General features: G+C 72.0%; 92 protein-coding genes and 1 riboswitch (2 of these 93 running past the window's edge). Of the genes, 49 read left to right on the top strand and 43 right to left on the bottom strand.

What is annotated here, in order from left to right; genetic code table 11:
* The 5 genes from ABT008_RS10455 to ABT008_RS10435 form a co-directional block, all read left to right on the top strand.
* On the top strand, window positions 1–1754 hold the 3' portion of the coding sequence (locus ABT008_RS10455; protein WP_350695387.1) for a glycoside hydrolase family 127 protein. 199 nt of this gene lie to the left of the window's left edge; the window shows 1754 of its 1953 coding nt (coding positions 200–1953); its start codon lies beyond the left edge, outside the window; it ends in the stop codon at window positions 1752–1754.
* Window positions 1755–1884: 130 nt separating this feature from the next.
* A complete protein-coding gene (locus tag ABT008_RS10450) occupies window positions 1885–6621 on the top strand; it encodes an Ig-like domain-containing protein (protein ID WP_350695385.1) in 4737 nt (1578 codons plus the stop codon).
* Between the two features lie 71 nt (window positions 6622–6692).
* Window positions 6693–9884, top strand: a complete 3192-nt coding sequence (locus tag ABT008_RS10445; protein WP_350695384.1) for a family 43 glycosylhydrolase — start codon at window positions 6693–6695, stop codon at window positions 9882–9884.
* 24 nt (window positions 9885–9908) lie between these two features.
* Window positions 9909–10541, top strand: a complete 633-nt coding sequence (locus ABT008_RS10440; RefSeq protein WP_350695383.1) for a hypothetical protein — start codon at window positions 9909–9911, stop codon at window positions 10539–10541.
* A gap of 68 nt (window positions 10542–10609) precedes the next feature.
* On the top strand, window positions 10610–11662 hold the full coding sequence (locus tag ABT008_RS10435; protein WP_350695382.1) for a hypothetical protein: 1053 nt from the start codon (window positions 10610–10612) through the stop codon (window positions 11660–11662).
* 132 nt (window positions 11663–11794) lie between these two features.
* Here ABT008_RS10435 and ABT008_RS10430 read toward each other — a convergent pair whose 3' ends face one another.
* Window positions 11795–12985 (bottom strand): cytochrome P450 family protein, encoded by a 1191-nt coding sequence (locus tag ABT008_RS10430; protein ID WP_350695380.1) that lies wholly within the window; start codon window positions 12983–12985, stop codon window positions 11795–11797.
* Between the two features lie 327 nt (window positions 12986–13312).
* Here ABT008_RS10430 and ABT008_RS10425 point away from each other — a divergent pair, with 327 nt between their 5' ends.
* A complete protein-coding gene (locus tag ABT008_RS10425; protein WP_350695379.1) occupies window positions 13313–14341 on the top strand; it encodes a LacI family DNA-binding transcriptional regulator in 1029 nt (342 codons plus the stop codon).
* 97 nt (window positions 14342–14438) lie between these two features.
* On the opposite strand, the gene ABT008_RS10420 is transcribed toward ABT008_RS10425, so the two are convergent.
* Complete coding sequence (locus ABT008_RS10420) at window positions 14439–14954, bottom strand: SRPBCC family protein (protein WP_350695377.1); 516 nt, start codon at window positions 14952–14954, stop codon at window positions 14439–14441.
* A gap of 228 nt (window positions 14955–15182) precedes the next feature.
* Between ABT008_RS10420 and ABT008_RS10415 the strand changes: the two genes are divergently transcribed.
* The 7 genes from ABT008_RS10415 (at window position 15183) to ABT008_RS10385 (ending at window position 22996) form a co-directional block, all read left to right on the top strand.
* A complete protein-coding gene (locus ABT008_RS10415) occupies window positions 15183–15947 on the top strand; it encodes a cellulose binding domain-containing protein (protein WP_350695376.1) in 765 nt (254 codons plus the stop codon).
* 68 nt (window positions 15948–16015) lie between these two features.
* On the top strand, window positions 16016–16912 hold the full coding sequence (locus ABT008_RS10410) for a bile acid:sodium symporter family protein (protein WP_350695374.1): 897 nt from the start codon (window positions 16016–16018) through the stop codon (window positions 16910–16912).
* Window positions 16913–17137: 225 nt separating this feature from the next.
* Entirely contained in the window at window positions 17138–18514 is a 1377-nt protein-coding gene (locus ABT008_RS10405; protein WP_350695373.1) for an FAD-dependent oxidoreductase, read from the top strand.
* A 109-nt stretch (window positions 18515–18623) separates the two neighbouring features.
* Entirely contained in the window at window positions 18624–19538 is a 915-nt protein-coding gene (locus ABT008_RS10400) for a cation diffusion facilitator family transporter (RefSeq protein ID WP_350695372.1), read from the top strand.
* A gap of 131 nt (window positions 19539–19669) precedes the next feature.
* Window positions 19670–21634, top strand: coding sequence for a bifunctional copper resistance protein CopD/cytochrome c oxidase assembly protein (locus ABT008_RS10395; protein ID WP_350695613.1), 1965 nt, complete (start codon window positions 19670–19672; stop codon window positions 21632–21634).
* An 82-nt stretch (window positions 21635–21716) separates the two neighbouring features.
* Window positions 21717–22370, top strand: a complete 654-nt coding sequence (locus ABT008_RS10390; protein WP_350695371.1) for a DsbA family protein — start codon at window positions 21717–21719, stop codon at window positions 22368–22370.
* Window positions 22367–22996, top strand: a complete 630-nt coding sequence (locus tag ABT008_RS10385; RefSeq protein ID WP_350695370.1) for a vitamin K epoxide reductase family protein — start codon at window positions 22367–22369, stop codon at window positions 22994–22996. The genes ABT008_RS10390 and ABT008_RS10385 overlap by 4 nt, the downstream gene beginning before the upstream one ends.
* Before the next feature lie 49 nt (window positions 22997–23045).
* Here the strand turns inward: ABT008_RS10385 and ABT008_RS10380 are convergent, their stop codons facing one another.
* The 5 genes from ABT008_RS10380 to ABT008_RS10360 all read right to left on the bottom strand — a co-directional run bounded on the left by ABT008_RS10380 (window position 23046) and on the right by ABT008_RS10360 (window position 29678).
* Window positions 23046–23426, bottom strand: a complete 381-nt coding sequence (locus tag ABT008_RS10380) for a YccF domain-containing protein (RefSeq protein ID WP_350695369.1) — start codon at window positions 23424–23426, stop codon at window positions 23046–23048.
* A gap of 59 nt (window positions 23427–23485) precedes the next feature.
* Window positions 23486–25588 (bottom strand): cellulase family glycosylhydrolase, encoded by a 2103-nt coding sequence (locus tag ABT008_RS10375; protein ID WP_350695368.1) that lies wholly within the window; start codon window positions 25586–25588, stop codon window positions 23486–23488.
* Window positions 25589–25746: 158 nt separating this feature from the next.
* Entirely contained in the window at window positions 25747–26280 is a 534-nt protein-coding gene (locus ABT008_RS10370; RefSeq protein WP_350695367.1) for a DUF3558 family protein, read from the bottom strand.
* A gap of 17 nt (window positions 26281–26297) precedes the next feature.
* Window positions 26298–26825 (bottom strand): hypothetical protein, encoded by a 528-nt coding sequence (locus ABT008_RS10365; protein ID WP_350695366.1) that lies wholly within the window; start codon window positions 26823–26825, stop codon window positions 26298–26300.
* A gap of 87 nt (window positions 26826–26912) precedes the next feature.
* Window positions 26913–29678 carry a helix-turn-helix transcriptional regulator gene (locus ABT008_RS10360; RefSeq protein ID WP_350695365.1) on the bottom strand — a complete coding sequence of 922 codons (2766 nt, stop codon included), beginning with the start codon at window positions 29676–29678 and terminating at the stop codon, window positions 26913–26915.
* A gap of 365 nt (window positions 29679–30043) precedes the next feature.
* Between ABT008_RS10360 and ABT008_RS10355 the strand changes: the two genes are divergently transcribed.
* Entirely contained in the window at window positions 30044–30613 is a 570-nt protein-coding gene (locus ABT008_RS10355) for a hypothetical protein (RefSeq protein WP_350695363.1), read from the top strand.
* A gap of 58 nt (window positions 30614–30671) precedes the next feature.
* Here ABT008_RS10355 and ABT008_RS10350 read toward each other — a convergent pair whose 3' ends face one another.
* Window positions 30672–32537, bottom strand: coding sequence for a hypothetical protein (locus ABT008_RS10350; protein WP_350695361.1), 1866 nt, complete (start codon window positions 32535–32537; stop codon window positions 30672–30674).
* A 290-nt stretch (window positions 32538–32827) separates the two neighbouring features.
* On the opposite strand from ABT008_RS10350, the gene ABT008_RS10345 reads away from it, so the two are divergent.
* Genes ABT008_RS10345 through ABT008_RS10330 form a run of 4 tightly spaced genes read left to right on the top strand, consistent with a single transcriptional unit; the run spans window position 32828 to window position 37768 of the window.
* Window positions 32828–33661, top strand: a complete 834-nt coding sequence (locus tag ABT008_RS10345; protein ID WP_350695360.1) for an ABC transporter ATP-binding protein — start codon at window positions 32828–32830, stop codon at window positions 33659–33661.
* 41 nt (window positions 33662–33702) lie between these two features.
* Window positions 33703–34686: an ABC transporter substrate-binding protein gene (locus ABT008_RS10340; protein WP_350695358.1), complete on the top strand. Its 984-nt coding sequence runs from the start codon at window positions 33703–33705 to the stop codon at window positions 34684–34686.
* Window positions 34683–36791 carry an iron ABC transporter permease gene (locus ABT008_RS10335; protein ID WP_350695356.1) on the top strand — a complete coding sequence of 703 codons (2109 nt, stop codon included), beginning with the start codon at window positions 34683–34685 and terminating at the stop codon, window positions 36789–36791. The genes ABT008_RS10340 and ABT008_RS10335 overlap by 4 nt, the downstream gene beginning before the upstream one ends.
* A 38-nt stretch (window positions 36792–36829) precedes the next feature.
* The gene (locus tag ABT008_RS10330; RefSeq protein ID WP_350695354.1) at window positions 36830–37768 is read left to right on the top strand and encodes a siderophore-interacting protein; all 939 of its coding nucleotides are present in this window, start codon (window positions 36830–36832) and stop codon (window positions 37766–37768) included.
* An 11-nt stretch (window positions 37769–37779) separates the two neighbouring features.
* On the opposite strand, the gene ABT008_RS10325 is transcribed toward ABT008_RS10330, so the two are convergent.
* The 6 genes from ABT008_RS10325 to ABT008_RS10300 all read right to left on the bottom strand — a co-directional run bounded on the left by ABT008_RS10325 (window position 37780) and on the right by ABT008_RS10300 (window position 42933).
* Window positions 37780–38295, bottom strand: a complete 516-nt coding sequence (locus tag ABT008_RS10325; RefSeq protein WP_350695352.1) for a 2'-5' RNA ligase family protein — start codon at window positions 38293–38295, stop codon at window positions 37780–37782.
* A gap of 25 nt (window positions 38296–38320) precedes the next feature.
* Window positions 38321–39367, bottom strand: coding sequence for an NAD(P)-dependent alcohol dehydrogenase (locus tag ABT008_RS10320; RefSeq protein WP_350695350.1), 1047 nt, complete (start codon window positions 39365–39367; stop codon window positions 38321–38323).
* A 162-nt stretch (window positions 39368–39529) separates the two neighbouring features.
* Window positions 39530–39904 (bottom strand): hypothetical protein, encoded by a 375-nt coding sequence (locus ABT008_RS10315; protein ID WP_350695348.1) that lies wholly within the window; start codon window positions 39902–39904, stop codon window positions 39530–39532.
* A 64-nt stretch (window positions 39905–39968) separates the two neighbouring features.
* Window positions 39969–40610 carry a hypothetical protein gene (locus ABT008_RS10310; protein ID WP_350695347.1) on the bottom strand — a complete coding sequence of 214 codons (642 nt, stop codon included), beginning with the start codon at window positions 40608–40610 and terminating at the stop codon, window positions 39969–39971.
* Between the two features lie 120 nt (window positions 40611–40730).
* Window positions 40731–41579, bottom strand: coding sequence for an alpha/beta hydrolase family protein (locus ABT008_RS10305; protein ID WP_502890397.1), 849 nt, complete (start codon window positions 41577–41579; stop codon window positions 40731–40733).
* 97 nt (window positions 41580–41676) lie between these two features.
* Entirely contained in the window at window positions 41677–42933 is a 1257-nt protein-coding gene (locus tag ABT008_RS10300) for an SGNH/GDSL hydrolase family protein (RefSeq protein WP_350695343.1), read from the bottom strand.
* 342 nt (window positions 42934–43275) lie between these two features.
* Between ABT008_RS10300 and ABT008_RS10295 the strand changes: the two genes are divergently transcribed.
* Window positions 43276–45333, top strand: a complete 2058-nt coding sequence (locus tag ABT008_RS10295; protein ID WP_350695611.1) for a DNA gyrase/topoisomerase IV subunit B — start codon at window positions 43276–43278, stop codon at window positions 45331–45333.
* 29 nt (window positions 45334–45362) lie between these two features.
* Window positions 45363–47846, top strand: coding sequence for a DNA gyrase/topoisomerase IV subunit A (locus ABT008_RS10290; protein WP_350695341.1), 2484 nt, complete (start codon window positions 45363–45365; stop codon window positions 47844–47846).
* A 323-nt stretch (window positions 47847–48169) separates the two neighbouring features.
* Here the strand turns inward: ABT008_RS10290 and ABT008_RS10285 are convergent, their stop codons facing one another.
* The 7 genes from ABT008_RS10285 to ABT008_RS10255 form a co-directional block, all read right to left on the bottom strand.
* Window positions 48170–49219 (bottom strand): PseG/SpsG family protein, encoded by a 1050-nt coding sequence (locus tag ABT008_RS10285; protein ID WP_350695609.1) that lies wholly within the window; start codon window positions 49217–49219, stop codon window positions 48170–48172.
* Window positions 49216–49950, bottom strand: coding sequence for a cytidylyltransferase domain-containing protein (locus ABT008_RS10280; RefSeq protein ID WP_350695339.1), 735 nt, complete (start codon window positions 49948–49950; stop codon window positions 49216–49218). The genes ABT008_RS10285 and ABT008_RS10280 overlap by 4 nt, the downstream gene beginning before the upstream one ends.
* Window positions 49947–51749 carry a class I SAM-dependent methyltransferase gene (locus tag ABT008_RS10275; RefSeq protein ID WP_350695337.1) on the bottom strand — a complete coding sequence of 601 codons (1803 nt, stop codon included), beginning with the start codon at window positions 51747–51749 and terminating at the stop codon, window positions 49947–49949. The genes ABT008_RS10280 and ABT008_RS10275 overlap by 4 nt, the downstream gene beginning before the upstream one ends.
* Window positions 51746–52579: a hypothetical protein gene (locus tag ABT008_RS10270; RefSeq protein ID WP_350695336.1), complete on the bottom strand. Its 834-nt coding sequence runs from the start codon at window positions 52577–52579 to the stop codon at window positions 51746–51748. Before ABT008_RS10270 ends, ABT008_RS10275 begins: the two co-directional genes overlap by 4 nt.
* A gap of 9 nt (window positions 52580–52588) precedes the next feature.
* Entirely contained in the window at window positions 52589–53737 is a 1149-nt protein-coding gene (locus tag ABT008_RS10265; RefSeq protein ID WP_350695607.1) for a DegT/DnrJ/EryC1/StrS family aminotransferase, read from the bottom strand.
* A 2-nt stretch (window positions 53738–53739) separates the two neighbouring features.
* Window positions 53740–54732, bottom strand: coding sequence for a UDP-N-acetylglucosamine 4,6-dehydratase (inverting) (gene pseB / locus ABT008_RS10260; protein WP_350695334.1), 993 nt, complete (start codon window positions 54730–54732; stop codon window positions 53740–53742).
* A 206-nt stretch (window positions 54733–54938) separates the two neighbouring features.
* A complete protein-coding gene (locus ABT008_RS10255) occupies window positions 54939–55412 on the bottom strand; it encodes a GNAT family N-acetyltransferase (protein ID WP_350695332.1) in 474 nt (157 codons plus the stop codon).
* Between the two features lie 115 nt (window positions 55413–55527).
* Here ABT008_RS10255 and ABT008_RS10250 point away from each other — a divergent pair, with 115 nt between their 5' ends.
* The 4 genes from ABT008_RS10250 to ABT008_RS10235 are packed head-to-tail and all read left to right on the top strand — an operon-like array spanning window position 55528 to window position 58348.
* Window positions 55528–55779, top strand: a complete 252-nt coding sequence (locus ABT008_RS10250) for an acyl carrier protein (protein ID WP_350695330.1) — start codon at window positions 55528–55530, stop codon at window positions 55777–55779.
* A 2-nt stretch (window positions 55780–55781) separates the two neighbouring features.
* Entirely contained in the window at window positions 55782–57092 is a 1311-nt protein-coding gene (locus tag ABT008_RS10245) for an AMP-binding protein (protein WP_350695328.1), read from the top strand.
* Complete coding sequence (locus ABT008_RS10240) at window positions 57085–57834, top strand: SDR family NAD(P)-dependent oxidoreductase (RefSeq protein WP_350695327.1); 750 nt, start codon at window positions 57085–57087, stop codon at window positions 57832–57834. Before ABT008_RS10245 ends, ABT008_RS10240 begins: the two co-directional genes overlap by 8 nt.
* 49 nt (window positions 57835–57883) lie before the next feature.
* The gene (locus tag ABT008_RS10235) at window positions 57884–58348 is read left to right on the top strand and encodes a hypothetical protein (protein ID WP_350695326.1); all 465 of its coding nucleotides are present in this window, start codon (window positions 57884–57886) and stop codon (window positions 58346–58348) included.
* A 486-nt stretch (window positions 58349–58834) separates the two neighbouring features.
* On the opposite strand, the gene pseI is transcribed toward ABT008_RS10235, so the two are convergent.
* The 3 genes from pseI to ABT008_RS10220 all read right to left on the bottom strand — a co-directional run bounded on the left by pseI (window position 58835) and on the right by ABT008_RS10220 (window position 62468).
* The gene (gene pseI, locus ABT008_RS10230; RefSeq protein ID WP_350695325.1) at window positions 58835–59884 is read right to left on the bottom strand and encodes a pseudaminic acid synthase; all 1050 of its coding nucleotides are present in this window, start codon (window positions 59882–59884) and stop codon (window positions 58835–58837) included.
* The gene (locus tag ABT008_RS10225) at window positions 59881–61047 is read right to left on the bottom strand and encodes a glycosyltransferase (protein ID WP_350695323.1); all 1167 of its coding nucleotides are present in this window, start codon (window positions 61045–61047) and stop codon (window positions 59881–59883) included. Before ABT008_RS10225 ends, pseI begins: the two co-directional genes overlap by 4 nt.
* An 89-nt stretch (window positions 61048–61136) precedes the next feature.
* Entirely contained in the window at window positions 61137–62468 is a 1332-nt protein-coding gene (locus ABT008_RS10220; RefSeq protein ID WP_350695321.1) for a polysaccharide pyruvyl transferase family protein, read from the bottom strand.
* Between the two features lie 206 nt (window positions 62469–62674).
* On the opposite strand from ABT008_RS10220, the gene ABT008_RS10215 reads away from it, so the two are divergent.
* The 4 genes from ABT008_RS10215 to ABT008_RS10200 all read left to right on the top strand — a co-directional run bounded on the left by ABT008_RS10215 (window position 62675) and on the right by ABT008_RS10200 (window position 67054).
* Entirely contained in the window at window positions 62675–64048 is a 1374-nt protein-coding gene (locus ABT008_RS10215) for an acyltransferase family protein (protein ID WP_350695319.1), read from the top strand.
* A gap of 124 nt (window positions 64049–64172) precedes the next feature.
* Window positions 64173–64577: a hypothetical protein gene (locus ABT008_RS10210; protein ID WP_350695318.1), complete on the top strand. Its 405-nt coding sequence runs from the start codon at window positions 64173–64175 to the stop codon at window positions 64575–64577.
* 179 nt (window positions 64578–64756) lie between these two features.
* Window positions 64757–65521, top strand: a complete 765-nt coding sequence (locus ABT008_RS10205; protein ID WP_350695316.1) for a hypothetical protein — start codon at window positions 64757–64759, stop codon at window positions 65519–65521.
* 308 nt (window positions 65522–65829) lie between these two features.
* Window positions 65830–65971: riboswitch (cyclic di-AMP (ydaO/yuaA leader) on the top strand.
* A 219-nt stretch (window positions 65972–66190) separates the two neighbouring features.
* Entirely contained in the window at window positions 66191–67054 is an 864-nt protein-coding gene (locus ABT008_RS10200; protein ID WP_350695314.1) for a C39 family peptidase, read from the top strand.
* Window positions 67055–67160: 106 nt separating this feature from the next.
* Here ABT008_RS10200 and ABT008_RS10195 read toward each other — a convergent pair whose 3' ends face one another.
* The 4 genes from ABT008_RS10195 to ABT008_RS10180 all read right to left on the bottom strand — a co-directional run bounded on the left by ABT008_RS10195 (window position 67161) and on the right by ABT008_RS10180 (window position 72271).
* On the bottom strand, window positions 67161–68858 hold the full coding sequence (locus ABT008_RS10195) for a CDP-glycerol glycerophosphotransferase family protein (RefSeq protein WP_350695312.1): 1698 nt from the start codon (window positions 68856–68858) through the stop codon (window positions 67161–67163).
* 33 nt (window positions 68859–68891) lie between these two features.
* A complete protein-coding gene (locus ABT008_RS10190) occupies window positions 68892–70397 on the bottom strand; it encodes a D-ribitol-5-phosphate cytidylyltransferase (protein WP_350695310.1) in 1506 nt (501 codons plus the stop codon).
* A gap of 163 nt (window positions 70398–70560) precedes the next feature.
* On the bottom strand, window positions 70561–71361 hold the full coding sequence (locus tag ABT008_RS10185) for an ABC transporter ATP-binding protein (protein WP_117227541.1): 801 nt from the start codon (window positions 71359–71361) through the stop codon (window positions 70561–70563).
* A gap of 10 nt (window positions 71362–71371) precedes the next feature.
* On the bottom strand, window positions 71372–72271 hold the full coding sequence (locus ABT008_RS10180) for an ABC transporter permease (RefSeq protein ID WP_350695309.1): 900 nt from the start codon (window positions 72269–72271) through the stop codon (window positions 71372–71374).
* Between the two features lie 167 nt (window positions 72272–72438).
* Between ABT008_RS10180 and ABT008_RS10175 the strand changes: the two genes are divergently transcribed.
* The 8 genes from ABT008_RS10175 to ABT008_RS10140 all read left to right on the top strand — a co-directional run bounded on the left by ABT008_RS10175 (window position 72439) and on the right by ABT008_RS10140 (window position 80890).
* On the top strand, window positions 72439–73065 hold the full coding sequence (locus ABT008_RS10175; RefSeq protein ID WP_350695308.1) for a TetR/AcrR family transcriptional regulator: 627 nt from the start codon (window positions 72439–72441) through the stop codon (window positions 73063–73065).
* 140 nt (window positions 73066–73205) lie between these two features.
* On the top strand, window positions 73206–74315 hold the full coding sequence (locus ABT008_RS10170) for a DegT/DnrJ/EryC1/StrS family aminotransferase (RefSeq protein WP_350695307.1): 1110 nt from the start codon (window positions 73206–73208) through the stop codon (window positions 74313–74315).
* Window positions 74312–75340, top strand: coding sequence for a Gfo/Idh/MocA family protein (locus tag ABT008_RS10165; RefSeq protein ID WP_350695305.1), 1029 nt, complete (start codon window positions 74312–74314; stop codon window positions 75338–75340). The genes ABT008_RS10170 and ABT008_RS10165 overlap by 4 nt, the downstream gene beginning before the upstream one ends.
* 37 nt (window positions 75341–75377) lie before the next feature.
* A complete protein-coding gene (locus tag ABT008_RS10160; protein ID WP_350695303.1) occupies window positions 75378–77051 on the top strand; it encodes a glycosyltransferase family 4 protein in 1674 nt (557 codons plus the stop codon).
* Between the two features lie 86 nt (window positions 77052–77137).
* Window positions 77138–78304, top strand: coding sequence for a glycosyltransferase family 4 protein (locus ABT008_RS10155; protein ID WP_502890396.1), 1167 nt, complete (start codon window positions 77138–77140; stop codon window positions 78302–78304).
* Window positions 78301–78837: a hypothetical protein gene (locus ABT008_RS10150; RefSeq protein WP_350695300.1), complete on the top strand. Its 537-nt coding sequence runs from the start codon at window positions 78301–78303 to the stop codon at window positions 78835–78837. Before ABT008_RS10155 ends, ABT008_RS10150 begins: the two co-directional genes overlap by 4 nt.
* 73 nt (window positions 78838–78910) lie before the next feature.
* A complete protein-coding gene (locus tag ABT008_RS10145; RefSeq protein ID WP_350695605.1) occupies window positions 78911–80257 on the top strand; it encodes a glycosyltransferase in 1347 nt (448 codons plus the stop codon).
* A 30-nt stretch (window positions 80258–80287) separates the two neighbouring features.
* Window positions 80288–80890, top strand: coding sequence for a hypothetical protein (locus tag ABT008_RS10140; RefSeq protein WP_350695298.1), 603 nt, complete (start codon window positions 80288–80290; stop codon window positions 80888–80890).
* 84 nt (window positions 80891–80974) lie between these two features.
* Here ABT008_RS10140 and wecB read toward each other — a convergent pair whose 3' ends face one another.
* The 3 genes from wecB to ABT008_RS10125 form a co-directional block, all read right to left on the bottom strand.
* Window positions 80975–82060 carry a non-hydrolyzing UDP-N-acetylglucosamine 2-epimerase gene (gene wecB, locus ABT008_RS10135; protein ID WP_350695296.1) on the bottom strand — a complete coding sequence of 362 codons (1086 nt, stop codon included), beginning with the start codon at window positions 82058–82060 and terminating at the stop codon, window positions 80975–80977.
* Between the two features lie 107 nt (window positions 82061–82167).
* Window positions 82168–82818, bottom strand: a complete 651-nt coding sequence (locus ABT008_RS10130) for a hypothetical protein (protein WP_350695294.1) — start codon at window positions 82816–82818, stop codon at window positions 82168–82170.
* Window positions 82819–82834: 16 nt separating this feature from the next.
* Entirely contained in the window at window positions 82835–83365 is a 531-nt protein-coding gene (locus ABT008_RS10125; RefSeq protein WP_350695292.1) for a class I SAM-dependent methyltransferase, read from the bottom strand.
* 284 nt (window positions 83366–83649) lie between these two features.
* Between ABT008_RS10125 and ABT008_RS10120 the strand changes: the two genes are divergently transcribed.
* Window positions 83650–85497: a DUF6311 domain-containing protein gene (locus ABT008_RS10120; protein ID WP_350695291.1), complete on the top strand. Its 1848-nt coding sequence runs from the start codon at window positions 83650–83652 to the stop codon at window positions 85495–85497.
* 17 nt (window positions 85498–85514) lie between these two features.
* Here the strand turns inward: ABT008_RS10120 and ABT008_RS10115 are convergent, their stop codons facing one another.
* Entirely contained in the window at window positions 85515–86657 is a 1143-nt protein-coding gene (locus ABT008_RS10115) for a putative hexosyltransferase (RefSeq protein WP_350695289.1), read from the bottom strand.
* A gap of 373 nt (window positions 86658–87030) precedes the next feature.
* On the opposite strand from ABT008_RS10115, the gene ABT008_RS10110 reads away from it, so the two are divergent.
* Both ABT008_RS10110 and ABT008_RS10105 read left to right on the top strand, forming a co-directional pair.
* On the top strand, window positions 87031–88599 hold the full coding sequence (locus ABT008_RS10110) for a glycosyltransferase family 2 protein (RefSeq protein ID WP_350695287.1): 1569 nt from the start codon (window positions 87031–87033) through the stop codon (window positions 88597–88599).
* A gap of 4 nt (window positions 88600–88603) precedes the next feature.
* The gene (locus ABT008_RS10105; RefSeq protein WP_350695285.1) at window positions 88604–89887 is read left to right on the top strand and encodes a nucleotide sugar dehydrogenase; all 1284 of its coding nucleotides are present in this window, start codon (window positions 88604–88606) and stop codon (window positions 89885–89887) included.
* Between the two features lie 54 nt (window positions 89888–89941).
* Here ABT008_RS10105 and ABT008_RS10100 read toward each other — a convergent pair whose 3' ends face one another.
* Window positions 89942–90478, bottom strand: a complete 537-nt coding sequence (locus ABT008_RS10100) for an acyltransferase (protein ID WP_350695284.1) — start codon at window positions 90476–90478, stop codon at window positions 89942–89944.
* Window positions 90479–90708: 230 nt separating this feature from the next.
* On the opposite strand from ABT008_RS10100, the gene ABT008_RS10095 reads away from it, so the two are divergent.
* The 5 genes from ABT008_RS10095 to ABT008_RS10075 all read left to right on the top strand — a co-directional run bounded on the left by ABT008_RS10095 (window position 90709) and on the right by ABT008_RS10075 (window position 97655).
* Window positions 90709–92862, top strand: coding sequence for a DUF6077 domain-containing protein (locus ABT008_RS10095; RefSeq protein ID WP_350695282.1), 2154 nt, complete (start codon window positions 90709–90711; stop codon window positions 92860–92862).
* 194 nt (window positions 92863–93056) lie between these two features.
* A complete protein-coding gene (locus tag ABT008_RS10090; RefSeq protein ID WP_502890386.1) occupies window positions 93057–94814 on the top strand; it encodes a CDP-glycerol glycerophosphotransferase family protein in 1758 nt (585 codons plus the stop codon).
* Between the two features lie 251 nt (window positions 94815–95065).
* Window positions 95066–95377, top strand: a complete 312-nt coding sequence (locus tag ABT008_RS10085; RefSeq protein WP_350695278.1) for a hypothetical protein — start codon at window positions 95066–95068, stop codon at window positions 95375–95377.
* 145 nt (window positions 95378–95522) lie between these two features.
* A complete protein-coding gene (locus tag ABT008_RS10080; RefSeq protein ID WP_131057594.1) occupies window positions 95523–96179 on the top strand; it encodes a response regulator transcription factor in 657 nt (218 codons plus the stop codon).
* Entirely contained in the window at window positions 96180–97655 is a 1476-nt protein-coding gene (locus ABT008_RS10075; RefSeq protein ID WP_350695276.1) for a sensor histidine kinase, read from the top strand.
* Here ABT008_RS10075 and ABT008_RS10070 read toward each other — a convergent pair.
* The 4 genes from ABT008_RS10070 to ABT008_RS10055 form a co-directional block, all read right to left on the bottom strand.
* Entirely contained in the window at window positions 97634–98596 is a 963-nt protein-coding gene (locus ABT008_RS10070; protein ID WP_350695275.1) for a TAXI family TRAP transporter solute-binding subunit, read from the bottom strand. The genes ABT008_RS10075 and ABT008_RS10070 overlap by 22 nt on opposite strands.
* A gap of 150 nt (window positions 98597–98746) precedes the next feature.
* Window positions 98747–99421 carry a hypothetical protein gene (locus ABT008_RS10065; RefSeq protein WP_350695273.1) on the bottom strand — a complete coding sequence of 225 codons (675 nt, stop codon included), beginning with the start codon at window positions 99419–99421 and terminating at the stop codon, window positions 98747–98749.
* A gap of 99 nt (window positions 99422–99520) precedes the next feature.
* Window positions 99521–100315 carry a peroxide stress protein YaaA gene (gene yaaA, locus ABT008_RS10060; protein WP_350695271.1) on the bottom strand — a complete coding sequence of 265 codons (795 nt, stop codon included), beginning with the start codon at window positions 100313–100315 and terminating at the stop codon, window positions 99521–99523.
* Between the two features lie 8 nt (window positions 100316–100323).
* Window positions 100324–101955, bottom strand: coding sequence for an ArnT family glycosyltransferase (locus ABT008_RS10055; protein ID WP_502890385.1), 1632 nt, complete (start codon window positions 101953–101955; stop codon window positions 100324–100326).
* Window positions 101956–102160: 205 nt separating this feature from the next.
* Here ABT008_RS10055 and ABT008_RS10050 point away from each other — a divergent pair, with 205 nt between their 5' ends.
* Window positions 102161–103201 (top strand): App1 family protein phosphatidate phosphatase, encoded by a 1041-nt coding sequence (locus ABT008_RS10050; protein ID WP_350695269.1) that lies wholly within the window; start codon window positions 102161–102163, stop codon window positions 103199–103201.
* A 35-nt stretch (window positions 103202–103236) separates the two neighbouring features.
* Here ABT008_RS10050 and ABT008_RS10045 read toward each other — a convergent pair whose 3' ends face one another.
* Together ABT008_RS10045 and ABT008_RS10040 are read right to left on the bottom strand one after the other, a co-directional pair.
* The gene (locus tag ABT008_RS10045) at window positions 103237–103773 is read right to left on the bottom strand and encodes a hypothetical protein (protein ID WP_350695268.1); all 537 of its coding nucleotides are present in this window, start codon (window positions 103771–103773) and stop codon (window positions 103237–103239) included.
* A gap of 170 nt (window positions 103774–103943) precedes the next feature.
* Complete coding sequence (locus ABT008_RS10040) at window positions 103944–104420, bottom strand: hypothetical protein (protein ID WP_350695266.1); 477 nt, start codon at window positions 104418–104420, stop codon at window positions 103944–103946.
* A 109-nt stretch (window positions 104421–104529) separates the two neighbouring features.
* On the opposite strand from ABT008_RS10040, the gene ABT008_RS10035 reads away from it, so the two are divergent.
* Window positions 104530–105705 (top strand): serine hydrolase domain-containing protein, encoded by a 1176-nt coding sequence (locus ABT008_RS10035; protein WP_350695264.1) that lies wholly within the window; start codon window positions 104530–104532, stop codon window positions 105703–105705.
* A gap of 510 nt (window positions 105706–106215) precedes the next feature.
* Here ABT008_RS10035 and glgB read toward each other — a convergent pair.
* The 3 genes from glgB to ABT008_RS10020 all read right to left on the bottom strand — a co-directional run bounded on the left by glgB (window position 106216) and on the right by ABT008_RS10020 (window position 110699).
* Window positions 106216–108318 (bottom strand): 1,4-alpha-glucan branching protein GlgB, encoded by a 2103-nt coding sequence (gene glgB, locus ABT008_RS10030; RefSeq protein ID WP_350695263.1) that lies wholly within the window; start codon window positions 108316–108318, stop codon window positions 106216–106218.
* Window positions 108306–110351 carry an alpha-1,4-glucan--maltose-1-phosphate maltosyltransferase gene (locus ABT008_RS10025; protein ID WP_350695261.1) on the bottom strand — a complete coding sequence of 682 codons (2046 nt, stop codon included), beginning with the start codon at window positions 110349–110351 and terminating at the stop codon, window positions 108306–108308. The genes glgB and ABT008_RS10025 overlap by 13 nt, the downstream gene beginning before the upstream one ends.
* Before the next feature lie 120 nt (window positions 110352–110471).
* Window positions 110472–110699 (bottom strand): winged helix-turn-helix domain-containing protein, encoded by a 228-nt coding sequence (locus ABT008_RS10020; RefSeq protein WP_350695259.1) that lies wholly within the window; start codon window positions 110697–110699, stop codon window positions 110472–110474.
* A gap of 433 nt (window positions 110700–111132) precedes the next feature.
* Here ABT008_RS10020 and ABT008_RS10015 point away from each other — a divergent pair, with 433 nt between their 5' ends.
* Window positions 111133–112293 carry a helix-turn-helix domain-containing protein gene (locus ABT008_RS10015; RefSeq protein ID WP_350695258.1) on the top strand — a complete coding sequence of 387 codons (1161 nt, stop codon included), beginning with the start codon at window positions 111133–111135 and terminating at the stop codon, window positions 112291–112293.
* A 106-nt stretch (window positions 112294–112399) separates the two neighbouring features.
* Here ABT008_RS10015 and glgA read toward each other — a convergent pair whose 3' ends face one another.
* Window positions 112400–113602: a glycogen synthase gene (glgA, locus tag ABT008_RS10010; protein WP_350695257.1), complete on the bottom strand. Its 1203-nt coding sequence runs from the start codon at window positions 113600–113602 to the stop codon at window positions 112400–112402.
* A gap of 71 nt (window positions 113603–113673) precedes the next feature.
* Between glgA and glgC the strand changes: the two genes are divergently transcribed.
* Complete coding sequence (glgC, locus tag ABT008_RS10005) at window positions 113674–114906, top strand: glucose-1-phosphate adenylyltransferase (RefSeq protein ID WP_350695255.1); 1233 nt, start codon at window positions 113674–113676, stop codon at window positions 114904–114906.
* Window positions 114903–115343, top strand: partial view of a phosphoglucomutase (alpha-D-glucose-1,6-bisphosphate-dependent) gene (gene pgm, locus ABT008_RS10000; RefSeq protein ID WP_350695254.1) — the start only. Its footprint extends 1206 nt past the window's final position; only the first 441 of its 1647 coding nucleotides appear in the window; it begins with the start codon at window positions 114903–114905; its stop codon lies beyond the right edge, outside the window. Before glgC ends, pgm begins: the two co-directional genes overlap by 4 nt.

Genomic DNA, 115343 nt, shown 5'->3' with positions numbered 1-115343 from the left:
GCGACCTTTCCGGCGAGCGGCGCGGACGCGAGTTCTCCGACTCGGAGATCTACAAGTTCCTGGAAGCGATGGCGTGGGAGATCGGCCGGACCGCCGACCCCGATCTCGAATCGCGGTTCCGCGCCCTGGTGCGGCGGGTCGGCGCGGCGCAGGAGCCGGATGGTTACCTGAACACCAAGTTCGGCCGTCCCGGACAGGAACCGCGCTGGTCGGACCTGGAATGGGGGCACGAGCTCTACTGCGTCGGCCACCTCGTCCAGGCCGCCGTGGCCCGGGCGCGGACCCGGCCGGGTGCCGACGACGGCCTGCTCCAGATCGCCTGCCGGGCCGCCGACCACGTGTGCGAGACGTTCGGCGTGGACGGCATCGACAGCGTCTGCGGCCATCCGGTGATCGAGACCGCCCTGGTGGAACTGGCCCGCACCACCGGCCAGGACCGCTACCTGACCCAGGCCGCGCTCTTCGTCGACCGGCGCGGACACGGCCGGCTCGCCGACATCGAGTTCGGTCGGGAGTACTTCCAGGACGAGACCCCGATCCGGCAGGCCACCGTGCTGCGCGGTCACGCGGTGCGGGCGAACTACCTGGCCGCCGGTGCCGTCGACGTCGCGGTCGAGCTGAAGGACGCCAGCCTGCTGGACGCGGTACGCGGCCAGTGGCACCACACGGTCACCCGGCGCACCTACGTCACCGGTGGGCAGGGCTCCCGGCACCAGGACGAGGCGTTCGGCGAGGACTGGATGCTCCCGCCGGACCGGGCGTACTCGGAGACCTGTGCGGGCATCGGCTCGGTGATGCTGGCCTGGCGGCTGCTGCTCGCCGACGGTGAGTCCCGCTACGCCGACCTCATCGAGCGGACCCTGTTCAACGTGGTGTCGACGTCGCCGTCGACCGACGGGCGCAGCTTCTTCTACACCAACACGCTGCACCGCCGGGAACTCGGCACGGTGCCCGACGCCGACCGGCCCAGCCTGCGTGCGGCGGCCTCGCTGCGCGCGCCGTGGTTCGAGGTCTCCTGCTGCCCGACCAACGTGGCCCGCACCGTGGCCAGCCTCGGCGCGTACGCCGCCACCTACGACGACGAGGGCCTGCAACTGCACCAGTACCTGCCCGGCACCCTCGCGCACCGCCTCCCCGACGGGCGGGAGCGGTGCCTGGTGATCACCACCGACTACCCGCACGACGGCGAGATCCGGGTACGCGTCGACAGCGACGACGACCGCCCGTGGTCGCTGTCGCTGCGGGTGCCGGACTGGGCCGTCGAGGGCGCCACCGTCACCGTCGCCGGAGCCACCCGGCCGGTCGCCCCTGGCATGGTCACCGAGCAGCGCACCTGGCGGCGCGGCGACGAGGTCGTCCTGGCCCTGCCGATGGCGCCCCGGTTCACCCATCCGGACAGCCGCATCGACGCGGTGCGGGGCTGTGTCGCGGTGGAGCGCGGTCCGCTGGTGTACGCGCTGGAGTCGGTGGACGTGCCGGAGGTGGCGACCGTCGACGAGCTGCGCATCGACACCAGCCAACCGCCCCGGCTGGTCGACGGCCGGGTGGTGGTGCGGTGCCGCCGGGTGCGCCCGCACGACCACGAATGGCCCTACCGGGCCGACGCCGCCGAGGCGTCGCCCGCGCCCGTCGAGGTGTTCGACGAGGTGACGCTGGTGCCGTACCACGCCTGGGCCAACCGTGGTCCCTCGACCATGCGGGTCTGGATCCCCGTCGACGGTGGCCTGCCGGAGCAGGGCCGGGGGCGGAGCTGATGTTAACGCTCACACCGATACTTCCGGCCCGCGCCGGCAGCACCACCAGGAGCCGCTCGAATCACCACCTAGGTGCGATGTGGGGGACCGCCTCACCCGCCCACCCGCGCCGATATCAAGGAGGAAGAAGATGATCCGCAGACGCGTGCGGAGGGTGCCCCTCTGGGGTGCCCTTGCCGCGCTCGTGGTGTCGGGGACGGTCGCCGTATCGTCCCCGGCCCACGCGGCCGGCCCCGTCCTGCCCGGTAACGAGGGCGACGTCGGGGTCCACACCAATGGTCAGAACCACGTCATGGACATCGGCGACCCGGTCTACAGCAACGTCGGCAACGTCGCCGACCAGCTCCGGCCGGGCGTACCGTTCACCGCCGGCAGCATGCACCAGTCCATCTTCGACTCCGACCTCGCCGCCGGCGGCACGGACTACTACCTCGACCGCATCCTCGGAGTGAGCGGCACCCTCGGGTCAGCGGTGCTGATGACCCGAGGACGCACCCTCTACATGCGCGGCGCCTCCAACAACAACTTCACCGTGATGGGCTTCGCCGGCAACACGTTCGTCGGTGGCCCCAACAACCTCGGCAACCTCTACACCGTCACGGTGCCCGGCCAGACCGTGTCCGAGGTGAACGCCAACCGGTTCAACGCGCCGAGCCACGCCAAGAGCCGGTACACCATCGGCTCCACCGGGGTCAGCGCCGACCTGACGAAGTTCATCACCTACGACAACGTGGCGGTCACCGCCATCGAGTTCACCAACCCCGGCGGCTCGGCGGCCACCTTCACCGTCCGGGCCGCGTCTCCGCTGGCCACCCAGGCTGCGGGCAACGGCGCGCTCACCGGCACCCGCACCATCACCAGCGGTTCGAACAACGGGCTCGTCGACACCCCGTGGGACGCCGTCCGGGTGGACCTCACCGGCTCCGGCTTCACGCGTACCGGCAGCAACCTGGACCGGGAGATCACCGTCCCGGCCGGCGGCTCGCTGTCGCTGTCGGTGGTCGGCGCGGTCTCCTCGGCCACGCTGCCCGAGACGGTGGAGAGCTACCAGGAGTACGCCGAGCTGTCGCCGAGCACGGCCGTACGGACCGGCATCACCGCCTTCCACCGCCGCTGGGCCCAGGACGTGCCGTACATCAACGTCCCGGACGCGGCGATGGAGAAGGCCATCGTGTACCGCTGGTGGGGCGAGCGCTACAACTCGCTCGACGCCAACGCCTCCGGCCACGTCTACCAGTACCCCACGACGATCGAGGGGGTGAACCTCTACCAGAACTCGGTCGCGCTGACCCAGCCGATGCACCTGCAGGACACCAAGTGGCTGCGTACGCCCTACCTGGGCTACGGCCAGATCCTCAACATCGGTGAGCTCTCCGGCTCCTCGGCCTTCCTGGACAGCCCGGGGCACACGAGCTGGAACAACCACTACTCGCAGTACCTCGGCACGGCCGGGCTCGAGGCGTACAACGTGCACGGCGGCGGCAAGCAGGTCGCCCGCAAGTTCGCCCAGTACTTCGAGGGTGACGGCGTCGGTCAGTTGGAGCACTACGACGGCAACGACGACAAGCTGATCGCGTACGACACCAACTACATGCCGGGCAACGACGCCGACGCGATCACGTTCGGCTTCCCGAAGGTGAACGCCGGAGCACCGGGCGCGCGGACGATCGAGCGGCCGGAGTCGGCGTACGTGTGGGGCGCGTTCGACGCGGCCCGCCAGCTCTACCAGATCTCCGACGCCGACCAGGCCAAGATCGACGCCATGGGGACCAGCGCCGACGAGATCCGGGACGCGATCCTGAACCGGCTCTGGAGCCCGGACATGCGGATGTTCCTGGCCGGCACGTCGCACGGCGCGAGCAGCGCGGCGACCGCGAACGGGCGGGCCAACCCGCTGCCCGCCTCGGCCCGGAACCTGATCCCGGCCAAGGAGACGAACCTCTACGACATCTACGCCGAGAACCTGATCCCGACCGACCAGTGGGAGAAGTACGTCGACGGGTTCCGGTTCCTGACCTACGGCGACAACTTCCCGATCTTCCCGTTCTACACCGCCAACCAGTACGACCGGTCGGTGTACGGGATCGGCGGCTCGAACAACTTCTCGAACATCAACTTCACCGTGCAGTACCGCGGTGTGCGGTCGGCGCTGCGCCACTACGACCCGGAGCAGAAGTACATCACTCCGGAGTACGCCAAGCGGCTGCTGGACTGGATGGCGTGGAGCATCTATCCGAACGCGGACATGCGGGTCGCGAACCAGGCGGAGTACTACTCCAACTGGAACCCGACGACGCGCTCCTACAACCGCAACAACCAGAACCACATCATGCTCGGCAACATGAACTACATCTTCATCGAGGACATGGGCGGCATCCAGCCGCGTTCCGATGACAAGATCGAGTTGTGGCCGATCCAGTTCGGCTACGAGCACTTCATGGTCAACAACCTGCGGTACCACGGTCAGGACGTCACCATCGTCTGGGACCCGGACGGCAGCAAGTACGGACTGGGCGCCGGCTACAGCCTGTTCCTCAACGGCGAGAAGAAGGTCACCACCGACAAGCTCGGCAAGTTCACCTACGACCCGAACACCAACCAGGTGCAGGCCGAGGAGGGCGTGACCGTCACCTTCACCGCCACCACCGGGGCCGACTTCCCGAGCGCGGTGGACACCCCGATCTCCGACGACCGCGTCGTCAGCTACCTCAAGACGGCCGGCATCGACCTGACCGAGGAGGCGCCAAACCTGGCGCAGGGCGCCCAGCTCAGCTCCTCGTACACCCAGCAGGGTGTGCGGCCCACGCCGTGGCGGCAGTTCCACACGCCCGGCTGGAGCACCACCTCGATGAACTACACGCCCGGCGCCATCTCGGAGACCGAGCGTCCGGTGTCGCTGGCGGCCGTCACCGACGGGATCACCGCCAACGAGCCGTACTGGGGCAACTACGGCACCACCGAGCGCAACGGCTACATCGAGCTGGACCTGGGCTCGGCCAAGAGCCTCGACAACGTCAAGGTCTTCTTCGTCAGCGACCGGCAGGCCGGTGGCTACCGCGAGCCAGCGCGCTGGTGGGTGCAGGTGCCCGACGGCAACGGCGGCTGGAAGGAGGTGCCGGACCAGTTCAAGAACCCGGTCGTACCGTCGGCCAAGTTCAACGAGGCGTTGTTCGACACCGTCACCACCGACAAGCTCCGGGTGACCTTCACCAACAACCCGACCCACTTCACCGCGATCAGCGAGATCCAGGTGTTCGAGTCCGGGCGGGACGTGCCGGACGTGACCAACCAGGCGCCGCAGGTCACCGCCAACCGGGACGGCTCGGCGGACGGCAACCTGTCCACCCGGCTCGTCGCCACGGCCGCCGACGACGGCATCCCGTACGACAGCGAGCTGACCTTCGGCTGGGAGACCGTCTCCGCGCCGCAGGGCGCCGGCGTCATCTTCGCCGACGCGCGGGCGCTGACCACCCGGGTCACCGGCACCGTCGCCGGTGACTACGTGTTCCGGTTCTGGGCCGACGACGGCGAGAAGCGGTCGACCGCGAACGTCTCGGTCACGTTGGCCGAGCGCGAGGTCACCGCGGAGTTCGGCGCCTCGGCCACGATCAGCACCAGTGGCACGGCGTCGTGGGAGAACCACTCGCGGGTCAACGAGCCCACCACGCCGAACAACTCCAACCCGGGTGCCGGCAGCGGCTGGGGCAACTGGGGCCAGCCGCAGAACGGCACCAGCACCGCCCGGGAGGCGTGGATCCAGTACCGGTGGGCCGCGCCGGTGCGACTCTCCTCGACCGACATCTACTGGTACGACGACAACGGCGGCACCCGTCGCCCCAACGCCGGCACGTACGCCATCGAGACCTCGACGAACGGCACCACCTGGACGCCGGTGACGCTGGCCGAGGGCTCCACGTACGCCGGTGGGCTGGCGACCAACCGGTTCAACAGCTTCGAGTTCGAGCCGGTCACCACCAGCTATCTGCGCATCCGCATCTGGGGCGTGCAGGGCAGCGGCGCCGGGACCGGTGTGCTGCGCTGGCGGGCCAACGGCGAGACGGTCGACTCGGTGCGCTCGCCGGTGCTCATCCGCACCGGTGTCGGTGACGTGCCGACGCTGCCGAGCACGCTGGACGCCGTCTACGCCAGCGGCGAGCGCGGCCAGGTCGCGTTCAACTGGCAGGAGATCACGCCCGAGCAGGTCGCCGAGCCGAACGTCGACCCGTTCGTGGTCTACGGCACGAACGACGCGTACGGGCTGATCGCCGAGGCGCGGATCTACGTACGGCCGGAGATGTCCACCGGCGGTATCTCGATCCAGGGCGCCGAGACCTTCGAACAGTCCGTCGAGGTGGGCGAGCTGCCGTTCCTGCCGGACAAGGTGGAGGTCTCCTACAACGACGGGTCGCGGGACAACCAGGCCATCGGTGTCGACTGGGACTTCGACGAGCGCATCGTCAACACCCCCGGCCGCTACACCATCATCGGTGACCTGATCCTGCCCCCGTACGTCAGCCAGGCCGGGGCCACCCGGACCACGCTGACCCTCACCGTGGGCGACCCGCCCCAGACTCCGGTCTGGGACGTCGAGGTGCAGGCCAGCACGCGCTGCACCGGTAGCAACGTCTACGTCTCCGTCAACGCCCGCAACGCCGAGGACGTGCCGCTGCGCATCGAGCTGGTCACGCCGTACGGCTCGCGGACGGTCGCCGAGGTGGCACCCGGGAAGTCCGCCTTCCAGGCGTTCAACTCCCGCGCCAAGTCGGTGCAGGCCGGGACCGCGACGGTGAAGGCCACCGGAACCGTCGACGGCGAGCCGGTGACCGTGGAGTTCGAGGCGCCGTTCGGCGCGCTCACCTGCGGCTGACCCCCTCGTGGTGGCGGCGCCCGCTCTGGGCGCCGCCACCACCCCCGCGCACGAGTGAGGAGATCGACACCGTGAACACCACCGTGGGGCGCGGCGCCGCCCCACCCTCCACCCGGCCGTCACGCCGATGGCGCAGGGCGATCGCCGTGGCCGCGTCCGTCGGGCTCGTCGCCGGTGGCCTGGCCGGCGTCGCCGGTCCGGCACACGCCGCCGAACCCCAGTCGTACACCTTCACCAACACGGTCAACCCGATCCTCGGCGACGGCAGCTACTACTCCGCCGACCCGGCCCCGATGGTCGTCCGCGCCGGTGCCCCCGGCAACGACACCGACGCCGACCAGCTCTACATCTACACCGGCCACGACCAGGCCGGACCGTCCACCAACGACTTCATCATGAACGAGTGGGGCGCCTTCCGGACCAGCGACGTCGAGGCGGGGGAGTGGACCCACTACCCGTCGCTGATGCGCCCGGAGGCCGTCTTCGACTGGGCCACCCCCGGCCGCGCGTACGCCGGCCAGGTGATCCAGGGCGTCGACGGACGCTACTACTGGTACGTCCCGATCCACGAACGCAACAGCACCGCCTCGGACCGGTTCGCGATCGGGGTGGCTGTGTCGGAGAGCCCGACCGGCCCGTGGACCGACCACGCGGGTGGCCCGATCATCTCCCAGCGGGTGCCCACACCGAACACCATCCACAACATCGACCCGACGATCCTGGTCGACGGCGAGGCCCCGAACCAGCGCGTCTACATTTGGTGGGGCTCCTTCAGCCAACTGCGGATGCTCGAACTCCAGCAGGACATGAAGACCCCGATCGGCGCCCCGCGCACCGTCACCGGCCTCACCGGGTTCTTCGAGGGCGCCTGGGCCTTCAAGCGCAACGGCACCTACTACATGGCGTACGCCGGCAACAACGCCGGCCCGACCTCGCAGTGCACCCCGGCGAACTACCACGCCTGCCTCGCCTACGGCACGGCCGCGTCGCCGGAGGGACCGTGGACCTACCGGGGGACCTTCCTGCGTCCGGTCTCCTCGACCACCAGCCATCCGGGCGTCCTGGAGTTCAACGGCACGTGGTACCTGGCGTACCACACCGCCGACGCCGTGGGCGGCGGTCACTTCCGGCGCTCGGTGGCGATCGACCCGGTCGAGTGGGACGACTCGCTGACCCCGCCCCGGATGAAGCTCGTCACGCCCACCCCGGCCAAGGGACGTGACCTCACCCCCCGGCCGAACATCGCCCAGGAGGCCCGGGTCACCGTCTCCAACGAGCCGGTACCCGTGCAGTACTGGGTGAAGGCGCTCAACGACGAGATCGTCCGGTCCAACCCGCTGCCGCCGGACATGTGGGGCACCTGGACCGGCAACAACCCGCCGCAGCAGTGGGTGCAGTACACCTGGGACCAGCCGATGCGGATCTCCGGTTCGCAGATCGACTTCTGGAACGACCAGCCCCAGGGCACCGGCGTCGGTGTCGCCGCGCCGGCCCGCTGGCGCATGCAGTACTGGAACCTGGACACCGGGCAGTGGGCCGACGTGCCCAACCCGAGCGGATTCCCGACCGCGACGCAGGGCTTCCAGAACACCACCTTCGACCCGGTGACCACCACGCAGGTGCGCGCGGTGTTCGACGCGTCGACCAACGGCAGCACGTACTCCGGGGTGGCGGTCGAGGAGTGGAAGGTCCTCGCCGCGCAGCCGGAGTCGGTCACCGCCCCGGCGATGACCGTGGAGGTCGGCGAGACCGACCTGCCGGACACGCTGCCGGTGTCGTTCGGCGCGCAGACGCTGCGGGTGCCGGTCTACTGGGACGAGGTGCGGCCTGCGGACGTCGCCGAGCCCCGGACGTTCACCGTCGGCGGGACCGTGCTCGGCTACGCCGCCGACCGGGTCTCCGCGCAGGTCACCGTCATCTCGCCGGACGACACCGAGGGAGACGTGACGCCGCCGACGGTGACGCTCACGCCCAGCGGCAGCGCCGGCAGCGACGGCTGGTTCCGGTCCACGGTGCGGGTGCGGGCCGCCGGTGTCGACGACCGGGGTGGCCGGATGACCATCTCCGCGCGGGTCGGCTCGGGCACGCCGGTCGAGGCCACCGACGTACGGTCGGTCGACGTCACCGTCACCGGGGACGGCCGGCACACCGTCACCGCGACCGCCACCGACCGGGCCGGCAACGTCTCCGACCCGGCCTCCCTGGAGGTACGCGTCGACGCCACGGCCCCGGTCAGCACCGCCACGGTGAACAGCACCACGCGGGCGGTCACGCTCGCCGCGACCGACGCCACCTCCGGCGTCGCCCGGATCGAGTACACCCTCGGCACCGGCGCCTGGACCACGTACGACGGTGTGATCCCGGCACCCGACGCGAACCGGCGTACGGTGTCGTACCGGGCGATCGACGTGGCCGGCAACCTGGAGACCGCCAAGACGGTCGTCATCCCGGCCGACCTGTCGGGGCCGCTCACCGGCAACATCGGGCCGATCGGTACCCCGACCGCCTCGTTCACGGCGGGCTGGAACAGCGTCACCGCGCTCAACGACGGTGCCGACCCGACCAACCCGAGCCAGGCGCAGATCTGGGGGACCTGGTCGGGCACCCGCCCGGCCACCCAGTGGATCCAGTACGACTGGAGCCGCCCGGTGCGGATCACCGGCACCGAGCTGAAGTTCTGGCGGGACTCCAACCAGGGCACCGGAGACGGTGTCGCCCAGCCCGACGGGTGGGTGGTGCAGTACTGGGACGCCACGACCTCGGCCTGGCGTGACGTGACCGGCGCCTCGCCGTACGGCACCAGCACGACCGCGTTCAACACCGTCTCCTTCGACCCGGTGACCACGTCGAGGGTGCGGGCCACCATCCGGGCCAACGGCAACGGCACCACCTACTCGGCGGTCGCCGTCACCGAGTGGCGGGTGTTCGCCGACGACCCGGGCGTCCGGCCCGAGGTGCCGGTGACGGTCACCGTGCAGACGCGGTGTGTGGCCGGGAAGGCGTACGTGGCGGTGCAGGCGCGTAACGATCACGACGGTCCGGTGGACGTGGTGTTGGAGAGCGCGTACGGGCAGCGGTCGGTGTCGGCCGTGGCGTCGGGTGCGAGCGCGTTCCAGCAGTTCACCACCCGTGCCGCGTCGGTCCCGTCCGGCACCGCCACCGTGCGGGTCACCGGCTCGGTCGACGGTACGGACGTGACGACCGTCGTCACCCAGGACCACCCCGGCGCCAACTGTGCCGCAGACCCTCGTCAAGCCCAGTAACCACGAGAGACAACGGAGAATCGCATGAACACATGGAATCGGAAGCGGTTGCTGGCGGCGGGTGCCGCCGGGGCCCTGTTGGTCGGGTCGGTGGCGATGGCCGCGCCGGTGTCGGCCGACCCGGGTGACAGCGGTGACGTCACGGTCACGGTGGAGATCGAGGAGCTGGTCGAGCCGGGTGTGCTGGCGATGTCGGTCGCGGGTGATTCGGTGGCGTTGACCGAGGAGGGGTCGACGTTGTTGGTGCGTCAGTTCGTCGGTGGGTTGCCGACGGTGACGGTCACCGACACCCGGACCGCCGACGAGGTGCCGGAGGGTGCGGCGTGGGCGGTGTTGGGTAGTGCGACGGACTTCACCGGTGGGGCGGGTCAGGAGCCGATCGGTGCCGGGCACCTGGGCTGGAAGCCTCGGCTGATCGACGGTGGGGACACCGGTCTGGTCAGTGAGGGTGAAGAGGTCGTGACGGTGTTGGACGAGCCGACGCAGCCGGGCAACAACGTGGGTCTGGTCGACCAGGAGCTGCTGGTCTCCACGTTCGACTCCGGTGCGGTCGCGGGTGGCGCGTACTCGGTCGACGCGGACCTGTTCCTGCGCACTCCGGCTGACGTGGCCGCGGGTGAGTACACCTCGACGCTGACCCTGTCCCTGTTCGAGTGATCCACGCAGGTGGGGGCCGCGCGCTTCGGCGGCCCCCACCCGTACCCCTGCGGTTCGAAGGGCTGGTCATGAGCGTGCCGAAGGTCCCGTGGCGGCGGATGGTGGCGCGGACGTCCGCCGTGCTGGCGACGCTGGCCGTGCTGGCGGCGACCGGCCTGGCCGGAGCGGTCCCCGCGCAGGCGGAGCCGACCGCGCCCACCGTCACCTGGGCGGTCCAGCCGGCGAATCCGCTCGGTCCCGACGGCCGCCGCTGGGTGGAGCGCACGCTCGACCCCGGCGAGGTGGTCACCGAGCACCTGGCGGTGCGCAACTTCAGCGACGCACCGGTGGTCTTCTCGCTACAGGCCGCCGACGGTTACCTCACCGACAAGGGGCGGTTCAACATGCTGCCGTCGCACCAGTCCTCGGTGGACGGTGGCACCTGGATCACGGTGCGCGACACGGTCAGCGTCGGGGCGAAGTCGACGCGGGTGGTGCCGTTCACCATCGAGGCACCGGCCGACGCCAGCCCCGGCGACCACCCCGCCGGCATCGCGGCGACCGTCACCAGCACCGGCGGCACGGTGGCGGTGGAGAGCCGGGTCGGGTTCCGGGTGATGCTGCGGGCCAGCGGCACCGCTGTCGCCGCGATCCGCGTCGACGACCTCACCGCCACCCACCACCGGTCGTGGAACCCCTTCTCGCCGGGCAGCCTGCGGATCCGGTACACGGCCGTCAACGACGGGAACGTGGCCGTCACCGGTGCCGGTCGGGCCACCGTCGGCGACCTGTTCGGGCTGCTCGACACCGAGGGACCGGCCGAGGTGGAGGAACTGCTGCCCGGCGGCGACCGCCCGGCCGAGGCGTACGTGCGCGGGGTGTGGGGCTGGGGACGGCTGACCGCCACCGTCACGCTGACCCCGGACATCCTGGTCGGCGACCCGACCGACGCCGAGATCCGGCCGACCACCGCCACCGTCACGGTCTGGTCGATGCCCTGGCCACAGGTGGCCCTGCTACTCGTGATCGTGGCGCTCGTACTCGCCTGGCGTGCCGTGGTGCGCGGGCGCCGCCGCCGACTCGCGCGGCTTCTCGCGCGGGCCCGCGACGAAGGCCGCCAGGAGGCCCGGACCTCGGCGTGACCCGTTCCCCGTCCTGTCGGTCGCCCGGCGTGCGGGGCGGCCTGACGTGCGGGTCGGTCTGGCGCGCGGCGCGGTCCGGCGTGCGGGTCGGTCCGGCGTGCGGCGCGGTCCGGCGTGCGGGACGCGGGGGCGTCATACAAGTAGCGGTAGGCCGTCGTGATGCAGGCGGAACGCGTCCAGGTCGGTGGCGTCGACCGCCAGCCGCAGACCGGGCAGGTGTCGTGCCACGCGGTCGAACAGGATCCGGCTCTCCAGCCGCGCCAGGTGCGCGCCGAGGCAGAAGTGGATGCCGTACCCGAAGGCGATGTGCCGACGGACGTCGCTGCGGGCGATGTCGAACTCGTGCGGCCGGTCGAAGACCGCCGGGTCCCGGTTGGCCCCCCAGATGGACAGCCCCACGCGGTCGAAGGCGGGGATCCGCCCACCGCCCAGCTCGACGTCCGCGAAGGCGAACCGGGGCGGCACGATCTCCACCGGCCCCCGGAACCGTAGCGTCTCCTCCACCACCGCCTCGGCCAGCGTGGGATCGTCGCGCAGCGCCTCCCACTGCACCGGGTGGGTGAGCAGCAGGCGGAGTCCGTTGACGATCAGGTCGACGGTGGTCTCCTGCCCGGCGATGAGCAGCAACTGCACCAGCGCCACCAACTCGTCGCGGTCCAGCCGGTCCGCGCGGTCCTCCACCGCCACCAGCTCGGAGATCAGGTCGTCGGCGGGTTCGGCACGGCGTCGCGCCGCCAGGTCGTCGAGGTACGCCGCGAACTCCAGGGTCGCCGACGGGCCGTCGTACCCGGCCGACACGATCGCCGCCGACCAGGCCCGGAACTGCGCCCGATCCGGTTCCGGTACGCCCACCAACTCGGCGATGACGTTGACGGGTACCGGATCGGCGAGATCGGCCACCGCGTCCACGTGGCCCTGCCGACGTGCCCGGTCGACCAGCCGGTCGGCGAGGTCACCGATCCACGGCTCCAACCGGGCCACCGCCCGTGCCGTGAATCCGCCGCTGACCAGCCCGCGCAGACGGGTGTGGTCGGGTGGGTCGAGGCTGATGAGCTGCCGGGACTCGATCCTCGCCACCTCGGTCATCTCGTACGGGGCGGGAGTCGGGCCGTCCGGGCGGTGCCGGTGCACCTCGTGCCCGATCATCGGGTGCCGCAGTCCGTGCAGCACGTCGGCGTGACCGGCGACCACCCACAGCCGGTTGCCGGCGGGGTCGACCTGGAGCACCGGGCCGCCGCTGTCCCGTACCCGGTCGTAGAACTCGTGCGGGTTCCGGCGCACGACCGGGTCCCACAACTCCGACAGGCCGAACGCGACCGCCACCTCGCCCCCTCGACAGATGTAAGGAAGGGTCCCCTGCTAACGCCTCGTGTATAGCAGGGGACCCCTCCTTACATCTCGTGCGGTCGGCGAACGTTTCGGGGGAGTTTTCGGGAAGGGGGCACCGACGGACCTTCCTCAGCCGAGTCGGTGGGACACTTCGGTGTAGTGTTCCGCGCAGGTACGAGCGACATCGCGGGCCGGGCAACGACGCCGAAACAAGCCGAAAACCTTTACCGGGTTACTTCCGCCGGGAGTGCCTGCACGGGCTCCCGAGGCAGCCTGTCGCCGCGCACCGCATCCGTGCCGGTCGCTGGGAGGGAGCACCGCATGACGACCGAGCCCGAGGTCCCCGCCAACCGCACGCCCACGCTCACCGACGTCGCCAAGCTGGCCGGCGTCTCGGTCGCCACCGCCTCCAAGGCCATCAACGGACGTGGCGAGGTGCGGGCGACCACCCGGGTACGCGTGCTGGAGGCCGCGGAGTTGCTCTCCTTCGCGCCGAACGCCCTGGCCCGAGGGCTGCTCAGCGGCCGGACCGGGACCGTCGGCCTGCTCACCAGCGACCTGGAGGGGCGGTTCTCGATCCCGATCCTGATGGGCGCCGAGGACGCCTTCGGGGCGGGCCAGGTGTCGGTGTTCCTGTGTGACGCACGCGGTGACGCGATCCGGGAGAAGCACCACGTCCGCGCGCTGCTGTCGCGCCGGGTGGACGGGCTGATCGTGGTCGGCTCGCGGACCGACCCCCGCCCGCCGCTGGCCGGCAACATCCCGGTGCCGGTGGTCTACGTGTACGCCCCCTCCTCGGACCCGGCCGACATCTCCATCACGGTCGACAACGTCGGGGGCGGACGTCTCGCCATCGAGCACCTGCTGGCCTGTGGTCGGCGCAACATCGCCCACATCACCGGCGAGCCGGGTTTCCAGGCGGCCCGCGACCGTGCCGAGGGCGCGGCGGCGGCCCTCGCGGCGGCGGGACTGGGCATGGTCGGCGACCGGCCCTACTACGGGTCGTGGGACGAGTCCTGGGGGCGGGCCGCCGCGCACATGATCGTCGAGCAGCGGCCCGAGGTGGACGCGATCTTCTGCGGCAGCGACCAGATCGCCCGGGGCGTCCTGGACGCGCTGCGTGATCTCGGCCGGGACGTGCCGGGGGCGATCTCGGTGATCGGCTTCGACAACTGGGAGGCCATCTCCGCCGACTCCCGCCCCCGACTGACCAGTGTGGACATGAATCTCCAGCACCTCGGCGCGGTGGCCGGGCAGCGCCTCTTCGCGGCCATCGACGGTGCGGTGACCCACTCGGAGGAGTTCGCCAGCCGCCTGGTGATGCGCGAGTCGACGCTGCCCGTGCGCTGAGCCTGTTGCCCGTGCGCCGGGCCCGGCTGCCCTACCGGGTGGTGAGCCCGAGGCTGATCGTCTTGGTCAGCGTGGCGTTGTCGTCGTCGCCGTCCGGTCAAGGCTCGGTCCGGTTCCCGTCGTTGCGCTCGCGCAGGTCCCGTTCGGCGGCGGCGACCACGACCGGATCGGCGCATCCGGCTGCGTAACCGGCGATCCGGCGGCGGATGTCCCGGTCGAGCAGCCAGGTGCCGATCCGGTCGGCGACCGGTCGCAGCAGCGCCGGACGGCAACGGAAGTGATACCGCCAGGTGGCGACGGTGTGGCCGGGCTCGTCCGCCGGCACGAACCGCCAGCCCCCGGCGAACATCTCGAAGAACCACGGGCCGCGCACCATCTTCATGCCGACGTTGGTCGGCGGCGCGTAGGAGACGTACTCGCTGACCATCGAGAGGCCGTGTCGGGACCGGGTGAACGTGCGGACGCCCTTGTCCGGCCGGGTGGCGCCGTCCACGAAGTGCTGGCTGCGGACGAACGGGTCCCACCGCCGCCGGACCGGCATGGTGGTCTGCGAGATCGCGAACGCGACATTCGGGGGTACGGGGACGACGGCCACCGCCTCAACCACGGGCATCGCCCCATTCTCCCCGGGCGCGGCCCGTCCGGCCCGGGTGGATCGGCTGGTCGTCCGTTGTATCGAAGTTCTTCGAATGAAACACTCTGCTCAGTCGCGGCCGGGGCCGGCGTGCGAACCATCGACAGGGCGTGCGGGGATGCCACCCGCGCAGGGCAGCCCGTATCCCAGGCGCCGGCCGCCGCGCTGCGCCCGGTGCCCCCACCACCACCCCGGAGGAGACACCGCATGTCGAGGAAGTACGCCCTGGCGACGGTCGCCGTTGCGACACTGGCCCTGGTCAGCGTGGCCGGCGTGGCGAGCAGCGCGGGTGCCGCCACGTCCCCGCCCGTCCCGCTCACCACCTCACCGCCGCCGACGCCGACGGTGACGCCGTGCCCGCCCGCGCTGCCGTTGGCCGGCATGGTGGTCGGCACCACCACCACGACCGTCACCATCCGTTACTCGCTGACGTTCCGCCCGCCGTGCGGGTACGACCTGCCCATCACGGTGCACCTCTTCGCCACCCGGGAGGACGCCGAGATGTGGCACAACCCGGTGGCCTCGGCGGACACCGGGCTGGAGAGCTACGGCTCGGTGGTGGTCGAGGGGCTCACCCCGGACACCGAGTACTGGTTCCGGTTCAGCGATGCGAAGGGCCGGCGGGACCCGTACGTCCTCGGCGGGCCGGCGCGTACGCAGGCGGTGGCGGCGCCGGTCTGTGCCGCGACGGCGACGATCGGCAGCGGCTGGGGGAGTGGCTTCGTCGCCACGGTCACCGTGCGCAACACCGGGACCGAGACGCTCGACGGCTGGCAGGTCGCCTGGACCTGGCCCGGTGACCAGCGGATCCAGTCGCTGTGGAACGGAACGCCGACCGAGGCGGGCAGCGCGGTGACCGTCCGCGACGCCGGCTGGAACGCTCGGCTCGCCCCGGGTGGGACGACGACGTTTGGCCTGCTCGCGTCGACCACCTCGGTGCCGGAGGGCTTCACGCTCGCCTGTGGTCGCTGAGCCGGGCGGCGTACCCCGGCCGCATGGAGGATTGTGAGTGCGTTACCGGGTGGTAACGATGTCGTGTCATGGACTCTGCCCTGACCCTGATCGGACTGCCCATCGCCCTCGGCATCATCATGCTCGGTCTGGGTCTCGGCCTGACCGTCGCGGACTTCCGGCGGGTGGCCCAGCACCCCAAGGCCGCCGTCATCGCGCTGGCCTGCCAGGTGCTTCTGCTGCCGGCGCTCTGCTTCGGCCTGGTGCTCGCCTTCGACCTGCCACCGGAACTGGCCGTCGGGATGATGCTGCTCGCAGCGTCACCCGGCGGCACCACGGCCAACCTCTACAGCCACCTGTTCGGTGGGCACGTGGCGCTGAACATCACCCTGACCGCGATCAACTCGGTGCTGGCGGTGCTCACCCTGCCGATCGTGGTCAACCTGTCGGCCGGCTACTTCCTGAGCGACGCGACGAGCATCGGCCTGCAGTTCGACAAGGTGGTGCAGGTGTTCGCCATCGTGCTCGTCCCGGTCGCGATCGGCATGCTGATCCGGGCCCGGGTGCCGGGCGTCGCCGACCGGCTCGACCGGCCGGTCCGGATCATGTCCGTGGTGGTGCTGGTCGCGGTGATCCTCGGCGCGGTGCTCGGCGAGCGGGAGAACATCGCCGACTACTTCGTCGCGGTCGGTCTGGCGGTGCTGGCGTTCAACCTGCTCAGCCTCGCGATCGGGTACGGGGTGCCCCGGCTGGCCGGGATCGACCCGACCGCCGCCAAGGCGGCGGGTTTCGAAATCGGCATCCACAACAGCACCCTGGCCATCACGATCGCGCTCAGCCCGGCGCTGCTGAACAACACGCAGATGGCGATCCCGGCCGCCGTCTACGGCATTGTCATGTTCTTTACCGCAGCGGCCTTCGGCTACCTGGTCAACCGCGTCGACGCGCGCCCGCGCAGCACCCGCGACGGTGCCACCACGACCTGAGAAAAGGGTGTTGAGCACCCAGTACCCGACGATCACCGGTCGAGGCGCCGGCACCGTCCACGCGCGTTGCCGCATCGACAGTCGGGTCTGCCGTCGCGTTCCCTGGCTGTGCAACGATCGTTGAGCGTCATGCCGACCGCCCGGTCCCGCCGGCCTGCCTGTGCCTCGGTCACCGGCCGGGCCCGGCGGAACGGCGCCACACCCTCGTACCCCTTGGAGAGCACGATGTCCTTCTCTCCGGCTCAGGTCTTCGCCGCGCTGAACGCGGTGCGACCGCCCGACCAGCCGTCCCCGGTGCTCGGCACGGCCGTGGTGATCGGCGGCAGCGTCGCCGGCCTGCTGGCCGCCCGGGTGCTGTCCGACCACGCGGCGAGCGTCGTCGTGATCGACCGCGACGACCTGCACGTGCCGGGCGGACGGCCGGGTGTGCCACAGGGGACACAGTTGCACGCGCTGCTGCCCGGCGGTTTCCTGCAACTGGAGCGTCTCTTCCCCGGGTTCCGTGAGCAGGCCCTGGCCCAGGGGGCGGTCGAGGCGCCACCGGCCGCCCGGCGTAACTATCTCGACGGCCGCCTCAAGGTGGTGGTGCCCGACGACGCGGACAGCCTGGCCGGGAGTCGGCCGCTGCTGGAGGGGCTGATCCGCCAGCAGGTCCTGCGGCTGCCCAACGTCAAGACGGTGACCGCCCGCGCCACCGGCCTGGTGCTCGACGGCTCGTCGGTGGCCGGGGTCCGGTGCGACGTCAACGCCGCGCCCGGCGTGGAGAACGCCGATCTGGTGGTCGACGCCATGGGTCGGTCCAGCCGCCTCTCCGACTGGCTGGCGGAGGCCGGCTGGGAGCGGCCCGCGCTGCGGCGCATGCCGGTGCACCTCAACTACGCCACGGCCCTGTTCCGTCGCCGCGAGGCGCACCCGGAGCACACCGTGGTGATGGCCCTCAACAGCGTCGCGTCCTCGTCGGACGTCGCCGGGGCGGCGTACTTCGCCATCGAGGACGGTCGGTGGATGGCGATGATGGCCGGCTACGGCGACAACCGTCCCGGCCGCACCGCCGAGGACTTCGTACGTCGGCTGCGCGAGCAGTTCCCGCCCGAGTTCACCGAGGTCGCCGACAGCGAGATGCTCGGCGAGGTGCAGACGTACCGCCACGCCGACAGCCGACGGCGGGACTACCACGCGCTGCGGCGGCTCCCGGGCGGTCTGGTCAGCGTCGGTGACGCGGTCGCCTCGTTCAACCCGGTCTACGGCCAGGGGATCACGGCCGCGGCGCTGCACGCGGCCTGTCTGTCGGCGTACCTGCGCTCCGGGCCGGACCTCCGCTTCCCGGCCCGCCGCTTCTTCGAGCTGCAACGGGTCGTCGTCGACGCCGCCTGGTCGATGTCGACCTCCGCCGACCTGGCGTTGCCGCACGTCGACGGTCCCTACCCGCGCGGATACCGGCTCTCCAGCTGGGTGGGCGGCCAGATCGTCCGGGCGACCATGACCGACGTGACCACGGCCCGCCGTTTCAACGACGTCGTCTCGATGCGCGAGCACCCCCGTGCGCTGGCCCGGCCCGGCATGGTGCTGGGCGCGCTGTGGGCGAACTGGCGGGCGCGCTGACCTAAGGCACACTTTCGCCCCTCCTGTCCTATTCGGCCATTCCAGCGCCACAGTTGCACTTATTGCAATGTCAGCATATGTTGCTGGTGGTGAGCGGAAGGAGTGCCGGATGGGTGCCGGGCACGATCACGGGCAGCAGGTCCTGCGCGCGGGGGAGAAGCACCGGGGGCGGCTCTGGGTGGCTTTCGCCCTGCTGGCCGTCTTCATGGTGGTGGAGGCGATCGGCGCCTGGGTGACCGGTTCGCTGGCGCTGCTGTCGGACGCCGGGCACATGTTCACCGACGTGCTCGGCATCGGCATGGCGCTGGCCGCGATCACGGCGGCGAGCCGGGCCTCCCGGGACGGGCAGCGCACCTTCGGGCTCTATCGGATGGAGGTCCTGGCGGCGCTGGCCAACGCGGTGCTGCTCTTCGGGGTGGCGCTCTTCGTGCTGGTCGAGGCGGTACGCCGGCTCGGCGAACCGCCGGAGGTGATGGCCGGGCCGATGCTGGCGGTGGCGGTGGCCGGGCTGCTCGCCAACATCGTGGCGTTCCTGCTGCTGCGCTCCGGCGCCAAGGAGAGCCTCAACGTGCGGGGCGCCTACCTGGAGGTGTTCGGCGACCTGCTCGCCTCGATCGGGGTGATCGTCGCGGCCGGGGTGATCGCGTTGACCGGCTGGTGGTACGCCGACCCGATCGTCGCCGTGGCGGTCGGCTTGTTCATCCTGCCCCGCACCTACCGGCTGGGGCGGGCCGCGCTGCGGATCCTCGTTCAGGCCGCGCCGCCGCACCTGGAGGTCGCCGAGGTCCGCGACGCGCTGCGCGACGTCGAGGGCGTGGCCGACGTGCACGACCTGCACGTCTGGACGCTGACCTCGGGCATGGAGGTGGCCTCGGCGCACCTGACCCTGGCCAGCGGGGCGGACCTGGCCCGGGTGCTGGCCGCCGCCCGCCGGCTCCTGCACGACCGCTTCGAGATCGAGCACGCCACGTTGCAGGTGGAGCCCGATGACGCCGAGGGCGTCTGCCACGGCGCCCACTGGTGAGGGCCGGGAACCCGAAGCCCCGCCGCGCCGACTACCTGGGAAACCACCCGCACCGGGAGCCGTCGTTGAACCGCCCGCACCAGCTCGTCCCGCCCCTGATCCTGCGCCGTCCGGTGCTGGTGCCCGCCGCCATGGTCCTGGTCGCCGCCGGTGTCGCGGCCGTGCTGCTGTGGTGGGGCGGCGGCAGCGTACCGCCGACTCCGCCGGGGCTGCCCGACCCGGACCCGACTGCGGCCTGGCTGCTGCCGGCCGCCCGGCTCGGCATGCAGATCAGCGCGGTGGCCACCGTGGGGCTGCTGGTGGCGGTCACCGTGCTGTCGCCGCGCGACGACGGCGGTCGGCTCTCCGCACTGGGCTACCGCCGGCTGCGGGCCGCCGCCTGGACCGCCGCCGCCTGGGCGGTGTCCGCCGGTGTCGCGGTCTGCTACACGCTCGTCGACCTGTTCGGGCTGCCCGCCGCGCAGGTGCTGTCGGTCCGCGCGGTGCTGAACTTCGTCCGTACCGTGCCGCTGGGCCAGTCCCTCGCGCTCAGCGGAGCCCTGGCGCTGGTCGCGGCCGTCGTCGCGGCCCGCAGCCTGCGTCCGTCCGGGGCGGTGGTGGCGCTGCTCGCCGCCCTGGCCGCGGTGGTGCCGCCGGTCTTCACCGGGCACGCCGCGTCGGCCAGCAACCACCAGTTGGCCGTCTCGGGCCTGCTGCTGCACGTGCTGCCGGTCACCGTCTGGGCCGGTGGCCTGCTCGCCCTGGCGGTCACCGCCCGGGGCGGCGCCGCCGACCTCGCGGTCGCGGTGCGCCGGTTCTCCCCGCTGGCGCTGGTCTGCCTGGTCGCGGTCGGTGTGTCCGGTCTGCTGTCGGCGAGCGTACGACTCATCGGCCCGGCCGACCTGACCGGCACCGGGTACGGGCGGCTGGTGCTGGTCAAGACCGCCCTGCTGGCCGTGATCGCCGTGCTCGGGCAGTGGCACCGGCGGTACACGATGCCGGCCCTGGTCGCCGGTCGGCGACGCCCGTTCGTGCGGGTCGCGGTCGTGGAGACGCTGCTGTTCGGGGCGGCCGTCGGTGCCGCGGTGGCCCTGTCGCGTACCCCGGTGCCGGCCGTCGGTGCCGACGAGGACGTGGCGACCGCCCTGCTCGGCTTCCCGATGCCGCCGCCGTTGAGCGTGACCACGGTGGCCCGGCTCTGGCTGCCGGAACCGCTGGTCATCGCCGCCACCCTGGGCGCGGCCGGGCTCTACCTCGCCGGGGTGTGGCGGCTACGGCGGCGCGGCGACGCCTGGCCCGCCGCCCGTACCGCGTTCTGGCTGCTCGGCTGCGTGGTGATCGTCGTCGCCACCTCCAGCGGCCTGGCCCGGTACGGCCCGGTGCTGTTCGCCGTGCACATGGTGCAGCACCTGCTGCTGATGATGGTCGCGCCGATCCTGCTGGTCCTGGCCGGGCCGGTCACCCTCGGGCTGCGGGCGCTGAGACCGGCCACCGACCCGCGTTGGCCGGGCCCCCGGGAGTGGCTCCAGGCGGGCCTGCACTCCCGGGCCTCCCGCGTGCTGACCCACCCGGTGGTGGCGCTCGTCGTCTACGTGGCCAGCCTCTACGTGCTGTACTTCACCGACCTGTACGAGCTGGCGGTGCGCTCGCACGCCGCCCACCTGGCGATGGTCGGGCACTTCCTCGCCGTCGGATACCTCTTCTTCTGGGCGGTCATCGGGGTCGACCCGGCACCACGCCGCGTGCCGTACCCGCTGAAGATGGTCCTGGTGCTGATCAGCATGGTGCTGCACGCCTTCCTCGGCGTCGCGCTCATGCAGTCCTCGACGGTGCTGGCCGCCGACTGGTGGATCGTGCTGGACCGGCCGTGGGGTCCGACACCGCTGGCCGACCAGCAGGCCGCCGGAGGTATCGCCTGGTCCTTCGGCGAGCTGCCCACGGTGATCGTGATGGGTGCGCTGATGTACCAGTGGATCCAGGCCGACCGGCGCGAGGCCCGTCGCCGCGATCGGGCCGCCGACCGCGCCGAGGCCGAGGGACGCGAGGACCCGGAGCTCGCCGCCTACAACCGGATGCTCGCCGAGCTGGCCGAACGCGACCGCCGGGTACGTCGATGAGTTTCCGTCCAGCCTGCTCTCAGCAACCTGCCAGCCGACCGGTGCAGCATTGGCTGCTCCCACAGAGAAGGTTGACGCCCGCATGACGAGGAACCTGCGACTGACGTTGGCGATGATCCTGGTGGTGATCCTCGTCATGATCGGCCTGACCGCGATCAACCGGAACGCCGGCTCGCGGGCCAGCGGCGAACCGGTCGACCCGGCCGTGCTGGTACGCGACGACAGCCACCGGCTCTCCACCGCCACCGACGGCAAGGTCACCCTGGTCGAGTTCCTCGACTTCGAGTGCGAGGCGTGCGGCGCGGTCTACCCGGCGGTCAGCGAACTCCTGGACACCTACCAGGACCGGATCACCTTCGTCGTGCGGTACTTCCCGATCCCCAGCCACCCCAACGCCGAGTTGGCCGCCCGGGCCGCCCAGTCCGCCGCCAACCAGGGCAAGTTCGCCGAGATGTACACCGTGCTGTTCGAGAACCAGGAGGCGTGGGGGCACCAGCGGACCCCGCAGACCGAGGCGTTCGTCGGGTACGCGCGCACCCTCGGTCTGGACGTCGACCGCTTCCAGCGTGACCTCGACGACCCGGCCACCGCCGAGCGGGTGGCCCGGGACCGGGCCGACGGCGAGACCGCTGGGGTGCAGGGCACCCCGACGTTCTTCCTCAACGGTCGGCAGTTGACCGACGTGCGTACCCAGGCGGACATGATCGCCGCCATCGACGCCGCGCTCGCCGGATGAGCGCCGACCCGGCCTGCCGGGCGGCGGACACCGACGCGCCGGAGGCGGGCTTCCTCGCCCGGGTCACCGCGTGGGTGCTCGCCGTCGGCGGCGCCGTCGGCCTGCTCGCGGCGGCCACCCTCACCGTCGAGAAGATCAACCTGCTGAGCGATCCGGACTACGTGCCGTCGTGCAGCATCAACCCGATCCTGTCCTGCGGTTCGGTGATGACCACCCCGCAGGCCGCCGTCTTCGGCTTTCCCAACCCGCTGCTCGGTATCGCCGGTTTCGCGGTGGTCGCCACCATCGGCGTCGTGCTGCTCGCCGGGGTGCGGCTGCCCGGCTGGATCTGGGCCGGTCTCCAGGCCGGGGCCACCTTCGGCGTGATCTTCGTGCATTGGCTGATCTATCAGAGCCTGTACGTCATCGGCGCGCTCTGCCCGTACTGCATGGTGGTCTGGGTGGTGATGATCGCGATCTTCGTCTATGCCACGCTGCACAACCTGCGCCGGGTGCCGCCGTCGTCGCCGCTGGCCCGGCTGGCCGGACTCGCCGGTTATCACAGCTTCATCCTGGTCGCGTGGTACACGGTGATCCTGCTGGCGGTGCTGGTGCGCTTCTGGGACTACTGGTCGACCCTGCTCTGACCTCGGCCGCGCCACCGGGTCGACGGTGGCGCGGCACCGGCCGCGAGCGTTACGGCGCGGGGACGACCTCCTGCCCGAGCGGCCAGATCGCCGCCGGCACCAGCTTGAAGTTGGCCACCCCGAAGGGGATCCCGATGATGGTCAGGCAGAGGCTCACCCCGGCGACGATGTGCGACAGCGCGAGCCACCAACCGGCCAGGACGACCCAGATGACATTGGCGACGCCGGAGGCCACCCCGACACCCGGCTTGGGCACCAGGGTCCGGCCGAACGGCCACAGCGAGTACGACGCCAATCGCAGCGACGCGACGCCGAACGGGATGGTGACGACGAGCACGAAGCAGATCAGGGCCGCGATGCCGTATCCGATCGCCAGCACGATCCCGCCGCCGAAGATGAGCCACAACACGTTCAGCACGAATCGGATCATGATTCCATCATGACCGGTGGGTGCCACCGGCCGCGAAGGGCGGCCGGTGGCACCGTTGCTCAGCCGGTGACGCCGGTCACCGCCGTGCCGGACTTGGTGACGCGGTAGGTCGCCTGGGCACCGCTCCAGAAGTGGAAGGTGAGGGTGACCGGGGCGCCGTCGCGGACCTCGCCGAAGAAGGTGGAGGTCAGCGCGATCCGGTTGGCGGCGTAGTCGGGCGCGAAGGCGACGTCGAACTCCTTGTACGACGTCCAGTCGTGCGGGCCGGCGTTGCTGCCGTCGGCGTACTTCGCCTCCATGGTCGCGAGCTGGTCGCCCCGGAACTGGGTCGGGATCGTGAACGCGCTGGTCGTCCCGGTGGCGTTGGAGAGCACCGGCGGGTCGTACGTGACGATGTCGATCCGCCAGGGCACGCCGGTGGAGAACCGGGCGTGCAGGGTGGCGTTGACGCCGTACGCCCGGCTGCCGACCAGCCGGGTCAGCGCGCTCGCGGTCAGCGTGAGCTGGTTGCCGGAGACGGTGTAGTCGGTGCCCTGCGTCAGGTTGGTGGTGCCCTGCCGCAGGCCGGAGAAGGTGGTGCCGTTCAGGTTCAGCGTCAGCGACTTGGCGGTGACCGAGCCGGTACGCGGCACGTACACCTGGTCGGCGGAGGCGGTGCCGGAGCGGGTCGTCCAGCTCGACTTGATCTGGGCGAACAGCTCGGCGTCCTTCCACTGGAAGGCGACCCGGTCGAAGTGCTGGCCGTTGTCCCAGAGTTGGGTGGTGAGCCGCTTGGTGCGGGCGTAGTGCCCGAGGAACTCGAAGAACTTGAGCTTCTCGCCCTGCTGCACGGTGCCGGTGTGCCGGTCGAAGCCGAGCAGCCCGTACTCGCCGATGACGACCGGGATGTTCCGGGCGACGAAGGCGTTGTGCACCCGGTCGAACCGGTCGACGAGGTCCTGCTGGGTGACCGCGTCGAACCGGGTGCCGCCGGCGACGTTCACGCTGAACGGCCAGTAGCCGTAGAAGTGCACGGTGGCGATCAGGTTGCGGTCGCCCAGCTGGGTGAAGGTGCTCACCAGTTCGTCGATGCGGGGCTGGTCGGAGGAGGTGTGCAGAGTCGGCAGCACCAGCATCCGGGTGGCGTTGTTGCCCCCGGAGGCGCGCACGATCCGGTGGAAAGAGGTGTTCAGCTCGTGCAGGAGCTGGGCGTTCTGGGCGTCGCCGGAGCTGTTGGCGAACTGCGGCTCGTTGACGCTCTCGAAGTGCAGTTTCGGCGAGGCGTCCCGGAACGCGGCGGCGATCTGGGTCCAGAGCGCGTTGTAGCGGTTGAGGACGGTGGTCCGGTTGGTCGGCATCTCGTGGATCCACTGCCACGAGTCGTGGTGAATGTTGATCATCACGTAGAAGCCGTCGTCCAGCGCCCAGCCGACGACCTCCTTGATCCGGTTCAACCAGGCCGCGTCGATGGTGTACGTGGGTGCTGCGCCGTGCCGGTTGCTCCAGGTGACCGGGATGCGGATGCTGTTGAAGCCCTGGGCCCGGATGGCGTCGAGCTGCGCCGGGGTAACCCGGGGGTTGCCCCAGGCGGTCTCGTCGGCACCGACCGAGTCGAAGGTGTTGCCGAGGTTCCAGCCGGGCTGCATCGCGGCCACGTACGCCATCGGGTCACCGGCCGGCGGCGGGGTGGTCGGCGGAGGCGTGGTGGGGGGTGGGGTGGTCGGCGGCGGGGTGGTCGGGCCGACGCTCCCGGTGCAGGTGACCCCGTTGAGGGCGAACGAGGTCGGCGCGGTGTTGCTGGTGCCGGTGTAGGTGCCGTTGAAGCCGAAGGAGACGCTCTGGTTGGTGCCCAGGGCGGCGTTGTAGCCGACGTTGGTGGCCGTCACGTCGTTGCCGGCGGAGGTGACGGTGGCGTTCCATGCCTGCGTCACCCGCTGGCCGGAGGGGAACGTCCAGGTCAGCCGCCAGCCGTTGACCGGGTCGCCGAGGTTGGTCAGGTCGACGTTGGCGGTGAAGCCGCCGGGCCACTGGCTGGGGGCGGAGTAGACCACCCGGCATCCCGCGGCGGCGTGCGCGGCGCCCGCGTTGACCAGGCCGATGCCGGCCAGTAAGACGGCTATCCCGCTGGTGACCAGGCCGAACCGCCATCGTGTCCTGCGTAGTGTGCCTCTCAGCCCGGCCATGACGCTCCTCGGTGTGGTGATGGTGTCGACGGGTGCTGGCCGAGCGCCGCCGGGACCACCGGAAACGTCCGGCCGGCTCGCACCATAAGTTGGGATCAACAACTTTGTCAATCGACCGAGGCTGATATTCCCGCGCGCCTGACCGGCCCGCGTGCGCGTCACAGCCGCCCGGCCACCGTCCGGGCCGCGTCGGTGAGGCGCGGGGCGTACCCGGCCGGGTCGTCCAGCCGGACCAGCCGGACGGCCACCCAGGTCCCGGAGACGCTGACGAAGACCGCCCCCTCCTCCAGGTACGCCTCGTCGCCGATCCCGGTGAGCGTCTCGAACTCGTGATCGAGATCCCGGTCGACGTCGAGGATCTTCTTCGCCCCGTCGCCGACGAAGACCTCCACCTGGGCCAACGGCCCCGAGACCGGCCCGGTGTACGTGCAGGTGTCCCGCACCGGCACCGGGTCCTCCAACGGCGTACCGGCCAACTTCTCGGCCTCCGCCTTGGTCACCAGCGCGCAGGCGTCGACCTCGGGCGCGTCCGGCGGCGCGGGCGTCTCGCTCGACGGCTCCGGCTCCGGCGCCCCGGTCGGCGCTGGTGGTGGCGGTGCCGCCGCCGGCTCGACGGCCCCGCCGCACGCGGCGAGCACGGCCGTCACGACCGCCGTCACGGTGAGCCGGGCGGCGGTGGACAGGTGCCTCATCGTCGTCTCCCTCCGCGTCACCGGGGCAGGGCGTCGAGCAGCCGACGCAACGCCTGCTCGTATCCGTCGGGCCGGGCACCGAGGCGGGCGAAGCTGCTCAGCGTCACGGTGTAACTGCCTCCGTCGCCGACCACCACCGCCTCGGCGCCGATGTCCTTCACCGCCAGGTAGCCCTTCGCGCCGTCGCCGATCTCCGTCACCGTGGTGTAGATCTGCCCGGCCTGCTGGCGTTGGTAGTCGTAGGTGCTCTCGCCGGCCAACCGCGAGGCGGTGGTCACGGTGAGCTGGGCGACCCCGTTGCCGTCGCCGAAGCTGCAGGTGCCCTGGTCCACCATGGGCTGACCGACGAACTCGGAGATCTGCGCCGCGTCGAACGGGCAGGGCGGGCGTGCCGTGTCGGCCTCGTCGACGGGTAGGTCGAGGTCGGTGTCCACATCCGCGCCGGCCCCCGTGTCCGGCGCCGGTGGAGCCTCGGTACCGCCGCCGCTGCATCCGGTGAACGCGAGCACCGCCACGCAGAGCGCGGGCATGATCTTTCGCCGCACGTGTCCTGCTCCCTTCGTCGGCCGACCGCCGGGTGACGTCTCGACGCTACGGTCGGCGGGCCGGGAAGGAATCCGGTGTTTCCCTAGCTATCGACGCCCGCCGCCCCCCGGGGTGCCGGTCGTGGTCCGCGCGAGTGCGGCGCCGAGCTCGGCGCGGCGGGAGATGCCCAGCTTGCGATAGACCCGGGAGAGATTCGTCTCGACCGTCTTCGGGCTGACGAACAGCTCGTCGGCGATGGCCCGGCTGGTCCGCCCCAAGGCGGCGAGCCGGGCCACGCGTTCCTCGGTCGCGGTGAGGTCCGACGGCGCGGGCGGGCGGCCACCGAGCCGGGCGGCCTCGGCCCGGGCCCGCTCCGCGAACGCCGCCGCCCCGAGCGCGTCGAACTCGGCCGCCGCGGCCTGCAACGCCTCCCGGGCCTGCCGCTTGCGGCGCGACCGGCGGTGCACCACCCCGGCGACCAGCAGACACCGGGCGCGGTCCAGCGGCAGGACGTCGGGCGGCACCGCGACCCGCGCGGCGTCGATCTCCGCCAGCGCGGCCGACGGGTCGACTCCGTCGGCACTGTCCACCAGGGCCCGGCTGCGCGCCAACCCGAGCAGCGTCCAGGGGCGCGGCAGCCGCTGGTGCCGCTGCGCCAGCCGCGCCAGCGTCGCCCGCGCGGTGACCAGGTCACCGATCCCGACGCACGCCTCGATCCAGTCCGGCTCGAAGCGTTGGGCCAGCGGCTCGGCCAGGCCCATCCGGTCGAACATCGCGGCGAGCCGCCGGTAACCGGCGGCGGCGTCGGACATCCGTCCGGCACTGAGCGCGACGAACGCATCCAGGTGCAGGTGGATGCGGCGGCACCAGTCGTCGTCGAGTTCATCGCCCAGCCGGGTACCCGCCTGCGCCGTCCGGGCCGCCGCGTCGAGCCGGCCGCGCAGCGCGTCGAGCAGCGCGGCCAGCCAGGTCTCGGCGGTGAGTTCGGTGCCCAGCAACTCGCCGAGCTCACGGGCCGCCGCGATGTGCCGCTCGGCCGCCGCCCAGCGACCGGCCAGCAGTTCGGTCTCGCCGAGGTGCTTGAGCAGGTCGTACTGGGACGGCTCATCGCCGCGGGCGGCGGCCCGGTCCAGCAGCCCGGTCAGGCGTTGCCGGGCCTGGGCCGGATCGTCGATACTCTTCCACCAGATCGCCGGGATCGTGGCGGCCAGCCAGGACGGCTCCGCGCCCTCCATGGCCAGCGCCCGGTCGAGCAGTTCGATGCGGGGCGACTCACCGGCGCGTACCTCGTTGAAGAAGAGGTTCATCAGTGCGGCGGCCAGCAGCGCAGGGTCGCCGCCGGGCCCGGTGAGCAGCCCGACCGCCGCCTCGGCGTGCGTCCGGGCCGGATCGGGCAGGTCGACGAAGAGCGCCAGGTGGGCGTGGATCCGGCCGGCCAGGGGAGTGTCGGGTCGGGTCGCGGTGAGCGCCCGCGCGGCGGCCTCGACGGCGGTGCCGCCCGGCTCGTCCGCGCTCCACGCCACCTCGGCGCGGAGCAGCAACGCCTCGGCGCGGACGTCGCCGGTGAACCTGTCGGCCGCCGCCTCGGCGGCGAGCCGGGCGCCCGGATGGTCGCCGCAGTCGAACCGGCACCGGGCCGCCGCGAGTCGCCGTCGGCCCTGGCTGTCCGGGTCGTCCGCCGGGGTGAGCCGCGCCGAGGACTCGTAGAGGGTCGCGGCGGCCTCCGGCGCCCCGCGCGCGTGCTGCCGCGCCGCGGCCGCCGCCAGGGCGTCGGCCACCACCGGGTCGGCCGTGGTGGCGCAGAGCGCCAGGTGCCGGACCCGCTCGTCCGGGTCGGCCACCGCCTCGGCCAGCCGGCGGTGCAGAGCCCGCCGTACGCCGGGCGGGATGCCGGCGCGGACCGCCGCCGCATACACCGGGTGGCTGAACTCGACCCGCTGCGGCGTCACCACCAGCAGCCCCGCCTCCTCGGCGGCGTCGAACGCGCCGGGACCGACCCCGGCCGCCGTCAGATCCCCGAGCACCGGTACGCCGAGCAGGGCGGCCAACCGCACCGCGTCCCGGCAGCGGGCCGGCAACCCGGCCAGGACCTCGCCGAGGAGGTGGTGCATGGAGGCGGTCACCGGCAGGTCCTGTCCCGGCTCGGGAGGCTGCGGCAGGCGCTGCACCGCACGGGCGACCTCGATGGCGACCAGCGGGTTGCCGGCCGCCTCGCGGGCGATCCGGGCGAGCAGCGGGCGGCTCAGCGGGGCACCGATCCGGTCCCGCAGCACGTGGTGCAGCGCGGCCACGTCGAGCGGGGTCAGGGTCAGCCGGGTCAGCCGGCGGGGGCCGGTGTCGAGCCCGAGTGGCGCGGACCGGGGCGCCGGCCCGGACGGGGTGCGGCAACTCACCAGCGTGGCCGGCACCGGGTCGAGCCGGCGCAGCGCGAACCGCAGCGCCCGTTCGCTCGGCCGGTCCAACCAGGGCGCGTCGTCGACCGCGACCAGCAGCGGCCGGCCGGCGGCGAGCGCCGCCTCCAGCAACGTCCGGGTCGCCGCGCCGACCCCCCGTTCGTCGAACGTCTCGTCGCTGTCGCCGGTGAGCAGCACCACCTCGGCGGCGACCCGCTGGGGACGGGGCAGGTCGACCACCAGGTCCGCCAGCGGGCGGAGCAGGTCGGCGAGAGCGGCGTACGGCAGGTCGGTCTCGCACTCGGTCGGCGCGCAGGCGAGGACCGACCAGCCGGCCCGGCTCGCCTCGGCGACCAGGGCCCGCAGCAGGGTCGTCTTGCCGATCCCGGCCGGGCCTTCCAACAGCACCGGGCCGGGCTCGCCCAGCGCGCGCCAGGCCAGGTCGAACAGGGCGTCCCGGCCGACGAGCGAACGCGGCATGTGGCGATTCTGGCACCGGCCGGAGTCGATGGGCATCAGGCGGTCGGCGCGCCGTGGCGGTCGGTCGGCCGGGTCTCCTCAGGCGTGCAGTCAGCAGACAGGAATCCCACTGATGGCATCTACATAGGAAGGGATTCCACAGATTCCTCGTCGTGTATGCGTCGCGTCGGCTGGTGGTCGATCGTTGCCGAAGACGGGAGCTTTCGTACCCGTGATCATGCCAAGAGTGCCGAGGAAGCGGTCGCCACTCGACGTACGGGTGAGAGAGGTGGACGTTGGAGGGTAGGGATCCGACTGACATCGTCCGCCGGGCGACGGCTGAAGCGCTTCGGCGGATCGCCGGGGAGACGATCCTGACTGGCATCGTGGGCAGCCGACTGGGGGCACTGGGGGACGGCCTCCGGGACGTACTGCGTTCGGCGCTGGTGACGCAGCGGGTGGCGGCGCCGCGGCGACTGATCGGGCTGTGTCGGGAAATCGACCTCGGGCCCGACGCGTTCGACCTGCTGGGACATCATCTGCTGGGGGCGCTGGTCGGGCACCGGCCCGGCCCGGACGCACTGGTACGCACCGGCGGTGCGCTGGGGTTGGCGCGGCGGGAACTGTTCGCCCCCCGCCGAACGGAGCCGGACGACCCGGTCCGGACGGTCCGTCCGCACACCGGGCGCGGCAACAGCGCGAGCGCCCGCTACCGCTCGACGAGACCGCCGGAGCACCTGCCCTCGCCGCCGGCCTGGACCTGCACGGGATGCGGCCAGGAATGGCCGTGCGCGGTCAAGCAGAGCCAGTTGCTGGCGGAGTTCGGGGGAGCGCGGGCCGCGCTCGCGGTCTATCTCGGGTCGTGCCTGCTCGCCGCCGCCCGGGACCTGCCCGGGTTACCGCTGGACCACGCCCGAAACCGGTTCCTCGGCTGGTTGCCGCGCCGACCGTGCTGAGCCCGGTCACCGGTCGGGCCGGTGCGGGGACAGTCCCGCACCGGCCCGACCGGGTCTCTCAGCGCACGGTGGGCTCGGGCGCGGTGCCGTTGGCCGCGGCGACCGGGTGCCCGGCTTCGTCCTCGGTGGCCGGCGGGCCGGCGAACCAGTCGATACCGGCCTTCCCGCCGGCCGCGACGACCGCCGCCGCCCGCGCCACCGGGTCCGTCAGCGACGCCGGGTCGGTCAACGCCGCCGAAGCGGACTGCGCCAGCCCGTGGCCGGAGCGGCCGGCGTCCGGACCACCGCCGGAGGCGACGCCCCCGGAGCCCGCCGGGGCGACAGCGCCGTCCGGGCCACGGGAAATACCCGTTGCGCCACCGCTGCCCTCCGCGTCGCCGGAGGCGGTGCCCGCCGCGCCGTTCTCGGCACGGGCACCGTCCGAACCCGGGCCCGAACGAAGGGCGTCCGCGCCGGAACGGAGAGCGTCCGGGCTCGATGCGGCGCCGTTGACCACCGACCGCTCCGGACCGCCGCGCTCGGCACCGGCCGCCTCGGTGCGCGCGTCGCCGTCGGCAGTGGGCTGGTGCGCGCCGGTCGCCGGGGCCGGCTCGCCGTTGACCCGGGCGGCCGGGCGGGCGCCCACCATCGGATACTCGGCGGTCTCGGTGCCGCCGGCCGCCGCGGCCATCACCGCCGCCGCCGCCAGGTCGGCGACCCGCTTGGCCTCCCGCTGCACCCGGGCACGGGTCTCCTTGGCGTGCCGCTCGGCCGCCTCGACGGCCCGGCGCACCTCGTCCAGCCGCTGGCTCTCCGCCGCGAGGTCGCGGCCGGTCTCCTCCAACTGCCGGCGCAGCCGGGTCAGCTCGGCGTCGGTGGCGTCCTTGTCCCGCCGGGTCTCGTCGAGCTGCCGGCGGGCGCCGTCCAACTCCTCCTGCAACCGGGCCAGCGCCTCCTGCTGCTCACCGACCTGGAGCTGGACGGTGTGCAACTGCTCCTCGGCGGCGGCGGCCTGCTCGTCGCTGAACTTGCGGGTCTCGGCCGCCTGCTCGTCGGCGCGCTTGCGGATCTCGGCGGAGTACTGCTGCGCGTCCGCGATCATCGAGCTGACCCGCTGCTCGGCGGCGGAACGCTGGGCGGCCAACTCGCGCTCGACCGAGGCCCGCTGCTCGGCCAGGTCCTCCTCGGCGTTGGACCGCCGCTCCGCGAGTTCCTCCTCCACCGTGGTCCGCCACTGGGCCAGCTCCTGCTGGCTCTTGGTCCGGGCCGCCTGGATCTCCTGGTGGATCTGGGTACGCGCGGACGTGGTCAGCGCCTCGGCCGCCGAGCGGGCCTGCTCGACCTGCTGGCGGCACTGCTCGCCGATGCGCTGCGCCTCCTGCTGGGCGCGCTCGTGTGCGGCCTCACCCTCGGCCCGCAGCTTCTCGGCGCGTTCGCGGATCTCGGCCAGCTCCGCCTCGGCCGTGGTGCGCTTCTCCTCGTACGTCTTCTCGTGCTCGGCCCGTCGGGTGGCCAGCTCCTCGTCGAGGTCGGCCAGCGCCTTGACGGTCCGCTCGCGCGCGTTGGCGAGCGTCTTCTCGGCCTCCGCCTGGAGCTTGGTGGCCCGCTGGGTGTGGGTGTCCACGATGGCCGTCGCCTGCTTCTCGGCCAGGTCCAGGATCTGGTCGACCATCGGACCCAGCTCACGGAAGGACGCCCGGTCCATCTGGGTCGGCCGCTGGCGCAGCTCGGTCACCTCGACCTGGAACGCCTGGAGCTTGCCGGTCAGGTCCCGCACGTGCGTCGTGGCCCGGTCCCGGTCGGCGGCGACCGCGGCGATGCGGGCGTCGGCCTGTTCGACGTAGCGGTCGACCTGCCGTTTGTCGTACCCCCGCAGGGTGACCTCGAAGTTCGGCCGCGAGGCCAGGTCGTCGCGGGCTGCGAACGGTTCCTCGCCGATGGACATGCCCCATCCTCCGTACGATCGCGAGCGCCACACCGGCCGCCCGGCTGCGATGACGCGCAACGCTACCGCTGCTCGCGTTCGTCTGTCGTCCCACCCCGGTACCGATTCCGCACCGGCTGACGGGGTGACCACGGTCCTCGACCGCGCGGGCGGTCGACGGGGTGTCCGAGTGGCCTGTTCCGGCGGTACCGCACCCGAGTCTCATCGAGTCGCGTCGACTCGGTCCGTAGCGCTGACCGATGTCGGGGACCCCATCTTGACAGCTAGTTAGGTTAGGTTAGCCTAACCGCATGTCGAGCGTACTGGCGCCGGACGGCGTCGAGCAGAGCCTGCGTGGAGCCGACCTCCACCTGGGCTACCACGGCACGCCGGTGGTGCACGGTGCCGGGATCACGCTCCGTCCCGGTGCGGTCACGGCCCTGGTCGGGCCGAACGGCAGCGGTAAGTCCACCCTGTTGCGGGCGCTGGCCCGACTGCACCCGATCGACAGTGGCACGGTGCTCTTCGCCGACGGTTCCGCCGCCGCCGGCCTGCCCGCGAAGGAGTACGCCCGCCGGGTGACCCTGCTCGCACAGAGCCGCCCGGTCCCCAACGGGGTCACTGTCCGTGACGTGGTCGGCTACGGCCGGCACCCGTACCGGGGGCGCTGGCGCGCCGACGACCCGGACGGTCCCGCCGCGATCGGCCGTGCGATGGAGGTCACCGGGGTCACCGCGATGGCCGACCGGCCGGTGGACGAACTGTCCGGCGGCGAGTTGCAGCGGGTCTGGCTGGCCACCTGCCTGGCCCAGGACACCCCGGTGCTGCTGCTCGACGAGCCGACCACCTTCCTCGACCTGCGCTACCAGGTCGAGATCCTCGACCTGATGCGTGACCTCGCCGACGACCACGGTGTCGCGGTCGGCGTGGTGCTGCACGACCTGAACCAGGCCGCCGCGGTGGCCGACGAGGTGGTGCTGCTGCACAGCGGCCGGGTCCGGGCCACCGGCACCCCGGCCGAGGTCTTCACCGAGCACGACCTGACCGAGACCTACGGGATCCGGATCGAGGTCGTCGTCGACCCGCTCAGCGGTCTGGTCACCACCCGCCCGGTGGGCCGCCACCTCACCCGCATCCCGGTCTGATCCCGGACCGGCCCGTACCACCCATCCCGAGAAAGAACATCATGTCCCGTACCCGTGTCACGGCCCTGGTCGCCGCCGCCACCGCTCTGGTGCTGGCCGCCTGCGGCACCACCGAGAACGCCTCCGCACCCGACTCCACCCCCTCCGCCGCCGGCGGACCGGTCACCCTGACCGACAGCCGGGGCAAGGAGATCAAGCTCGACAAGCCCGCCACCAAGGTCGTCGGCCTGGAGTGGGGCGAGGTCGAGATGCTCGTCAGCCTCGGTGTCATGCCGGTCGGTGTCGCCGACCCCAAGGGCTACGCCACCTGGGTCACCGCCGCCAAGCTCGACGCGGGCGTCAAGGACGTCGGCACCCGGGGTGAACCGAGCGTGGACTCCATCGTCGCGCTGGAGCCGGACCTCGTGGTGATGACGGACGATCGCGGTGCCGGCACGATCGCGCAGCTGGAGAAGTACGTCCCGGTGGTCGTCACCAAGGGCAGCGACGCCACGGACAACATCGGCCGGATGCGCGCCGACGTGAACATGATCGCCGCCGCGGTCGGCAGGACCGCCGAGGCGGAGAAGCTGCTCGCCGACTTCGACACCGCGATCGCCGACGGCAAGAAGAAGATCGCCGACGCCGGAGCCGCCGGTAAGCCGTTCGCCATCGCCGACGGCTGGAAGGAAGGCAGCACGGTCAGCATCCGGATGTTCGGCCAGGGCGCGCTCGTCTCCCAGATCGGCATCCAGCTCGGCCTCACCAACGCCTGGCAGGGTGAGGTCGACGAGGCATGGGGCCTGGGCCAGACCGACGTCGAGGGCATGACCGTGCTCAAGAGCCCGGACCTGCACTTCTTCTACAACGCCTCGGACGGCGACGACGTCTTCGCCGACGGCCTCGCCGACAACGCCATCTGGAAGGCGCTGCCCTTCGTCCAGCAGGGCAACCTGCACCGGATGCCGGACGGGATCTGGACCTTCGGCGGGCCGCTCTCCGGCAAGCAGTACATCGACCAGTTCGTCAACACCTACGCGGTGTGACCACGCTGTCCGCACCCCCGCGTTCGGAGCCGGCCCTCGGGCCGGCTCCGGCCGGGCGCGTCTCGGCTCCACGCGTCGTCGGGGCCTTCCTCGCCGCCATCGCGTTGCTGCTGGTGGTCGCCGGTGTCCACCTCACCCAGGGCACCTCCGCCGTCGGCGCGCTCGACCTGCTGCGGCTGCTCACCGGCGGCGACGACGAGACGGTTCGGGTCCTGGTCGCCTCCCGGGTGCCCCGGCTGCTCGCCGGGCTGGCCATCGGCGTCGCCCTCGGCTTCGCCGGCGCGGCCCTCCAGTCGATCGCCCGCAACCCGCTGGCCTCGCCGGACACGCTCGCCGTCAACGCGGGCGCCCACCTGGCCATCGTCTCGGTCTCCGCGTTCGGCATCGCGCTGCCCGCGCTGCCCGCCGGTGGCCTCGCCTTCTGCGGCGGGCTCGCCGCGGCCGGCCTGGTGATGGCGATGTCCTCCGGCGGGCAGGCCGGCACCACCCGGCTGATCCTCGCCGGTTCGGCCACCGCCCTGGCGCTCAGCTCGGTGACCATGCTGCTGCTCCTGCTCTTCGAGCAGGCCACCATCGGCCTGTTCGCCTGGGGCAACGGCTCCCTGGTGCAGAGCGATCTGAACGCGCTCACCCAGCTCGCCCCGGTGCTCGGCATCGCCGTCGTGGCACTGATGCTGCTCGGGCACCGCCTCGACATCCTCGCCCTCGGCGACGACACCGCCACCGTGCTCGGCCTCGACGTACGCCGTACCCGGCTGATCGTCACGGTGCTGGCCGTGCTGCTCGCCGCCTCGGCGGTGACCCTCACCGGGCCGGTCGGATTCGTCGGCCTCTGCGCGCCGGTGATCGTCCGGCTGCTCGGCTCGGTGGTGCCCGGCGTGCACCGGCACCGGGTGCTGCTGCCGCTCTCCGGCATCGCTGGAGTGATCATCGTGCTCGGCTCCGACGTGCTGCTGCGGGCCGTCATGGGCGGCCAGGCCGGGGTGGACATCCCCACCGGCGTGGTGACCACCCTGCTCGGCGCTGCCGTGTTGATCTGGCTGGCCCGACGGCACCGCGACGCCGGACCGACCCGTCGCCCGCCGGGCGGTCACGCGGCCGTACGCTCCGCCGCCTTCCACCGCACGGTGCTCGTCGTGGCGGCCACCGTCACCGGCGCGGCGGTGCTGCTCGGCATGCTGTTCGGGGACACCTGGGTGCTGTTCGGCGACATCGTCAACTGGATCAACGGCAACACCGGTCCGGCGTACACGTTCGTGCTGGACCAGCGCTGGCCCCGGGTCGCCGCGGCGATGCTGGCCGGCGCGGCACTGGCCGTGGCCGGCACCACCGTGCAGGCGGTCTGCCGCAACCCGTTGGCCGAACCCGGCATCCTCGGCATCACCGCCGGCGCCGGCCTGGGCGCGGTCTCGCTGCTCACCTTCGTGCCGCTGGCCGGGGTGTGGGCCGTCTCCGGGGTGGCCGGGCTGGGCGCCATGCTCGCCTTCGCCCTGGTCTACGGCGCGGCGTGGCGCGGCGGGCTCAGCTCCGACCGGTTGGTCCTGATCGGCTTCGGCGCCTGGCAGGGCGGCATGGCGATGATCACCTTCATGATCGTGGCCTTCGACCCGTGGAACACCGGCAAGGCGCTCACCTGGCTCTCCGGCTCCACCTACGGGCGCACCGCCACGCAGGTGCTGCCGGTGGCGATCGCGCTGCTGGTGCTCACCCCGGCGGTGGTCGCCGCCCGCCGCGAGCTGGACCTGATGACGTTGGACGACGACACCCCCCGGGTGCTCGGCGTCCGGCTGGAACGCACCCGGCTGATCGCGCTCGGCGCGGCGGCGCTGCTCACCTCGACCGCCGTCTCGGCCGTCGGTGTGATCGGCTTCGTCGGCCTGGTCGCCCCGCACGCGGCCCGCGCGCTCGTCGGCGGCCGGCACAGCCGGGTGCTCCCGGTCGCCGCACTGCTCGGCGCGGCTCTGGTCAGCCTCGCCGACACCCTCGGCCGCACCGTGATCGCCCCGGCACAGATCCCCGCCGGCCTGGTCACGGCCATGATCGGTACCCCGTACTTCGTCTGGCTGCTGTGGCGTTCCCGCGCCGCCGCGCCCCGATCCCGGTGACGCGTCGCCGCGCCACCGGTCCGCACCAGAGAGGCACCATGACCCACACCCTGCCGATCACGCCCTGGCGGCTGTTCGCCGTCGAGGTTCGCGCGGTACGCCGGCTCAGCCCCTCCTTCGTCCGGGTCACCTTCACCGGCCCGGACCTGGACCGCTTCGCCGACAACGGCTACGACCAGCGGATCAAGCTGGCGTTGCCGCTGCCCGGTCAGCGTGGGGCGGACCTGCCGCAGGGGCCGGACTGGTACGCGCAGTGGCGGGCTCTGCCGGAGCACCTGCGCAACCCGATCCGCACCTACACCGCGCGGGCGGTCCGGCCCCACCTCAACGAGGTGGACGTCGACCTGGTGCTGCACGGCGACTCCGGCCCGGCGACCCGGTGGGCGCGGCGGGTACGCCCCGGCGACGAGATCGCCATCGCCGGCCCGGACGCCGGATACGACGGCGACCAGGGTGGGCGGGAGTTCCGGCCGCCGTCGACCGGTCGTCTGCTGCTCGCCGGGGACGAGACAGCGGTGCCGGCGATCGGCGGGATCTGCGAGCGGCTGCCGTCCGACGCCCGGGGCCGGGTGCTGCTGGAGGTGCCGTCGGCGGCGGACGTGCTGCCGTTGGTGGCGCCGCCCGGCGTCGAGGTGACCTGGCTGTCGCGCGACGGTGCGCCGCACGGTGCCCGGCTTGTCCCCGCCGTGGCCGCCGCCGCCGAGGAACTGCTGGCCCGGGCGCTGCCGGTCGGGGCCGGTGTGTCGGGGGCGTACGCGTCGGGCGGCCAGTTCGTCGACGACGTGGACGTGGACCGCGCGATCCTCTGGGAGGTGCCCGACGCCCTGCCGTCCGCGCCGCTGTACGCGTGGCTGGCGGGGGAGGCGGGTGTCATCCGTACCCTGCGCCGGCACCTGGTCGTCGAGTGCGGCCTGGACCGGCGTGCGGTGGCCTTCATGGGCTACTGGCGGCACGGCCGCGCCGACCCGTCGAGCTGAGCCCCGGCGGGTCAGGGCAGCGGGTGCGAGATGCCCCGGGCGTGGTCGGTCAGCGCCGCACCGACCACGGTGGCCTCCAGCGGCAGGATCTCCAGGCAGCGGCGGACCGCGATCGCCATCAGCGTGTTCGGCACCCGCATGGAGAGCGTGCAGTGCGGCACCCAGTGGCCCGGTCGGTAGTGCTCGACCAGCTCGATCCCGGCGGCGGTGAGCCGGTCGTGCACCAGCCGGTGGTGCGTCAGCAGCTCGGTGGTGGGTGCCGGGCCCAGCCAGAGCACCCGGCCGACGAACTGGCCGGCGTGCTGGAACGTCAGCCGCAGCGGTGCCGCCACGGTGGTGCCGGCCAGCGCCGCCGCCACCTGCTCCGGGTCGAGGCGCGGCGCGACCGCCAGCGAGACGTGCGGCCGGTGCCGCTGCTCCAGCAGGGACCGCAGGCTCTGCACCCCCTCGGCCTCCAGGGCGTCCCAGAGCACCCGGATCCGGCGGGTGGCGACGGTGTCCAGATAGAGTTCCAGCGCGGCGACCACATGATCACTGTAGGCGGGTCGCCCCTCACGGCACGATGACCGCCCGGCCCTCCAGCGTGCCGTCCTGCATCCGGCGGTACGCGTCCATCGCGTCGTCCAGGCCGAACGTGGTGATCTTCGGGCGGACCAGCCCCCGTGCCCCCAGGTCGAGCACCTCGATCAGTTCCGGCCGGCTGCCCCAGTACGTGGTCTGCACGCTGGCCTCGTAGGGGACGGTGAAGAAGCCCACGGTCAGCGAGCCACCGCCGATGCCGACGACGGTCAGGTCGCCGACCGTCCGCACCACCGAGACGGCGAGCTTCAGGGTGGGGTCCGCGCCGACGAAGTCGAGCACCACGTCGGCACCCCGGCCGCCGGTGAGCGTCCGGATCTCGTCGGCGGTCCCCGCGCCGGACCGCAGCGTCAGGTCTGCGCCGCACTCCTGCGCGAGCCGCAACGCCTCGTCCCGGGTGTCCACCGCGACGACCCGGGTCGCGGTGGTGGCCTTGAGGATCTGCACCCCCACGTGCCCCAGACCGCCGACGCCGATCACCACCGCCGTACTGCCCGGCACCAGCTTCGGCCAGGACCGGCGGATCGCGTGGTACGGCGTCAGTCCCGCGTCGGTCAACGGCGCCGCCTGCACCGGGTCCAGCCCGTCCGGCAGCGGCACCACGTGCCGGGCGGCCGGCACCAGCTCGTACTCGGCCATGCCGCCGTCCAGGCCCAGACCACCGCCGCCACCGGGCACCGGCGCGGCGGCCGGGTTCTCGCAGTAGTTGTCGGCGCCGACCCGGCAGCGGGCACACACGCCGCAGCCCCACGGCCCGTACACCGCGACCGGTTGGCCCACCTCCAACCCGGTCACCCCGGCACCGAGGGCGTGCACCCAGCCGGCGTTCTCGTGCCCCAGCACGAACGGCGGCCCCCACGGCAGCGTGCCCGAGTCGAAATCGTGCATCAGGTGCAGGTCGGAGTGGCAGGCCCCGGCGCCACCGATCTTCACCACCACCTGGCCGGGGCCGGGCGTCGGCTCGTCGATCTCGACCAGCTCCGGGTCGCTCTTCCAGGCGGGCAGCCTCAACGCGCGCATGTGTCGCCTCCTTCGTCCACCGGCTGCCTCCCCGGCGGACGCCGGGACAAACCCCGGGACGACCGTCGCGCCCCACCGGCTTGCCGATCGGTCCGTGCCGTCCTGACCGGACGCTCCGGTGCCCGCCGCGTCGGCGGCGGGCACCGGAGCGCGGTGCGGTACTCAGCCGTGCCAGGACCCTTCGGTGTGCATGCCGGTCGCCTCCTCCAGCGCGTTGTCCGGCAGGTCCTCGCCGGCCACGTCGTCCGGGAACGGTCGCCTCGGCGGCGCCGGGTCCGGTGGTGCGCCCGGTCCGGCCTCGGACGTACGGGTCGGCTCCACCGGCCCGAACCCGTGCCGGCCCTCGGGCCGCTGCGGTGCCCCGTCCGCCGCCCGCCGTTCGCCCCGCCGTCCCTCGGGCACCGCGGTCTCCTCGCTGCCCTCGTCCATCGGCGAGTGCTCGCCGGCACCCCACGGCGGATCGGCGTCGAAGCCGTCCGTGGTGCCCCAGGGTGCGACGCTCTCCGGTCCCCGGTCCTGCCTGTCCCTGTCGGTCATGGCCACCTCGCCTGTCGGTACGCCCGGCGGTCGCGGTCGGTACGCGCGTCGTGCCGGTCGGCCGTCAGCGGCCGTTCATGGCCATGTGCCGCCGGACCGCGTGCATGGCCGCCATCCCGCCGGCGCCCTTGCCCATCCGGCCCGGCGTATGGGCCAGACCGTTCGCCCGGCCGAGGATCCCGCGCAGCACCTGCCCGGGCTTCTGCTGCTCACCCATGTACGCGGTGACCACGATCAGCGCCCCGGTCAGCGCCGGGATGGCCCACTGGAGCATCTTCAACTGGCGCTGGCTGGCGGCCACGTGCGCCGGGGTCTGCCCGTTGGGCTCGGTCACGCCCTGCACCGACGGCGTACCGGCCTTGGCCAGACGCATGCCGAGCAGCCGGCTGTAGCCGGTCACCGCGAGCGCGCCGACGGTCAGCGCGGTCTTCACCGTGCTGGCCCGGCCGACGCCCCGCTGGGCGGCCATCCGCGGGCTCTCGGTGACCAGTTCACCGACCGCGCCGGCCAGGTGCGCGCCGATCGCGGCCGCGTTCACCGGCGTCCACCGGGTCCAGCCGGTCGAGGCCGTCGAAAGTCGTTTGGTCGAGTCGTCGATGCGGGCCGCGGCGCCGTTGACGCCGAACGCTCCCATCAGGGAGCCGCCGAACCAGGCCGCCAGGCCCAGGTCGTGCATCGAACGCAGTGCGGTGTGACTGTCAGACATCAGGTCCCCCTCCGCCGTGTCGGGCGCAGCGGCTTACCCCGGTCCGCACCGGCTAATCGCCGCAGACCCGACCCCGCCCGGCCACCGACGGCCAGCAACGGTGCGGCAGGGCGGCGACGGTCAGCGGCGCGGCGGAAGGGAGGCGGCGAAGTCGGCCACCCGCGTGGCCAGTGGCCCGGCGGCGCGTACCCAGGTGAAGTGGTCCAGGCGGGCGTCCGGCACCCGGTAGCGCTCGCGGGTCACCGGCGCCGCGGTGAGTTTGGCGCAGAGACGGTCCACGGTCGGGTGCGGAGTGTACTGGTCACCCTCGACGCTGACCGCCAGCACCGGCGTGCGGATCCGGCCCACGGCCGCCTCGGCGTCCATCCCGTCGAGGTCGGGGAACCGGCCGGTGCGGGCGGTGTGCGCCCAGTCGCGGATCACGCCCCGGGCCTGCCGGCCGCCGAACCCCCAGCCGGGCCAGACGCCGAGCAGCCGGGCGGTGACGCCGATGCCCTGGGTGTACGGCAGCACGCCGTAGCGACGCGGCCCGGCGAAGTCCCGCCAGTACGGGATGCCGACGGCCACCAGCGCCAGCCCGTCCACCTCCTGCTCGCCGTGCAGGGCCAGATGCAGCACGGCGGCCTGGCCACCCAGGGAGTGCCCGAGCAGCAGCGTGCGCCGCCCGTCCAGCCGCTCCTTGAGCACGTCCCGCACCGCACCGATGTCGGCGGCCAGCTCGGGGTAGCCGTAGCGGCAGGCGCGACTCGGTCGGGGCGTGCTCTCGCCGGTGCCGCGCAGGTCGGCCACGACGACGGCCAGCCCGGCGTCGCGCAGGGCGGCGGCGAACGGCCGGTAGTACCGGGCCCGGACGCCCATCGCCGGGGCGATCAGCACCACCGGGGCGCCGGTCACGCCCACCGGCTCCGGATAGACCTGGATGCCGAGGCGGGCCCCGTCGACCTGGACGTACTCCTGGAGGTATTCCACCGTTGCGCTCACCACGCCAGGCTACCGGCGAGTAGCCAACGGGGCGGGGCCGCCCCGACGCGCGGGTGGTCGCGTCGGGACGGCCCCTCGGGGTGACTCAGGAGACGCTGATCGAGCCGTTCGAGGCGCGTACGCAGGCCACCGAGCGAACGGCGGTGGTGGCCGCACCGGTCAGGCACTGGCCGAGCACCTGGTGTCCGGCGGCGTTCGGGTGCCACGACTCCTGGCAGGTCTGGAAGTAGGTCACGCAGGTGTTGGCGATCCGCTGGATGGCGATCTTGTCCTTGCCGGAGAGGCTGGTGACGAAGGTGCCGTTGGGCGGGTTGTCCTGCAACCGGATCGGAGTGGCCAGAGTGCCGGTCGGGCTGTTGGTCCGCTCGCAGAGCCGGGCGCCGTCGAAGGCCCGCTGCACGTTGAGGTAGACGAGGTCCGCGCCGGGGAACTCGGCGGCCAGCGTGCTCCGGGTGGAGCTGACGATGGTGCCGAGGCCCTGCGAGAACCGGTGCCCGGGAGCCAGGCTGGCGCGGTGGATCGGGCAGCCGGCCGCGTACCGCTCGGCACCCAGGGCCCGGAACTTGTCCCGGGTGTCGTCCCGGCTGTCCTCGGAGTGGTATCCGGCCTCCAACTCCAGCGGCAGCGGGTTGGTGTAGTCCTGCAACACCACCCGGTGCTGGCCGTCGGCGTCCACCTCGCGCAGCGTGGTCAGGATCTGCCGCACGGCCGCCGTGGTCTCGGCGGTGGCGGCGCTGAGCTGCGCCGGGGTCGCCAGGTCGGCGTCGGTGCACGGCTTCTGCTCCACCGGCCCGTTCAGGTACGCCCAGAACTCCCACCAGCCCGTCCACGCATCCGCGATGAACCGGTTGGCGCACTTCTCGGCGACCCCGCCGAAGGTGAAGGAGCTGTTGTTGGAGCCGAGGCCGATCAGCACCAGGTCGATGTCGTGGGTCTGGGCGACCGTCCGGAGCTGGTCGAGCTGCGCGGCGACCTGACGCCCGTTGGCGCGGGCCGACGAGGCGGCGGCGATGTCGTGCGGCTGGCCGCCGGAGCAGGCCAGGTTGAACCGGGCCTGGATGCCGGGCAGCGACGCCTGGTGCAGCGAGGCGTTGCCGGACCGGTGGCAGAAGAAGGCGTCACTGTTCGACGCTGTCCACCCCGGGAAGCCCCGCGCGACGCCGGTCGAGTCGACCACCGGCTGGTAGGCCCCGGCGCCTTCGCCGCTGATGAAGCTGTCGCCGAGGGCGACCGCCGCGGTGGGTAGAGCCGCCGCGGCGGGTGCGGACGCGGCGACGGAGGTGGTGACGGCCGCTGTGGCGATGGCCAGGGCCAACGCGGCGGTACGACGCAACCCGGACATGGCTTCCCCATCCGTTCATGGAAATATGAAAGATCCTCTAGAACGGTGATGACATCACGCGGGTGTGACGCACGTCAACCATGGGAAACATGAGTGGCACCGGGACGCCAGGGACGCCGGAGGCGCACCCCGCACCACCCCACGCCGACGGCCGGGCATAACCCTGGAGACCCGGACGTTGACCGCGGCAAGGTCCACCAGCAGCGCCGCCACGCGGCGTGCCGCGTGGGTGTCCGCTCGGCTTGTCGGGGCGTGCGGCTACGCTCGCTGCGGCGTGCCCGCGCCGGGCCGACCGCCGACGGTGCGGTGCAGCACATCGCCGAGACCGGGGAGTACGACCAGTTGACCGCAGAGCCTGAGACCCTGTACGGGGCCGACGACCTCACCCACCTCGAGGGGCTGGACGCCGTCCGCAAGCGTCCCGGCATGTACATCGGTTCCACCGACAGCCGTGGCGTGGGCCACCTCGTCAACGAGATCCTCGACAACTCCACCGACGAGGGCGTGGCCGGTCACGCCACGAAGATCGAGGTGATCCTGCACGCCGACGGCTCGGTGCAGGTCGACGACGACGGGCGCGGCATCCCCACCGACGTGCACGCCCGCTCCGGCATCTCCGGAGTCGAACTGGTCCTCACCCGGCTGCACGCCGGCGGCAAGTTCGGCGGCTCCGGCTACAAGACCTCCGGCGGCCTGCACGGCGTCGGCGCCTCGGCGGTCAACGCGCTGTCCCGCCGCTTCGACGTCACCGTCCGCCGGGGCGGCAAGGTGCACACCATGTCGTTCCGGCACGGCGTGCCGGGCATCTTCGACGGCGACGGCCCGGACGCCTCCTTCACCGCCGGCCCGGGGCTCCAGGTCGTCGGCGCGGTCAAGCGCGGCCAGCGCACCGGCACCTCGATCCGCTACTGGTACGACCCCCGCTACTTCGAGACCGGCGCCGCCCTCGACCACGACGCGGTCCGGGCCAAGCTGCGCCACACCGCGTTCCTGGTCCCCGGAGTCAGCTACACCCTGCGCGACCACACCGGCGAGCAGTCGACCGAGGAGCGGTTCCACTACCCGAACGGGCTCACCGACATGGTGGAGTTCCTCGCCCCGGCCGGTGACCGGCCGGTCTCCGGCACCCTGCTGGTCAACGGCGAGGGGACCTATCGGGAGAACGCCGCCGACGCCAACGGCGTGATGCAGTCCAACGTGCAGCGGCGCGCCGAGATCGAGGTGGCCTTCCGCTGGGGCACCGGATACGAGCGCACCGTCGAGTGCTTCACCAACACCATCCGCAACGCGCACGGCGGGACGCACCGTAAGGGCTTCGAGCGGGCGCTGGCGCGGACGCTCGCCGACGCCGTCCGCAACACCCGGGGCCTGCTCAAGGCCAAGGAGGACGCGCCCACGCTGGACGACGTCCTGGAGGGCATGACCGCGGTGGTGCACGTGCGGGTGCCCGAGCCGCAGTTCACCTCGCAGACCAAGGACGAGCTCTCCACCGCCGGTGTGGTCAAGGTGGTGCAGGGCCTGGTCGAGCAGCACGTCAAGTCCTGGCTGGACGACCGTAAGACCAAGACCGAGGCCCGGACGGTCCTACAGAAGATCGTCGACGCGGCCCGGGTGCGGCTGACCCAGAAGCAGCAGAAGGACGCCGCCCGGCGCAAGACCGCCCTGGAGGGCGCGTCCATGCCGCCCAAACTGGTCGACTGCCGCGCCGCAGGTATCGAGCGCAGTGAGCTGTTCATCGTGGAGGGCGACAGCGCATTGGGCACCGGGCGACTTGCCCGTTCTGCCGAGTATCAGGCGCTTCTGCCGATCCGGGGCAAGATCCTGAACGTGCAGAAGGCCAACCTCCAGCAGGTGCTGGACAACGCCGAGTGTGCGGCGATCGTGCAGGTCCTCGGCGCGGGGTCGGGGCGTACCTTCGACCTGTCCTCGCTGCGCTACGGCCGGGTGCTCATCATGGCCGACGCGGACGTCGACGGCGCGCACATCCGGACGCTGCTGATCACCCTCTTCGCCCGCTACATGCGACCGCTGATCGAGTCGGGCCGGCTCTACGCCGCGATGCCGCCCCTGCACAAGATCACCACCAAGGGGCGCAACCCCGAGACCATCTACACCTACACCCAGGCGGAGATGGAGGCGACGGTCCGCAAGCTCGCCTCGGCCGGCAAACAGATCGTCACCCCGGTGCCGCGCTTCAAGGGTCTCGGTGAGATGGACGCCGACGAGTTGTGGGAGACCACGATGAACCCGGCCACCCGATCGGTACGCCGGATCACCATTGACGACGTCGACGCCGCCGAGCGGATCCTCGACCTGCTGATGGGGGAGAAGGTCGAACCGCGCCGCAACTGGTTGATCGACTCCGCCGACCGCGTCGACCGCGACGCCATCGACGCCTGACCACCGGGTTCTGGAAGGAAAGCTGAGCCATGGCACGCCGCAAGGACACCAAGGTCGACCACTCCGCGTTCGACCGGGCCGGCGCGCGGATCGTCGACAACCCGCTGGTCACCGAGGTCTCCGACTCCTACCTGGAGTACGCCTTCTCGGTCATCCACTCGCGCGCCCTGCCGGACGCGCGGGACGGCCTCAAGCCGGTGCACCGGCGCATCCTCTGGTCGATGTACGAGCAGGGCTACCGGCCGGACCGGGCGCACGTGAAGTCGGCCCGCATCGTCGGTGACACGATGGGTAAATACCATCCGCACGGCGACAGTGCCATCTACGACGCGATGGTGCGGTTGGCGCAGGACTTCTCGCTGAACACGCCACTCATCGACGGGCATGGAAATTTTGGGAGCCCAGACGATGGACCGGCAGCGGCGCGTTATACCGAGGCTCGGATGTCGCGGGAGGCGATGCTGCTGGTCGGCGAGTTGGGTGAGGAGACCGTCGACGTCGAGCCCAACTACGACGGCTCGCTGACCCAGCCCACCGTGCTGCCGGCGGCCTTCCCGAACCTGCTGGTCAACGGCGCTTCCGGCATCGCGGTCGGGATGGCGACGAACATGATCCCGCACAACCTCGGCGAGGTCGTCTCGGCGGCCCGCTGGCTGATCCGGCACCCGAACGCCACGCTCGACAAGCTGATGGAGTTCGTGCCCGGTCCCGACCTGCCCACCGGTGGTCTGCTGCTCGGCCTCGACGAGGTCCGCCGGGCGTACGAGACCGGGCGGGGCGTGGTGCGGATGCGCGGCAAGGTGGAGATCGGCCCGCTGGAGGGCAGCCGGGGACGGCAGGCGATCACCGTGGTCGAGCTGCCGTACGGGGTGGGCGCGGAGAAGGTCATCGCCGCTATCACCAACGAGGTCAACAAGACCAAGCGGCTGACCGGCATCGCCGACGTCAAGGACCTGACCGACCGGGAGAGCGGCACCCGCCTGGTGGTGGAGTGCAAGGTCGGGGTCAACCCGCAGGCGCTGCTCGCCGACCTCTACCGGCTGACCCCGCTGGAGCAGTCCTTCGGCGTGAACAACCTGGTGCTGGTCGACGGCCAGCCGCGCACCCTGGGGCTCAAGGAGCTGCTGGAGGTGTTCCTGGCGCACCGCTACGAGGTGGTGACCCGGCGCAGCGCGTACCGCAAGCGCAAGCGGGAGGAGCGGCTGCACCTGGTCGACGGCCTGCTGATCGCGCTGCTCGACATCGACAAGGTGGTCAAGCTGATCCGGGCCAGCGAGGACGCCGCGGCGGCCAAGAGCGGTCTGATGCGGCAGTTCAAGCTCTCCGAGATCCAGGCGACCTACATCCTGGACACGCCGCTGCGCCGGTTGACCAAGTACGACCGGCTGGAGCTGGAGGCCGAGCAGGAGAAGCTGCGCGGGGAGATCGCCGAGCTGTCCACCATCCTGGACGACGAGAACGTGCTCAAGAAGGTCGTCTCCGACGAGCTGGCGGCGGTGGTGAAGCAGTTCGCCGCGCCGCGCCGGACGACCCTGGTCGACGGTGACCTCAAGGAGGTGCTGGCGGCGTCCGTGCCGGCCGGGCCGCTGGAGGTGGCCGACGACCCGTGTCAGGTGATCCTGTCCGCCACCGGGTTGGTGGCGCGTACCGCCGCGGAGTCGGAGGAGGCCGCCGAGGGGCGGCGTCGGCACGGCCGGGTCAAGCACGACGCGGTACGCGCGGTGGTGCACTCCACCGCCCGGGGCCGGGTGCTGCTGGTGACCAGTGCGGGGCGGGCGTTCAAGGTCGACGTGCTGCCGCTGCCGGTGCTGCCGGAGCAGGCGGGCACGGTGTCGTTGCGCGGCGGCATGTCCGCGGCCGAGCTGGTGCCGCTGGAGCCGGGGGAGACGGTGGTGGGGCTGGCGCCGCTCGGTGCGACCGCCGAGGGCTCGCCCGGTCTGGCGTTGGGCACCCGGCAGGGTGTGGTCAAGGTCTGTGCCCCCGACTGGCCGGTGCGTTCCGACGAGTTCGAGGTGATCGGGCTGCGTGCGGGTGACGAGGTGGTCGGGGCGACCTGGCTGACCGACGGTGCCGAGACGTTGGCGTTCCTGACCAGCGCGGCGTCGTTGTTGCGCTTCCCGGCGGGCACGGTGCGTCCGCAGGGGCTCAAGGGTGGCGGCATGGCGGGGATCGCGCTGCCGGGTGACGCGCAGGTGGTGTACTTCGGTGCGGTGCGCACCGACGATCCGGAGCACGGCGAGCCGATGGTGGTCACCTCCACCGGTGGGACGGTGAAGGTGACGCCGTTGGCGGCGTACCCGGTGAAGGGGCGGGCGACCGGCGGGGTGCGGGCGCAGCGGTTCCTCAAGGGGGAGACCGACGTGGTCGTCGCCTGGATCGGTCCGCGTCCGGTGGGTTCCACCGCGAACGGTGAGCCGGTCGAGTTGCCGGCCGCCGATCCGCGCCGGGACGGCTCCGGTTTCGCCGTGATGCTCGGCCCGACGGTCGTCGGTCACCAGATCGACCGCGACTGATCCGCGCCGACGGGTGCGGGTGAGCGGAATCTACGGCACCACCTCCACCGTGTGGAGGTGGTGCCGTGTCAGGTACGGGCGCTGTCGAGCTGAGAGCGCCAACGGATCGCGTTGCCCGGGCCGTCGGTGGGGCACCCGCGTCGCGTCCCTGACCTGCTGGTCGGTCGTCACCGGCCCCTGATAGCACGTACGGCTCAGCTCGACAGTGACCGAAGGAGACCATCCCCCCACACCTTGCTCCTGTCGGGATGCGGCGCTACGTAGTGCCCAAGCGGGTGACGCTCCGCAACCCGTGACGACGAAGCCGGGGTGGGTGGGGGTCGCTACGGGACCTGTGCGATCCAGTGGTGGTCGAGGGCGTCGAGCATCGCGTCGACCACCCGGCCCCGCCCGCGTCCGTCCACCGCCGCGTGCGCCCGGGTGGCGAGGGCTGCCCGGCGTACGCCGCTGGTGAGCAGCTCGTCCAGGATTCGGACGGCGGCGGTCCGGGCGGTGTGGTCGGTGCGCAGGTCCGGCAGCTCGCCGAGTCCGGCGGCCAGTCCGGCGGCGGCCACCCGGTGGTACGACTCGCGTTGGTTGTCGACCACGCAGACCAGCGCCGACGGCGCACCGAGGCAGCAGAGTTCCCAGGTCGAGGTGCCGGCCGCGCTGACCACCAGGTCGGCGGCGGCGATCAGGTCGGGCAGAGCGTCGGTCGGCGGCACCGGCCGCAGCGACTGCCCCGGTCCGGCGCTCAGCGCGGTGAGTCGCCCGGCGACCTCGGGCCGCCCCACGACGACGGTGAGCGTCATCGGCCGCCCGGTGGCCAGCAGCAGTTCGGCCAGCACCGGTGCCGCTCCGGCCGCGTCGGTGCCGCCGAAGAAGGCCAGCACCGAGGGCCGGTCCACCTGCGCCACCGGGCGCGGCGTCGCCGGCCGGGCGGCCAGCACCGCGTCGCGCAGCAGGGCGTACGCGCTGCCGGCCAGCAACCGGCCGGAGGTCACCATGTCGGCGCCGAAGTTCTGGTCCAGGAACAGGTCGGCGTCCTGCCCCCGGGTGTCGCCGTCGACGACGGCCAGGGTCAGCACCCCGGCCTCCCGCAGCGCGCCGGCACCGGCCGGATCGAGGTCGTACGAGTCGAGCACCAGCACGTCCAGGTCGTGCCGGCGGGCCGCGCGGACCAGCCCGTCCGGGGTGTCCGGGCCGGGGCGCAGCGGGATGCCCCGGGCGGTGAGGTGACCGACCGCCCAGTCGACGCCGGTCACCGTGCCGAACACCTCGACGGTGGCGCCCCGGGACAGCAACTCCTCGCCGAGGGCGAGACAGCGGACCAGGTGCCCGACACCGCGTTGCGGGTCCGCGTCGCAGCGCAGACCGACCCGTACCGTGCTCAGCATTCCTCCAACCGCTTCTGCCGTACCTCGGCGTTGAGCGTCCGCACCTCCGGTCGCCCGTCGAGCCAGTCGGCGAGCGTGGCCAGCGGCACGGCGACGTCGCCGAAGTGTGCGGCCACGGCGTCGACCAGCTGCCAGTCCGGTTCGGTGTCGAGGGTGAGCCGCAGCCGGGACCGGTCCGGCGTGAGGGTGACCCCGAGCACTCGGAAGCGCTCCGGGTGAGCGTACGCGTACGAGGTGACGTGCACCCGGTCATGGCCGGTGGCGATCTTGTCCACGGTCCGCAGCGCCTCGGTGCGGATGATCTCCACGTCCAGGCCGCGCGGCAGCGTACGGGTGATCGACGTGCTGGCGTAGTCCAGTCCGGGCACTGCCCGGTACACCGAGGCGACCAGCGTGACGATCTCCGGGTCCAGCAGCGGGCAGTCGGCGGTGAACCGCATCACCGCGTCGCCCGGGTGGGCGTCGAGCGCGCCGACGAATCGGGCCAGCACGTCGTCGACCGGTCCCCGGTGCCAGGCCACCCCGAGCCGCCGGCACTCGGCGACCACCGCGTCGTCGCCGGGGTCGGTGCTGGTGGCCACCACCAGGTCGGCGAGGACGCCACTGTCCTGCGCGGCGCGTACCACCCGGCCCAGCACGCTGCGTCCGGCCAGTGGGCGCAGCACCTTGCCGGGCAGCCGCGACGAGCCCATCCGGGCCTGCACCACACCCACGATCCGTTCGGTCACGACCGCTCCGTCCGCTTCGGGTCCGGCTGTCTGGGCGTCAGCGCGGCGCGGGCCCGACGCGTGGCGGCCCGTGCGCCCCGGCGGGCCAGCCGGGCCGGGGTGACGGCGAGCCGACCGACCTTGTAGCTGAGCGAGCCGCTGAGCAGGTTGATCGTCGCCTCGGCCCGGCGCAGCGCGCGTTCCCGCGAGGTGAGCAGTCCCTCGGTCCAGGTCAGCAGCGCGGCCATCCGGGTGTTCTCCTCGCGTTGGCGTCGCCACGCCTCGTGGAGCTGCTGGTAGCTGCGCGGGCCGGACGGCGGGTCGGTCGGGGTGACCGCGCGCAGGTGGGCGTCGAGGTCGGCGCGTCCGGCGGCGTCCAGCCCCCGTTGCGCGGCGCCGACGGCGGCCTCGGTCTCCACCGCCGCGTCCACCACCGCGCGGTCGAAGTCCCGCCCGGCCACTCCGCCGAGCACCACGGTCAGGCCCACCACGTCCAGTGTGGACGTCCACGGGTGGGCGTACCCGCCGGTGACCAGGTCGGTGGCGAAGCGCCACAGCGTCCGGGCGAGCACCACGTCGACCGGCAACGGGTCGCCGGCCCGCCAGCTCGGATCGAGCACCGCGAAGCGGTCACCGGCGACGACCAGGTTCTCCGCCCCGGCCAGCGCCTCCGCCCCGCCGAGCCGACCCTGCCCGGCCTGCCCGGAGAGCCAGTCGGCGTACCCGCGCAGCAGGCGGCGCAGCAGGGCGGTGTCGCGGCGCAGGCAGCCGTCGAGCAGCACGGTGCGCAGCAGCCGCCCGTCCGGGACCGGCCAGTCCGGTGCCGCCGGTTCGCGGTGGGCGGCCTGTCGGCTCGCGTACGGCGCGGTGGCGGGCGTGGTCGGTCCGGTCGGTGCCGTGCCGCGCCACCGCCAGCCCTGCGGACCGTCGACCACCTCCAGGACCGGGCCGTCGGTGCCGCCGGAGCGCACCAGCGCCACCGGCAGCCCGTCGAAGACCGGCCCGGGTGTCTCGGTGCCCCGCTGGGCGAGCACCAACCAGCACGGGGCCAACTCGGTCGCCTTGCCGGCGTGCAGCGCGTCCACGGCCAGCCGGGCCGGATCGGCCAGTACGAACCGGCCGTCGAATCCCTCGGCGCAAGTGCGCTGCACCAGCGCGTCGAACAGCCCCGAGTCGGTGTGCCGGGTGAGCTGGTCGGTCGCCAGCAGCGCGGTGGTCAGGTCCGGCCGAGGGTATCCGGCGTAGCAGCCGCCCGCCCGCAGCCCGGCGTCGGTCAGCCGGACGTGGAGCTGGTCCAGACTGGCCGGGCGGTCCGCGTCGAGCGCCCCACCGACGCTCCACGCCGCGTCGGCGCGGTCGGCGTACCAGGGGGTGTCGGCCACCAACCGGTGTACGCCGAGCGGGTTGTCCAGCCGCAGCAGCAGCGTCCCGCCGGGGCGGACGGCCGCCGCCAGCCGTCGCAGCCGGGCGTCCCACCCGAGCCGGGGGCCCTCGACCGACTCGATCGCGTCCAGCCCGGCGGCGGCGAGCACCAGGTCGTACTCCTCGTCGGCGGGCAGCCCCGCCACACCGGCCACCACCACCCGGTCGACCTGACCGGCGAGCGCCGCCGCGTCGGGGTAGCCGCGCAGCAGCGCGGTGATGCGGGTGTGTGCCAACGCCTCCCGTACCGCCGGGTCGTGCGGCCCGGCCAGCAGCACCCGGGCGCCGTCGGGCACCAGCCGGGCCACCAGCGTGGCGAGCGGGCCGGCGTCGGCCGCCTCGTCGGACCAGGCCGGCATCTCGCCGCCGGGTAGCGTCACGGCCGTCTCGGTCGTCACGTCGTCTCCTCGTCCGGGGCCGCCCAGCCCAGCAGTTCGCGCAGGGCGGCAGGCGGGTAGCGGTGGTCGGCGCCCAGTTCGGCGCGGGTGATCTCCACGGCGGTGGCCAGGTGCACCCGTTCGCCGTGCAGCTCCGGCCACTGGCGGCGGATCCGGGCGGTGCCGCCGAAGGTCGGATCCTCGTCGGCCAGCGTCATCGGGTCGCCGTACACGGCCGGTTCGCACCCGGCGGCGACGCCGTAGAAGATGGCGCTGGTCAGCCGGTTCGACGCCACGCGCCGGTGGCGGCGCAGCTCGTCGAGCTGCCGGTCCAGGAACAGCGGATCGGTGTCTTTCCACCAGTGCCCCCGGTAGCCGTGGCAGACCACCCGGAACCCGGCGTTCTCGTAGAACCGGCGGACCCGGCGCATCCGGTGCTCGTGCCAGTACAGGCAGACGGTGACCGGGCCGGGCTCGGTGTCCCGGATCCGGGCGATCAGCTCCCGGTGGTCACCCTTGACGTGCTGCCCCTCCCACCCGTGGAACGGGTACCAGATGGTGCCTTCCCGCTCCGGCGCGGGCTCGGCGGCCCGCATCGCCAGCAGGTACGCGAAGGGCGCCCCGATCACGGTGACGTTGCGCCGCCCCACCGACCAGGCCCGGCGCCGGGTCTGCTCCGACCAGAGCAGGCTGGGGGCACGGTCCGCGTACGGGTGGCCGGGCGCCAGCCCGTCGCCGATGTTCCAGCCGTGCTGCACGTACCCGTCGATCCGGGGTGGATGCCCGTCGCCCAGCCCGGCGTAGCGGGCCAGCACGTGCGCGTGCCCGTAGAAGTGGTTCGCGTGGTGCATCGGGTCCTCTCAGGCGGCCGACCGGACCCGCGTGCCGCGCAGTGCCGTGGCGAGCGCCTCCACGACCCGGTCCTGGTCGACGTCGCGCAGGCCGGGATAGAGCGGCAGCGACAGTTGCTGGGCGTAGAACGCCTCCGCGACCGGGTGGGCGCCACGCCGGTGGCCGAGGTCGGCGAAGAGCGGGTGCCAGTGCACCGGGATGTAGTTGACCTGCACGCCGATGCCGGCGGCGCGCATCCGGTCGTACACCTGTCGACGGCGGCCGTCGAGCACCCGGATCGGGTACAGGTGCCAGGCCGGTGCGGCCCAGTCCCGCCGACCCGGGGTGAGCACGCCGGGCAGGTCGGCCAGGGCCTCGTCGTAGCGGGCCACCAACTCGGCCCGGCGGGCCAGGAACGCGTCGAGGCGGCGCAGTTGGCTGCGGCCGAGCGCGCAGAGCACGTCGGGCAGCCGGTAGTTCAGCCCGTACGAGTGGACCTCCTGGTGCCAGCCGCCCTCGTCCGGCCACCGCTGCTCGTCGCGTTCCCGGACCAGCCCGATGTTGCGGAACCGACGGGCCCGGGTGAGCAACTCCGGATCGCCGGTGACGACCGCGCCGCCCTCGGCGCTGGTCATGTTCTTGGTGGGGAAGAACGAGAACGTGGTCAGGTCGGCGAGCGTGCCGACCGGCCGACCCCGGTAGGTGGCCCCGATCGAGTGCGCCGCGTCGGCGAGCAGGGTGGCGCCCGTACCGTCGATCGCGGCGCGCAGCGCGTCGTAGTCGGCCGGGTGTCCGGCGTAGTCCACGGCGGCGACGACCTTCGTCCGCTCGGTGACGGCGGCGGCCACCGCGGCCGGGTCCAGCGTGTACGTCTCCTCCTCGACGTCGGCGAAGACGATCCGCGCGCCCAGCGCCAGGGCGCTGCTCGCGGTCGCCACGAACGTCGTCGGCGGCACGATCACCTCGTCACCGGGACCGACACCGGCCGCCGCGTACGCCACGTGCAGTGCCGCCGTGCCGTTGGAGACCGTCGCCACCCCGGCGCCACCGGCCCACCGGGACAGCTCCGCCTCGAACGCGGCGACCTCGGGACCGGTGGTGAGCCAGTCGCTGCGCAGCGCGGCGACCACGGCGGCCACGTCCTCCTCGGTCACCGACTGCCGGCCGTACGGCAGCATGCTCATGCGGCGAGGGCGGTGAGGCCGAGCATGGCGCGCAACTGCGGGACGGTGAGCCACTCGTCGTTGGTGTCCGACTGGTACGCGAAGCCGTCCGAAACCGGCTCGCAGTCGACCGGCGGCTGGTAGCCCCAGGTGGCGATGGTCGGCTGCACGATGAACCGGTCCTTGGCGATCAGAGTTCGGCGGCTGTCGTCCGGCGCGATCATCTCCTCGTGCAGCTTCTCGCCCGGGCGGATGCCGATCTCGTGCGTGGTGGCGTCCGGGGCGACGGCCTCGACCAGGTCGAGGATGCGCATGCTGGGGATGCGCGGCACGAACAGCTCGCCGCCCTGCATCTGGTCGAACGAGTCCAGGACGAACTGCACCGCCTGGTCCAGCGTGATCCAGAACCGGGTCATCCGCTTGTCGGTGATCGGCAGACTGTGGCCCTCGGCGGCGAGGCGGCGGAACAGCGGCACCACCGAACCCCGGCTGCCGACCACGTTTCCGTAGCGCACCACCGAGAAACGGGTGGGGTGCTGGGCCGCGTAGTGGTTGGCGGAGACGAACAGCTTGTCGCCGACCAGCTTGGTGGCGCCGTACAGGTTGATCGGGCTGGACGCCTTGTCGGTGGAGAGGGCGATGACCTTGCGTACCCCGGCCTCGATGGCCGCGTCGACGACGTGCTGCGACCCGGTGATGTTGGTGGCGATGAACTCCGAGGGGTTGTACTCGGCGGTGTCGACCTGCTTGAGCGCGGCGGCGTGCACCACGTGGTCCACCCCGTGCATGGCCCGGGTCAGCCGGTGCCGGTCCCGGATGTCGCCGATGAACCAGCGCAGTCGCGGGTCGTCACCGAGTTGCTGGCGCAGCTCGTACTGCTTCAGCTCGTCACGGGAGAAGACCACCACCCGGGCCGGGTCGACCTCGTGCAGGAGGTGCCGGAGGAAGGTCCGGCCGAAGGAACCCGTGCCCCCGGTGACGAGGATGGACGATCCGTTCAGCTCGCTCAATGTGGTGCTCCCGTGGTCGTCGGTGAGCCGGCGACGCCACAGCCGGCCGGGTGGGAACGCTAGGGGCGGTGGGTTAACGCGCCCACGCCCTGCGGTTAACCCGGGCCGCTGGGGCCGTGAATGGCGAGCACCGGCGGGCACGATTCCAGCGGTGTCGGAAACAATTTCCGAACCTTTCGTGAACGCGACGTGGACGGCTCGCCCCATCAGTGTCGACGACGATTGTCGCGCTTTAGCGAAATGGGGACGACGGTGATTTCCCGACCGTCGCGCACCTCGGTGCGGCCGGCGCCCTCGACGAACCGGAAACGACGGTTCATCTGACGTACCACGGTGTTGTCGGCGAGCACCTCGCCGTCGAGGCGGTCCAGCGTCAGCACGTCGAAGGCGTACCCGACCGCCGCCCGCATCACGGCCAGCCAGACGGGCAGCGTCTCACCCCGCGCGGCCAGCCCCTCGGCGTCCAGATAGAACCCCCACGACCCGGTACGCGGACCGTCGAACCGCAGGTCGAAGAAGGTGACCGCGCCGCAGGGCACCCCGTCGTGCAGGTAGGTCAGCACTCGGCGGGTGGGGTCGGTGCGGACCGCGTCCCACCACCGTCGGTGCTCCTCCGGACCGATCAGGTGACTGGTCTTGCTGACCTGTCGATTGACGTCCTGATTACGCCAGGACAACATCAGGTTAACGTCGTCCCCGGTGGCGTCTCGCAGCACGTACCGCTCACTTTCTGTTCGTATTTCCAGGGTCTTCGGGCACCCTAATCACGATTCTTCTGGCTGTACACTCCGCGGCATGACGGAATTGAGTCGTGCGCAGATTCGCGACCTCATGGGGCAGGTGCTGGCCAACCAGGGCAAGGCGCTGCCGGACGACGACGCGGCGGATCTGCGGGAGATCGGTTTCCGGTCACTGGACTTCTCCGAGCTGGCGCTGCGGGTCGAGGACGTCACGGGTGAGGAGTTGAACTTCGACGCCCCCGGGCTGCGCCGCATCGCCACCGTCGGCGACGTCCTCGACTTCCTCGCCGACCTCGCGCGGCAGTGAGCGTGCGGACCGCCGCGCGCCTCGGGGCGTACCCGGCCGGTGTGGACAACCGCGTCGTGGTCGGCGGCAGCGCGCTGACCTGGCGGGACCTTCCCGAGCCGGCCCTGCCGGACCCGGTGGCGGTGCTCGCGTACTCCGCCTGCGACGCGCTCGCCGCCGCCCGGCACCACGCCGTGCACGGCACCGAGCTGCTGCTCGCCGGCGCCGCCCGGGTCGACGCCGGGCTGCGGGACGAGCTGCGGGCCGCCGGTTTCAGCCTGACCGCCGCCGACCCGACCGTGCTGGGCGACCCGACCCTGCTGGGCGACGGAGCTGTGCTGGGGGGCGGGACCGTCGCCCTCGCTCCGACCCGGCCCCGACCGGTCGAGCCCGGTCGACTCTGGTTGTTGACCTCCGGCACCACCGGACGTCCCAAGCGCGTCGGGCACACGCTGGAGTCGCTGACCACCGTCCGGGGCGCGCAGCCGGGCCGCACCTGGCTCTGCCCGTACGCCCCCGGCACCTACGCCTGGTGGCAGGTCGTGACGCTGGCGTTGACCCAGCCGGGACAGCACCTCGTGGTGGTGGAGCCGGAGCAGCTCGACGACTGGCCGGCGCTGGCCGCCGCACACGGTGTCGACGCCGCCTCCGGCACGCCCACCTTCTGGCGTCGGGCGCTGCACCGCGATCCGGAGGCGTTGGCGCGGGTGCCGCTGCGGCAGCTCACCCTCGGCGGGGAACCGGTCGACCAGACGGTCCTGGACCGGCTGCGGGAGGTCTTCCCGGCCGCCCGGATCTCCTGGATCTACGCCTCCTCCGAGGTCGGCGCGGCGATCGTGGTGCACGACGGACGGGCCGGGTTCCCGGTCGAGTGGCTGGACCGCACCGTCCCCGGACGCCCCACGATCGGGGTGCGGGACTCCGAACTCGTGGTCACCTCGCCGTACCACGGGGTCGGTCTGACCGGGCCGGTCCGCACCGGGGACCGGGCGCAGGTCGTCGACGGCCGGGTGCTGATCAGCGGGCGGCTCGACACCGACGAGATCAACGTGGGCGGCAGCAAGGTCTCCGCCGGCCTGGTCCGCGACGTGCTCACCGCGCACCCCCGGGTGGCCTGGGCCCGGGTCACCGGCCGACGCGCCCCACTGCTCGGCCACATGGTCGTCGCCGAGGTGGTCCCTGTCCCACCGGTGTCCGGCGCAGCCGGACCGGACCTCGACGAGGCGGCGTTGGTGAGCTGGTGCACCGACCGGCTGCCCGAGTACGCCGTGCCCCGCCGGATCCGGCTGCGCGCCGAGATCCCCGTCAAGGAGACGCTGAAGAGCGATGTCTGAATCCGCCGTCCCCGTCCCACCGTCCACCGTGGTGCTCGTCTCCGGCGGCTCCCGGGGCCTGGGTCTCGCCATCGTCACCGACCTGCTCGACGCGGGGCTGAAGGTGGCCGCCTTCGCGCGCACCGTCACCCCGGAGTTGGCGAAGCTCGCCGAGACCCGTCCGGACCGGGTTCACGTCGACTCGGTCGACGCCACCGACCGGGCCGCCACGCAGGCGTTCGTGCGGGCGGTGGAGGACCGGCTCGGTCCGGTCGACGGTGTGGTGAACAACGCGGCGGTCGGGCAGGACTCGCTGCACGTACACACCGCCGACGCCGACATCGCCCGGATCGTCGAGACCAACCTGACCGCGCCGTTGCAGCTCACCCGGCTCACCGTGCGGCGGATGCTGGCGCAGGGACGGCGCGGGCGGATCGTCAACGTCACCTCGATCTGCGCGCAGCGCGGCTTCCCCGGGCTGGTCGCGTACTCCGCCACCAAGGGCGGGATGGACGCCGCCACCCGCTCGCTGGCCCGGGAACTGGGCGGCCGGGTCCTGGTCAACGCCGTCGCGCCGGGCTTCTTCGCCTCGGAGATGTCGGCGGTGCTCGGGCCGACCCAACTGGACCAGATCGTGCGTCGCACCCCGACCGGCCACCTGACCGAGCCGCACGAGGTGATGCCGGTGGTGCGGATGCTGCTACGCGACCAGACCAACATCAACGGCCAGGTCATCGTGGTCGACGGTGCGGCCTCGATCTGACCCGGGCACCGTGTCCTCCCGCCTCGCCGTCGGCACGCCAGGACCGTCGGTGGCCGCGCTCCTCGCCGCCGCGCCGCGACACCTGCGCGTCGCGTCGGCCACCGAGTCGGGCGACGCCGTCACCCGCAGCCACCTGGCCGACGGACGCTGCGTCGGGTGGTACGCGCCGTCGATCCCGGGCTGGCGAGTCGCGGTCGACGCCGAGTACGTCGGTGCCCAGGTGCCGCCGATGCTGGCGCACCGCTTCGGCACCGCGAACTTCTGGGCCCGGTGGACCCGGACCGAGTGCGTGGCCAAGCTCGCCGACGTGCCGATGGTCGCCCTGTGGCGACAGCACGGCCTGAGTGCGCCGACCGGCACCGTCCGGCTCTGGCGCACCCTGATCCTCAGCCCGTCGGGCCGTGCGGGAGAGCCCGGCCCGGTGGACCGGGCCGGGCTCTCCGACCTGGTGGTCACCGTCGCCTTCGCCCCGTGCCTCGCCGCTCCCGGCTCGTGCCTCGCCGCTCCCGACTAGGACCTTGCGGCTCGCGGCTCGGACCTCGGACCTTGCGGCTTGGGCCTCGGACCTCGCGGCTTGGGCCTCGGACCTTCCGGCTTGGGCCTCGGACCTCGGACCTCGGACCTCGGGCCTCGGGCCTCCCGGTCGGGGCCTTTCGAGCTGAACCGTCTGTGCCGTCGTGTCACCGACCGCTCGGCCAACCTGATCGCGGTCAGGGCGGGCTGCCGGGTTGCGGGATGTTGTCGACTGTCGTTCCGGGAGGTGGGTAGATTTGTTGTCGCCCCAGCGACAACAAATCTACCCACCTGGCTTCGGACGCTGTCGGAAACCCCTCAGCGGCACCCCGGGCCTTGGCCCGATAGCTGGCGGCCAGCACCACGCCACCCCCGACGAGCACCACGCGGCCGACCCGGATGCCGAACGGTCGCGGCAACAGCGCCGGGCCGTAGCCCTCGGCGAGGGTGGCGGCCAGGTCGCTGTGGGAGACGCCAGGCCCAACGGTCAGATCAGGTCCCAGCTCAGCGGGGTGCCCCGGGCGACGTCGGTGGTGAAGCGACGGCCGAGGACCCGGTCGATCTCCACCGGGTGCAGCCCGCCGGCGGGCCGGATCGAGCGCACGGTGGCGGCGGTGACCTCGTCCCCGGCCCGCACGTCCGCCACCACATAGAGCGAGCGGCGGAAGCGCAGGCCCTCCCGCTCGGCGGGGGTGGGATTGACGGCGGTGCCGCCGAGCGCCACGTACGCCCGCTCCGACTCGACCACCAGCGCGGCCAGCTCGGACGGGTCCAGCGAGAAGTCGGAGTCCACGCCGCCGTCGGCGCGGTCCAGCGTGACGTGCTTCTCGATGAAACACGCCCCGAGGGCCACCGACGCGACCGGCACGCCGATGCCGGGCGTGTGGTCGGAGAGGCCGACGGGCACCCCGAACGCCTCGGCGAGCACCGGGATGCGGCGCAGGTTGCTGTCGGCGGGCGGCGCCGGGTACGAGGCGGTGCAGGCCAGCAGCACGATTCCGCCGGCACCGCCGTCGCGCGCGGTGCGGACCGCGGCGTCGATCTCGGCCAGCGTGGCCATCCCGGTGGAGATGACCATCGGCTTGCCGGTGGCCGCGACGAGCCGGATCAGCGGCAGGTCGACCAGCTCCGACGAGGCGATCTTGTACGCGGGCGCGTCCAACTCCTCCAGCAGCTCCACGGCCGAGGCGTCGAAGGGGGAGGAGAAAACCGTCAGGCCGTGCTCGCGCGCCCGTTCGAAGATCGGCCGGTGCCACTCGTACGGGGTGTGTGCCCGCTCGTAGAGCCGGTAGAGGTTCTGCCCGCCCCACAGCTCGTGCCCGCCGGAGATGCGGAACGCCGGGGTGTCCACGTCGATGGTGATCGTGTCGGGTCGGTACGTCTGGAGCTTGAGCGCGTGTGCGCCGGCCGCCGCGACAGCATCCACGATGGACAGTGCCCGGCCCAGGTCACCGTTGTGATTGCCGGACATCTCGGCCACCACGAAGGGGCGCTCCCCGGCGCCGACCAGGTGTGGGCCGATCTTCAAGGTGGTCATCGTGATCCGTTCTGGCGAGTCCGCACCAACGGGCGGGGTGACGTGGGGCCGGGCGTGCCGTCGGGCGGGGCCGTGGACGCGGCGGACGCCGCGGCGGTCGAGGTCGATGCGGCGGGCGCGGACGGGGCGGCGGGCGTCGCAGCACGCAACCGGGTGGCCATTCGGTGGGCCCGGCGCAGCGCGGCGTACGCCAGGTAGCTGTCCCGGCCGACGAGGCGGTGCTTGAACCCGGCCACCCCGCCGGGCCGGGGATACCCGCTGTCCGGCAGGTACCGGCGGTAGTGCTCGGCGATCCGCCGGAAGAAGTCGCGCCGCAGGTGCGGGTGCAGTCGGTCGTCGTTGCCCACCACCACCAGGAAATGGTTCACCATCAGGTCGAACAGTTCGCTGTGCCAGCGCCCGTCCGGGTACCGCTCGTGCCGCCAGGCGAAGAGGCGGTCGTACTGGTCGAAGGCGTCGAAGTGTCGGCCGCTGCGGGTCGAGGTGATGGCGCCCTGCCGTCCCTGGCGGTACAGGTAGCAGACCCGGTCCAGCACCGAGATGCGCTCCGCGCCGATCAGCAGCGGGTGGCTGAACGGGATGTCCTCGTACCAGCCGGGGTGGAAACGCAAGCCCAGCTCGGTCAGGAACTCCCGGCGCACCACCTTGTTCCAGGCGGTGTGCTGCACCCGCAGCAGCCGGGGCCGGTCGGCCAGCCGCAGCACGCCGGGAGTGTCCCGCAGCAACCGGCTGCTGGGGTCCTCCTCCTGGCGGCCGCAGTCGTGCACCCGCAGATGGTCGATCATCATCACGTCGGGGCGGTCGGCCCGCAGCCGGTCCAGCACCGCCGGGATCGTGCCCGGCGGCAGCCAGTCGTCGCTGTCGACGAACCACACGTACCGGCCGGTGGCCACGTCCAGCCCGGCATTGCGCGCCGGGCCGAGGCCGACGTTGGTCTCCAGGTGCCGCACGCGTACGCCCGCGTGCTCGGCCGCGTACGCGCGCAGCAGCTCACCGCACCCGTCCGGCGAGGCGTCGTCCACCGCGACTAGCTCCACCTCGGCGGCCCGGTCGGCCGGGACGTCACCACGGATCGAGTCGAGGCACTGTTCCAGGTACGCCTCGACGCCGTAGACGGGTACCACGATGCTCAACAGCGGCGCGTGCGTCGGCGCAATGACCACGCGGCAACCATCGACCGCCCGGGTGGACGGCCCTGGAACCTGACGTGACCGTCGGTGGTGAAGTGTTTGAACAGCCGAGCAGTGCCGGGTTAACGGTTGAGCATGCGGCGCACCGAGCCGGGGACCGCCTTCTTGATCCGGGTGCGGATCCGCTCCGGCCGAGCCGTCTTCGGCGGCGCCTGCTCGCGGAGTGCGGCCTCCTGGTCGCGCAGCCACTCGATGCGCTTGACCAGCACCTCGGGCGAGGTGGCCAACGCCGGGCGGACGGCCGGCGGGAAGGCGGTCGCCTGCCGGGTGGCGTCGAACACCGCCGCGCTGTCGGCGTCGGTGAAGGAGTTGCCCAGGTCGTGCTTGTTCAGGAACTGGATCATCGTCTCGTACCGCTGCTTGTGGCCGTTGACCATGCCCGAGTAGTCGGCCTCGTCGTAGAGCTGGGCCGCGTCCACGTCGGCCGGCACGTCACGCATCACGCGGTGCGGGATCTCGAAGTAGCGGGCCAGTTCCAGGGTGCGCGAGTCGTGCGCGAAGAGGAAGCCCGGCGTACCGGCGAGCAGCGAGACGATGGTGCCGTGGATGCGGGTGCCGAAGTTGAAGTCGAACCCGGAGAGGTAGTCGATCCAGGTCCACGGGTCCACGAACATCCGCACCTTGTCCTCGGTGAACAGCGGGTGCGTGGTGTGGATCGGGATCTCGCTGCTCTTGCCACGGTCCTCGGGGGAGTCGCCGAAGAGCAGGGTGCCCAGCGTCTTGAGGTCCTGCGGGATGTAGCGCAGGTTCTCGTAGCGCTGGTGGTGCGTCTTGATGATCTGCGCCATCGACTTGACGTACGGCGAGACGGTCAACGCGATCCGGTCGTACGGGCCGATGAACGTCTTGCGCTTGTCCACCGGCAGGGTGTCGCCGTGCAGGAACATCGACGGGCAGCCGATCACGTCGACGTTGGAGAAGCCGATCGTCCGCAGGTAGTCGGCGGTGATCTCACCCCGGACGCCGATGCTGGGTGAGCGGTCGAGGACGGCCCGGCAGAAGCGGCTGACCTGGTCGTCGATCGGCCGCAGGTACTCCCGGTCACCGTCGACGTTCGTCTGCACACCCACCCCGAGCACCACGACCGGGATCTTGAGCCGCTCGATCAGCCGACTCATCGCGTCGAGCCGGTGGGCGTAGCTGCGCCGGAACGCGTTCGCCAGCGGGACCACGAAGACGTCGTACTCCTCGTTGATCCGGTCGCTGTCGCGCATGTTGACCGTGAAGCCGTTGGGCGTGATGGTGGCGGCACGGGTGGCCAGCAGCTTGTTCGCGGCGTGACTGAAGACCAGGTTGCCGGCGTTCTCACCGATCAGGTTCCGCTCGAACGTCTCCTCGGGCGAGTTGACGTCGAAGGGCCCCTTCCGGGCCCGCATCAGGATCCGCTGGTGCATCGCTGACTCTGCCTCTCGTCGGTGCCGCCCCCCGCCTCGGCATGCCCAGCGCACCACCGGGCCGGATGGCGGGGTGGGTGCTCATCCAAGTCCCGGGAATAGTAGGCCACCGGGGGACCGGTTGACACCTGAGCCACATCCGCCCCATTCCGCCCGCCTCCCCGCCCGGTTCGAGGGGGAGTGCGCGCACCGGTATGGTGCCCGGAATGACCAGCACCACCGTCGTCGATAGGCCGCCCTCCACCACCCGACGCGGTGACGCCAGCCGATTGCCCTCGTTGACCGGACTGCGCTGGATCGCCGCGCTGCTGGTCTTCGGTTTCCACGCCGGCACCATGCGCATCATCGCCGAGCCCGGTCACCAGGCGGTGGTCAGCGAGATCTTCACCCTGGGCCTGTCCGGGGTGCAGTTCTTCTTCATCCTCAGCGGCTTCGTGCTGGTCTGGTCGGCCCGGGTCGGTGACTCCCGTCGCCGGTTCTGGCGTCGCCGGATCGCCAAGATCTATCCGAACCACGTGGTGATGTGGGCGCTGGCCATGCTCGCGGCGCTCTGGTTCGCCGACCCGATCAACCCGGTGGCCGCGCTGGAGAACCTGTTCCTGCTCCAGGCGTGGGATCCGCGACCGGGCTACTTCTACAGCGTCAACAACGTGAGCTGGTCGCTCTCCTGCGAGCTGTTCTTCTATCTCTGCCTGCCGCTGGCGTTGCCGCTGGTCCGCCGGGCCCGGCCGTGGATGCTGTGGGCCGTGGTGATCGCCATGCCGCTGCTGATCCTGGCGCTCTGGCCCGGTCAGTTGCTGGTGCCGGAGCAGAGCCGTTGGTGGTTCGCCCAGATCTTCCCGCTGGTGCGGTCGCTGGAGTTCTGGATGGGCGTGGCCGCCGCCGAGCTGATGCTGCGCGGGCGCTGGCGCGGGCCCCGGCTGCCGCTGGCCACCGTGATCTTCGTCGCGACCTGGGTGGCGGCCTCGCAGTGGATCCGGGCCGAGCTCTGGGCGGCCCTGCTGTCGGTGGCGTACGTCCTGGTGATCGCGGCGGCGGCGGACGCCGACGTGCACGGCCGCCGGTCGCCGCTGCGCTCCCGGCTGATGGTCTGGCTGGGCGAGGTCTCGTTCGCCTTCTACCTGGTGCACGTCTTCGCGATCATGACGATCCTGCGGCTCACCGGCGACTGGGGCACCGGCCTGCCCGGCTGGTGGGGAGTGCCGGCGGTGATCGGGTTCCTGCTGCTCACCCTGGCGCTGGCCGCGTTGCTGCACCGCTACGTGGAGCAACCGATGATGCGGCGACTCGCTCCGAGCCGCGCCGCCTCCGTCCCGCCATCCGCCGCCGCTTCCGCCCCGCCACCCGCCGCCAGGTCCGACGGCCCGTCCGCCGCCGGGTCCGCCGGTCCACCGGCGTCCGCCGCGCCGCGCACCGCCGCGTCCGCGAGGCCGCCCACTCAGCCGCCCGCAGAAGCGTGCGCGGAGCCGCCTGCGGGGTCGCCCGTGGAGCCGCGTGCGGAGCCGCCCGCCGGGCTGCCGAGGCAGCGGGTGGCGGGTGACGAGCCGAGCACCGCCGGTCGGCGCGACCCGCACCACTGAGTCCATGGTGGATGATCCTCGCCGGCCGTCCGACCTGCTGTTTCGTGCGTCATCGGCGGCGCGTCGCCGACGCGACACGCCCGTCGCCGATGCGATTCGACGGTGGTGGCGGTAGCGTGACGATGTGCTTCCCGTCGCGTCCACCCGTCCCCTGTGGTGGCTGGCGCGCTGGGCGACGCGGCTGCTGACCGGGTTCGCGGTCGCCGCCGCGTTCACCCTCGGCGCCTGGGCGATGCCCGCACAGGGCGCCCCGGCCGGGCACCCCGCCGTCGACCGGGTCGCGTCGTCCGCCCTGCTCGCGCAGTCGCCCCACGCAGGCTGGCAGCCCGCGTCGGCCGGCACGCTGGTCGCGGTGGCCGCCACCGGGGTCGTCGACCGTGTCGACCCGGTCGGCGTACCCGGACTGCTGCCGGAGGCGCGCCCGGAGGCGCAGCGGACCGCCGCGACGGCGGTCGCAGGTCCGGCGACATCCGTCCCGACGACGGTCGCACCGGCCGCCCACGGTGCCCGCGCCCCACCCGGCGCCTGACCTCGCGCCCCGCTGCGGCCCGCCGACCGGACTCCGCCGCAGCCCGTCCCGCAACGCCCGGGACCTCTGCCCGCGACGCATCCCGTCACCGCCCCGCCCGGTCCCGTGGCACCGCCACCGGACGACCGGATACCCGGCGCGGTCCGCTGTCAGCGCACCACTGCCCACGAGGTACCGCCATGGAGAAGACCGTCCTCTACCAGTTCCTGATCGAGGTGCCCCGAGCCGCCGCCATCTGGTCGGTGCTGCTCGTGCTCGCGCTGGGCGTGCTCACCGCCCTGGTCGCCCGGCCCGAACCGGCGTCGTCCGGCGCCGACGAGACCACCGGCCCGGCCGCCGACCCCGCCGAGGCCGAGGCGGCCGACCTGCGCCGCTACGCCGGTGAGGTGGCCGTGGCCGCCGCCGGGGCCGCGCAGAACGCCGCCCGGCGGCAGGAGGCGTGGCGTACCGCTCAGACCGCTCTCGACCGGGCCTGGGCCGGATTCGACGAGGCGGAGAGCCGTGCCCGGCGGCTCGTCGGGGCCACCGCGCTGCCGGCCCCCCGCACCCCGCGCACCGCCAGCGAGTACGCCGCCCGGGAGCGCTGGCTGCACCACGCGGCGATGCAGGCGCACTGGCGCGGTGACCTGTCGGCGCGGCAGCTCACCGACGTGCTGGCGCGTCGGGCCGGCTGGGATCCCCGACTGCACCCGGCCGAACAGGAGGTCGTCCTGGCCCGGGTCGTCCGCGACAACCACCGGGCCGCGTACCGGGTTGCCGCCGAGCGGGAACGGGCCGCCTGGCGGGAGGCCGAGCTGGCCACCGAAGCGGCACGGGTGCTCTCCGCCGAGGCGTACGCCGCCGCGCAGCGCCTGCGGCCGAACCTGCTCCCGGCGCCCGCCGTCACCGCCGTCGCACGTCCGGCCGCAGCGGTCCTTCGGTGGCGCCCGGCGCGCGTGGGGTGACCCGGCTCGGCGACCGGATAGTCCGGCCGGATTGGGTGAGCCCGGTCACATCCCTCGGCCAAGCGGACGCCGAGGCGCGAACCGCCCGAGACGTGATGCGATGCCCGGAGACATTGTCTGCGGGTGGTCCCCCTGTCACCGCCTGTTGCGTCGATCGCCGTCGGTCCCGTTGCGCGACGTCGCTGACCGAACGCCCGAAAATCATCGACCTGGATCATGTTTACGCAGGTCAGAGCGGGTTGGCAGGGCAATGACCGGCCAGTAGTGTCGGCCCGTCCGATGCGGTACCCGATCGCAGGAGGCGACGCCGCATCGACCCGCCTAATCGTGGTCTCACGAACCGGGGACCCACCGCACCACTGGGGTGAATCCGCGAGCCTCGGCTCGCGGTAGGGCCATCTTCCCGCCCGAACCCGTCAGCTAACCCGGTCGGCGGTGTCGGAAGGAGCTTTCCTCTCGTGCATCCCCTCGTGGTACCCCTCTTGTTCCTCCACGGCACTGCGGTGCCCGCGCTCACCGGGCCGTCAGCCGCGAGCTGACTGCGGCCACCGCCACCGCCCGGTCGACCGGGCGCAGCCCCTCGCACGGCCCGTCCGCCCACTCGGGCGGTCCTCGGCATGTCCTGTCGAGCTGACCGCCGGAGCGGTTCGCCGTGCCTCCCTGAGCCCCGTGGAGGACTCCGTGAAGCAGACCGTCACGCGCCAGCTACGCCGGCTGGCCACCGAACGCCCCTACCAGGTCGTCGCCGCCTCGGCCGCCGCGCTGGCGCTGGCCACCGGTGCCGGTGCCGTACTCGTCGGCACCGAGGACACCCCGGCCACCGCGCACACCACGACCGCCGTCGCCGAGTTGCGCGGCGACACCGCGGTCTCCCGCGCCGAGGCCCGGGTGGAGCCGACCCCGTCGACCCCGCCCAGCAGCGCGGCCCCGAGCAGCGCCGCGCCGTCGCCGTCGCCCTCGCCGAAGATCACCTCGGCGGCTCCCTCGCCGGTGGCGACCAGTGCGAAGGCCGCACCGAAGGCACCGGCGCGGAAGGTCCTGGACTACGACTTCCAGGCGCAGACCACCGGCTACTACTGCGGCCCGGCCGCGGTACGCAACGCGCTCAGCGCCGCCGGTGTCGACCGTGACCAGGACACGCTGGCCGCCCAGCTCGGCACCACGTACGCCGGCACCAACTCGGCCCAGGACACCACCCGGGTGCTCAACGCCACGGTCAAGGGCGAGCCGTACTCGACCACGATGTTGCCGGGCGGCTCGGCCAGCCCGGCGCAGATGGACCAGCTCCAGGCCGACGTGGTGGAGGCGATCACCGACGGGCGCGGTGTCGTGGTGAACGTGGCCGGCAGCGCCACCGACACCGACGGCGGCTGGCACTCCTTCCCCGGCGGCCACTACGTCGCCGTGGTGGGCTACGAGGACGACGGTCGACTGGTCAAGATCGCCGACTCGGCCGACGCCTCGTACTACTCGTACTGGATGACCACCATCGATCTCGCCCACTGGGCTGCCACCCGCGGCTACTCCTCCTGAGATGTAAGGAAGGGTCCCCTGCTAACGCCTCGTGCATAGCAGGGGACCCTTCCTAACATCCAGGGCGGCGGTGCTGGCCCTGCTCGACCCCTGGCGCTGAGACCGCTCAGGTGGCGCTGGGCAGCGCGGCGTCGGTCGTGGTCCGTGGTGCCGGGGCGGTCCAGGTCGGGTCCAGCTCCCGCCGGGCGGCGGCGAGGAACGCCTCGGCGTACGACTCGGCCGGGAAGTCGCCCAGGTAGCGCCGACGGGTCGCCCAGCGCGCCTCGGCGAGCGGATCGGTGTCGAGCAGCCGGGTCAGCACGTCGTCCAGGTCGGACATGTCCCGGCGCAGCACGTAGCCGGTGGCGGCGAGGGGGAACCGCTCGACGAACCGGTCACCGTCGACACCGGTGTCGGTGACCACGTAGGGCTTGCCCGAGTACAGCCAGTCGGAGACCACCCCGGAGACGTCGGAGACCAGGGCGTCGGCCCGGTTCACCGACTCGGCCAGGGTGAGCCGGCCGGCGGCGGCGCCGAACACGTGCTGACGGCCGGTGCGGGAGCGGTCGGCGGCGAGCAGTTCGTGCAGCCGGGCCAGGCGTCGGGCCGAGGCCGGATGCTGGTTGGTGTACGGGTGGGCGCGCAGGATCACCGTGGCGCCCCGGTCGAGCAGCCGCCGCAGCAGCGTCTCGGCCATCGGCAGCGAGCAGTAGTCGGCGTCGGCGTGGTGGCCGGTCCAGGTGGGGGTGTAGAGGACGGTGGGGTTGGCCAGTCCGCGCGTCGGCTGGTGGCGTACCTCGATCGCCTCGACCTGCGGACGGCCCACCACCACGAACTTCTCGGCCGGGATCTCCACCCCGGCTCGGGCGTACCGGTCGATGGCCGCCTCGCCGGCCACGAAGATCCGGTCGAAGATCGCCGACACCGGGTTGGCGCTGGGCGCCTTGTCGCTGTCGCCGTGGTGCAGTTGCACGTGGGTGAGCTGGGTGAACCGGATGCAGTGGCTGTTCTTCGCGCCGTGGTTGACATAGAACGCCACCCGCAGGCTCGGCACCAGCACCTCGTCCATGGTGCGCAGGGTGGGGCAGTAGACCACCGGGGCGGTGGTGGCCGCCGCGACGGCGGGCAGGAACTCCGGCTCCCGCAGCATCACCACGAACGGCCGACCGATCCGTTCCAGGTACGGCAGCCACATGGTGACCTGGTACTCCGAACCGGGCGGGGCGGAGAAGTGGAGCACGAACTCCGGCTGGTGCCGGCGCAGTGCCCGGGTGACCGGCGAGCCGCCGGACGCCGGCCGGAACCGGCGGCGGGCCAGGTCGAGGGCGACCGCACCGGCGGCGGCGCCGACCGGCAGGCAGACCAGCAGGGCGACCATGGCGGGCAGGCCGGCCAGGGCGGCCACGGCCAGCGCGGCGAGCAGCCCCGCGACGGCGTCGTCGAGGCGGGCGGCGACCTGCGGCACCCAGGTGCGTACCGGCAGGTTGGCGGCGCGGATCTCCAGGTTGCCGGCGGCCCGCAGCGGCCCGGTGACCAGCACCAGCCCGAGCAGCACCAGGGCGGTGACCACCAGGATCGGGTCGAAGCCGCCGTCGAGCTGCCGGGCGTAGCCGACCAGGATCCCGGCGGCGAGCAGGGCGGTCTCCGCGACGCTGTCGGCGCCGGGTCGCACCCGGCGCTCCCAGACCGTGGCGGCGAGCGCGGCCACCGCCAGCCCGAGTCCCCAGGTGGTCGCGCCGGTGAGCGCGAGCACCAGGAACGCCAGGACCGCCCCGCCGGTGGCCAGGCCCCGGGCGGCCAACTTCGTGACCAGGTCACCACGCATCTCGGCGCTGCCTTCGTGCTCGTCGTCGGCGGGTCAGCCGACGCGGGTGCCGCTGCTGGAGGCGTCGGCCTGGGTGGGTACCGGGGCGGGGGACGGCGTCTCGCCGGGCGGCCGGCGTACGTCGATCACCTGGCCGGTGAGCTCCGAGATCAGCACGTCCAGCGAGGCCTGGGCGACGGTCTCGGCGGCGAGCAGGGTGTGCTCGGGCTCCGCGCCGAACGCCTTGGTCCGCATCGGGGTGGCCGTCCGCTCCGGGTTGATGATGTTGACCCGTACGCCGAACTCGGCCCACTCGTCGGAGAGCGCCTGGGTCAGGTTGACCAGCGCCGCCTTGGTGGCCGAGTAGAGCGCGTAGTCGGCCCGTCCCCGGGTGTAGGAGCTGGAGGTGTAGAGCAGGAGTTGGCCCTTGGTCTGCTGGAGGTAGGGCAGGGACTGCCGGGCGACGGTCACCGGGCCGACGAAGTTGACCTGGAGCACCCGGTCGATGGTCTCCTGGTCCATCTCGGCCAGCGCGCCCTTCTCCAGGATCCCGGCGGTGACCACGACGTGGTCGATCCGTCCGGTGGCCTCGAAGGCGGTCCGCAGCGCTGCTTCGACGTCCTCCGGCCGCTCCACGTGCGTGCCGGTGCTGGACCGGCTGAACGGGAAGACCTGGGCGCCGTGGCGGCGGGCCAGCTCGGTCAGGTCGTGGCCGATGCCGTAGCTGCCACCGAAGATGACGATCGTGCGGCCGGTGACCTCTTCGCTGTACGCCCGGTGGTCGGTCAGGCGGGGCACCTTGGCGGCGGCGAGCTGGAACAGCTTGTCGGCCAGGTGTACGTCGACCGGGTGGGTGACCTTGATGTTCTCGTCCGAGCCGTCGATCACCTTGATCGGCACCTGGGGCAGGTACCGCAGGACCACGCCGCAGTCGTCGGTGGCGGCGAAGTTCGGGTCACCCTCGGCCTGCCGGTACGCCTCCCGGATGGTGCTCGACCGGAACGCCTGCGGCGTCTGGCCCCGGCGCAGCGTGGCGCGGACCGGGATGTCGGTGATGCACTCGTCCTCGTCGACCTGGATGATCGTGTCGGCCGACGGGATGGCCACGTCGACCGCCGCGTACGTCCAGAGGGCGTTCACGCACTCCCGGACGATCCGGCCGCTGAGCAGGGGCCGGACCGCGTCGTGGAAGAGGATGTTGCAGTCCGCCTCACCCACGGCGTCCAGCGCGATCCGGGTGGTGGCGTTGCGGGTGTCGCCGCCCTCGATCACCTTGGTGACCTTGCGGAAGCCGGCCTTGTCGACGATCCGCTGCGCCTCGTCGACGTGTCCGGTGGCCATCAGCACGATGATCTCGTCGATCTCCGGCGCGGCCTCGAAGACGGCCAGGGTGTGCTCGATGATCGGCTTACCGGCGATCTTGAGAAGCTGCTTGGGGATGCCGAGGCCCAGTCGCGTGCCGGTACCGCCGGCCAGCACCACGGCCACCGTCCGCGAGGGTCGCCACGGCGCCGGGTCGTCCGGCTGGCTGCCCGGGTCGGTGGTCAGGTCCTGCGTCATCGCGGGTCCTCGCTCTCGGGATACATGGCTCGCGGGGAGTGTCAACGTGGGGGGTGTCGCCGCCGCTGGCGACGGGATGAACCTTAACGCGCGGACCGCGCCACCCCAACGGGCCGACGCGGTCCGCGCGACGTCGTCGAGACGCCGGACGTTCGCCTGGACTCTACTTGCCGTTGGTGAACGCCTCGTACGCCTTCAACACCTCGGCGGTCGGCCCGTCCATCCGGATCAGGCCCGATTCCAGCCAAATTGTCCGTTCGCAGGTGTCCCGGACCGAGGAGAGCTGGTGGCTGACCAGGAACACCGTGCCGGCGCTCTCCCGCAGCTCGCGTACCCGCTTCTCGCTGCGCTTGCGGAACGCCTTGTCGCCGGTGGCCAGCGCCTCGTCGATCAGCAGCACGTCGTGCTGCTTGGCCGCCGCGATGGAGAAGCGCAGCCGGGCCGACATGCCGGAGGAGTACGTCCGCATCGGCAGGGAGGCGAAGTCGCCTCGCTGGTTGATCCCGGAGAACTCGATGATCTCGGGGACCTTGCGCTGCACCTCGGCCGGGTGCATGCCCATGGCCAGGCAGCCGAGCGTGACGTTGCGCTCGCCGGGCAGGTCGTTGAGCAGCGCGGCGTTCACCCCGAGCAGCGACGGCTGCCCCTGGGTGTAGATCGCGCCGCGCTCCACCGGCAGCAGGCCGGCGATGGCCCGCAGCAGGGTGGACTTGCCGGAGCCGTTGGTGCCGATCAGCCCGACCGCCTCACCCCGGTACGCGGTGAAGGTGACCCCGCGCACCGCGTGCACCTCGCGCACGTTCGGCGCCGAGGTGCGGCTCACCATCCGCTTGAACGCGGCCACCGGGCTGGTGTTGCCGGCGGCGCCCTTGTGCACCCGGTAGACGATGTGCGCGTCGTCCACCACCACGGTCGGGATGCGTTCCTGGATCCGGGGCAGGGTGACCGTCACGTCGTTGGACATCGCCAGGTGATCAACCACGACCGTACTCCTGTTCGCCGCGCCAGAAGAACAAGTAGCCACCGATGCCCATCACGACCGCCCAGCCGGCCGCGATCAGCCAGGTCAGCAGCAGCGAGTCGTTGAGCAACGGGGCCTGCTCCAGCAGGGCGGTCCGGGCCAGCTCGATATAGACCAGCATCGGGTTGAACTGCACGATCCCGACGGCCCAGCCGGGCAGGTTGTTGGAGAAGAGCTCGACGCTGTAGAGCACCCCGGAGCCGTACATCCAGGCCCGCAGCACGAACGGCATGACCTGCTTGAGGTCGCTGGCCTTGGCGCCCAGCCGGGCCATCGCCATGGTCAGCCCGGCGTTGAAGACCGTCTGGAGCAGCACCGCCGGCACCAGCATCAGCCACATCAGGGTGATCGGCTCGCCGGTGACCACCACGATGCCGACCAGCACCAACAGCGAGCCCAGGAGCTGCTGGAACTGGGTGGCGGTGATCGCCAGCGGCAGGCAGGCCCGAGGGAAGTGCAGGGCCCGGATTAGGCCGAGGTTGCCGCTGATCGCCTGGGTGCCCTGCTGCACCGTGGTCTGGGTGAAGTTGAAGATGAACAGACCGGTGGTGAGGTAGGCGATGAAGTTCGGGATGTCCCGGCTCTGCTCCAGCACCACGCCGAAGATCAGGTAGTAGACCGCCGCGTTGCTCAGCGGGGTGAGCACCTGCCAGAGCTGCCCGAGTCGGGCGTTGCTGAACGAGGCGGTCAACTTGGCGTTGGCGTACGCGGCGACGAAGTGCCGGTAACGCCACAGCTCACCGCTGTAGCGGCGGAGTGAGGGCCGCTCTCCGGCCACCCGCAGGCCGTGGCGGGCGGCCACCTGCGCGGGAGTGAGGCCGGAGTCGGGGTCGGCCAGCGTGGTGTTGGCCATGGGGATGGGCGCTCCGATCTGTCGTGCGGCGGATACGTTCGCGACGATGGAATCTAGCGTGGAGCGCCGCCTCGCCGCTGCGTGGACAGTAGTCCGAAACACGTCGGGACGCAACCGTACCGTCGTTGCGCTACATTGTTGTTCGTGACAGTGGAGAAGAGTCCCAGGTGACGACCGAGAAGAGACGCGCGCCGGCCGGTGCCGCAGTGCTCCGTGGAGAGATCACCGCGGCCATCCGTCGGGCCCTGATGCACGAACTGGCGGCGGTCGGCTACGGCCGGCTCTCGATCGAGGCGGTGGCCCGGCGGGCGGGGGTCAGCAAGACCGCGATCTATCGCCGGTGGAACTCGAAGCTCGACCTCGTGCTGGACGTGGTCTCGGCCGTCGCCAGCCGGAAGCTGCCGATGCTGGACACCGGCACCCTCGACGGGGACGTACGCCTGCTGCTGCTGGTCGTGACCGGTGCGTTGGGTCACCCGATGGCGACACAGATCATCCCTGATCTGCTCGCCGAGGCGGCGCGCAACCCGCAGATCGCCGGCACGTTGCAGAGCACGCTGAACGACTACCAGGACCGCATCGGCGAGATCGTCATCGGACGGGCGATCGAGCGGGGGGAGTTGCCCCCCGGTGCGGATCCGCGCGCGGCGGCCGACCTGATCGTCGGGCCGGTCTACTGGCGGCTGGCCATCGCCCGGGTGCCGCTGGAGCCCTCCGAGCTGGCCCGGATGGCGGCGGCGGCCGTGGCCGCACTGCGGGTCGTCTGCGCGAGCCCGCGGGAGGAGGTGTCGTGAGCTGCGCGGACATCCGTCCGCTGAATAAAGCGTGAACGCGGACCTGACGCCACGTGAGTGCCATTCCCGACTCCCGCTCCAAACGGACTAGTATCGCACCCCGAACTCGCGAACAAGTCTTGTGACACGGGAGGACCTTCATGACTGGCCAGCGTCCGGACTTCATACCGCCAGCCCGGCCGATCATCGGCGAGGCCGAGATCGAGGCGGCGGTCAGGGTGCTGCGCAGCGGCATGGTGGTGCAGGGGCCCGAGGTCGCGGCCTTCGAGCAGGAGTTCGGCGAGGTGGTCGCCGATCGGCACTGTGTCGCCGTCAACTCCGGCACCTCGGCCCTCCAGTTGACCCTGCTGGCGCTCGGCGTCGGCCCGGGTGACGAGGTGATCGTGCCGTCCTTCTCCTTCGCCGCCAGCGCCAACGCGGTGCGGCTGGTCGGTGCCGAGGTGATCTTCGCCGACATCGAGCGGGACAGCTTCTGCCTCGACCCGGATGCGGTCGCCGCCGCGGTCACCCCGCGGACCGTCGCCGTCATGCCGGTGCACCTGTACGGCCACCCGGCCGCGATGGACAAGATCATGGCGGTGGCCGAGCGGCACGGTCTGGCCGTCGTCGAGGACGCGGCCCAGGCCCACGGGGCCGGCCTGCACGGCACGCCGGTCGGTGCGTTCGGCGCCGCCGGTTGCTTCAGCTTCTATCCCACGAAGAACATGCACTCCCTGGAGGGAGGCATGATCAGCACCGCGGACGCCGGGTTCGCCCGGACCCTGCGGCTGCTGCGCAACCAGGGCATGGAGCAGCGGTACGCCAACGAGATCGTCGGCGCCAACATGCGGATGACCGACGTGGCCGCGGCGATCGGCCGGGTGCAGTTGACGCAGTTGGCCGAGTGGACCGCACAGCGCCAGGCGAACGCGAAGTACCTCGACTCGAAGATCACCAACATGATCATCCCGCCGGTGGCGGACGCCGCCCGGCACGTGTACCACCAGTACACCGTCCGCGTCCGGGGCGACCGGGACGCCGCCCAGGAGCGTCTGACCGAGCAGGGCATCGGCAACGCCGTCTACTACCCGACCCCGATCCACCGGCTCAAGCCGTACCTGGGTGCGGACGGCCGCCCCGGCCCGTGGGAACTGCCGGAGACCGACCGGGCCGCAGCCGAGGTGATCTCGCTGCCGGTGCACCCCACACTGGAGCAGAGCGACCTCGAGCGGATCGCGGACGCCGCCAACCTCGCCGGCGGTGCCCAGTGAGCAAGCGGCAGAGCGACAAGCTGCGCGCCGGTCTGATCGGCCTGGGCGCGATGGGGCGCAACCACGCCCGGGTGCTCTCCGGTCTGGACGGCGTCGAGCTGGTCGGCATCGTCGACCCCGTCGGTGACACGAGCGGGCAGCTCCGGGCGCCGGTGCTGCCCGACCTGGGCGAGCTGCTGGCCCGCGACATCGACTACGCCGTGGTCGCCTGCCCGACCGCGCTGCACGAGCAGGTCGGGCTCGAACTCGCCGCACACGGTGTGTCCGCGTTGATCGAGAAGCCGCTCGCGCAGTCCGTCGAGGCGGGGACCCGTCTGGTCGAGGCGTTCGAGAGCCGTGGACTGGTGGCGGGCGTCGGCCACATCGAGCGGTACAACCCCGCTCTGCAAAGCCTGCGGACCCGCCTGGAGGCCGGCGAGCTGGGCGAGGTCTACCAGGTGGTGACCCGGCGGCAGGGTCCGTTCCCGCACCGGATCGCCGACGTCGGCGTGGTGATGGACCTGGCCACCCACGACATCGACCTGACGAGCTGGGTGACCGGCCAGGAGTACGTCTCGGTGTCGGCCCGGACGGTGTCCCGCAGCGGGCGGCTGCACGAGGACATGGTGGCGGCCGTCGGTACGCTCACCGACGGCACGATGGTCAATCACCTGGTGAACTGGCTCAGCCCGCTGAAAGAGCGGTCCACGGTGATCACCGGCGATCGGGGCTGCTTCGTCGCCGACACGCTCACCGCCGACCTCACCTTCTATGCCAACGGCGCGGTCGGCACCGAGTGGGAGGCGCTGCGGGCCTTCCGGGGCGTCGCCGAGGGTGACATGATCCGCTACGCCATTCCGAAGCGCGAACCGCTGTTGGTGGAACACGAGCGATTCCGGGATGCCGTGGAGGGCAAGGAAAGCGATATCGTCACCCTCCGGCAGGGACTGCGAACCGTCGAGGTAGCCGGGGCGCTGCTGCGATCTGCGGCGGACGGCACCACCATGGACTGCGGAGCTATCGCGGTCATGCGCGCGCAGATCTAACTTCGCGACGAGGTACAACCGAAAGGGATCTGTCCAGATGGAGTCAGTAGCCGGCGACGTTCCACGCCCCTCTCGCGGGCGGGTCGTCATGCTGGTGGACAACGACGTGCGGGGCGACTCACGCGTCCAGAAGATCGCGCGGTCTGCCGCCGCAGCCGGCTGGGAAGTGATCCTGCTCGGCGAGCGGCGAGACGCACCGGTGGAGAGCTGGCAGCTCGGTGAAGCCGAGGTTCGGCTGGTGGAACTCAACAGCGATCTCGCGATGCCGCCCACGACGTTCACCCGCTCGCTGCTACGGCGGCCCTTGGCCTACCCGCCGGGCCGGATGGCGAACTACCGTCTCGGCATCGCCCGGGCCCGCCGCGCGGACGTACGGATGCGGATCGCGACCCTTCGGGCGAGGCGGGCCGACGGTGGCTCGCGACTACGCGAGGTAGCCGGTCTCGGCTTGCTTGCGGCGCCGTGGGCAGCAGCCAAGGCGATGCATCGCTGGGCCCGGTTCCGGGCACGGGAGACGAACCGACTGAAGGCGGCCCGTCGTGATGAACGGGCGCTGCTGAACACGATTCCGATCAGCTTCTGGAAGGCCGTGCTGGGCCGCCGCGCATGGCGCCGCCTCGACCCCGGCCTGTGGCGGTGGGAGCTGTCCTTCGGTCGCGTGATCGACCGGCTCAAGCCCGACATCATCCACGCTCACGACTTCCGAATGATCGGCGTCGGCGCCCGGGCCACGATGCGGGCCCGGGCCAGTGGGCGTCGGGTCAAGCTGGTCTGGGACGCGCACGAGTACGCGCCCGGCCTACGGCCTCGGCCTAACACTCCGCGCTGGCTGCCAGCCGTGGTCGCGCACGAGAAGGAGTACGCCCCGTACGCCGACGCCGTGGTGACCGTTTCCAGTTCGTTGGCCGAGTTGCTACGTACGGAGCACAAACTGCCGGTGTTGCCGGACGTGGTGATGAACGCCCCGGTCAGCGGAGCTCCCGAGGAGACCGACTCGACACCGGTGCCGGATCTGCGGACGCTGTGCGGCGTCGGGTCGGAAACTCCGCTGCTGGCCTACTGCGGCGGGATCACTCCGGTGCGCGGCGTGAACGTCATGATCGACGCTCTGCCCGACCTGCCGGGCGTGCACATCGCGCTCGTGTCGCTGCACCCCAACGGCAAGAACGCCACTTCCGACGAGGCGTTCGCCCGTGCCGAGGATCTGGGTGTCGCCGACCGTGTGCACCTGCTGCCATACGTGCCGCACTGGCAGGTGGCGCAGTTCCTCGCGCCGGCCGATGCGGCGGTGAGCCCGCTGGTGCACCTGTCCAACCACGAGATCGCCCTGAGCAACAAGTTCTTCGAGTACTCGCAGGCACGTCTACCGCTTATCACCAGTGACGTCCGAACGATGGCGGAGATGGTCCGTTCCACCGGTCAGGGTGAGGTGTTCCGGGCGGAGGACGTGACGGACTACGTCCGTGCGGTCAAGACGGTCCTGGCCGATCCGGAGCGTTACCGCGCTGCCTACGACCGTCCCGGTCTCCTCGAAGGGTGGACCTGGGAGGCTCAGGCGGCGGTGCTGGACCGGGTGTACACCGGTCTGCTTCGGGACCGCGCAGGCGCGTCCCCGGCCGTTCCGGCTGGAAAGCCGACGGCGGTACCGGCGACCCAGGTGGCCACCCCGTCGGACAGCAACCGCCAAGCAGAGGTGGGCAGCCGCAGGTGAGTCGAACGTCGGCACGGGACGTGGCGATCGTCACGCCCTGGTATCCAACGCGGGAACTGCCGTTCCGAGGCGCCTTCGTCCGAGCGATGACCGAGGCGACGGCGCCCGGCTGCGACCAGGCCACGGTCTACCACTGCGACGGGTGGTGGTCACGGCTGACTTCGGAGCAGGACGCGGAGATCGGTGAGGCACAGCGACTCCTACTGCCGCAAGCGCAGGCTGTCGGCCAGACAGTCGGTGGGGCCGGGCTGCGTTACGTACCGGTGCCGATGCCGGGTGGGCTCAGCTTCGCCGACATCGCGCGGCGACACGAGGCCACGCTCGCGCTGGCGCTCGGCGGACGACCGATCGACGCGCCGGTGGTCCACGCACACGTCGGGCTGCCGAGCGGCTGGGCGGCGCTGCATCACCTGCGCCCCGATGCCCGGTTCTTCGTCACCGAACACGCCACCTTCCTCGACCGGATCCTGGCCGAGCCGGACGGCCACGCGATGTACGACCAGGTGTTGCACCGGTGCGACGCCTTCTTCGCGGTCGGAGACGGCATGCGGGACCTGTTGGTCGAGACGTTCCCGCACCACGCCGATCGAATCAGTATCGTTCCGAACCCGATCTCGTTCGAGCACCCCCGTCCGGTACCCGTCACCGAGTTGCGTCGCTGGCTATTTCTCGGTGGTCTGATCCCGCGCAAGGGCGTGACCTGGTTGCTTGAGGCGTTCGCCGTCTGCCATGCGGACGACCCACGACTCACCCTCAGTCTGGTCGGCGACGGCGAGCTGTCCGCCACGTTGCAGGCCCGCGCCGCTGAACTCGGCATTGCGGATGCGGTGACCTTCGCCGGTGCCGTTTCGCCCGACGAGGCGCTGCGGCTCATGCGTGAGCACGATCTGCTGGTCCATCCCAGCCGGATGGAGACCTTCGGGATGACCGTGGTGGAAGCGCTCGCCGCCGGGATGCCGGTGCTGGTCACCCGCTGCGGTGGGCCGGAGGAGACGTTGGCCGGCATCGAGGACGCCGCCGGTGAACTGGTGGCGGTCGAGGAGAGCCCGGATTCCATCGTGGCGGGCTACCGTCGGCTACGGTCGCGGTTCCCCGACGGGCTGGACCTTGAGCTGGCCCAGCGTACGTTGGACGACCGCTACGGATATCCAGCGGTAGCGCGTGCGCACCATCGGGTCTGGTTCCCGGAAGAGAATTCCGCGGCCGATGCCGAGGGCGGCCTCGCGCCGGCCACGCCTGAGGGGGCGCGATGAGAGTTCTGTTCCTTGCCCTGGGAGCGACTCGACGACGCGCGGTGGTCGCGGAGTCCGCGCAGGTGGTCGCCGAGGGCGGCAGTGCTGTCGTCCTGGTCGAATCGGCCGCTCGCTGGAAGCGGGTGACCTTCGCCGATGGCGTCGACGTGGTCGCGATGTCCAAACTCGAGCAGCGCCGGCCGGTACGCCGGGCCGAGAAGTTCCTTCTCTACAAGGGGCCGCGCTTCTTGCTGAACCGGGTGATCGGTCGAGGTCGGCTGCAGCCCCGGGCTCGTCGGGCGAGCAAGGCATACGAGCGGCGGATCGCGGACCGCGTACATCGGCGGATCTTTTTGCCCGCCTACGGCAGGTTCTTCAAGCAGGACCCGTCGAAGTTGGTCGAGCGCCACCTTGTCGAGTCGGAGCCCTTCGACCTACTCGTCGTGACCGATGCCCTCTCCATGCCGATGGCCGTCGATCTGCTTGCCCTACCGGGCACTGCCGGTCGGGTCGCGCCAAGCGTCGCCTACAGCATCGATTACGTCGGCGGCTGACCATCGGGCGCAGCGCGCGACCAATCACTGAGAGAGAGTTATGAGATCCAGCCCTTCAGCCCGTCGGCCGCGGGTGCTGTACCTGTCCTTCTATTTTCCACCCTCCCGGGCGAGCGGTGTGTACCGCGCCCGCGCCACCGCCAACCATCTGGTGCAACAGGGCTTCGACGTGACCGTCTGCGCCGCACCTCTGCGCTTCCTGTACGACGTCGTGGGCACCGTGGACGAGGATCTCCTCGAAACGGTCGACCCGCAGATCCAGGTCGAGCGTCCTGAGATGAACATGAACCGGTGGGAGAACGACCTGCGCAGGTTCGGGCGTTTCCGGGGCACCATGCCGGTGTTGGCCCGCCGGTTCGAGGACTGGCGTACGGAGCGGATCTTTCCCGAGCAGTACGCGTCGTGGGCCTGGGCAAGTGTTCGGCGCGCGTTGCGGTTGCATGCCAGGCAGCGGTTCGACGTCGTCCTGGCGACCGGCAACCCGCACGCCTCGTTCGCCGCCGCGTGGCTGTTCCGCCGGCTCACCGGCGTGCCTTACGTTCTGGACTACCGCGACTCGTGGACGTTGAACCTGTTCACGGACTCGCCCGCCTATCCCGACGGACATCCCGCCTTCAAGTGGGAGCAAAGGGTGATGCGGGGCGCGTCCGGGCTGGTCTTCGTCAACCAGGCCCTACGCGGTTGGCACGCCGAGCGGTACCCCGCGTTCGCGGACAAGATGATGGTGGTGCCGAACGGGTGGGACCCTGACCTGATGGAGGTCGAGGAGTTCAAGCCTCGGGCGGAGGGGCCCCTGCGCTTCGGCTACCTCGGCACGTTGACGGTGAACCAGCCGGTCGAGGAGTTGGCGGCGGCTTTCCGGCGAGCACGTACCCACCCCGAACTCGCTGACGCGGAACTCAACATCCACGGCCACCTCGGCTTCTTCCGCAACAGCCCGAGTGCTTTGCGCGAGCGACTCGGACTCGACCCACACGGTGACGAGCAGAGCGACGACCAAGCCGGTATCCACTGCCGGGGGCCGGTGCCGAAGACGGAGGTCTCCGCGGTCTACCGAGAGAGCGACGTTCTGGTGTTCCTGGCCGGTGGTGGCCGGTATGTCACATCGGGGAAGATCTTCGAATACCTGGCGACCGGTCGCCCGATCGTCTCCGTGCACGCGCCAGACATCGCGGCGCGCGAGGTGCTGACCCGCTACCCCCTCTGGTTCGATCCGAACGGACTGGACGTCGACGCGGTGGCGCAGGCGATGGTGGAGGCGGGTCGGGCGGCCCGCGACCTCACCGCCGAGCAGGTCGCGACCGCACGACGACACGCTGACGGCTACACCCGGGAGACGCTGCTCCGACCGTTGACGCAGCGGCTGCGCACGATCGCAGGGTTTCCGAACGAGGCCGACGCCGAGCTGACGGGACGCTAGAAGATGCCGAGAGACCAGAAGGAGAGGCCGATGCCGGGCCGGTTCGCGCAGACATCGGGCGTCCCGCCCCGGCTGCTGCTGCTCAGCCTCAACTACCAGCCCTCCGACAAGGTGCTGGCCTATCTCAGCCAGCTGGACGAGGCAGGTGTCGAGGTCGACCTGGTACTGGTGGACAAGACCCGGCTCGATGATGTCGAGCTGCCGGCGGGGGTCCGGGTACACCCGCTGATGGTGAATGAGAAGCGGCATCCGGTGCGGCGCGCCGAGCACGTACTCGTGTTCAGCGGCCCGCGTCGGGTTATCACCGCTGCCCGTCGGATCACTCGTCGGCACAAGGTGGGACGCCCGCTCGACGCGGTGCTGCGGCTCACCGAACGCGGTCACCGTCGCGTCGCCAAGGGCTTCCACCGTCGTGTCTTCGTCCCGATCTACCGGCAGGCCCGGCCGTGGTTGCTGGCCCGTGCCGGACGCGCGACGGTGGCGACGCTCGACGTCGGCTCGGCCGACCGGATCGTCGCGGCCGATGTCAGTGCGGTACCGCTGGGCTGGCGGCTTGCCCGTCAGCATCAGCACGTACCGGCCACGACCGCGCTTGACCTCAGCCCTTATGAGGCACCGTCGGGAAGCGCCTGAGGCGTCCGGCCCGCCGGTGCGGGTCGGGGATGCGTATCGGGGCCGCGTCCGGTCGAACATCGACCGCGCGGCCCCGAGTGCCGTTCAGGCCTGCTGCTCCAGGGTCTGCACCACGCGCTCCGCGGCACGGCCGTCCCCGTACGGGGTGCCGGTGGGCGTCTCCGGCGCGGGCCTGGTCGCGAGTTCGGCCCAGGCCGCTTCGGGGAGCTGGTGCGGGTCGGGAACGAGGTGGTTCCAGCCGCCCTCCAGGGTCTCCACCCACTCGGTCTCCGGCCGCAGCGTCGTGCACGGGCGGTGGAGCAGGTAGGCCTCCTTCTGCAGCCCGCCGGAGTCGGTGACCACGCCGGCGGCTCCGAGGACCGCGGCGACCATGCCGGCGTACGGCAGTGGCCGGCCGACCCGGACCGCTCCCTGGTCGAGCTTGATGCCGTGCTCCCTGGCCCGGGCGATCAGCCGAGGGTGAGCCAGCAGCGCGACCGGCAAGGGCAGGTCGTTGAGCGCGGCGACGAGGTCAGCCAGTCGACGCGGATCGTCGGTGTTCTCCGCCCGGTGCAGGGTGGCCAGCAGGTAGGGCTGGGTCGGGTCGATCCCCTCGGGCAGAGCCGGTGCGGGGTGCCCGTCGGCCCGCACGTCGTCGCGAATGCGCAGGCAGACGTCGACCATCACGTCTCCGACGAGCGCGGATCGGGCGGCCAGGCCCTCGGCCGCCAGGTGGCGCATCGCCTCGTCGGTCGGAGCGAGCAACAGGTCGGCGGCGTGGTCGGTGAGCACCCGGTTGTGTTCCTCGGGCATCCGCCGGTTGAACGATCGCAGCCCTGCTTCCAGATGGGCTACGGGCAGGTGCTGCTTGACGGCGGCCACGGCACCCGCGAGGGTGGAGTTGGTGTCGCCGTAGACGAGTACCCAGTCCGGCTTCTCCCGGTCCAGCACCGGGTCGATGGCGGCGAGCACCGCGCCGGTCTGGATTCCGTGGCTGCCCGAGCCGACGCCCAGGTGGACGTCGGGATCCGGGATCCCCAGCCCGCTGAAGAAGACATCCGACAGGTCCGCGTCGTAGTGCTGACCGGTGTGCACGATGATGTGCTCATGGGCCGTCCGGGCGAAGGCCGCCGCGATGGGTGCGAGCTTGACCAGTTGGGGACGGGCCCCGACGACACTGACGACCTTCACGCGAATATCTCCCGATTTGGGTGGCTACCAGGACAAGTCCTGCCCTGGCCCCGTACGATACGTCACCGTGTGTCCGTCAGGTGAACCGCTGGCCAGCCGACCCCGCACTAGGAACCGCCTTCGTTCCGCGCCGTTTGCTCGGCCAGTTGTCGGCGCAGCGTAGCCAGCTCGGCCTCCTGCTCGCGCAGCCGACGGCGTAACGGTCGAGACACCAGGTCGGTGAGGTGCCACTCGTTCGCCATCCGTAGGCCGAACCGGTCTGCGGCACCGCCGTCCCGCTCGACCGTCGCGCCGCCGTCCTGCGGGAGCGGACCGTCGTCGTCGAGTTCGAGCAGGTACGGCCGTGGTGCGGTGAGCCGGTCGACCCGTTGCGCCACGATCGCGGCATCGGCCCCGTGGCCGGCCGGTCGATCCAACGGCACGGCGTTCATCACCTGACAGCCGCTGCGCACCAGCGGATCGACGAGCCGGTGCGAGGGGATCTCGTCGATGGCCCAGCCGAGCAGCAGCAGCGCCTGGGCGCCGGTCCTCAAGGGAGCCAGGATGTCGGGAAGCCCCGCCGGGTCGGTCTGTGGCGGGTTCGCCCCGACCAGGACGACGAGCAGCTGGCCGGGATCCAGTTCCCGCCGCCCCTCCCGCGCGGTGTACCGGACCTCGTCCGGAATCCGGAGGAGGCGGCGCAGGTCCAGCCGCTCCGGCGTGCTGTCGACGATCTCCGTCACTGTGCCGAAGAGCGGCAGCAACTCCTGGATCAACATCGTTCTCCGCCTCCGCTCAGTGAATCCGGGTGAACACGTGGAAGCCGATCGGGCTCCGCCGGAATCCGTACCCGTGCCAGCCGTCGTAGCGCAGTCCATGTCCGGTCAGCGCGGACAGGTAGCGGGAGGGGCCGCGGACCACCTGGTAGTTGCCGTAAACTCGGGTACCCTCGCCGTTCCAGTCGGAGACCACCAGCCGCCCGGTCAGCCGGACCAGCGAGGCGAGATTGCGAACAGACCGCTCCCACTCCTCCTCGTCGAGGATGTGGAACAGCACGTCGACCGAGGCCACCACGTCGTAGAGCCATGGACTGTGCCAGTCGGCCAACGAAGAGTGGTGGAACTGCGGGCCGCCGCCCCGGGCCCGGCAGACGGTGAGGGCGCTTTCGCTGGCGTCGACGCCGTCGACCTGGTGTCCAAACCGTGCCAGTTCCCGGCTGAACCACCCCTTGCCGCAGCCTGCGTCCAACAGGAACAGCGGAGCTACGGGATGTGAGTGGTGGCCGGTGATCTCCAGCAGCAGGGCGAGGCGTCGAATGTAGAACATCCGATTGGTGCACTCGTCGAGGGAGATGTGGCCGCCGGAACGGAGCTCACCTTCCTTTTCGTGGCGTTGGTTCCAGTATGCGGCGTTTTCCTCCGCCGATAATAACGTCATCGGGCATCACCGATATTGCCGATAGGGTTTGGCAAATGCGGTCCGGCTGCGTGGACTCGAACCAGTGGCGACGCTATCAGCCTTCGGCCGGGTCGGCGCCCGCTGAACCATGCCCCCGACACGACCGATAGCGGGTCTGTGTCCCGATCGCCCGTCTCGTAGGCTCCTGACCCATGACCGCGCCCGACACCCGCGACCTCCAGCACGACGCCGCCGAGATCGTCGGGGCGGCGGAGGACGAGACACCCGCCCCGACGGCGAGCACCGAGCCGCCCGCCGGCGCCGGTCGCGGTACTGCCCGGCGCTGGCCGATGGACGCGCTGGTGGCCCTGGTCTTCCTCCTTGGTGCCGGCTGGGTCACCGCCCGTGGGTGGCTGGACCCGTACGGTCGTCTGCTCGGTAGCCGCCCCGACGACCAGGGCTTCAACGAATGGATGCTGGCGTACGCGGCGCACGCGGTAAGCCACTTCGAGAACCCGTTCTTCACCACGCTCCAGAACGCCCCGGACGGGGTCAACCTGATGGCCAACGTCGGGATGCAGCTGCCCGGGCTGGTGCTCAGCCCGGTCACCCTGCTGTTCGGCGCGCCGGTCGCCTACCTGCTGTTCATCACCCTGAACCTGGTGGGCACCGCGTACGCCTGGTACCACGTGCTCTCTCGGCACGTGGTCGACTCCCGGGCAGCGGCCTTCCTGGGGGGACTGTTCTGCGCCTTCGCCCCGGCGCTGGTCTCGCACAGCAACGGTCATCCGCACATGACCGCCCAGTGGCTGGTCCCGTTCATCGTCTGGCGGGTGGTCGCGCTCTCCCGGGGTGGGCACGTGGTCCGCGACGGCCTGGTGCTGGGCGCACTGGTGACGGCGCAGTTCTTCGTCAGCCTGGAGATCCTCTTCCTTACCGCGCTCGGTCTGTTGCTGCTCGTCCTGGTGTATCTCGCCGTTCGGCCGCGCGACGCGCTGCGACGCGGGCGCGCTTTGCTGCCCGGCCTGGCGCTCGCCGCCGTGCTGGTGGTGGTCGTGGCCGCGTATCCGCTCTGGATGCACTTCGCCGGCCCACAGCACCGGGTCGGTCATCCGGGCGGTCCGGACGCGTACGCTCTCAAACTCGGCTCGTACGTCCGGTTCGCCACCCAGTCGGTCGCCGGCGGTCCGACCAGCGCGGTGGGCTTCACGCCGAACACCACCGAGGAGGCGAGCTTCTACGGCTGGCCCATGCTGGTGCTGCTCCTCGGCGCACTCTGCTGGCTGCGTCGCGAGGTCATCGTCTGGGTGCTCGGCATCATCGGGCTGGTGACGGCGTTGCTCTCGATCGGCACCACCTGGACCGCCGGCACGCGGCGCACCGACGTCCCGGCGCCGTTCGCGCTCGTGCAGCACCTGCCGATCTTCGATGCCCTGGTGGTGGCGCGATTCGCCCTCATCACCACCGTGGCGCTCGGCGTGTTGCTGGCGGTGGCCGCGGATCGGCTCGCCGCTCAACGGGAACGGCCGTTCGGTCGGCTCACCGTCGCGGCGGGAACCGTGGCCGTGGCTGCGGCGCTCCTGCCCATCCTGCCCGTACCCCTGCCGGCGCAGGGGCGGGCTCCGGTGCCGGACTTCGTCACCAGTGGCGCCTGGCGTGATCACGTGGCGCCCGGCCGGACCCTGGTGCCGGTGCCGGTCGCCCGGATGACCTCGGTCTACTGGGGCTCCGCCGCGTTGGCCGGCTTCGCCGTGCCCGAGGGCTACTTCCTGGGGCCGGTCTCCGCGACCGACACCACCGGGCGCTGGGGAGTGGACCCTCAGCCCACGGCCGACCTGCTCACGGCGGTGTCGGCAGGTAAGCGGGACACCACGGTCGGCCCGGCTGAAATCGCGCAGGCGCGGGCCGACGTCCGCTACTGGAAGGCCGACGCGGTGGTGCTGCCCGACCGGGGCGCTCGTCGGCACGAGGCGCTCAAGACTGTGCTCAACGCGCTGTACGGGCCGGGCCGGCGGGTCGGTGACGTCTGGCTGTGGGACGTTCGCCCGTTCACCCGGTGACGCCTCCGGTCACCGGGTCAGGGTGACCATCGCCAGATCAGCAGCAGGTACCCACCGAAATACGTGGCGAAGGCGGCCATCGTCACCAGCACGGTGATCGCCCGGGCCCAGCCGGCCCGGGCCAACGCCACAGCGGCGGGCAGCAACAGCGGGAAGGCCGGCAGCAGGAACCGAGCCTTGGCGTTGTAGTAGCCCGCTGCGCCCAGCGTGGTGACCAGCAACAACCCGCTGTACAGCAGCAATTGCCACGGCTGTCGATCGATGATGCTCAGCACAAAGAACATCACCGCCAGGAGGACCACGACACTCACGACGAACATCTGCGGCATGGCCGAATCCGCCAACACCTCCCGGCCTCGGCGGAAAGTGTCGGCGCCGAAGTCGAACGTACTGCCCCAGCCGACGTCCTGAATGTGGAACCAGCCGTCCGGGCGTCCGACCTCGCGGCCCACCCAGGCCAGGTATCCGAGCCAGCCGGCGGGGGCGAGGAGGGCGGCGGCCCAGGGGCGCCAGCCGTCCCGGCGTCGGACGATCGCCACCAGCGCGGCCAGCCCCACCACCGGGATCAACGAAGAGGCGGTCGGTCGGGTCAGGCCGGCGAAGAGGCAGAGTACGCCGGCGGTGACCCAGTAGCCGCGCAGAAGAGCGTAGAGCGTCCAGGCGGCGAGGGCGGTGAACAGCGTCTCGCTGTACGCCATGGACTGGACGATGGCGTGCGGCACTGCGGCCCAGAGTGCGGCGAGCAGCACGCCGGTGCGTCGATTGTGCAGGTGTGCCCCGATCGCGAACAGCCCCCAGGCGGCGGCCAGACCGGCCAACCAGGCCACGATCAGCGCCGCGTCCCTGGCGGTGAGCGGCGAGATCCGATCCAACGCGGTGGTGAGCCCGGGATAGAGCGGGAAGAACGCCATGTTGCTCTGCGTCTGTGCGAACCCGTCGTACCCGTCCTGCGTGATCCCCAGATACCAGACCCCGTCCGAACTCGCCAGACGAGCTCCGGGGGAGCGGCCGCTGCTCCGGGCCCAGACATAGACGGCCACCACGCCGACCAGGCGGATCGCCGCGTAGGCGACGATCGCGGGGAGCGCGTACAAGGCGGCCTCACGCAGCCGCTGAATCCGGCCGGGCCGGGTGTGGCTGGGACCTTTCGGTACCAGCAAGCGGTCTTCTTCCGTCATCACCATAATCAGCCCGCGATCCTGTTCGCGTCGTGCTGGAATCCCGGTGTGGCCGAGGGGCGGGACACCGACCCGGGCCACCACCGGTCGTTGAACAGCACGGAGGTTAGCAAGCGGCGCTGCAGGTCACGGGACTGCCGCCAGCGGTGGGCCTTCCGACCTGAATCCTTGTCGTAGACTCGCTCGGGTCCCGCGGACGGCGGCACCGGTTACGACGGAAACGGGCGGGGATGGGATCTGACGGCACGACCGCAGCGGTGGATTCTCGGAGACGCGTCGACGGTGGTTCCCGGCTACTGCCGGGGCCGGCTGGGCTGCTCACGGACACGGCTCTGACCTCGGCGGAGATGGCCGGATGACCGCGCCCGACGTGACGGTCGTGGTCGCCGTCTACAACACCATGCCGTACCTCACCGAGTGCCTGGACTCGCTCGTCGGGCAGACCATTGGCCTGGACCGGCTCGAGGTGGTCGCGGTCGACGACGGCTCGACCGACGGCAGCGGTGAGGAGCTCGACCGCTACGCCAAGCGGTACCCGGGCACGGTCACAGTGCTGCACCAGCCGAACTCGGGCGGTCCGGCGGCACCGAGCAACCGCGCGCTGGAGGTCGCCCAGGGCCGGTACGTCTTCTTCATCGGCTCCGACGACCACCTGGGGCCGGAGGCGTTGGAGCGGCTGGTGGACGCCGCCGACCGGTGGGGTTCGGACGTGGTGCTCGGCCGGATGGTCGGCACCAACAACCGCTACGTCCACCAGGCCATCTACGCCAGCACCTCGGAGCAGGTCGACCTCTTCGACAGCGAGCTGCCCTGGTCGCTGTCGAACACCAAGCTGTTCCGGCGGGACCTGATCGAGCGGCACGGCCTGCGGTTCCGCGAGGACATGCGGATGGGCAGCGACCAGCCCTTCACGCTGGAGGCCTGCGTACGCGCCGGGCGGATCTCGGTCCTCGCCGACTATGTCTACTACTACGCGGTCAAACGGGACAACGCGCAGAACATCACCTACGCCAGTCGGTTCGAGGAGCGACTGCGCTGCGCCGAGGAGCTGGTCGAGTTCGTCGTCGGGCTGATCGAGCCCGGGCACCGGCGTGACGCGATCCTGCTGCGGAACTTCAGTTGGGAGGTGGCCAAGCTGCTCCAGGCCGACTTCCTCGACCTCGAACCGGCCCGGCAGCAGCAGGCCCACCAACGGATCCGCCGGCTCGTCGAGAACTACCTCACCGACGGCATCCGCGAGCGGCTCGCTCCCGCCGTCCGGTTGCGCCTGCTGGCCGCCGGGCACGGGGACCTGGACCGGCTGCTCCAGCTGATCCGCCAGCAGAAGGACGGCGCACTGCCCGAGGTGACCGTCGTCGGCGACCGCGGCTACGCCCACTACTTCGGTTTCCGCGACCCGGAGCTGGGCTTTCCGGACGAGTGGTACGACGTCACCGAGCGGGCCGCCAAGCAGGCGATCAAGGTCACCGCGACCGAGTTGGCATGGGAACGCGACGAGACCGGCGCGCAGACGCTCGTGCTCACGGCGCACAGCCCCTGGGCGCAGTTGGCCGGGTTTCCGCCGCAGGCGGTCCAGGTGAGCCTCGGCGGGCTGGCGGCCGCCGTCACGCTGCGTCCGGGCGGGCCGGGTACCGTCGTACGGGCGCAATGGCCGCTGCACCAGTTGCTCGGCATCGGGGTTGCGGGCGCGGAGCCGCGCAAGGTCGAGGTCAAGCTCAGCGTGTTGGGCGGGGCGGCGACGACCGGGCTGCGGGCAGAGGGACGTCCTGCCGCGCCACGTCGGGCGGCCCGGCGCGGGTTCCGCCTGTACCTGGTCACGCCGCACACGGATCGCAAGCACCGGGTGATCCTGATGATCACGTCTGTCACGTCGCGCCGGATAGTCGCCCGTTTGACCACCAAGTGGTCGTCGAGAGGAAAGTAGTTCCATGAACATCTGCGTCGTCGCCCTCGGGAAGATCGGCCTGCCGTTGGCCGTACAGTTCGCCTCGAAGGGACACCGGGTGATCGGTGCCGACGTCTCCGAGCGGGTCGTCCAGCTGGTCAACGACGGGGCCGTGCCTTTCCCCGGCGAGACGGACCTGGACGTCAAGCTGAAGGAGGCGGTGGCCGCCGGGCTGCTGTCGGCGACCACCGACACCGCCGCGGCGGTGGCCGAGTCCGAGGCGGTCGTGGTGGTCGTACCCCTGTTCGTGGACGCCGAGGGCGTGCCGGACTTCGGCTGGATGGACGACGCGACCCGGGCGATCGCCGCCGGCCTCAAGCCGGGCACCCTGGTCAGCTACGAGACCACCCTGCCGGTCGGCACCACCCGCGACCGGTGGGCTCCGATGCTCCAGGAGGGCTCCGGGCTCACCGCCGGCAAGGACTTCCACCTGGTCTTCAGTCCGGAGCGGGTGCTCACCGGCCGGGTCTTCGCCGACCTGCGCCGCTACCCGAAGCTGGTCGGCGGCATCGACGAGGCGTCGGGCGAGCACGGCGTGCGCTTCTACGAGGCGGTGCTGGACTTCGACGAGCGGCCCGACCTGGACCGTCCGAACGGCGTCTGGGACCTGGGCTCGGCCGAGGCATCCGAGCTGGCCAAGCTCGCCGAGACGACCTACCGGGACGTGAACATCGGCCTGGCGAACCAGTTCGCCCGCTTCGCCGACACGGTGGGTGTCGACGTCACCAAGGTGATCGAGGCCTGCAACACGCAGCCGTACAGCCACATCCACTCGCCGGGTATCGCCGTCGGTGGGCACTGCATCCCGGTCTATCCCCGGATGTACCTGTGGAACGACCCGGCGGCCACGGTGGTGCGGTCGGCCCGGGAGGCCAACGTGGCCATGCCGGAGTACGCCGTCGACCTCCTGGCCGCCGCCTACGGTGACCTGACCGGCGTCGGTGTGCTGGTGCTCGGCGCCGCCTATCGGGGCGGGGTCAAGGAGACGGCTTTCTCCGGTGTCTTCCCGACCGTGGAGGCGCTGCGCCGCCGGGGCGCGACGCCGTACGTCACCGACCCGATGTACACCAACGAGGAACTCGTGGCGCACGGCCTGCCGGGCTACGCCGGAGAGCCGGTCGGTGCCGCCGTCGTCCAGGCCGACCACGCCGAGTACCGGACGCTCGCTCCCGCCGACCTGCCCGGCGTGACGGTGCTGGTGGACGGCCGGCGGGTCACCGACCCGGACCGTTGGGTGGGTGTGCGCCGAGTGGTCATCGGCGGCTGAACGAACGGTGACGGGCCCGGCGACCGCGTCGCCGGGCCCGTGCCGTTGACCGGGTCAGCCGCGCTGCGGCGGGTTGTCCACGTCGCGCGAGACGACCTCGCCGCGCTCGTCGACCCAACCCTTCGGCCGCGCCGGGTTGCCCGCCACGAGTTGGTACGGCGCGACGTCCCGGGTGACCACCGAACCGGCGGCGATCATCGCGTACTCGCCGACCTCGATGCCGCAGACCAACGTGGCGTTCGCGCCGATCGAGGCGCCCCGGCGTACCACGGTGGGGGTGATCTTCCAGTCGGGGTTCTGCGCGCGGGGACGGAAGTCGTTGGTGAAGACCGCGCACGGGCCCACGAACACCTCGTCCTCCAGGGTCACCCCCTGGTAGACGGAGACGTTGTTCTGGATCTTCACGAGGTCGCCGACCGTGACACCCGCGTCGACGTACACGTTGCGTCCGATCACGCAGCCCGCACCGACCTGCGCGGACGACCGGACGTGGGCCAGGTGCCACACCTTGGTCCCGTCGCCGACCTGGGCGCCCTGCTCGACGTCAGCGGTCGGGTGCACGAAGACGGTGGAGGCGCTCTCGTCAGTCAACCTTGGATCCCATCGGGTCACGGGGGCATCGAACGTGGCGTAGCATACCCACCTCCGGTCGGGCCCTGCGAAAGCCACGGTCGTCCACGTCCGGGCCCCGGCGAGCCAGGTCCTCACGTCGGTCCGACTCGGCATACCCTCGGTGCCGTTCATCCAGCACGATGCCCGCTCACGCCGGCCGTCGACGCCGGGCCGGGCAGCCCTGCGCCTACCACGAAGGACCCCTGTCGATGACCGACCAGACCGTCGCCGCCACCGTCCCGACAGCGGTCGACGGACCGACCGCACCGGGCCGCCTGCGGTCGGTCGGGCGCCGGGTCGGTGCCGTGACCGCCGTACTGCCCGCCGTTCTCACCGACGGTGCCGTACTGGCCTTCGCGCTCTGGACGCTGCTGTATCACGCGGCCCTCCCGCTCGGTCTCGCCCCGTCGTCGACGTTCCGGATCTGGCTGGTCACCTGCGTGGTGTCGGTCCTGCTCGCGCCACCGCTGCGATGGTGGTGGCGTCGGCGCGCCGGCCGGCCCGCCCCGGACAGCGGGACGCTGGAGGCGGCCGACACGGATCGGGGAACCGGCACGGAGCCGGCGGGCGAACCGCCCGGCCGGCCGCCGGTGGCCCCGCGTCGGTGGACCGTGCCGGTCCTGTTCTTCGGCGTCGTCGCGGCGATCACCGCCGGCCTGGCCGGAACGCCGGCCGGCGACGGTCTGTCCTGGTGGGTGCCGGCCTCGGCCGGGGCGGTGGCCGCCGTCGGCGCGGTGCTGCTGACCCGGCGGACCTGGCGGGTCACCCCGGCGACCCGGCCGCCCACGCCGGCACCGACCGCCGCGCAGTCGGCGTACGCGCTGCTGGTCTCCGGTCTGGTCGCGGTGGCTTCGCTGCTCATCGCCCGGAACACCCCCGACGACGTCTACTACGTGGGCCGGTCGGTGTGGGTGGCGCAACGGGACGTCGTCCCGCTCAACGACTTCCTGTTCAGCGAGAACGTGCTCCCGGCGATGGCCTCGCTGCCGCCGACCGCCAGCATCGAGGTCTTCGCCGGTGCGCTCGGTCGGTTCCTCGACATCCACGCCGCCTCGGCGACCTGGTACGTGCTGCTGCCGGTGCTGGCCGTGCTGGCCGTGCTGGCGCTCTGGCGGGTGGTGCAGCAGTGGGCGCCCCGACGTCCGGTGCTCGCGTTCACCGTGGCGATCGCCTTCCTCGGGCTGGTCGCCGGCCCGGACGCCGCCCTGGGCACCTTCCACCTGCCCCGGCTCTACGAGGGCAAGGGCATGTTCGTCTCCGCCGTCGTGCCGCTGATGTGGTATTACCTGACCCGCTGGTTCGACGACCGGTCCCCGCGCATCCTGGTGCTGATCGTCGCGCTGTCGGTCACCGCGATCGGGCTCAGCACCACCGCGGCGATCATCCTGCCGATGCTGGTCGGTGGCGCCGCACTGATGATGACGTTGGTCGGCCGCTGGAAGGCGGCGCTGGTCGCCGGTGTGGCCGCCGTGGCGTACCCGGTCGGCGCGGTGATCGTGACGCAGTTGGTCCTCGGGCAGGGCACCGCGACCGGGGCGGACGCGATCGTCTATGACGCCGAGTACACCTACCGGCGCACCTTCGAGGTCGGCATCGTCGGCGTGATCGGCGGGCTGGCGCTGTGGTGCGGGCCGCTGCTGGTCCGCCGCCGCACCCCCGCCCTGCTGGCGGCCGGTGGCACCCTGACGCTGAGCGTCCTGCTGGTGCCGGGCGTGCTGGAGTGGCTCGCCGCGCTCACCGGCATCTCGGTGGTCCTCTGGCGGGTGCCGTGGTTGCTCGCCCTGCCCGCGCTGGTCGGGCTGCTCTGCACGGTCTGGCTGCCCACCGGGCTGCGGGCCGTGCGCGCCCTGGTGGGGGTGGCGCTGGCCGGGGTGATGGTGGCCTCGTTCGCCGCGTACGCCACTCCGATGTGGTCGGAGCGTAGCTGGGTGGAGGTGCACGACCGGCCGACCTGGAAGTTGCCGCAGCACCGGCAGAGCATCGTGTTCTGGATCGACGGTCTGGACCGGCCGGACGGCTTCCTGCTCGCGCCCGACACCATCATGCGGACCACGCCGATCGTGACCAGCGAGATGCGGGTCGTGCTGCCGCGCGACTTCTATCTGGTCGAGTACGACCTGACGTCGCAGTTCGCCAAGGATCGGCTGTTGCTGACCCGGTTCGCCAGCGGGGCACCGGCCGACGAGCGTCCCACCCCGGAGGAGGTCGCCGGGGCGTTGGAGCGGGTGGACGTCGGCACGATCTGTGTCTACGGCGGAAACCGCTACGCCCGACAGACCGCCGGCGAACTGGGTTACGTCGAGTTCGCCAGCCGTCGGGTGCCGGGCCGGTCCGGCATCGTGGTCTGTCTGCGTCGTGTCTGAGGGCGCGCGCGTTCGGCCTGGTCAGGCCGACTGTCCGAGGCGGGCGGTCAGCGATGCGGGCAACGGTGGTTTGGGAGAAAGATGCCTGATACCCGACCTTCGTCCCGACGGCACTTCGCGTTAAGGTCGCAGCTACGCTGGCGGCCGTCGACGCGCATCCAGCCGGTCATCGATCTCGTGAGGGAGCATTCTCGTTGTTCGGCATGTTGACTTCGCGCGTGGGAGTCGCCCCGCGTGGCGCCCTGCTGCTGGCGTCCTATCTGGTGCTGCTCGCCGCCGGTGCCTTCGGCTGGGTCGGTCTCTTCGCGGTCGCCGGCCTGGCGGCCGTCCTCGGTGAGTTCGCCGCCGCGCGGTGGTCGCCGGCCACCGTGACGTTGTTGGAGAAGGTCGGCGTCAGCCTGGTCTACCGACAGTTGGCTCGCGACCTGTCGGTGGTGCTGCTGGTCGCCGCCCACGTGCCGGTGACCGGCGTCGAGCTGACCCTGCTGCTCCTGCTGCCCGCCGCGGTGTGGCTGATCGCGGTCTTCGCCGGGGCGTTCAACCGGATGATCGACCGCCGCACCGCCGACTCGGCGCTGGTGCGCAACATCGATCTGGGTCGCAAGCGGTCCGCCCCCCGCCCGCCGGGATGGGTCGCCGAGGCGGCAGGCGACCGGTTGCCGTGGACGAACGTCCTGCTCGTCCCGGCCGCGGTGGTGGCCGTCGTCGCCGCCGACGTGATGCCGGTCTTCCTGGCTGGTGCGGTGGCCGTCGGGCTGGCCGGGGTGATCGGCGGCATCGTCGCGTTCACCTGGCTGCGTGGGCGGGGCGCCGGGCAGAGTTCGCCGCTGCCGGCCGTGCAGCAGTGGTTGAACAGCTACCGCCCGGAGGTGGCGCTCTACTTCGCCGGCCCGGCCAAGGACGTCTACCAGGCGAACATGTGGCTGGCGCCGATCGAGGCCGTGGGGCGTCACGCGGTGGTGCTGATGCGCAACCGGGACGCCTTCCTGGAACTGGCCGACACCCGGCTGCCGGTGGTCTTCGTGCCGGCCGCGCCGGACTTCATGAACCTGGACAAGAGCAGCATCCAGGTGACGCTGTACGCCGCCAACGTCGGGCCGAATATCCACATGTTGCGGGAGCCCGGCATGAAGCACGTCTTCGTCGGGCACGGTGACAGTGACAAGGCGGCCAGCGTCAACCCGTACAGCAAGGTCTACGACGAGGTGTGGGTCGCCGGCCTGGCCGGTCGGGAGCGGTACGCGCGGGCCGGGGTGGGCGTGCTGGACGCCGACATCGTGGAGATCGGTCGCCCACAGTTGGCCGGCGTGCACACCTTCGGCTCGGAGTCCGTCGACCGCCCGTTCACCGTGCTGTACGCGCCCACCTGGGAGGGGTGGCTCGACGACGACCCGTACCACACCTCGCTGATGCTGATGGGGGAGCGGATCGTGGCCGCGCTGCTGGCCACCCGCCCCGCCGTCCGGCTGATCTACAAGCCGCACCCGCTGACCGGGACCCGGTCCAAGCAGGCCAAGGCGGTGCACCAGCGGATCGTCGAGCGGATCCGGGCGGCCGGCGGCGACGTCGACGCGGCCGGCCTGGACGGGCCGGCGCACCGGGTGGTCACCGGTCGGGTGCCCGCGCTGTTCGACTGCTTCAACGAGACCGACCTGCTGATCAGCGACGTCTCCAGCGTGGTGTCGGACTTCGTGCAGAGCCAGCGGCCGTACGTGGTGGCCAACCCGGCCGGGCTGCCCGAGGACGAGTTCCGGCGGACCTTCCCCACCTCGCGGGCGGCGTACCTGCTCGCGGCGGACTGTGGTGAGCTGGAGAAGATCGTCGCGGTGACCCGGGCCGGCGACGACCCGATGACCGAGGCCCGGCGGGAGCTGAAGACCTATCTGCTCGGCCCGGCCGAGGCGAACCCGATGGACCGGTTCGCCGAGGAGATCGGGCGGCTCTGCCGCTGACCGACATCACGACCGCCACGCGCCCGGGACGACCTGTCGTCCCGGGCGCGTCGTCGTCCGGCATCGGGCTGAGCACCAGTGGGTCGCGCGTCCGGCACCGGGCGGGGCCGCCGCCCGGCAGGCGGCGCGGCGTCGTCCCGGCCGGAAACGAGCCGGCAGGCGGCGCGCCGGGACCGGTTTTGTCCGGTACGGGCCCGGCCGGGCGCGCGGACGGGCATGCTCGGAGGCAGGTCGCGGGAGAGGGGACGGGCGTGGAGAGCTACCACGAGGACTGGACCGACAGCCAGCGGGCGCTCTACGACGAGTGCTACCGGGCCGGTGCGGACTGGGCCGGCGACCCCGACACCGCTGCGGAGGACGTCCAGCAGGTGATCAACCTCGGCCAGGCCGACGACGACACGCTCGCCGATGCCGAGATCGACTTCCCGCCCCTGGTCGACGCGGTCACCGAGGCCACGGGTGAGCTGGTCACCACCGTGCCGGCCAGCCACGACGATCCCGCCTTCCGGGGCTTCGTGGACGGCGTACGCGACGCCACCGCCGACGAGGTCTTCGGCCTCTGAACCACCGTCACCCGGCCCTGGGCCTGTCACCCGGGGCGGTTGTCTGCGACCATCTAAGGTCAGTTCCGCCGACCGTGTCGCCACGGTCGGCGCAGTCGACCGGGACCATGCGGGGTCAGCGGAGCAGACCGAACGGGGAGGCCGGGTGCGCATCCTGCTGGTCGAGGACGACCGTCGGGTGGCCGCCGCGTTGTCGTCCGCGCTGACGCGTCGCGGCTACGAGGTGGAGCACGCGGCGACCGTCACCGCCGCCCTCTCCGCCGCGCCGTGCGATCTGGTGCTTCTCGACCTCACGTTGCCCGACGGCGACGGCACCGACCTCTGCCGGGAGCTGCGCCGCCGCAGCAACCAGCTCGGCATCATCGCGGTAACGGCCCGGGGCGAGGAGCGGGACCGGGTGCTCGGTCTGCGGCTCGGTGCCGACGACTACGTGGTCAAGCCCTTCTCGATGGTCGAGTTGCAGGCGCGCATCGAGGCGGTGCTGCGGCGGGCCTCGCACGCGGCGCCGGAGCGCAACCTGATCGAGGCCGGGCGGCTGCGCATCGACGTGGCGGCCCGTACGGTCACCGTGGCCGAACGCCCGGTCGCGTTGACCCGTAAGGAGTTCGACGTGCTGGTCTCGCTGGCCCGGCAGCCCGGCGTCGCGGTGCCCCGCGACCGGATCCTGCTGGACGCCTGGGGGACCACCTTCGCCGACCGGCACACCGTCGAGGTGCACGTCGGGTCGTTGCGGAGCAAGCTCGGCGACGCGCGGCTGGTGGAGACCGTCCGTGGCGTCGGCTACCGGCTGCGGAGCGAGTGAGTGCGCCGCCGGTTGGTGATCAGCTACCTCCTGCTGATGGTGTTGGTGCTGGCGGCGTTGGGCCTGCCACTGGGGATGACGCTGACCACCCGGGAGACCGAACGGGTCCGGGCGGACCGGACCGCCGACGCCACCCGGTTCGCCTCGCTGGCCGGTCCGGCGCTGCGCAGCGGTGTCTCCGGTCCGTTGGACGCCGAGTTGAGCAGCTACGACGAGCTGTTCGGCATCGGCGCGGCGGTGGTCGACCGGGACCGGCGGGTGGTGGTCGCGTCGGGCAGCTACCGGCCGGGCACGGGCACCCGCGAGGCGCTGGACGTCGCCCTCTCCGGCCAGCAGACCAGTGGACCGGAGTCGGTCTGGCCCTGGCTGTCCGGGCCGATCGTGGTGGCGGTGCCGATCAACGACGGCGGCGAGGTGCTCGGCGCGGTGGTGACCGCGACCCCGTCCGACGGGGTACGCCGGACCGTGGCCACCTGGTGGCTGCTGCTCGCCGCGCTGGGCACGCTGGCGGTGCTGGCCTGCGTGCTCACCGCGTTCGGGCTGGCCGGTTGGGTGCTACGCCCGGTCACCGAGCTGGACGCGGTCACCCACGAGATCGCCGAGGGGGACCGGGGTGCCCGGGTGCAACACCAGGTGGGCCCGCCGGAGCTGCGCCGCCTGGCGGCGAGCTTCAACCACATGGCCGACGCCGTCTCCGACGTGATGGACCGGCAACGCGCGTTCGTCGCGCACGCCAGCCACCAGCTCCGCAACCCGTTGACCGCGTTGCGGTTGCGGGTCGAGGAGCTGGGACCGAGCCTGACCGACGAGGACGGCCGCGCCGAGCACCGGCTGGCCCTGGAGGAGACCGATCGGCTGGCGCTGCTGCTCGACGCGCTGCTCACCCTGGCCCGGGCCGAGCGGCGGGAGAACCAGCGGGTGACCGTCGACGCGGTGGCGGTGGCCGCGTCCCGGGTCGCCGCCTGGGAGCCGCTGGCCCGGCACCGCAAGGTCGCCCTGCGCCTGGCGGCCGACCCGGCGCCGACGTACGCCCGGACCGTGCCGACCGCCATCGACCAGGCGCTGGACGCGCTGATCGACAACGCGGTGAAGTTCAGTGGCGTCGGCGGCGAGGTGACCGTGTCCGTGGCGACCCGCGAGGGCGGGATCGCCCTGGAGGTACGCGACACCGGCCCGGGTATGACCCCCGACCAGCTCGGCCAGGCCACCGAACGGTTCTGGCGGGCACCTGAGGTGCAGAACGTCGACGGTGCCGGGCTGGGTTTGACCATCGCCGCGGTGCTCGTCGACGCCTCCGACGGCCGGTTGACCATGCACCCGAACTCACCCCGTGGCCTGGTGGCCGCCCTGTGGTTCCCGGCGCCCACCGAGCCGGCCGACCTCGCCACCTCGACCGCGCCGCCCGGCCCGGCACCCACCGAGCCGGTGCCGCCGGCCTCGGTGGCCGGCGACGGTCAGGGCTTGCTGGCGCGGTAGTAGTCGGCGGCGCCCGGGTGCAGCGGCAGCGGTGAGGTGGCGATCGCCGAGCGGGGGCTCATCCGGCCGGCAGCCGGGTGCGCGCTGGCCAGCTCGGAGCGCCGTTCCATCAGCAGCCGGGTCACCTCGCGGACCAGTGGTTCCGGCAGGTCGGCGCGGACCAGCAGATAGTTGGGGTTGGCCACGGTGGTGACCGCGTCGATCCCGTACACCGAGCGGGGGATGTCCCTCGGCACGTACACCTCCGGGTTGCCCACCCGCAGCGGGGCGGTCCACTCGCCGAGGTCGACGATGCGGGTCGGGGTGTCCTGGGCGAACTGGGCCACGGCCCGCACCGGGAGCCCGCCGGAGAAGAAGAACGCGTCGATCCGCCCCTCCCGCAGTGCGGCCACCGAGTCGTCGAGGCCGAGCCGTTCCTGGCGTACCTGGCCGTCGTCGAGATCGGCGGCGGTGAGCAGCCGCTGCACCGTGATCTCGGTGCCGGAACCGGGCGCGCCGACCGACACCCGCCGCCCCCGCAGGTCGGTGAGGGTCTGCACCGGGCTGTTCGCGGTGGTGACCAGGTGCAGCAGGTCGTCGTAGACCCGGGCGACCGCCACCACCTGCGGGTGCGGGCCGGGATCGGCGGGCAGCACGTCGGCCTGGGTGAAACCGAGTTCGGCCTCGCCGGCGCCGAGGAGCCGGACGTTCTCCGCCGAGGCGGCGGTGACCATCACCTCGGCGCGGACGTCGGGCAGTTCCCGGTTGAGGATGGCGGCCAGGGACTCACCGAAGGCGTGGTACACGGCGGTCGGGCTGCCGGTGGCGATCCGGATATGCACTGTCTTATCCGGAGATTCCCGGCAGGCGCTGAGACCGGGCAGGGCCAGCAGCACGGTCAGCGCCAGCGTCGCGCGGGCGCCGCGTCGCCGGGCTCGGGCGGTGTACCGGGTACGGCTCACGGGCAGCACTGTGCGCCGCCGAACCCCTGTGGCGCAAGCCCAGAGGCGGCGGAAGCGCTCTCCGGACGACCCCGGCGGGTGTGCCGGGGCCGTCCGGGTGGCCCTGACCGGCGGCCGGCGAGCCGTTCCAGCCGTCCGGATGGCCACGGATCAGGCGACTGGGCGGTGTGCCGCCTCCTCTCCGGCGTGGCGCAGGATCTGCTCGCGATCCCGGCCGTGCGCGACACTGACCAGGAAGCAGCCGGTGCCCGGGCGCAGCAGCGCCGGCACGTCCAGCAGGGCCGCGCCGCGCACCAGCACGGCGGCCAACTCCCGGTCGGTGATCCGGACGCCGAGGATGTGCCGGCGTACGTGCCGACCACCGGCCAGCAGCGCGGACCGCCAGGCGGCGGCGGCCAACCGGGTACGCCACAGCCGTCGGGCCGTCGAGGCACCGGGCACCGGCCCCCCGAGCAGTTCCCGGCGGCCACGCCGCCACCCGTTCTCCACCATCGCCGCGTACGCCATCCGGTGCTCGCGGGCGACATGGATCTGGTGCAGTTCGTAGCGGCGGCGCAGCCCGCCCACCGCCGTCTCGTGCCGGACCGGGATGTGCAGGCGGTCGAGTAGCTGTCGGGTACGCCGCGCCGCCTCCTCCCGGTTGAACTCGATCGTCGCCGGGATGGCGGGTTGCTGGCCCGCGTACCGGTTGCCGGGAGCCGCCGGAGGCGGCATGCAGCGCAGCAGGCAGGCTGTTTCGAACGCGTCGGCCAGCGTGGTCCAGTCCAACGGCGGCAGGGTCGTCGCCTGGCGATGCCGGTCGAGCAGAATGGGTGCGGCAACCACCGGAGTGCCTCCTTGTGGTGTCGGGTCCTCCTTACGGTGACCTGTGACACCCGCGGGTGGTACCGATCCGGCTCAGCCTTGAGGAAATCTTGCGCCTGGTTACAGTTCGGAAACCACAACGTCGATCTGACGTGGGCGGCCCGGCGTTCCGGCCTGCTCGCACACCGTGTACTTGAGGTCTCGCAGCGCTGTGACCAGCGCGTTCGCGCTGCGTGGCCGGGCCCCGGCGAGGAGCAGGTCCCGCACCAGGCGACCCTTGGTGGCCTTGTTGAAATGACTGACCACCGACCGCACCGGCTGCCCGTCCACCTCACGTTCGTGCAGCACGCGTACCGTCACGACGCGCTCGGCCGACGCACCGCGCGGCGCCCACGTGGCGGCGTACGCGCCGGACCGCAGGTCGAGCACCGCAGCGGTGCCGGCCGCCTCGGTCAACACCGGCCCCAGCACCCGCCGCCAGTACGCCGACAGCGCACCCAGACCGGGCAGGCGGGCCCCGATCGCGCAGCGGTACGGCGGAATCCGGTCGGTGAGCCGGACCGCCCCCCACAGGCCGGAACTGACCAGCACCTGCCGTTGTGCCGCCCGAAGGGCGCTGGGCGGGAGTGTGGCCAGGTCGAGGGCCTCGTAGAGCACGCCGGTGTAGATCGCCCCGGCGGGGGCGGTGGCCGCCGCCGTCAGCCGGGCGTTGCGCCGCAGCTCGGCGTGCTGGCCGGCGCTGAGCCCGAGCGCGTCCAGCGCCGCCTCCGGTGGCCCGGCGGAGAGCGCCACGAGCGCGTCCAGCACCTCCCGGCGGGCGGGGTTGAGCGCCGGCAGCGAGAGCCGGTCCAGGTCCAGCTTGCGGCCGGTGCCGGCGTCGGCCTTGCCCTCGGAGGGCGGCAGCAGGATGAGCATGGGTGACTCTAACGCCAGGGGCGCAGCGGCTCCGGCGGGTGGTAGACGCGGAAGCCGCCGATCTCGGCGAGCAGGCTGCCGTCCGCACCGTCGCCGAGCAGTTCCCGCAGCCGCCGGTCCGCCGGTGCCCCGGCCGCCAGCACGTACCCCGGACGGGTGGCGCGGGCCAGCCGCCACCAGTACTTCGGATAGCGGTTCTGGCCCGGGTGCAGGTCGCCGTCGAGCACCCCGCAGACCACCTTCTCGGCGGTGTTGAAGATCAGGCGGTTGCAGGTCCAGTACTCGCCGTACACCTCGTGCAGACCGGCCGCGTGGACCGTGGCGGCGAGTTGTCGCGCGTACCGTTCCTCCCGTCGGCCGGGGTCCGCACCGGCGGTGGCGAACAGGACAGTGACCACCAGCGACGTCGCCGCCAGGGCGGCCAGGACGGCGGCGGCGAACGCGCCGGCCAGCCGCCCCAGCGCGCCGACGGTGCCCCGAGCGCCGGCCACCGCCGCCGACCAGAGCGGCCACAGCACCGCCGGCAGCGACAGTTGCAGCACCGACAGGTACCGCGCGTTGCCCAGCGGGTCGCTCGCGGCGAGCGAACTGCGCACGTACGCCAGCAGCGTCAACGCCGCGCCGCCGAGCAGCGCGAGGTGCAGCACCGGGGCGAGGCGGTCGGCCCGCCCGGCTCCCCGGCGGTACGCGCGCCCGGCGAGCACCGCCGCCACGACCAGCAGCACCGGGTAGAGCAGCCCGAACCACTCCTGCCAGCGGGCGCAGCCGGAGAGCGGGCAGAGCCCAGCCGCCAGGGACACCCCCTCCAGCAGGCCACCGTCCAGCCGCAGCGTCCACGGTGGCGGCGCACCGGTGGCGCCGCTGATGGTGCGCAGCACCGAGAGGGAGTCCTGTCCGGGCGGTGCGACGAGGTTGTCGCGGATCATCGGGGCGATTCCGACGGCGAACCCGACGAGCAGCAGCAGCCCGGCCCCGCCGAGCAACTCTCGGCGTACCGCCCACACCAGCGCCAGCCCGGCCACCGCCAGATACGGCACGATCAGCCAGTCCGACCAGACGGCCACCCCGGCGAGCAGCCCGAAGAGGCCGACGGCCAGCCGGCGGTGGCGTACCGTGCCCTGGGCCAGCCCGGCGACCAGCAGCAGCATCGCCAGCACCGCGACCTTGACCTCCGGTCGACCGCCGACGGTCGTCACCTGGTCCCGGATCACCCGCTCGGAGCCGAGCGCCAGCAGTCCGACGACCAGGGTGGCGAACCAGGGCGAACCGATCCGCCGGGTCAGCCGGTGGATCAGCCAGAGGAACACCGCGTAGAGCGCGAGCACCGGCAGCCGCAGCAGCGGCCAGCTCGGTCCGCCGACCGCGAGCAGGGGAGCGGCCAGGTACGACTGCAACATGCCCATGTAGCGCTGGCCGTACAGGAAGACCGGGTGCTCCCGGCCCTCGGCGATGTGCAGCGCGGCCAGCCCGAACGTCGCCTCGTCGCTGTTGGACACCGGCACGGTGTGCAGCACGAGGTAGAGCCGGTAGCCGACCCCGGCCAGCCCGAGGAGCAGCGCGACGAGCGCCGGCCGGTCGAGCCGGAGCCACCCCCGTCCGCGCTGTCGCCCTGATTGCGACCCTGCACGTGGCACGACCATCGCCCCCGTCGTCGTCCCGACCGGAGTTTCGCACGGCCGGACGTCGCTACGGGCCGGTTCGCCGCAGCTCAGGTGGGCTCGCCCGCCCGGCGGCGCGGCCTTGTCCGCGCGGTGGCCCACTCCGGCGGCGGTGCGCGGTGGCCGACGGGGTGCCGAGGCGGCTCTCGCGTGGCCGAGGTCGCCGGCGTGTGGCAGGGTTGCACCCGTGCCACCCACTTCCGCCGGCCAACTGGCCATTCCGAACCTGCACCGGGCCGCACGGATCGAGGACGCGGTGCACGCCGTGGTCGAGCGTCGGCTGCGCCGGACGGGCTGGCGGATCAACATCATCGCGTACACCGGTTACGGCGCGCCCGGCTGGGCGCGGGTGATGTGCCGGGTGCTGCTCGGGCGACCGGACACCCGTCAGCGGGGCCGGCTGGAGAAGGTCCGGGGCTGGCGCAGCTTCACCACGCTGCCCGCCAAGCACGTCACGGTGACGATCGAGACCGGTGGGGTGACCCACGAGACGCAGGCCGACCGCAGCGGCTTCGTCGACATCGTGGTGGAGACGAACCTGCCGCCCGGCTGGGGATCGGTACGGCTCAGCGTCCAGGACGCCGAGCCGGTCGAGGCGCCGGTCCGCATCCTCGACCCGGAGGTCCGCTTCGGCGTCCTCTCCGACATCGACGACACGGTCATGGTCACCGCGCTGCCCCGGCCGCTGCTCGCCGCCTGGAACACCTTCGTGCTCGACGAGCACGCCCGGATGGCGGTGCCCGGCATGGCCGTGCTCTACGAGCGCCTGGTCACCGCGCACCCCGGCGCCCCGGTGTTCTATCTGTCCACCGGCGCGTGGAACGTCGCCCCGACACTCACCCGCTTCCTGTCCCGGCACCTCTACCCGGCCGGGCCGCTGCTGCTGACCGACTGGGGTCCCACCCACGACCGCTGGTTCCGCAGCGGCCGGGAGCACAAACGCGCCACCCTGGCCCGGCTGGCCAAGGAGTTCCCCGACGTCCGCTGGCTGCTCGTCGGCGACGACGGCCAGCACGACCCGGAGATCTACCGGGAGTTCGCCGCCGCCCACCCGGACAACGTGGCGGGCGTGGCGATCCGGCGGCTCTCACCCACGCAGGCGGTGCTGGCCGGTAGCCTCCCCGTCCCGCACGACAGCCCTGCCGAGGGGCCGATCGGGCAGAAGTGGCTCTCCGCCCCCGACGGCGCGGGCCTCTGGACCCTGCTGCGCGGCGCCGGCCTGGTCTGAGGCTGCTGCGCTGCTTCTCCCGAGCCTGCCGGGCGTCAGCCGCCGGGCGTGAGCGTCACCTCGCCCGTGCAGCCGGCCAGGTGCCGGCGGTCTTCGAGCAGGTCGATGACCGCCTCCCGGTTGGCGATCCGAGCCTCTGACAGCGCGTCCGGGTTCTGCCGCTGACCGGCGATGAAGGTCAGGTTGTTGCGAACGGCGGTGTCGAGGCCGTCGCAGTTCTCCGCCGCGCCGCCGTTGAGTGCCGCGTTCGGGTCCGCGTCCGGCACCTCGACCTCGCCGGTGCAGCCGGCCGCCGCGCGTCGCTGTTCGAGCTGGTCGATCACGGCCTGCCGGTTGGCGATCCGGGCCTCCGACAGCGGATCCGGGAACACCAGTTGGTCGGCGATGAAGGCGAGGTTGTTGCCCACGGCCGTGTCGAGACCCTCGCAGTTCTCGCTCGCCGAACTGGTCCCGGTCGCCATCGCGAAGGCCACGCCGAGGGTCACCCCGATCGCCGCGACCCCCGCGATCTTCCGCTGTCGCGGTGAGGTCCCGCGCCGACTGCTCAGGGTTGTACGTCTGTTGCTCGCCATCGTTTCTCTCCCCCTCGTCGTCAACTGCCCTCGGAGGTACGGGCGCGCGGACGCCGGCGGTTCACCGTTCGGTGATCTACTTGCGAGCCCGGCGAATTGTTACCGACCTGGTGAGCGCGCTGTCACGCAGACATGAGGCGGCCAGGGTCCCGCACTGTCTGTGACGCCCGTCAGGCGGGTGGCTTGGACGGTGCGACGTTGCGGAAGCGCTCGTGCGCCGACTGCCGGCTGATGCCGAGCGCCTTGCCGATCTCGGCCCAGGAGAGCCCGCCCTCCCGGGCCGTCATCACGGCGCGTTCGATCAGCGGCCGTTGCCAGCGTTCCACCTCGGCGAGGATGCCGAGCGCCTGCAACGGCCAGGTGGTGGCCAGTTCGGCGATGTTGTCCCGGAGGGTGTCGGAGCGGCCCAGCAGCCAGCCGGGTGGAGTGGCGGCCAGGATCGGCCCGATGTGTCCGCTCCATTCGGAGGTGGCCATCCAGCGCCCCTCTTCTGCAGCCGGATAGTCGCTGGTGCCGATCCATCCGCAACTGCACCGGGCCCGGTAGCTGACGGTGCCGGCCGGTGCTGCGGCGGCGGTACTCAGCGTCCCGTTCGGTAACCGGAACCCGACGAGGTTCGCGTGCCCCGGAACCATTTCCTCCGCCATCCCACAAGCATAGGCGCGTCAAGATATCCTGACGTCATGTGTCAGAATGTCCTGACATCAATGCCCGGGTTTGTCGTCGCCCGGGCTCGACACTCCTGGAGGAGAGCGCATGTCCGTGGTGAGCGGCACCGTGGCGCCGGGTTACGAGCCGGTCCAGGAGGCGTTCCTGGCGAACTTCGAGACGCGGTCCGAGATCGGCGCGGCCGTCGGCATCTACCGGCACGGCCAGGAGGTGGTTCGACTCTGGGGCGGGGTCGCCGATCCCGCTACCGGCCGCGCCTGGCGGGAGAACACCCTCCAGGTCGTCTACTCCACCACCAAGAGCGTGCCCGCCGCCTGCGTGCACCTGCTGGCCCAGCGCGGGCAACTCGACCTGGACGCACCCGTCGCCGAGTACTGGCCCGAGTTCGCGGCAGCCGGAAAGGACAGCATCCCGGTCCGCTGGCTCCTGTCCCACCAGGCAGGACTGCCGATACTCGACCGTCCGGTTCCGCTCGCGGAGGCCTTGGCCTGGGATCCGGTCGTCGCCGCCCTAGCCGCCCAGGCACCCACCTGGCAGCCGGGCACGGCACACGGCTACCACGCAATCACCTACGGCTGGCTGGTCGGCGAGGTGGTCCGTCGCATTACCGGCCGCAGCCTCGGCACGTACTTCGCCGACGAGATCGCGAAACCACTCGGCCTGGACGTCTGGATCGGCCTGCCCACCACCGAGGCACACCGGGTCGCCCGGACCGTCGAGCAGCCGGTCGACCCACCCGCCGCCACCAGGGCGATACCGGAAGCGCTGCGGGAGGCGCTCGCCGCGTACACCGATCCAACCTCGTTGGCGGTCCGGTCGACGGCGGTGACTCACCCGCCGCTCGACCTCACCGACCCACGTACCTGGTCAGCGGAAATCCCCTCGGTCAACGGCATCTGCACCGCCTCATCACTGGCCCGCTTCTACGGGGGCCTGATCGGCGAGGTCGACGGCATCCGGATCCTCGACGCGACCACCCTCACCACCGCCACCCGCGAACAGGCCAGCGGAACCGACCGGGTGCTCAAGGTGCCGACCCGGCCGGCGCTCGGCTTCGGCCTGCCAGTGCCGGGACAGCCCTGGTGGTCGCCCACCTCCTTCGGCTTCCCCGGCCACGGCGGCTCGCTCGGCTACGCCGACCCGGCCAGCGGCATCGCATTCGGTTACGTGATGAACGGACTCCGCGTCACGATGGGCCCAGACCCCCGCACCGCCAGCCTGATCGAGGCAGTCCGGACGGTCGTGTCCCGCCGACCGGCCTGACCCCTACCGGCGGGACCCTGAACGGACCCGGCATGGCAGAGAGCCGCCGGGTCCGTTTGCCTCCACCCACCAACTCAGTCCCAAGGCCCCCGACCACATTCGCCGATCCAAGCCAGTTCCGTATAAGCCGGTCTGTACAGCAGGGTCGGGCCCTGTCGAGCTGAGAGCGGGAACGGATCGCGTTAGGTGGCCGCAGGCTGCGGCGTGCCGTGCCTGGCGACGCGATAGCGCGAACGGTTCAGCTCGACAGGCGGCGAGGGAGGTATCGGGGTCGAAGGGTCCGCAAGCCGCAACGGCCATGCCCCGCAACGGCCACGGCCGCAACGGCCGCAACGGCCACGACGGTGACGGCCAGGCCCGCAACGGCCACGACGGTGACGGCCACGACGGTGACGGCCACGACGGGGACGGCCACGTCTGGGACGGCCACGGCCGTGACGATGTGGTCGGGCCGTGCAGTGGTCAGGCCGTGCAGTGGTCGGGCCGTGCAGTGGCCAAGCCGTGCAGTGGTCAGGCTGGGCGGAGCCAGAGGGCGCCGAGTGGGGGGACGCGCAGTGCCACCGAGGCGGGTAGCCCGTGCCAGGGGATGTCCTGGGCGTGGACGGTGCCGAGGTTGCCGACGCCGGAGCCGCCGTAGTGGTGGGCGTCGGTGTTGAGCACCTCGGCCCAGGTGCCCGCCGCCGGCAGGCCGACCCGGTAGTCGTCCAGGGGTAGGGCGGAGAAGTTGGCGACGCAGACCAGGGTCGCCCCGTCGGGAGCGATCCGGACGAACGAGACGGTGTTGTTGGCGACGTCGTCACCGGCGAGCCAGCGGAAGCCGGCGGGGGAGGTGTCCTGCGTCCACAGGGCGGGGGTGTCCCGGTAGACCCGGTTGAGGTCGCCGACGAGGCGTTGCACGCCGGCCCGGGCCGGGTCGTGCAGGAGGTACCAGTCGAGGCCGCGCTCCTCGCTCCACTCCCGCTCGTCGGCCAGCTCGCAGCCCATGAAGAGCAGTTGCTTGCCCGGGTGCGCCCACATGTACGCCAGCAGCGCGCGGACGTTGGCCAGGCGCTGCCACTGGTCGCCGGGCATCTTGGCGAGCAGGGAGCCCTTGCCGTGCACCACCTCGTCGTGGCTGATCGGCAGCACGTAGTTCTCGCTCCAGGCGTACGCCAGGGAGAAGGTGAGCTGATGGTGGTGGTGCTGCCGGTAGATCGGGTCCTTCGAGGTGTAGAGCAGGGTGTCGTGCATCCAGCCCATGTTCCACTTGAAACCGAAGCCCAGCCCGCCGTCGCTGGTCGGGCGGGTCACCCCCGGCCAGGCGGTGGACTCCTCGGCGATCATCACCACCCCGGGGTGGTGCTTGTAGACCGTCGCGTCGGTCTCCTGCATGAACGCGATGGCCTCCAGGTTCTCCCGGCCGCCGTACTGGTTGGGCACCCACTGCCCGTCGGCGCGGGAGTAGTCGAGATAGAGCATCGAGGCGACCGCGTCCACCCGCAGCCCGTCGACGTGGAACTCCTCCAGCCAGTAGAGCGCGTTGGCGACCAGGAAGTTGCGGACCTCGCGGCGGCCGAAGTCGAAGACGTACGTGCCCCAGTCGGGGTGCTCGCCGCGACGCGGGTCCGGGTGCTCGTAGAGCGGGGTGCCGTCGAAGCGGGCCAGCGCCCACTCGTCCTTGGGGAAGTGCGCGGGCACCCAGTCCAGGATCACCCCGATGCCGGCGGCGTGCAGCCGGTCCACGAGGTAGCGGAAGTCGTCCGGGTCGCCGAACCGCGACGTGGGCGCGAAGTAGCCGGTCACCTGGTAGCCCCAGGAGCCGCCGAACGGGTGCTCCATCACCGGGAGGAACTCCACGTGGGTGAAGCCCAGTTCCACCACGTACGCGGTCAACTGCTCGGCCAACTCCCGGTAGCCGAGGCCGGGCCGCCACGAGCCGAGGTGCACCTCGTACACGCTCATCGGCTCCTGGTGCGGCTGCTGCTTCGCCCGCCGGGCCAGCCACTCCGCGTCCGTCCACTCGTACGTCGAGCGGTGCACCACCGACGCGGTGGCCGGCGGCACCTCCGCGTACGCGGCGAGCGGGTCGGCCTTGTCCCGCCAGTACCCGTCCGCGCCGAGGACTCGGTACTTGTACCGGGCGCCGGACGCCACCCCGGGCACGAAGACCTCCCACACGCCGGTGGAGCCCAGCGACCGCATCGGCCAGCCGTCGTCCGGCGCCCAGCCGGTGAAGTCGCCGATCACCCGCACGCCCCGAGCGTTGGGGGCCCACACGGTGAACGCCACGCCGTCGTCGCGTACGCGGGCGCCGAGCGCCTCCCAGAGCCGCTCGTGCCGGCCCTCGCCGATCAGGTGCAGGTCCAACTCGCCCAGGGTCGGCGGGTGGCGGTACGGGTCGTCGTGCGGCTGCCCGTCCAGCTCGACGCGGTAGTCGAGGACCTCGCCGGGGACGGTCGCCTCGAAGACGCCGACGTCGTGCACCCGGCTCATCGGGTACCGCCGTTCCCCGACCAGCAGGCACACCTCGGCCGCGCCCCGACGCATCGTGCGGACCACCGTGCGCCCGTTCGCCGGGTGGGCCCCGAGCACGGCGTGCGGGTCGTGGGTCTCCCCGGAGATCAGCTGGTCCATCGGGCGTCGTCCTTCGTGGCGGAGTCGGTGCCGCTGCGGGGACGGGCGGCAGTGGTGGGCGCGGTGGCGTCGGGTCGGTGCAGCACCAGCACGTGCGCGGGTTGCAGGTACGGGTCGAGGCGGACCGCGTTGCGCTGCCCCCAGTCGTAGGCGGCGCCGGTCAGCGCGTCGTGCACGGTGAACCGGTCGTGCCAGTCCAGGCCCAGCGCCGGCATGTCCAGCGTGGTGTTGCCCCACTGCACGGTGTGCGAGTCGAACGAGCAGATCACCAGCACCGTGTTTCCGGTCGTCGGGTCGTGCTTGGACCAGCAGAGCAGCGCCGGGTTGTCGATGTCGTGGAAGACCAGGTTCCGTAGCCGGTGCAGGGCCGGGTTCTCCCGGCGGACCCGGTTGAGGGTGGCGATGAACGGGGCCAGCGACCGCCCCTGCGCCAGCGCGCCGGCCCAGTCCCGGGGGCGTAGCTCGTACTTCTCGTTGTCGATGTACTCCTCCGCGCCGGGGCGCGCGACGTGCTCGAACAGCTCGAACCCGGCGTACATGCCCCAGGAGGGGGAGAGCAGCGCGGCCAGCACCGCCCGGATCTTGAACATCGGCGGTCCGCCGTGCTGCAACGAGGCGTGCAGGATGTCCGGGGTGTTGGGCCAGAAGTTCGGCCGCATGTAGTCGGCCGCCGCCACCAGCTCCTCGCAGTACTCCCGCATCTGGTCGGCCGAGGTCCGCCAGGTGAAGTACGTGTACGACTGGGTGAAGCCGACCTTCGCCAGCCCGTGCATCATCGCCGGTCGGGTGAACGCCTCGGCGAGGAACAGCACGTCCGGGTCGACCTGCTTGACCTCGCCGATCAGCCAGTGCCAGAAGTCGACCGGCTTGGTGTGTGGGTTGTCCACCCGGAAGATCTTCACGCCCTCGCCGACCCAGTGCAGCACCACCCGCAGCACCTCGGCGCGGATGCCCTCCGGGTCGTTGTCGAAGTTCACCGGATAGATGTCCTGGTACTTCTTCGGCGGGTTCTCCGCGTAGGCGATGCTGCCGTCGGCCCGGGTGGTGAACCACTCCGGGTGCTCGGTGACCCAGGGGTGGTCGGGGGCGCACTGCAACGCCAGGTCCATCGCCACCTCCAGGCCGTGTTCGGCGGCGGCGGCGACGAAGGCGCGGAAGTCCTCCGGCGTACCCAGATCGGGGTGGATGGTGTCGTGCCCGCCCTCGGCGGCGCCGATGGCCCACGGCGAACCCACGTCGTCCGGCCCGGCGACCAGGGTGTTGTTGGGGCCCTTGCGGTTGACCCGGCCGATCGGGTGGATCGGCGGCAGATAGAGCACGTCGAAGCCCATCGCGGCCACCCCCGGCAGCCGCTCGGTGGCGGTGGCGAACGTGCCGGAACGGGCCGGCGCGTCGACGGTGGCCGGGATCGCGCCCTCGGAGCGGGGGAAGAACTCGTACCAGGCGGAGAAGAGGGCCCGCTCGCGGTCCACCCAGATGCGGTACTCCTCGCCGGTGGTGACCAGCTCGCGAACCGGGTGCGCCCAGAGCAGGTCGGCCAGCGCCAGCGCCGGAGCCACCCGCTGCGGCAGCGGCAGCGCCGTGTCGCCCAGCGCCCGTACCGCCTCGTCCAGGCCCGCCCGGTCGGCGGCCGGGGCCAGCTCGGTGGCGGCGCGCAGCACGCGTACGCCCTCGGCCAGGTCGTTGGCCAGCTCGGCCGGCCCCTGGCCCGCGGCGATCTTCTTGGTCACCGCGTTGTGCCAGGTCAGGTACGGGTCGCTGAACGCCTCGACGGTGAAGATCCAGTCACCGACGGCGTCCGGGACGATGGTGGCGTGCCAGCGGTCCCGGCCCGGCTCGCCCGGTCTCATCCGGGTGAACGGTCGCGCCAGCCCGTCCGGGCCCAGCCAGACCACGTTGCAGCCGAGCGCGTCGTGCCCCTCGCGGTACGCGACTGCCGACACCGGCACCACCTCGCCGACGACCGCCCGGGCCGGGTAGCGACCGCAGGAGACGACGGGGGAGACGTCTTCGATCGGGAACCGTCCGCTCACCGCCTCAACCTACTGTGCGAGATCGGCTCGCGCTCGTCTGACCGCCGCACCGTGCCCCACTTGCCCCGCCGCCGCCTGCCGCCCTCGCGCGTTCGAGCTCAGGCCGGCGTGCGTTGGAGATCAGGCCGGCGGTTGAGTCGCCACGAACGACCCCTTGCCCTGACGGGTGACGATCCAGCCCCGTTCCTCAAGAATGCGGAGGGCGTATCGGACCGGCCAGGCGCTCGACTGGTACTGCTCACGCAGCTCAGCGATGGACGGCAGCTTGTCGCCGGGCTTGAGCGTGCCCGCGCGGACTGCGGTCGAGACATCGTTGATGATCTGCTCGTAAAGCGGTGCTTGCGGCATGGGCGCGCCACCTCTCGTCAGCGCCTCGATCTTCGCACTCCGAGTGACGCGCCGTGCATGCTCTGTTGACTGTGACGGCATAGCCTTCTAAGTTGAACGTGCCGGAGGTTCTCTCGTCAGCAACGGAGCGCCTTTGACCAGGGCGGGGCGGGTCCCCGTGCCGCCCCGCCCTGCCGCACCTTTTCGACGCGCTCGCTCTGCCCCGACTTTCCGACTTCCGCCGCACACCTCCCGCCACCCCTAGGAGGCACGATGCCCCAGCCCTTCGGCCGCCGATCAAGGAGTTGTGGCAGGAGATTCGTTGCCATACGCGGCTTTCGTCAGCGCCACGACTCCATGATCGGCGTCGGCGTCGGCGTCGGCGTCGGGTGTCGGGTCGGCGTCGGAGGTGGGTGGGTCGGCGCGGAGGCGGGTGGAGGGTGGGGTGGGGGCGGTGAGTGAGGTGCCGGTGGGGCGGCGGATCGCGCAGTGGCGGGTCCGGCGGAACATGACGCAGCAGCAGTTCGCCGACCGGATCGGCAAGTCCAAGAGCTGGGTGGACAAGGTCGAACGTGGGGAGCGCCGGGTGGAACGGGTGTCGAACCTGCGGGAGGTGGCCGACGCGCTCCGGATCGACCTGGCGACCCTGCTGCCGGACCGGGCCGGGCGGTCCGCCCCCGCAGTCGCCGGTGTGGAGCGGGTTCGGGCGGCCCTGGCCAGGTACCACGTTCCGGCGTCGTCCCGTCCGGTCGACGTGGCGCAGGTGCGGGCCCGGCTGGACCATGCCGAGCAGAGCTATCGGCATGCCCGGTACCCGGCCCTGCTCAGGCTGTTACCCGACCTGCTCGACACGGTCCGGCAGGTGCGGGTCGACCGTCCCGATCCGGTGGGTGACGAGTTGCTGGTGGGCGCGTACGGGCTGGTTGCTCTGGTGTTGGTCAAGGTGGACCAGCGGGAGTCGGCGTGGCTGGCGGCGGACCGGGGGATGGCCGTCGCCCTGGGGGCCGGGGACGCGCTGCTGGCCGCCGCCGCGACCGTGCCGCTGAGTCAGGCGCTGCGGGCGGTCGGACGGCGACGGTCCGCGATGGATGCGACGGTCGTGGCCGCGCAGCGGATCGCGCATCGGGGCGGCGACGCGGCGGCGCTGCGCACGACGTTGCTGGTCCAGGCGGGTCTGGCCGCCGGTGCTCGGGGCGACGGCCGTAGCGCGCGAGAGCTGATCGACCAGGCTGCGGCGATCGCGCCCGAGCTGCCCGACGGCTACGGTACGGCGGCGGTGGAGGCGGCGCGGGTGGTGATCGCGGCCGACCTCGGGGACGTCGGGGTGGCGGCGGCCCGACACGTTCGGCTGACGGCGGGGAACGGGTGGCGGTGGCTGCCGACCGAGCACCGGGCGGCGTACCTGCTCGACGTGGCCCGCGCGCACGCCCGCTGCGGCGACATGCTCCAGGCGGGGCGGGCGCTGTTGGACGTCGAGCGCACCGCCCCCGGGGAGGTACGTGATCGCCCGTCCGCCCGAGCCCTGGTCGCGGTGGTGGCCCGCGCCGCCACCGCGCCCGCCGCCCTCACCCGCCTCGCCACCAGCCTGCACGTCGGTGGCGATGGTGCGGGGTGAGCTGTGTTAGACGGTGCGGTGTGAGCATGTGTTAGCAGGGGACCCCTGCTATGCACGAGGCGTTAATAAGGTGCCCTTCCTTACACCAAAGCCTTACCCCAAAGCCTTACCCCAACAGCGAGCCGTACAGCTCCAGCGTCTGGCGCGCGATCGCGTCCCACGAGAAGTGCTCCACCGCGCGCCGCCGGCCAGCCCGCCCAAGGGTCGCGGCCCGCTCGGGGTCGGCCAGCAACGTGTTCAGCCGGTCGGCCAGGTCGGCCTCGAAGCGGGCCGGGTCCAGTGGTCGGCCCGAGCCGTCGGTGGCCTGCTCGATCGGGACCAGCAGGCCGGTCTCGCCGTCGGCGACCACCTCGGGGATGCCGCCGGTGGCGGTGGCGACCACGGCGGTCTCGCAGGCCATCGCCTCCAGGTTGACGATGCCCATCGGCTCGTAGACGGACGGGCAGACGAAGATGGTGGCGTGGGTGAGCACCTGGATCACCTCGGACTTGGGCAGCATCTCGGCCACCCAGACCACCCCGGAGCGGCCGGACCGCAGCTCGGCGACCAGGCCCTCCACCTCGGCGGCGATCTCCGGCGTGTCCGGTGCGCCGGCCAGCAGCACGAGCTGCGTCTCCGGCGGCAGGTCGCGGGCGGCGCGCAGCAGGTGCGGCAGGCCCTTCTGGTGGGTGATCCGCCCGACGTAGACCACGCTGGGCAGGGCGGGGTCGATGCCGAGTCGGGTCAGCACGTCGGTGCCCGGGTCGGGGGCGTACTGCGCGGTGTCGATGCCGTTGTAGATCACCTTGACCCGGTCCGGGTCCACCTCCGGGTACGCCGCCAGCACGTCCCGGCGCATCCCGGCGCTGACCGCCACGACCGCGTCGGCGGACTGGTAGGCGGTGCGCTCGCACCAGGAGGAGAGCGCGTAGCCGCCGCCGAGCTGCTCGGCCTTCCACGGGCGCAGCGGCTCCAGGCTGTGCGCGGTCACCACGTGCGGCACCCCGTACAACAGCTTCGCGGTGTGTCCGGCGAGGTTGGCGTACCAGGTGTGGCTGTGCACCACGTCCGCGCCGGCACACCCGGCGGCCATCTCCAGGTCCACGCCCATGGTCCGCAGCGCGGCGTTCGTCCCGGCCAGGGCCGGCGGATCCGCGTACGCCCGGACGCCCGGCTCGGTACGCGGCGCGCCGAAGCAGTGCACCCGGACCTCGGTGATCCGGCGCAGCTCCCGGGCCAGGTACTCGACGTGGACCCCGGCACCGCCGTAGACCTCGGGCGGGTACTCCCGGGTGAGCAGGTCGACGCGAAGGGGGGCGGAGTCGGTCATGCCCGGCACCCTAGTGCAGAAGTGTGCCCGTACGAGTGGTGAAGCGGCACGGGGATGGATAGCGTCTGGTCATGGCTGCCAAGGTGCTCGCGATCGTCCTGGCCGGCGGAGAGGGCAAGCGCCTGATGCCGCTGACCACGGACCGGGCCAAGCCGGCCGTCCCGTTCGGCGGGATGTACCGCATGGTCGACTTCGTCCTCTCCAACCTGGCCAACGCCGGCTATCTGAAGATCGTCGTGCTGACCCAGTACAAGTCCCATTCCCTCGACCGGCACATCACCAAGACCTGGCGGATGTCGACGCTGCTGGGCAACTACGTGACGCCGGTGCCGGCGCAGCAGCGTCGGGGCCCCTGGTGGTTCGCCGGCTCGGCCGACGCGATCTACCAGAGCTTCAACCTGATCTACGACGAGCAGCCCGACTACGTGATCGTCTTCGGCGCCGACCACATCTACCGGATGGACCCCCGGCAGATGGTGGAGGACCACATCGCCTCCGGTGCCGGGGTGACGGTGGCCGGCATCCGGCAGCCGCTGCACACCGCCGACCAGTTCGGCGTCATCGAGGTCGGCGAGGACGGCCGACGGATCCGGGCCTTCCGGGAGAAGCCCACCGACGCGGTCGGGCTACCCGACGCGCCCGACGAGATCTACGCCTCGATGGGCAACTACGTCTTCACCACCAGGGCGCTGATCGAGGCGGTGGAGCGCGACGCCGAGGACAAGACCAGCAAGCACGACATGGGCGGCAGCATCATCCCGATGCTGGTGGAGCGCGGCGAGGCCAACGTCTACGACTTCCGCGACAACGAGGTGCCGGGCAGCACCGACCGGGACCGGGGCTACTGGCGCGACGTGGGGACGCTCGACTCCTTCTACGACGCCCATATGGACCTGATCAACGTCCACCCGGTGTTCAACCTCTACAACTTCGACTGGCCGATCTACACCGAGCAGCCGCCGTACCCACCGGCCAAGTTCGTGCACCAGTGGGGGGAGCGGGTCGGCCGCGCGGTCGCCTCGATGGTGTCGCCCGGCGCGGTGATCTCCGGCTCGCTGGTGGAGAACTCGATCGTCTCGCCGAAGGCCAAGGTGCACTCCTGGGCGCACGTGGACGGCGCGGTGCTGATGGAGGGCGTCGAGATCGGCCGGCACGCGGTGGTGCGCCGGGCCATCCTCGACAAGAACGTCTACGTGCCCGAGGGCGCGGAGATCGGCGTGGACCTGGAACGGGACCGACAGCGCTACACGGTTTCTGACAACGGGATCGTGGTCATCGGCAAGGGACAGAAGGTGGAGCCATGAGTGGTCACCCGCGCGCGGGCAAGCCGGCCGAGCCCGCCGACCTGGTCGACGTACCGCGGCTGGTGACGGCCTACTACGCCGAGCATCCCGACCCGGCCGACCCGGCGCAGCAGGTCTCCTTCGGCACCTCGGGGCACCGTGGGTCGAGCCTGCGCAACGCGTTCAACTCCGACCACATCCTGGCGGTCACCCAGGCGCTCTGTGACTACCGCCGGGAGCAGGGCGTCGACGGGCCGCTGTTCCTGGGGCGGGACACCCACGCGCTCTCCACCCCGGCGGCCGTGGACGCCCTGGAGGTGCTCGCCGCCAACGAGGTCACGGTGTTGCTGGACAGCCGGGACGGCTACACCCCGACCCCGGCGGTCTCGCACGCCATCCTCACCCACAACCGGGGTCGCACCAGCGGGCTCGCCGACGGCATCGTGATCACCCCGTCG

The sequence above is a fragment of the Micromonospora sp. NPDC002389 genome, assembly GCF_040296095.1.
Classification (GTDB): domain Bacteria; phylum Actinomycetota; class Actinomycetes; order Mycobacteriales; family Micromonosporaceae; genus Micromonospora.
The sequence above is the reverse complement of the archived record's forward strand: the minus strand, read 5'-3'. Positions and strand labels throughout refer to the sequence as shown.

Excerpts from the sequence above, each read along its gene's own strand:
- ABT008_RS10450 (WP_350695385.1), top strand. The coding sequence starts at position 1,885 with ATGATCCGCAGACGCGTGCGGAGGGTGCCCCTCTGGGGTGCCCTTGCC.
- ABT008_RS10440 (WP_350695383.1), top strand. The coding sequence starts at position 9,909 with ATGAACACATGGAATCGGAAGCGGTTGCTGGCGGCGGGTGCCGCCGGG.
- ABT008_RS10435 (WP_350695382.1), top strand. The coding sequence starts at position 10,610 with ATGAGCGTGCCGAAGGTCCCGTGGCGGCGGATGGTGGCGCGGACGTCC.
- ABT008_RS10425 (WP_350695379.1), top strand. The coding sequence starts at position 13,313 with ATGACGACCGAGCCCGAGGTCCCCGCCAACCGCACGCCCACGCTCACC.
- ABT008_RS10420 (WP_350695377.1), bottom strand. The coding sequence starts at position 14,954 with ATGCCCGTGGTTGAGGCGGTGGCCGTCGTCCCCGTACCCCCGAATGTC.
- ABT008_RS10415 (WP_350695376.1), top strand. The coding sequence starts at position 15,183 with ATGTCGAGGAAGTACGCCCTGGCGACGGTCGCCGTTGCGACACTGGCC.
- ABT008_RS10410 (WP_350695374.1), top strand. The coding sequence starts at position 16,016 with ATGGACTCTGCCCTGACCCTGATCGGACTGCCCATCGCCCTCGGCATC.
- ABT008_RS10405 (WP_350695373.1), top strand. The coding sequence starts at position 17,138 with ATGTCCTTCTCTCCGGCTCAGGTCTTCGCCGCGCTGAACGCGGTGCGA.
- ABT008_RS10400 (WP_350695372.1), top strand. The coding sequence starts at position 18,624 with ATGGGTGCCGGGCACGATCACGGGCAGCAGGTCCTGCGCGCGGGGGAG.
- ABT008_RS10395 (WP_350695613.1), top strand. The coding sequence starts at position 19,670 with ATGGTCCTGGTCGCCGCCGGTGTCGCGGCCGTGCTGCTGTGGTGGGGC.
- ABT008_RS10390 (WP_350695371.1), top strand. The coding sequence starts at position 21,717 with ATGACGAGGAACCTGCGACTGACGTTGGCGATGATCCTGGTGGTGATC.
- ABT008_RS10385 (WP_350695370.1), top strand. The coding sequence starts at position 22,367 with ATGAGCGCCGACCCGGCCTGCCGGGCGGCGGACACCGACGCGCCGGAG.
- ABT008_RS10380 (WP_350695369.1), bottom strand. The coding sequence starts at position 23,426 with ATGATCCGATTCGTGCTGAACGTGTTGTGGCTCATCTTCGGCGGCGGG.
- ABT008_RS10375 (WP_350695368.1), bottom strand. The coding sequence starts at position 25,588 with ATGGCCGGGCTGAGAGGCACACTACGCAGGACACGATGGCGGTTCGGC.
- ABT008_RS10370 (WP_350695367.1), bottom strand. The coding sequence starts at position 26,280 with ATGAGGCACCTGTCCACCGCCGCCCGGCTCACCGTGACGGCGGTCGTG.
- ABT008_RS10360 (WP_350695365.1), bottom strand. The coding sequence starts at position 29,678 with ATGCCGCGTTCGCTCGTCGGCCGGGACGCCCTGTTCGACCTGGCCTGG.
- ABT008_RS10350 (WP_350695361.1), bottom strand. The coding sequence starts at position 32,537 with ATGTCCATCGGCGAGGAACCGTTCGCAGCCCGCGACGACCTGGCCTCG.
- ABT008_RS10345 (WP_350695360.1), top strand. The coding sequence starts at position 32,828 with ATGTCGAGCGTACTGGCGCCGGACGGCGTCGAGCAGAGCCTGCGTGGA.
- ABT008_RS10340 (WP_350695358.1), top strand. The coding sequence starts at position 33,703 with ATGTCCCGTACCCGTGTCACGGCCCTGGTCGCCGCCGCCACCGCTCTG.
- ABT008_RS10330 (WP_350695354.1), top strand. The coding sequence starts at position 36,830 with ATGACCCACACCCTGCCGATCACGCCCTGGCGGCTGTTCGCCGTCGAG.
- ABT008_RS10320 (WP_350695350.1), bottom strand. The coding sequence starts at position 39,367 with ATGCGCGCGTTGAGGCTGCCCGCCTGGAAGAGCGACCCGGAGCTGGTC.
- ABT008_RS10315 (WP_350695348.1), bottom strand. The coding sequence starts at position 39,904 with ATGACCGACAGGGACAGGCAGGACCGGGGACCGGAGAGCGTCGCACCC.
- ABT008_RS10310 (WP_350695347.1), bottom strand. The coding sequence starts at position 40,610 with ATGTCTGACAGTCACACCGCACTGCGTTCGATGCACGACCTGGGCCTG.
- ABT008_RS10300 (WP_350695343.1), bottom strand. The coding sequence starts at position 42,933 with ATGTCCGGGTTGCGTCGTACCGCCGCGTTGGCCCTGGCCATCGCCACA.
- ABT008_RS10290 (WP_350695341.1), top strand. The coding sequence starts at position 45,363 with ATGGCACGCCGCAAGGACACCAAGGTCGACCACTCCGCGTTCGACCGG.
- ABT008_RS10270 (WP_350695336.1), bottom strand. The coding sequence starts at position 52,579 with ATGCACCACGCGAACCACTTCTACGGGCACGCGCACGTGCTGGCCCGC.
- ABT008_RS10265 (WP_350695607.1), bottom strand. The coding sequence starts at position 53,737 with ATGCTGCCGTACGGCCGGCAGTCGGTGACCGAGGAGGACGTGGCCGCC.
- ABT008_RS10255 (WP_350695332.1), bottom strand. The coding sequence starts at position 55,412 with ATGTTGTCCTGGCGTAATCAGGACGTCAATCGACAGGTCAGCAAGACC.
- ABT008_RS10250 (WP_350695330.1), top strand. The coding sequence starts at position 55,528 with ATGACGGAATTGAGTCGTGCGCAGATTCGCGACCTCATGGGGCAGGTG.
- ABT008_RS10240 (WP_350695327.1), top strand. The coding sequence starts at position 57,085 with ATGTCTGAATCCGCCGTCCCCGTCCCACCGTCCACCGTGGTGCTCGTC.
- pseI (WP_350695325.1), bottom strand. The coding sequence starts at position 59,884 with ATGACCACCTTGAAGATCGGCCCACACCTGGTCGGCGCCGGGGAGCGC.
- ABT008_RS10220 (WP_350695321.1), bottom strand. The coding sequence starts at position 62,468 with ATGCACCAGCGGATCCTGATGCGGGCCCGGAAGGGGCCCTTCGACGTC.
- ABT008_RS10215 (WP_350695319.1), top strand. The coding sequence starts at position 62,675 with ATGACCAGCACCACCGTCGTCGATAGGCCGCCCTCCACCACCCGACGC.
- ABT008_RS10205 (WP_350695316.1), top strand. The coding sequence starts at position 64,757 with ATGGAGAAGACCGTCCTCTACCAGTTCCTGATCGAGGTGCCCCGAGCC.
- ABT008_RS10195 (WP_350695312.1), bottom strand. The coding sequence starts at position 68,858 with ATGCGTGGTGACCTGGTCACGAAGTTGGCCGCCCGGGGCCTGGCCACC.
- ABT008_RS10190 (WP_350695310.1), bottom strand. The coding sequence starts at position 70,397 with ATGACGCAGGACCTGACCACCGACCCGGGCAGCCAGCCGGACGACCCG.
- ABT008_RS10185 (WP_117227541.1), bottom strand. The coding sequence starts at position 71,361 with ATGTCCAACGACGTGACGGTCACCCTGCCCCGGATCCAGGAACGCATC.
- ABT008_RS10180 (WP_350695309.1), bottom strand. The coding sequence starts at position 72,271 with ATGGCCAACACCACGCTGGCCGACCCCGACTCCGGCCTCACTCCCGCG.
- ABT008_RS10170 (WP_350695307.1), top strand. The coding sequence starts at position 73,206 with ATGACTGGCCAGCGTCCGGACTTCATACCGCCAGCCCGGCCGATCATC.
- ABT008_RS10160 (WP_350695303.1), top strand. The coding sequence starts at position 75,378 with ATGGAGTCAGTAGCCGGCGACGTTCCACGCCCCTCTCGCGGGCGGGTC.
- ABT008_RS10155 (WP_502890396.1), top strand. The coding sequence starts at position 77,138 with ATGACCGAGGCGACGGCGCCCGGCTGCGACCAGGCCACGGTCTACCAC.
- ABT008_RS10150 (WP_350695300.1), top strand. The coding sequence starts at position 78,301 with ATGAGAGTTCTGTTCCTTGCCCTGGGAGCGACTCGACGACGCGCGGTG.
- ABT008_RS10140 (WP_350695298.1), top strand. The coding sequence starts at position 80,288 with ATGCCGGGCCGGTTCGCGCAGACATCGGGCGTCCCGCCCCGGCTGCTG.
- ABT008_RS10130 (WP_350695294.1), bottom strand. The coding sequence starts at position 82,818 with ATGTTGATCCAGGAGTTGCTGCCGCTCTTCGGCACAGTGACGGAGATC.
- ABT008_RS10125 (WP_350695292.1), bottom strand. The coding sequence starts at position 83,365 with ATGTTCTACATTCGACGCCTCGCCCTGCTGCTGGAGATCACCGGCCAC.
- ABT008_RS10120 (WP_350695291.1), top strand. The coding sequence starts at position 83,650 with ATGACCGCGCCCGACACCCGCGACCTCCAGCACGACGCCGCCGAGATC.
- ABT008_RS10110 (WP_350695287.1), top strand. The coding sequence starts at position 87,031 with ATGACCGCGCCCGACGTGACGGTCGTGGTCGCCGTCTACAACACCATG.
- ABT008_RS10105 (WP_350695285.1), top strand. The coding sequence starts at position 88,604 with ATGAACATCTGCGTCGTCGCCCTCGGGAAGATCGGCCTGCCGTTGGCC.
- ABT008_RS10095 (WP_350695282.1), top strand. The coding sequence starts at position 90,709 with ATGACCGACCAGACCGTCGCCGCCACCGTCCCGACAGCGGTCGACGGA.
- yaaA (WP_350695271.1), bottom strand. The coding sequence starts at position 100,315 with ATGCTCATCCTGCTGCCGCCCTCCGAGGGCAAGGCCGACGCCGGCACC.
- ABT008_RS10055 (WP_502890385.1), bottom strand. The coding sequence starts at position 101,955 with ATGGTCGTGCCACGTGCAGGGTCGCAATCAGGGCGACAGCGCGGACGG.
- ABT008_RS10045 (WP_350695268.1), bottom strand. The coding sequence starts at position 103,773 with ATGGCGAGCAACAGACGTACAACCCTGAGCAGTCGGCGCGGGACCTCA.
- ABT008_RS10040 (WP_350695266.1), bottom strand. The coding sequence starts at position 104,420 with ATGGCGGAGGAAATGGTTCCGGGGCACGCGAACCTCGTCGGGTTCCGG.
- ABT008_RS10035 (WP_350695264.1), top strand. The coding sequence starts at position 104,530 with ATGTCCGTGGTGAGCGGCACCGTGGCGCCGGGTTACGAGCCGGTCCAG.
- glgB (WP_350695263.1), bottom strand. The coding sequence starts at position 108,318 with ATGGACCAGCTGATCTCCGGGGAGACCCACGACCCGCACGCCGTGCTC.
- ABT008_RS10020 (WP_350695259.1), bottom strand. The coding sequence starts at position 110,699 with ATGCCGCAAGCACCGCTTTACGAGCAGATCATCAACGATGTCTCGACC.
- glgA (WP_350695257.1), bottom strand. The coding sequence starts at position 113,602 with ATGACCGACTCCGCCCCCCTTCGCGTCGACCTGCTCACCCGGGAGTAC.
- glgC (WP_350695255.1), top strand. The coding sequence starts at position 113,674 with ATGGCTGCCAAGGTGCTCGCGATCGTCCTGGCCGGCGGAGAGGGCAAG.